At 63.5% G+C, this 113,261-nt stretch carries 113 protein-coding genes and 2 tRNA genes (2 of these 115 cut by a window edge); 80 read left to right on the top strand and 35 right to left on the bottom strand.

Going from position 1 to position 113,261, the window contains the following annotated elements:
* Positions 1–278 carry the 5' portion of an invasion associated locus B family protein gene (locus CN673_RS05195; RefSeq protein ID WP_099865192.1) on the bottom strand. Its footprint begins 379 nt before the window's first position, so the window shows 278 of its 657 coding nt (coding positions 1–278); the start codon lies at positions 276–278; its stop codon lies off the left edge, out of view.
* Positions 279–640: 362 nt separating this feature from the next.
* Here CN673_RS05195 and coxB point away from each other — a divergent pair, with 362 nt between their 5' ends.
* The 11 genes from coxB (at position 641) to rnhA (ending at position 9,751) form a co-directional block, all read left to right on the top strand.
* Complete coding sequence (coxB, locus tag CN673_RS05190; protein ID WP_099865191.1) at positions 641–1,546, top strand: cytochrome c oxidase subunit II; 906 nt, start codon at positions 641–643, stop codon at positions 1,544–1,546.
* A gap of 19 nt (positions 1,547–1,565) precedes the next feature.
* A complete protein-coding gene (gene ctaD, locus CN673_RS05185) occupies positions 1,566–3,224 on the top strand; it encodes a cytochrome c oxidase subunit I (protein ID WP_099865190.1) in 1,659 nt (552 codons plus the stop codon).
* Between the two features lie 121 nt (positions 3,225–3,345).
* On the top strand, positions 3,346–4,308 hold the full coding sequence (cyoE, locus tag CN673_RS05180) for a heme o synthase (RefSeq protein ID WP_099865189.1): 963 nt from the start codon (positions 3,346–3,348) through the stop codon (positions 4,306–4,308).
* Positions 4,309–4,319: 11 nt separating this feature from the next.
* A complete protein-coding gene (locus CN673_RS21085) occupies positions 4,320–4,472 on the top strand; it encodes a cytochrome c oxidase system small membrane protein (RefSeq protein ID WP_198585902.1) in 153 nt (50 codons plus the stop codon).
* 12 nt (positions 4,473–4,484) lie between these two features.
* Entirely contained in the window at positions 4,485–5,099 is a 615-nt protein-coding gene (locus tag CN673_RS05175; protein ID WP_099865188.1) for a cytochrome c oxidase assembly protein, read from the top strand.
* Between the two features lie 63 nt (positions 5,100–5,162).
* The gene (locus CN673_RS05170) at positions 5,163–6,041 is read left to right on the top strand and encodes a cytochrome c oxidase subunit 3 (RefSeq protein ID WP_099865187.1); all 879 of its coding nucleotides are present in this window, start codon (positions 5,163–5,165) and stop codon (positions 6,039–6,041) included.
* Between the two features lie 101 nt (positions 6,042–6,142).
* Entirely contained in the window at positions 6,143–6,529 is a 387-nt protein-coding gene (locus CN673_RS05165; protein ID WP_099865601.1) for a DUF983 domain-containing protein, read from the top strand.
* Positions 6,516–7,280 (top strand): SURF1 family protein, encoded by a 765-nt coding sequence (locus CN673_RS05160; RefSeq protein WP_245409794.1) that lies wholly within the window; start codon positions 6,516–6,518, stop codon positions 7,278–7,280. Before CN673_RS05165 ends, CN673_RS05160 begins: the two co-directional genes overlap by 14 nt.
* Positions 7,281–7,305: 25 nt before the next feature.
* A complete protein-coding gene (gene ispH, locus CN673_RS05155) occupies positions 7,306–8,322 on the top strand; it encodes a 4-hydroxy-3-methylbut-2-enyl diphosphate reductase (RefSeq protein WP_099865600.1) in 1,017 nt (338 codons plus the stop codon).
* Between the two features lie 2 nt (positions 8,323–8,324).
* Positions 8,325–9,296 carry a homoserine kinase gene (locus CN673_RS05150; RefSeq protein ID WP_099865186.1) on the top strand — a complete coding sequence of 324 codons (972 nt, stop codon included), beginning with the start codon at positions 8,325–8,327 and terminating at the stop codon, positions 9,294–9,296.
* Positions 9,293–9,751, top strand: coding sequence for a ribonuclease HI (rnhA, locus tag CN673_RS05145; RefSeq protein WP_099865185.1), 459 nt, complete (start codon positions 9,293–9,295; stop codon positions 9,749–9,751). Before CN673_RS05150 ends, rnhA begins: the two co-directional genes overlap by 4 nt.
* A 94-nt stretch (positions 9,752–9,845) precedes the next feature.
* On the opposite strand, the gene CN673_RS05140 is transcribed toward rnhA, so the two are convergent.
* Both CN673_RS05140 and CN673_RS05135 read right to left on the bottom strand, forming a co-directional pair.
* On the bottom strand, positions 9,846–10,331 hold the full coding sequence (locus CN673_RS05140) for a peroxiredoxin (RefSeq protein ID WP_099865599.1): 486 nt from the start codon (positions 10,329–10,331) through the stop codon (positions 9,846–9,848).
* Between the two features lie 98 nt (positions 10,332–10,429).
* A complete protein-coding gene (locus CN673_RS05135; protein WP_099865184.1) occupies positions 10,430–11,257 on the bottom strand; it encodes a protein-disulfide reductase DsbD domain-containing protein in 828 nt (275 codons plus the stop codon).
* A gap of 190 nt (positions 11,258–11,447) precedes the next feature.
* Between CN673_RS05135 and CN673_RS05130 the strand changes: the two genes are divergently transcribed.
* Positions 11,448–12,056, top strand: a complete 609-nt coding sequence (locus CN673_RS05130; RefSeq protein ID WP_099865183.1) for a YqgE/AlgH family protein — start codon at positions 11,448–11,450, stop codon at positions 12,054–12,056.
* A 47-nt stretch (positions 12,057–12,103) separates the two neighbouring features.
* Here the strand turns inward: CN673_RS05130 and CN673_RS05125 are convergent, their stop codons facing one another.
* From CN673_RS05125 to thrC, 4 genes are read right to left on the bottom strand one after another with little or no spacing between them, the layout of a single operon-like run.
* Positions 12,104–15,019 (bottom strand): EAL domain-containing protein, encoded by a 2,916-nt coding sequence (locus CN673_RS05125; RefSeq protein WP_099865182.1) that lies wholly within the window; start codon positions 15,017–15,019, stop codon positions 12,104–12,106.
* Positions 15,016–15,666, bottom strand: a complete 651-nt coding sequence (locus CN673_RS05120) for a GNAT family N-acetyltransferase (RefSeq protein ID WP_099865181.1) — start codon at positions 15,664–15,666, stop codon at positions 15,016–15,018. Before CN673_RS05120 ends, CN673_RS05125 begins: the two co-directional genes overlap by 4 nt.
* Positions 15,667–15,678: 12 nt before the next feature.
* Positions 15,679–16,980 (bottom strand): M16 family metallopeptidase, encoded by a 1,302-nt coding sequence (locus tag CN673_RS05115; RefSeq protein ID WP_099865598.1) that lies wholly within the window; start codon positions 16,978–16,980, stop codon positions 15,679–15,681.
* Positions 16,981–17,003: 23 nt separating this feature from the next.
* On the bottom strand, positions 17,004–18,401 hold the full coding sequence (gene thrC / locus CN673_RS05110) for a threonine synthase (protein WP_099865180.1): 1,398 nt from the start codon (positions 18,399–18,401) through the stop codon (positions 17,004–17,006).
* A gap of 207 nt (positions 18,402–18,608) precedes the next feature.
* Here thrC and CN673_RS05105 point away from each other — a divergent pair, with 207 nt between their 5' ends.
* Entirely contained in the window at positions 18,609–19,166 is a 558-nt protein-coding gene (locus tag CN673_RS05105; RefSeq protein WP_099865179.1) for a hypothetical protein, read from the top strand.
* 13 nt (positions 19,167–19,179) lie between these two features.
* On the opposite strand, the gene CN673_RS05100 is transcribed toward CN673_RS05105, so the two are convergent.
* The gene (locus CN673_RS05100; protein ID WP_099865178.1) at positions 19,180–19,869 is read right to left on the bottom strand and encodes an HAD family hydrolase; all 690 of its coding nucleotides are present in this window, start codon (positions 19,867–19,869) and stop codon (positions 19,180–19,182) included.
* Positions 19,870–20,067: 198 nt separating this feature from the next.
* Here CN673_RS05100 and CN673_RS05095 point away from each other — a divergent pair, with 198 nt between their 5' ends.
* Complete coding sequence (locus CN673_RS05095; protein ID WP_099865177.1) at positions 20,068–21,216, top strand: site-specific DNA-methyltransferase; 1,149 nt, start codon at positions 20,068–20,070, stop codon at positions 21,214–21,216.
* A 51-nt stretch (positions 21,217–21,267) separates the two neighbouring features.
* Here CN673_RS05095 and CN673_RS05090 read toward each other — a convergent pair whose 3' ends face one another.
* Positions 21,268–21,888: an HAD family hydrolase gene (locus CN673_RS05090; protein ID WP_099865176.1), complete on the bottom strand. Its 621-nt coding sequence runs from the start codon at positions 21,886–21,888 to the stop codon at positions 21,268–21,270.
* A gap of 11 nt (positions 21,889–21,899) precedes the next feature.
* On the bottom strand, positions 21,900–22,994 hold the full coding sequence (mutY, locus tag CN673_RS05085) for an A/G-specific adenine glycosylase (RefSeq protein ID WP_245409793.1): 1,095 nt from the start codon (positions 22,992–22,994) through the stop codon (positions 21,900–21,902).
* Positions 22,995–23,124: 130 nt separating this feature from the next.
* Between mutY and CN673_RS05080 the strand changes: the two genes are divergently transcribed.
* The 3 genes from CN673_RS05080 (at position 23,125) to smc (ending at position 28,085) form a co-directional block, all read left to right on the top strand.
* Positions 23,125–23,628: a DUF721 domain-containing protein gene (locus CN673_RS05080; protein ID WP_099865175.1), complete on the top strand. Its 504-nt coding sequence runs from the start codon at positions 23,125–23,127 to the stop codon at positions 23,626–23,628.
* Positions 23,629–23,777: 149 nt separating this feature from the next.
* Positions 23,778–24,521, top strand: coding sequence for a DsbA family protein (locus CN673_RS05075; RefSeq protein WP_099865596.1), 744 nt, complete (start codon positions 23,778–23,780; stop codon positions 24,519–24,521).
* 102 nt (positions 24,522–24,623) lie between these two features.
* Entirely contained in the window at positions 24,624–28,085 is a 3,462-nt protein-coding gene (smc, locus tag CN673_RS05070) for a chromosome segregation protein SMC (RefSeq protein ID WP_099865174.1), read from the top strand.
* An 18-nt stretch (positions 28,086–28,103) separates the two neighbouring features.
* Here the strand turns inward: smc and CN673_RS05065 are convergent, their stop codons facing one another.
* Positions 28,104–28,454: a GFA family protein gene (locus CN673_RS05065; RefSeq protein ID WP_099865173.1), complete on the bottom strand. Its 351-nt coding sequence runs from the start codon at positions 28,452–28,454 to the stop codon at positions 28,104–28,106.
* Positions 28,455–28,743: 289 nt separating this feature from the next.
* Here CN673_RS05065 and ppdK point away from each other — a divergent pair, with 289 nt between their 5' ends.
* Positions 28,744–31,407, top strand: a complete 2,664-nt coding sequence (ppdK, locus tag CN673_RS05060) for a pyruvate, phosphate dikinase (protein WP_099865172.1) — start codon at positions 28,744–28,746, stop codon at positions 31,405–31,407.
* A gap of 67 nt (positions 31,408–31,474) precedes the next feature.
* On the opposite strand, the gene CN673_RS05055 is transcribed toward ppdK, so the two are convergent.
* Positions 31,475–31,846: a hypothetical protein gene (locus CN673_RS05055; protein WP_099865171.1), complete on the bottom strand. Its 372-nt coding sequence runs from the start codon at positions 31,844–31,846 to the stop codon at positions 31,475–31,477.
* Positions 31,847–32,031: 185 nt separating this feature from the next.
* Here CN673_RS05055 and CN673_RS05050 point away from each other — a divergent pair, with 185 nt between their 5' ends.
* Positions 32,032–32,952 (top strand): DUF1499 domain-containing protein, encoded by a 921-nt coding sequence (locus tag CN673_RS05050; protein WP_099865170.1) that lies wholly within the window; start codon positions 32,032–32,034, stop codon positions 32,950–32,952.
* Positions 32,953–32,974: 22 nt separating this feature from the next.
* On the opposite strand, the gene CN673_RS05045 is transcribed toward CN673_RS05050, so the two are convergent.
* Positions 32,975–33,880 carry an MBL fold metallo-hydrolase gene (locus CN673_RS05045; protein WP_099865169.1) on the bottom strand — a complete coding sequence of 302 codons (906 nt, stop codon included), beginning with the start codon at positions 33,878–33,880 and terminating at the stop codon, positions 32,975–32,977.
* Positions 33,881–34,130: 250 nt separating this feature from the next.
* Here CN673_RS05045 and cysD point away from each other — a divergent pair, with 250 nt between their 5' ends.
* The 3 genes from cysD to CN673_RS05030 all read left to right on the top strand — a co-directional run bounded on the left by cysD (position 34,131) and on the right by CN673_RS05030 (position 37,157).
* On the top strand, positions 34,131–35,036 hold the full coding sequence (gene cysD / locus CN673_RS05040; protein ID WP_099865168.1) for a sulfate adenylyltransferase subunit CysD: 906 nt from the start codon (positions 34,131–34,133) through the stop codon (positions 35,034–35,036).
* Positions 35,036–36,949, top strand: a complete 1,914-nt coding sequence (gene cysN / locus CN673_RS05035) for a sulfate adenylyltransferase subunit CysN (protein ID WP_099865167.1) — start codon at positions 35,036–35,038, stop codon at positions 36,947–36,949. Before cysD ends, cysN begins: the two co-directional genes overlap by 1 nt.
* A 133-nt stretch (positions 36,950–37,082) precedes the next feature.
* Positions 37,083–37,157, top strand: a tRNA-Gln gene (locus tag CN673_RS05030).
* Between the two features lie 15 nt (positions 37,158–37,172).
* Here the strand turns inward: CN673_RS05030 and CN673_RS05025 are convergent.
* On the bottom strand, positions 37,173–37,691 hold the full coding sequence (locus tag CN673_RS05025; RefSeq protein ID WP_099865166.1) for a GNAT family acetyltransferase: 519 nt from the start codon (positions 37,689–37,691) through the stop codon (positions 37,173–37,175).
* A gap of 174 nt (positions 37,692–37,865) precedes the next feature.
* Here CN673_RS05025 and CN673_RS05020 point away from each other — a divergent pair.
* Positions 37,866–37,942: transfer RNA gene (locus CN673_RS05020), tRNA-Pro, on the top strand.
* Positions 37,943–37,990: 48 nt separating this feature from the next.
* On the opposite strand, the gene CN673_RS05015 is transcribed toward CN673_RS05020, so the two are convergent.
* The gene (locus CN673_RS05015) at positions 37,991–38,287 is read right to left on the bottom strand and encodes a hypothetical protein (protein WP_099865165.1); all 297 of its coding nucleotides are present in this window, start codon (positions 38,285–38,287) and stop codon (positions 37,991–37,993) included.
* A 164-nt stretch (positions 38,288–38,451) separates the two neighbouring features.
* Between CN673_RS05015 and CN673_RS05010 the strand changes: the two genes are divergently transcribed.
* From CN673_RS05010 to CN673_RS05000, 3 genes are all read left to right on the top strand, one after another.
* Positions 38,452–40,437, top strand: a complete 1,986-nt coding sequence (locus tag CN673_RS05010; RefSeq protein ID WP_198585899.1) for a DUF4214 domain-containing protein — start codon at positions 38,452–38,454, stop codon at positions 40,435–40,437.
* Positions 40,438–40,564: 127 nt separating this feature from the next.
* Entirely contained in the window at positions 40,565–41,686 is a 1,122-nt protein-coding gene (gene apbC / locus CN673_RS05005) for an iron-sulfur cluster carrier protein ApbC (protein ID WP_099865163.1), read from the top strand.
* Between the two features lie 128 nt (positions 41,687–41,814).
* Entirely contained in the window at positions 41,815–42,555 is a 741-nt protein-coding gene (locus CN673_RS05000) for an SDR family NAD(P)-dependent oxidoreductase (protein WP_099865162.1), read from the top strand.
* 6 nt (positions 42,556–42,561) lie between these two features.
* Here the strand turns inward: CN673_RS05000 and CN673_RS04995 are convergent, their stop codons facing one another.
* Positions 42,562–43,284, bottom strand: a complete 723-nt coding sequence (locus tag CN673_RS04995) for a DUF3750 domain-containing protein (RefSeq protein WP_370853011.1) — start codon at positions 43,282–43,284, stop codon at positions 42,562–42,564.
* Positions 43,285–43,426: 142 nt separating this feature from the next.
* Here CN673_RS04995 and CN673_RS04990 point away from each other — a divergent pair, with 142 nt between their 5' ends.
* The gene (locus tag CN673_RS04990; protein ID WP_099865160.1) at positions 43,427–44,428 is read left to right on the top strand and encodes an asparaginase; all 1,002 of its coding nucleotides are present in this window, start codon (positions 43,427–43,429) and stop codon (positions 44,426–44,428) included.
* 9 nt (positions 44,429–44,437) lie between these two features.
* On the opposite strand, the gene CN673_RS04985 is transcribed toward CN673_RS04990, so the two are convergent.
* From CN673_RS04985 to CN673_RS04965, 5 genes are all read right to left on the bottom strand, one after another.
* The gene (locus CN673_RS04985) at positions 44,438–45,793 is read right to left on the bottom strand and encodes a TIGR03808 family TAT-translocated repetitive protein (protein ID WP_099865595.1); all 1,356 of its coding nucleotides are present in this window, start codon (positions 45,791–45,793) and stop codon (positions 44,438–44,440) included.
* An 83-nt stretch (positions 45,794–45,876) separates the two neighbouring features.
* Complete coding sequence (locus tag CN673_RS04980; RefSeq protein WP_099865159.1) at positions 45,877–46,266, bottom strand: type II toxin-antitoxin system death-on-curing family toxin; 390 nt, start codon at positions 46,264–46,266, stop codon at positions 45,877–45,879.
* Positions 46,263–46,484: an AbrB/MazE/SpoVT family DNA-binding domain-containing protein gene (locus CN673_RS04975; protein ID WP_099865158.1), complete on the bottom strand. Its 222-nt coding sequence runs from the start codon at positions 46,482–46,484 to the stop codon at positions 46,263–46,265. The genes CN673_RS04980 and CN673_RS04975 overlap by 4 nt, the downstream gene beginning before the upstream one ends.
* A gap of 62 nt (positions 46,485–46,546) precedes the next feature.
* Positions 46,547–48,697 (bottom strand): methylmalonyl-CoA mutase, encoded by a 2,151-nt coding sequence (scpA, locus tag CN673_RS04970; protein WP_099865157.1) that lies wholly within the window; start codon positions 48,695–48,697, stop codon positions 46,547–46,549.
* The gene (locus CN673_RS04965) at positions 48,694–50,073 is read right to left on the bottom strand and encodes a methylmalonyl-CoA mutase family protein (RefSeq protein ID WP_099865156.1); all 1,380 of its coding nucleotides are present in this window, start codon (positions 50,071–50,073) and stop codon (positions 48,694–48,696) included. The genes scpA and CN673_RS04965 overlap by 4 nt, the downstream gene beginning before the upstream one ends.
* A gap of 163 nt (positions 50,074–50,236) precedes the next feature.
* Here CN673_RS04965 and CN673_RS04960 point away from each other — a divergent pair, with 163 nt between their 5' ends.
* Positions 50,237–51,187 (top strand): DMT family transporter, encoded by a 951-nt coding sequence (locus CN673_RS04960; RefSeq protein WP_245409791.1) that lies wholly within the window; start codon positions 50,237–50,239, stop codon positions 51,185–51,187.
* A 13-nt stretch (positions 51,188–51,200) separates the two neighbouring features.
* Here the strand turns inward: CN673_RS04960 and CN673_RS04955 are convergent, their stop codons facing one another.
* A complete protein-coding gene (locus CN673_RS04955) occupies positions 51,201–51,551 on the bottom strand; it encodes a hypothetical protein (protein ID WP_099865155.1) in 351 nt (116 codons plus the stop codon).
* Between the two features lie 187 nt (positions 51,552–51,738).
* Here CN673_RS04955 and CN673_RS04950 point away from each other — a divergent pair, with 187 nt between their 5' ends.
* Positions 51,739–53,328, top strand: coding sequence for a helicase HerA-like C-terminal domain-containing protein (locus tag CN673_RS04950; protein WP_099865154.1), 1,590 nt, complete (start codon positions 51,739–51,741; stop codon positions 53,326–53,328).
* A gap of 52 nt (positions 53,329–53,380) precedes the next feature.
* Here CN673_RS04950 and CN673_RS04945 read toward each other — a convergent pair whose 3' ends face one another.
* Positions 53,381–54,163, bottom strand: a complete 783-nt coding sequence (locus tag CN673_RS04945) for a L,D-transpeptidase (RefSeq protein ID WP_370853005.1) — start codon at positions 54,161–54,163, stop codon at positions 53,381–53,383.
* A 178-nt stretch (positions 54,164–54,341) separates the two neighbouring features.
* On the bottom strand, positions 54,342–54,992 hold the full coding sequence (locus tag CN673_RS04940; RefSeq protein ID WP_099865152.1) for a haloacid dehalogenase type II: 651 nt from the start codon (positions 54,990–54,992) through the stop codon (positions 54,342–54,344).
* A 193-nt stretch (positions 54,993–55,185) separates the two neighbouring features.
* Between CN673_RS04940 and CN673_RS04935 the strand changes: the two genes are divergently transcribed.
* From CN673_RS04935 to CN673_RS04920, 4 genes are all read left to right on the top strand, one after another.
* Positions 55,186–56,064, top strand: a complete 879-nt coding sequence (locus CN673_RS04935) for a branched-chain amino acid aminotransferase (RefSeq protein ID WP_099865151.1) — start codon at positions 55,186–55,188, stop codon at positions 56,062–56,064.
* Positions 56,065–56,200: 136 nt separating this feature from the next.
* Positions 56,201–56,803 (top strand): superoxide dismutase, encoded by a 603-nt coding sequence (locus tag CN673_RS04930; RefSeq protein WP_099865150.1) that lies wholly within the window; start codon positions 56,201–56,203, stop codon positions 56,801–56,803.
* Positions 56,804–56,976: 173 nt separating this feature from the next.
* Positions 56,977–57,429, top strand: coding sequence for a c-type cytochrome (locus CN673_RS04925; RefSeq protein ID WP_099865149.1), 453 nt, complete (start codon positions 56,977–56,979; stop codon positions 57,427–57,429).
* 19 nt (positions 57,430–57,448) lie between these two features.
* Positions 57,449–58,360, top strand: a complete 912-nt coding sequence (locus CN673_RS04920) for a cytochrome c (protein WP_099865148.1) — start codon at positions 57,449–57,451, stop codon at positions 58,358–58,360.
* 12 nt (positions 58,361–58,372) lie between these two features.
* Here the strand turns inward: CN673_RS04920 and CN673_RS20855 are convergent, their stop codons facing one another.
* A complete protein-coding gene (locus tag CN673_RS20855) occupies positions 58,373–58,696 on the bottom strand; it encodes a hypothetical protein (protein WP_157928805.1) in 324 nt (107 codons plus the stop codon).
* 73 nt (positions 58,697–58,769) lie between these two features.
* On the bottom strand, positions 58,770–60,875 hold the full coding sequence (locus CN673_RS04910; protein WP_099865146.1) for a S9 family peptidase: 2,106 nt from the start codon (positions 60,873–60,875) through the stop codon (positions 58,770–58,772).
* A 153-nt stretch (positions 60,876–61,028) separates the two neighbouring features.
* On the opposite strand from CN673_RS04910, the gene CN673_RS20850 reads away from it, so the two are divergent.
* Complete coding sequence (locus CN673_RS20850) at positions 61,029–61,196, top strand: hypothetical protein (RefSeq protein WP_157928804.1); 168 nt, start codon at positions 61,029–61,031, stop codon at positions 61,194–61,196.
* 1 nt (position 61,197) lies between these two features.
* Here the strand turns inward: CN673_RS20850 and msrB are convergent, their stop codons facing one another.
* Complete coding sequence (gene msrB / locus CN673_RS04905) at positions 61,198–61,611, bottom strand: peptide-methionine (R)-S-oxide reductase MsrB (protein ID WP_099865145.1); 414 nt, start codon at positions 61,609–61,611, stop codon at positions 61,198–61,200.
* Positions 61,612–61,841: 230 nt separating this feature from the next.
* On the opposite strand from msrB, the gene CN673_RS04900 reads away from it, so the two are divergent.
* The 10 genes from CN673_RS04900 (at position 61,842) to CN673_RS04855 (ending at position 70,054) form a co-directional block, all read left to right on the top strand.
* Positions 61,842–64,217: a putative monovalent cation/H+ antiporter subunit A gene (locus tag CN673_RS04900; RefSeq protein ID WP_099865144.1), complete on the top strand. Its 2,376-nt coding sequence runs from the start codon at positions 61,842–61,844 to the stop codon at positions 64,215–64,217.
* 3 nt (positions 64,218–64,220) lie between these two features.
* Positions 64,221–64,640: a Na(+)/H(+) antiporter subunit B gene (locus CN673_RS04895; protein WP_099865143.1), complete on the top strand. Its 420-nt coding sequence runs from the start codon at positions 64,221–64,223 to the stop codon at positions 64,638–64,640.
* Positions 64,640–65,017, top strand: a complete 378-nt coding sequence (locus CN673_RS04890) for a Na+/H+ antiporter subunit C (protein ID WP_099865142.1) — start codon at positions 64,640–64,642, stop codon at positions 65,015–65,017. The genes CN673_RS04895 and CN673_RS04890 overlap by 1 nt, the downstream gene beginning before the upstream one ends.
* 9 nt (positions 65,018–65,026) lie before the next feature.
* Entirely contained in the window at positions 65,027–66,604 is a 1,578-nt protein-coding gene (locus CN673_RS04885) for a Na+/H+ antiporter subunit D (protein ID WP_099865141.1), read from the top strand.
* Complete coding sequence (locus tag CN673_RS04880; RefSeq protein ID WP_099865140.1) at positions 66,601–67,074, top strand: Na+/H+ antiporter subunit E; 474 nt, start codon at positions 66,601–66,603, stop codon at positions 67,072–67,074. The genes CN673_RS04885 and CN673_RS04880 overlap by 4 nt, the downstream gene beginning before the upstream one ends.
* Positions 67,074–67,445, top strand: coding sequence for a cation:proton antiporter (locus CN673_RS04875; protein ID WP_099865139.1), 372 nt, complete (start codon positions 67,074–67,076; stop codon positions 67,443–67,445). Before CN673_RS04880 ends, CN673_RS04875 begins: the two co-directional genes overlap by 1 nt.
* Positions 67,445–67,786 carry a monovalent cation/H(+) antiporter subunit G gene (gene mnhG / locus CN673_RS04870; RefSeq protein ID WP_099865138.1) on the top strand — a complete coding sequence of 114 codons (342 nt, stop codon included), beginning with the start codon at positions 67,445–67,447 and terminating at the stop codon, positions 67,784–67,786. The genes CN673_RS04875 and mnhG overlap by 1 nt, the downstream gene beginning before the upstream one ends.
* A gap of 362 nt (positions 67,787–68,148) precedes the next feature.
* Entirely contained in the window at positions 68,149–68,577 is a 429-nt protein-coding gene (locus CN673_RS04865) for a Ros/MucR family transcriptional regulator (RefSeq protein WP_099865137.1), read from the top strand.
* Between the two features lie 246 nt (positions 68,578–68,823).
* The gene (locus CN673_RS21265; protein WP_245409790.1) at positions 68,824–69,294 is read left to right on the top strand and encodes a helix-turn-helix domain-containing protein; all 471 of its coding nucleotides are present in this window, start codon (positions 68,824–68,826) and stop codon (positions 69,292–69,294) included.
* Positions 69,284–70,054, top strand: coding sequence for a DUF6456 domain-containing protein (locus tag CN673_RS04855; RefSeq protein ID WP_099865136.1), 771 nt, complete (start codon positions 69,284–69,286; stop codon positions 70,052–70,054). The genes CN673_RS21265 and CN673_RS04855 overlap by 11 nt, the downstream gene beginning before the upstream one ends.
* Before the next feature lie 9 nt (positions 70,055–70,063).
* On the opposite strand, the gene CN673_RS04850 is transcribed toward CN673_RS04855, so the two are convergent.
* Positions 70,064–70,516: a SufE family protein gene (locus CN673_RS04850; RefSeq protein WP_099865135.1), complete on the bottom strand. Its 453-nt coding sequence runs from the start codon at positions 70,514–70,516 to the stop codon at positions 70,064–70,066.
* Between the two features lie 70 nt (positions 70,517–70,586).
* Entirely contained in the window at positions 70,587–71,051 is a 465-nt protein-coding gene (locus CN673_RS04845; protein ID WP_157928803.1) for a DUF5330 domain-containing protein, read from the bottom strand.
* Between the two features lie 468 nt (positions 71,052–71,519).
* On the opposite strand from CN673_RS04845, the gene CN673_RS04840 reads away from it, so the two are divergent.
* From CN673_RS04840 to CN673_RS04830, 3 genes are read left to right on the top strand one after another with little or no spacing between them, the layout of a single operon-like run.
* Positions 71,520–73,196 carry a sensor histidine kinase gene (locus CN673_RS04840; protein ID WP_099865133.1) on the top strand — a complete coding sequence of 559 codons (1,677 nt, stop codon included), beginning with the start codon at positions 71,520–71,522 and terminating at the stop codon, positions 73,194–73,196.
* The gene (locus CN673_RS04835; protein WP_198585898.1) at positions 73,171–74,199 is read left to right on the top strand and encodes a peptidoglycan-binding domain-containing protein; all 1,029 of its coding nucleotides are present in this window, start codon (positions 73,171–73,173) and stop codon (positions 74,197–74,199) included. Before CN673_RS04840 ends, CN673_RS04835 begins: the two co-directional genes overlap by 26 nt.
* Positions 74,200–74,213: 14 nt before the next feature.
* Positions 74,214–74,555, top strand: a complete 342-nt coding sequence (locus CN673_RS04830; RefSeq protein WP_099865131.1) for a DUF1491 family protein — start codon at positions 74,214–74,216, stop codon at positions 74,553–74,555.
* Here CN673_RS04830 and CN673_RS04825 read toward each other — a convergent pair.
* From CN673_RS04825 to CN673_RS04810, 4 genes are all read right to left on the bottom strand, one after another.
* Positions 74,542–75,564, bottom strand: a complete 1,023-nt coding sequence (locus CN673_RS04825; RefSeq protein ID WP_099865130.1) for a DUF2336 domain-containing protein — start codon at positions 75,562–75,564, stop codon at positions 74,542–74,544. The genes CN673_RS04830 and CN673_RS04825 overlap by 14 nt on opposite strands.
* A gap of 310 nt (positions 75,565–75,874) precedes the next feature.
* A complete protein-coding gene (locus CN673_RS04820) occupies positions 75,875–76,363 on the bottom strand; it encodes a DUF1254 domain-containing protein (protein WP_157928802.1) in 489 nt (162 codons plus the stop codon).
* A 55-nt stretch (positions 76,364–76,418) separates the two neighbouring features.
* On the bottom strand, positions 76,419–77,006 hold the full coding sequence (locus CN673_RS04815; protein WP_099865128.1) for a DUF1214 domain-containing protein: 588 nt from the start codon (positions 77,004–77,006) through the stop codon (positions 76,419–76,421).
* A 50-nt stretch (positions 77,007–77,056) separates the two neighbouring features.
* Entirely contained in the window at positions 77,057–79,246 is a 2,190-nt protein-coding gene (locus tag CN673_RS04810; protein ID WP_099865127.1) for a transglycosylase domain-containing protein, read from the bottom strand.
* A 174-nt stretch (positions 79,247–79,420) separates the two neighbouring features.
* Between CN673_RS04810 and CN673_RS04805 the strand changes: the two genes are divergently transcribed.
* The 33 genes from CN673_RS04805 (at position 79,421) to CN673_RS04645 (ending at position 110,041) form a co-directional block, all read left to right on the top strand.
* Positions 79,421–79,885 carry a YcgN family cysteine cluster protein gene (locus CN673_RS04805; RefSeq protein ID WP_099865126.1) on the top strand — a complete coding sequence of 155 codons (465 nt, stop codon included), beginning with the start codon at positions 79,421–79,423 and terminating at the stop codon, positions 79,883–79,885.
* 80 nt (positions 79,886–79,965) lie between these two features.
* Positions 79,966–80,409, top strand: coding sequence for a redox-sensitive transcriptional activator SoxR (soxR, locus tag CN673_RS04800; RefSeq protein WP_280951164.1), 444 nt, complete (start codon positions 79,966–79,968; stop codon positions 80,407–80,409).
* Positions 80,410–80,565: 156 nt separating this feature from the next.
* Positions 80,566–80,988, top strand: a complete 423-nt coding sequence (locus tag CN673_RS21260) for a hypothetical protein (protein WP_245409789.1) — start codon at positions 80,566–80,568, stop codon at positions 80,986–80,988.
* Positions 80,948–82,219: a DNA-packaging protein gene (locus tag CN673_RS04790; RefSeq protein WP_442417529.1), complete on the top strand. Its 1,272-nt coding sequence runs from the start codon at positions 80,948–80,950 to the stop codon at positions 82,217–82,219. The genes CN673_RS21260 and CN673_RS04790 overlap by 41 nt, the downstream gene beginning before the upstream one ends.
* Before the next feature lie 43 nt (positions 82,220–82,262).
* Entirely contained in the window at positions 82,263–83,438 is a 1,176-nt protein-coding gene (locus tag CN673_RS04785) for a phage portal protein (RefSeq protein WP_370853010.1), read from the top strand.
* Positions 83,439–83,499: 61 nt separating this feature from the next.
* Positions 83,500–83,817, top strand: coding sequence for a DUF6107 family protein (locus CN673_RS04780; RefSeq protein ID WP_099865122.1), 318 nt, complete (start codon positions 83,500–83,502; stop codon positions 83,815–83,817).
* Positions 83,818–83,892: 75 nt separating this feature from the next.
* Entirely contained in the window at positions 83,893–84,567 is a 675-nt protein-coding gene (locus tag CN673_RS04775; RefSeq protein WP_245409817.1) for an HK97 family phage prohead protease, read from the top strand.
* Positions 84,568–84,569: 2 nt separating this feature from the next.
* On the top strand, positions 84,570–85,820 hold the full coding sequence (locus tag CN673_RS04770; protein ID WP_099865121.1) for a phage major capsid protein: 1,251 nt from the start codon (positions 84,570–84,572) through the stop codon (positions 85,818–85,820).
* A gap of 70 nt (positions 85,821–85,890) precedes the next feature.
* A complete protein-coding gene (locus CN673_RS04765; RefSeq protein WP_099865120.1) occupies positions 85,891–86,460 on the top strand; it encodes a head-tail connector protein in 570 nt (189 codons plus the stop codon).
* Positions 86,460–86,789 carry a phage head closure protein gene (locus tag CN673_RS04760; protein WP_099865119.1) on the top strand — a complete coding sequence of 110 codons (330 nt, stop codon included), beginning with the start codon at positions 86,460–86,462 and terminating at the stop codon, positions 86,787–86,789. The genes CN673_RS04765 and CN673_RS04760 overlap by 1 nt, the downstream gene beginning before the upstream one ends.
* Before the next feature lie 85 nt (positions 86,790–86,874).
* A complete protein-coding gene (locus CN673_RS04755; RefSeq protein WP_099865118.1) occupies positions 86,875–87,279 on the top strand; it encodes a DUF3168 domain-containing protein in 405 nt (134 codons plus the stop codon).
* 65 nt (positions 87,280–87,344) lie between these two features.
* Entirely contained in the window at positions 87,345–87,752 is a 408-nt protein-coding gene (locus CN673_RS04750; RefSeq protein WP_099865117.1) for a phage major tail protein, TP901-1 family, read from the top strand.
* Positions 87,752–88,105: a gene transfer agent family protein gene (locus CN673_RS04745; RefSeq protein ID WP_099865116.1), complete on the top strand. Its 354-nt coding sequence runs from the start codon at positions 87,752–87,754 to the stop codon at positions 88,103–88,105. The genes CN673_RS04750 and CN673_RS04745 overlap by 1 nt, the downstream gene beginning before the upstream one ends.
* An 11-nt stretch (positions 88,106–88,116) precedes the next feature.
* Positions 88,117–88,332, top strand: coding sequence for a rcc01693 family protein (locus CN673_RS04740; protein WP_306456955.1), 216 nt, complete (start codon positions 88,117–88,119; stop codon positions 88,330–88,332).
* Positions 88,329–88,865 (top strand): phage tail tape measure protein, encoded by a 537-nt coding sequence (locus CN673_RS04735; RefSeq protein WP_099865114.1) that lies wholly within the window; start codon positions 88,329–88,331, stop codon positions 88,863–88,865. Before CN673_RS04740 ends, CN673_RS04735 begins: the two co-directional genes overlap by 4 nt.
* A gap of 43 nt (positions 88,866–88,908) precedes the next feature.
* Entirely contained in the window at positions 88,909–89,547 is a 639-nt protein-coding gene (locus CN673_RS04730) for a DUF2460 domain-containing protein (RefSeq protein WP_099865113.1), read from the top strand.
* Positions 89,544–90,434: a phage/gene transfer agent baseplate hub protein gene (locus CN673_RS04725; protein ID WP_099865112.1), complete on the top strand. Its 891-nt coding sequence runs from the start codon at positions 89,544–89,546 to the stop codon at positions 90,432–90,434. Before CN673_RS04730 ends, CN673_RS04725 begins: the two co-directional genes overlap by 4 nt.
* Positions 90,431–90,880 (top strand): NlpC/P60 family protein, encoded by a 450-nt coding sequence (locus CN673_RS04720; RefSeq protein WP_099865111.1) that lies wholly within the window; start codon positions 90,431–90,433, stop codon positions 90,878–90,880. Before CN673_RS04725 ends, CN673_RS04720 begins: the two co-directional genes overlap by 4 nt.
* A complete protein-coding gene (locus tag CN673_RS04715; protein ID WP_099865110.1) occupies positions 90,880–94,719 on the top strand; it encodes a baseplate multidomain protein megatron in 3,840 nt (1,279 codons plus the stop codon). The genes CN673_RS04720 and CN673_RS04715 overlap by 1 nt, the downstream gene beginning before the upstream one ends.
* Positions 94,720–94,749: 30 nt before the next feature.
* The gene (locus tag CN673_RS04710) at positions 94,750–94,956 is read left to right on the top strand and encodes a hypothetical protein (RefSeq protein ID WP_099865109.1); all 207 of its coding nucleotides are present in this window, start codon (positions 94,750–94,752) and stop codon (positions 94,954–94,956) included.
* A 181-nt stretch (positions 94,957–95,137) separates the two neighbouring features.
* On the top strand, positions 95,138–95,350 hold the full coding sequence (locus CN673_RS04705) for a hypothetical protein (RefSeq protein WP_280951167.1): 213 nt from the start codon (positions 95,138–95,140) through the stop codon (positions 95,348–95,350).
* 49 nt (positions 95,351–95,399) lie between these two features.
* Entirely contained in the window at positions 95,400–96,089 is a 690-nt protein-coding gene (locus tag CN673_RS04700; protein WP_099865108.1) for a response regulator transcription factor, read from the top strand.
* Complete coding sequence (locus CN673_RS04695; protein ID WP_099865107.1) at positions 96,061–97,488, top strand: ATP-binding protein; 1,428 nt, start codon at positions 96,061–96,063, stop codon at positions 97,486–97,488. The genes CN673_RS04700 and CN673_RS04695 overlap by 29 nt, the downstream gene beginning before the upstream one ends.
* A gap of 119 nt (positions 97,489–97,607) precedes the next feature.
* Complete coding sequence (locus CN673_RS04690) at positions 97,608–98,063, top strand: RT0821/Lpp0805 family surface protein (protein WP_099865106.1); 456 nt, start codon at positions 97,608–97,610, stop codon at positions 98,061–98,063.
* 102 nt (positions 98,064–98,165) lie between these two features.
* Positions 98,166–99,368: a c-type cytochrome biogenesis protein CcmI gene (gene ccmI / locus CN673_RS04685; RefSeq protein ID WP_099865589.1), complete on the top strand. Its 1,203-nt coding sequence runs from the start codon at positions 98,166–98,168 to the stop codon at positions 99,366–99,368.
* Complete coding sequence (gene ccmE, locus CN673_RS04680) at positions 99,365–99,814, top strand: cytochrome c maturation protein CcmE (protein WP_099865105.1); 450 nt, start codon at positions 99,365–99,367, stop codon at positions 99,812–99,814. The genes ccmI and ccmE overlap by 4 nt, the downstream gene beginning before the upstream one ends.
* A gap of 52 nt (positions 99,815–99,866) precedes the next feature.
* Positions 99,867–101,870 (top strand): heme lyase CcmF/NrfE family subunit, encoded by a 2,004-nt coding sequence (locus tag CN673_RS04675; protein WP_099865104.1) that lies wholly within the window; start codon positions 99,867–99,869, stop codon positions 101,868–101,870.
* Complete coding sequence (locus CN673_RS04670; protein WP_099865103.1) at positions 101,867–102,343, top strand: cytochrome c-type biogenesis protein; 477 nt, start codon at positions 101,867–101,869, stop codon at positions 102,341–102,343. The genes CN673_RS04675 and CN673_RS04670 overlap by 4 nt, the downstream gene beginning before the upstream one ends.
* Before the next feature lie 108 nt (positions 102,344–102,451).
* The gene (locus CN673_RS04665) at positions 102,452–103,969 is read left to right on the top strand and encodes a Do family serine endopeptidase (RefSeq protein ID WP_099865102.1); all 1,518 of its coding nucleotides are present in this window, start codon (positions 102,452–102,454) and stop codon (positions 103,967–103,969) included.
* A 173-nt stretch (positions 103,970–104,142) separates the two neighbouring features.
* Positions 104,143–104,835, top strand: coding sequence for a response regulator transcription factor (locus CN673_RS04660; RefSeq protein ID WP_280951166.1), 693 nt, complete (start codon positions 104,143–104,145; stop codon positions 104,833–104,835).
* Between the two features lie 4 nt (positions 104,836–104,839).
* Positions 104,840–106,261, top strand: coding sequence for a sensor histidine kinase (locus CN673_RS04655; protein WP_099865100.1), 1,422 nt, complete (start codon positions 104,840–104,842; stop codon positions 106,259–106,261).
* 23 nt (positions 106,262–106,284) lie between these two features.
* Positions 106,285–109,275, top strand: a complete 2,991-nt coding sequence (locus CN673_RS04650) for a bifunctional [glutamine synthetase] adenylyltransferase/[glutamine synthetase]-adenylyl-L-tyrosine phosphorylase (RefSeq protein ID WP_099865099.1) — start codon at positions 106,285–106,287, stop codon at positions 109,273–109,275.
* Between the two features lie 202 nt (positions 109,276–109,477).
* Complete coding sequence (locus CN673_RS04645) at positions 109,478–110,041, top strand: EF-hand domain-containing protein (RefSeq protein WP_099865098.1); 564 nt, start codon at positions 109,478–109,480, stop codon at positions 110,039–110,041.
* 51 nt (positions 110,042–110,092) lie between these two features.
* Here CN673_RS04645 and CN673_RS04640 read toward each other — a convergent pair whose 3' ends face one another.
* Together CN673_RS04640 and pepN are read right to left on the bottom strand one after the other, a co-directional pair.
* Entirely contained in the window at positions 110,093–112,471 is a 2,379-nt protein-coding gene (locus CN673_RS04640) for a PAS domain-containing sensor histidine kinase (RefSeq protein ID WP_099865097.1), read from the bottom strand.
* 118 nt (positions 112,472–112,589) lie between these two features.
* Positions 112,590–113,261, bottom strand: the final stretch of a protein-coding gene (pepN, locus tag CN673_RS04635; protein ID WP_099865096.1) for an aminopeptidase N. Its footprint extends 1,974 nt past the window's final position; only the last 672 of its 2,646 coding nucleotides appear in the window; its start codon lies beyond the right edge, outside the window; it ends in the stop codon at positions 112,590–112,592.

The following is a 113,261-nucleotide window of genomic DNA, read 5'->3' as shown; positions in this document are numbered from 1 at the left end:
TGATCGCAGACGATCGACCAGGCTCCGTGATTGGAGCGAACGGCCCCCGGCTGTTCTGCCTGAGGCTGGACTGGCGCGTCGGGGCTTGCCTCCGTTGGGGTCTGAGTGCCTGCTGGCGCCTCCGGTTGGGCGCCGCCATTGTCCTCAGCCTGCCCCTCTTCCTGGGGCGCGGCATCTTCCTGGGCGAGGGCGGGCAGTGGGGCGAAAACGACCGACGCGCCGAGAAGTGCAGCGGCAAGAAATGAATCACGCGTCGTTTTTGTCAGGCTCGGCAGCATGAGGGACCTCGGGCATCGGATCGAATCAGGGGCTCAGTTTGTAGGCGCGCTGCCCGAAATTGGAAGCCCGTGCGGATGGACACCTCGCGATAGTGCACAATAACGGCTAGAATGGAGCAGGAAAGTGCACTCGAACAAGCCTATAGAAGCAGGCGATGGCACAAGGTCGCGGCGTCCCGCAGCCTCCCGCCGAAAGCCGGGTGATGCAGACTGAGAAAGAACGTGATGAATGCAAAAATGCCGCATGGGCAGTGGCTTCATCAGGTTGCGATAGCATGTAAATTGTGGTTCTAAGCGGGCACAAAGTCCGGCATCCGGTGTCTCTTGCCGCCTGCCGCTGCCACTCTTCAGGGAGATCGGGTGTGAAAAACATCTCATTCGCAGTCTGGACCGCTCTGGTTTCGCTGCTTTCCGCAACCCATGCGCTGGCCGCTCAGCCTCTCGACTGGCAGTGGCGCTTCCAGCCGGCCGCTACGGCCATCATGGAAGAAATCACCTGGTTCGAGGCCTATACGCTGTGGTTCATCGTGCCCATCACGCTGTTCGTGCTGGCGCTTATCGTGATCTGCGCGGTGAAGTTCCGGCGCAGCGTCAATCCGGTTCCCTCCAAGACCAGCCACAACACTCTCATCGAAGTGGTGTGGACGGTGGCGCCGGTCGTGATCCTTCTCTTCCTGGCAGTGCCGTCCTTCCAGCTGCTTTCCGCCCAGTATGATCCGCCGGAAGACCCGGCGCTGACAATCAAGGCGACGGGCTACCAGTGGTACTGGGGCTATGAATATCAGGCGTCCGACGACGTCGCGGAAGGCGAGGAGCCGACGGAAGTCGTGTTCGATTCGCTGCTGCTCCAGGACGATGCGCGCGCCGATGCCGGCAAGGAAGACCTGTCGGCCTATCCGCGTCTGCTGGCGGTCAACAACGAGGTTGTCGTTCCGGTCAACCAGACGGTGCGCCTTCTGGTCACTGCCGGCGACGTTCTGCACTCCTTCGCCATGCCGGCCTTCGGCATCAAGATCGACGCCGTGCCGGGCCGTCTGAACGAGACCTGGTTCAAGGCCGAGCGTGAAGGTCTCTACTACGGACAGTGCTCCGAGCTTTGCGGCAAGGACCATGCCTTCATGCCGATCGCCATCCGCGTCGTCAGCGAAGAGCAGTATAATGAATGGGCAACGGCTGCCACCGAGGATGTCGGTGCCGCCAATCGCCAGCTCATGGCAGCCATCGAGGCCGAGACGGCCGTTGATGTCGCCAATAACAACGCACAGTAACTCCTAGGGAGTGAGATAAATGGCTGGCACGACGGCAGCTCACGACGACCACCACGATCATGTGCCGCAAGGCTTCGTGAAGCGGTGGATGTTCTCCACCAACCACAAGGACATCGGCACGCTCTACCTGATCTTTGCCATCATGGCGGGGATCATCGGCGGGCTGCTGTCTGTGTTCATGCGTATGGAACTCCAGGAGCCGGGCATCCAGATCTTCCACGGTCTGGCAGCCATGGTCTATGGCCTGGAGGGCGGCGCTGCCCTCGACGGCGGCAAGCACATGTACAATGTGTTCACCACCGCGCACGGCCTCATCATGATCTTCTTCATGGTCATGCCAGCGCTGATCGGCGGCTTTGCCAACTGGATGGTTCCGATCATGATCGGTGCGCCGGACATGGCGTTCCCGCGGATGAACAACATCTCCTTCTGGCTTCTGCCGCCGGCTTTCATCCTCCTGATGCTGTCGATGTTCGTCGAAGGCCCGGCCGGTGCCTATGGCGTCGGGGGCGGTTGGACGATCTATCCGCCATTCTCCACCTCGGGACAGCCAGGGCCCGCGATGGATCTCGCGATCCTGTCGCTCCATGTGGCCGGTGCGTCGTCGATCCTCGGTGCGATCAACTTCATCACCACGATCTTCAACATGCGCGCCCCGGGCATGACGCTGCACAAGATGCCGCTCTTCGCCTGGTCGGTGCTGATCACCGCCTTCCTTCTTCTTCTTTCGCTCCCGGTCCTCGCCGGCGCGATCACCATGCTTCTGACCGACCGCAATTTCGGCACCGCCTTCTTCGCTCCTGACGGTGGCGGCGATCCGATCCTGTTCCAGCACCTTTTCTGGTTCTTCGGTCACCCTGAAGTCTACATTCTGATCCTTCCGGCATTCGGCATCGTCAGCCACATCGTGTCGACCTTCTCGCGCAAGCCCGTCTTCGGCTATCTCGGCATGGCCTACGCCATGGTCGCGATCGGTGCGGTCGGCTTCATCGTGTGGGCGCACCACATGTATACGGTCGGTCTCTCGCTCGACACGCAGCGCTACTTCGTCTTCGCGACGATGGTCATCGCGGTGCCGACAGGCGTGAAGATCTTCTCCTGGATCGCGACGATGTGGGGCGGCTCGATCGCCTTCCGCACGCCGATGCTCTGGGCGATCGGCTTCATCTTCCTGTTCACCGTTGGTGGGGTCACCGGCGTTCAGCTCGCAAATGCCGGCCTCGACCGCTCGTTCCACGACACCTATTACGTCGTGGCACACTTCCACTACGTCCTGTCGCTCGGTGCCGTCTTCGCGATCTTCGCTGCCTGGTACTACTGGTTCCCGAAGATGACCGGCTACATGTACAATTCGATGGTCGCCAAGACCCACTTCTGGGTCACCTTCGTCGGCGTCAATCTCGTCTTCTTCCCGCAGCATTTCCTGGGTCTGGCCGGCATGCCGCGCCGCTATATCGACTATCCGGACGCCTTTGCTGGTTGGAACGCGATTTCGTCCTACGGTTCCTACATCTCGGGTATCGGCGTGATCATCTTCCTCTACGGTGTCTGGGAAGCCTTCGCCAAGAAGCGCATCGCCGGCGACAATCCGTGGGGCGAGGGTGCGACGACGCTGGAATGGCAGCTGTCATCCCCGCCGCCCTTCCACCAGTGGGAGCAGCTTCCGCGCATCAAGTAGCGCAGGCGAGCCGCAAGAACGCGAAGACGGAAGCCGCCAACGATTGGCGGCTTCCGCGATCATGAAAGAGAAGCAAGAAAGCCCGCGCAGCAAAGGGCCGCTTCGAAAGGTTTGAACGAGAATGGCCTATACAAGCGATCATAATGTCGCCGTGCCGGACCTCCTCGGTCCCTCGGAGGTTCGTCTTTCCGAGGCGGGCGCACGCGATTTTTTCGATCTCTTGAAGCCGCGGGTGATGTCGCTGGTGATCTTCACCGCGTTCGTCGGGCTCTATATGGCGCCCGGAACGATCCATCCATTCATCGCGGCGATTGCCATTCTCTGCATCGCGGTCGGAGCAGGGGCGTCGGGCGCTCTCAACATGTGGTATGACGCGGACATCGACGCGATCATGACGCGCACCGCCAAGCGGCCAATCCCTTCTGGCCGCGTATCGCCGGCCGAAGCGCTGGGTTTCGGGCTGACACTCTCGGCATTTTCGGTCATGACCCTGGGCCTCCTCGTCAACTGGCTGGCCGCCGCGCTTCTCGCCTTCACCATCTTCTTCTATGCCGTCGTCTATACGATGTGGCTGAAGCGGGCGACGCCGCAGAACATCGTCATCGGCGGCGCTGCCGGTGCCTTCCCGCCGATGATCGGCTGGGCGGCTGTCACCGGCTCGGTGACCGTGGAAAGCGTCGTGCTTTTCCTCATCATCTTCCTCTGGACGCCGCCGCATTTCTGGGCTCTTGCCCTCTTCAAGCTCGATGACTATGGCGATGCCGGCGTGCCCATGATGCCGAACGTTGCCGGAGAAGCGTCCACCAAGACGCAGATCTTCTGGTACGCCGTGGCGACCGCAGTTGCCGGCGTTCTGCCCTATGTGCTCGGTTTCGCCGGTCCGCTCTGTGGGGCCGCGTCGCTCCTTCTCGGACTGGGCTTCGTGCACCATGCATTCAAGGTCTGGCGCATGCCCGAGGCCGACCGCCGTATGGTTCCGGCCAAGAAGCTCTTCGGTTATTCGCTCGTGTATCTCTTCGCGATTTTCGCGCTGTTCCTCGTCGACGATCTGGCGATGAACGCCATCTCCTGGTTGGCGGCGTGATGGAGACGACAATGGACAAGGTCGAACTGACCGACAAACAGAAGCGCGCGCGCCGCAACCGATCGATCGCGATCGGCCTGGTGCTGGCCTTCCTCGTCGTTCTTTTCTATGCGGCGACGGTGATCAAGATCGGTCCCGAAATCATGAACAAGCCGCTTTACTGAGGACGCGAAAAGATGAGCGATCGGCAGTCGGAGAACGAGGGGCGCAAGAAGGGCCTGAGCAATGGCGCCGTGGTCATGGCGTGCATGCTCTTCGTCGTGACCATGGGCGGAATGGCCTATGCCGCGGTGCCGCTCTATCAACTCTTTTGCCAGGTTACGGGCTATGGCGGCACGACGCAGCGTGCCGAGCAACAATATTCCGATACCATTCTCGATCGCACGATCAAGGTGCGCTTCGATGCCAACGTCAACGGTTTGCCCTGGGACTTTCAGCCGAAGCAGCGCGAAGTCGAATTGAAGATCGGCGAGACGATCCAGATTGCCTATGAGGCGGTCAACAAGTCGTCGCGCCCGCGTGCCGGCCAGGCGACATTCAACGTGACGCCGCAGGCCGCCGGCGGCTATTTCAACAAGGTCGAGTGCTTCTGCTTCACCGAGGTCGAGCTTCAGCCGGGCGAGACGCTCGATATGCCGGTGGTGTTCTTCATCGATCCGGCCATCGTCGAGCAGGTCGAGACCAAGAACATCGAAACCATCACCCTGTCCTATACCTTCTTCCCGCACGAGCAGGATGCCCCGGTTGCGGCGGCGCCCTCTGATGGGGAAGGTGAAACGGACAGACTGTAACGGAGAATGGGCGCCGCGCCTCATCGCCGGCACTCGAGGATAGCGTCAATCGGGGATCAGCTTATGGCCGATGCACACACAAAAAATCATGATTACCACATCATAGACCCATCGCCCTGGCCGCTCTTCGGTTCGATCGGCGCGCTGGTCATGGCCTTTGGCGGCGTCGGCTACATGCGCTACCTGTCGGGCGGCTCCTTCAACCTGTTCGGTATCGACTGGGCTGCGCCGTGGCTCTTCTATATCGGTCTCGCCCTGGTACTCTACACGATGTTCGGCTGGTGGTCCGACACGATCAAGGAATCGCACGAGGGCCATCACACGCGCGTCGTCTCGCTTCACCTGCGCTACGGCATGATCATGTTCATCGCCTCGGAGGTGATGTTCTTCGTGGCATGGTTCTGGGCATTCTTCGATGCGAGCCTCTTTGCCGACGAACCGATCCAGGCCGCGCGTCTCGCCTATACGGGCGGACAATGGCCGCCGGAAGGCATTGAGGTCCTCGATCCGCTTCACCTGCCGCTCTACAACACCGTCATCCTCCTGCTTTCGGGCACGACGGTTACATGGGCGCACCACGCGCTGCTGCACAACGACCGCAAGGGCCTCGTCTACGGTCTGACGCTGACCGTGCTTCTCGGCATCCTATTCTCGTCGGTCCAGGCCTACGAATATTCCGTCGCTCCATTCGACTTCTCCAATTCGGTCTATGGCGCAACGTTCTTCATGGCGACGGGTTTCCACGGCTTCCACGTCCTGATCGGAACGATCTTCCTGGCGGTCTGCCTGTTGCGCGCAATGAAGGGCGATTTCACGCCGCAGAAGCATTTCGGTTTCGAGGCGGCCGCCTGGTACTGGCACTTCGTCGACGTGGTCTGGCTCTTCCTCTTTTTCTCGATCTACGTCTGGGCGTCCTGGGGCGCGCCGATCGCCGCGCATTGATGTCGCAGCGGCCTCTTATGGCCGCGGCGCCTTGATGCCCTTATATCAAAAGGGCGGTTGCCGGCTGGCGGCCGCCCTTTTTCTTGGTCGAAGGACGCTGCATGGCGCAGGACACCGCACATTACCCGCCGGTCGACGCGGTCAAGGCAGGCCTTCAGGGGCGCTGCCCGCGCTGTGGGCAAGGCGCCCTCTTCGACGGCTTGCTCACGATGCGGAACCGCTGCCGCAATTGCGGGCTCGACTACTCTTTCGCCGATGCCGGCGACGGGCCGGCCGTCTTCGTGATCATGATCATCGGGTTCGTGATCGTCGGGCTGGCGCTGTGGCTGGAACTCGCCTATCAGCCGCCACTATGGGTTCATCTGGTGATATGGACACCATTGCTGATCGTGTTGTGCCTCGGCCTGCTGCGGGCGCTGAAGGGCGTACTCATCACACTGCAGTACAAACATGATGCGCGGGAAGGCGCGATCGATGAGCAGCGCTAGCGAACGGCCAACTGTGACGCACTGGCGTCCCGGCCCGATATTCGTCGTCGCGGTGCTGACGGTGCTGGCGATGCTGATTGCCTTGGGCACATGGCAGGTGCAGCGGCTCGCCTGGAAGGAAGCGCTTCTTGAGCGCATCGCCGAGCGCATCGCCGCCCCGCCGCTGTCGCTTGCGCAAGCCGAAGCGCAGTGGGCGCAGCAAGGCGAGATCGAATATGTGCCCGTGGAGGTCAGCGGACGCTTCGACCACGATGGCGAGCAGCATTTCCTCGCGACCCATCAGGGTCAGTCCGGCTGGTATGTCTATACGCCACTCGAACTTCGCGATGGGCGCGCCTTGATCGTCAATCGGGGTTTCATCCCGTATGACCGCAAGGAGCCGGCGACCCGCGAGTGGGAAGAGCCGGAGGGGATCGTCAGCTTCACGGCGCTTGCACGCGACCCGCTGGCGGAAAAGCCGAGCTGGATCGTGCCGGACAATGCGCCGGCCGACAATCTCTGGTACTGGAAGGATTTCGCGGCGATGCGCGAGGCCATGGGGCTTGCCGCGGATGCGACCGTTCCCTTCTTCGTCGACATCCGGTCTTACGGGGCGGACAGCGGCATCCGCGTCCCTGTGCCTGGCGTCACTCAGGTCGATCTTCCCAACAATCACCTTCAATACGCCGTCACCTGGTATGGCCTCGCCGCAGCCCTTGCAGTGGTGGCGGGTTTCATGTTCTTTCGCAGCCCGAACAGGAAAGAGTGGTAAGCGGCGGTTGATGGCTCAAGCGACGATGACAGGAAAACCGGCTCTGACAATCCGGCTTTGCGGACCGCGCGGGTTCTGTGCGGGCGTGGACCGCGCTATCCAGATCGTGGTTCTGGCGCTGAAGAAGTACGGCGCGCCGGTCTATGTGCGCCACGAGATCGTGCACAATCGCTATGTCGTGGAAGGGCTGGAAGCGAAGGGGGCGATCTTCGTTGAAGAGCTCGACGAGATTCCGACCGAGCACCGCGATCAACCGGTGATCTTTTCTGCCCACGGTGTCCCGAAATCCGTCCCCGCCGATGCCGAGGCGCGCAACCTCTTCTACCTCGACGCGACCTGTCCGCTGGTCTCCAAGGTCCACAAGCAGGCCATGCGGCACAACCGCCAGGGCCGGCACGTGCTCCTGATCGGTCATGCCGGCCATCCCGAGGTGATCGGCACGATGGGTCAGTTGCCGGCCGGAACCGTATCGCTTATCGAGACCGTGGAAGATGCCGACCGCTATGAAGCGGACGATCCCGACAATCTCGGTTTCGTCACCCAGACAACGCTGTCGGTCGACGATACCGCAGGCGTGATCGCCGCGCTGACGGCGCGGTTTCCACAATTGAAGGCGCCGGCGGCCGAATCGATCTGCTATGCGACGACCAACCGCCAGGACGCCGTGAAGGCCGCGGCTCCGGGAACAGACCTCTTTCTCATCGTCGGTGCCCCGAATTCATCGAACTCCAAACGTCTGGTCGAAGTGGCCGAAAGGGCCGGCGCAACGGCCGCGCTGCTGGTTCAGCGCGCCGCAGAGATCGACTGGAACGCTGTGGGCGAAGTCGCGGTCCTGGGACTGTCGGCGGGGGCCTCCGCGCCGGAGACGATCGTCGCAGAGATCATCGAGGCGTTCCGCGAACGCTTCGATGTGACGGTCGAGCTTGCCGAAACGGTCGAGGAGAATGAGAACTTCCTGGTCAACCGTGAACTCCGCGATACGGCGCTCACAGGCGAGGACATGGCCTTCGTCAATGGTCCGATGCTGGTCGGGACGCACTGAGCATGGCCGTTTATACCGATATCACTGAAGACGAGCTGACCGCCTTCCTTGCCGATTACGACGTTGGACGTCTGACAAGCTACAAGGGCATTGCAGAGGGCGTCGAGAACTCGAATTTCCTGCTGCACACCAGTGACGACTCCTTCATCCTGACGCTTTACGAAAAGCGCGTCGATCGCTCCGACCTGCCGTTCTTCCTTGGCCTGATGGAGCATCTGGCGGAAAAGGGATTGAGTTGTCCGCTGCCGATCAAGCAGCGCAGCGGCGCGATGCTCGGCGAGCTTGCCGGGCGGCCCGCAGCGATGATCTCGTTTCTCGAGGGCATGTGGCTGCGCCGCCCGAAGGCGCAGCATTGCCGCGAGGTCGGCGCGGCGTTGGCGCAGATGCATCTGGCCGGTCGCGATTTCTCGATCAAGCGGGCGAATGCGCTGTCCGTTTCGGGTTGGCGCCCGCTCTGGCTGATGTCGCGCGGATCGGCCGATACAGTCGAGCCTGGCCTGATCGAGGAAATAGAGGCTGAACTCGATCATCTCGAGGCGCATTGGCCCGAAGGGTTGCCTTCCGGTGTCTGCCATGCCGATCTTTTTCCCGACAATGTCTTCTTTCTCGGCGATCGCGTCTCCGGCCTCATCGACTTTTATTTCGCCTGCAACGACCTTTTCGCCTACGACGTCTCGATCTGTCTCAACGCCTGGTGCTTCGAGAAGGACGGTTCGTACAACCTGACGAAGGGCATGGCGCTGCTAGATGGCTATGACGCCGTGCGTCCGCTGTCGCGCGCCGAACGCGAGGCCCTCCCGCTTCTCGCACGCGGCTCGGCGCTTCGGTTCTTCCTGACACGTCTCTACGACTGGCTGACCACGCCGGAAGGCGCACTCGTGGTCAAAAAGGACCCGATGGAATATCTGCGCCGCATGCGCTTGCACCGCACCATCGAGAATGCAGCCGAATACGGGCTGAGGGAGCACGCATGAAGCGCGTCGAGATTTTCACGGACGGCGCTTGCTCGGGCAATCCGGGACCGGGCGGCTGGGGCGCCATCCTGCGCTACAACGGCGTTGAAAAGGAGCTTTCCGGCGGCGAGCCCGAGACGACGAACAATCGCATGGAACTGATGGCGGCGATTGCTGCGCTTGAAGCGTTGAAGGGTACGTGCGTCGTCGATCTTTATACGGACTCCGTCTATGTCCGCGACGGGCTGACGAAGTGGATCCACGGGTGGAAGCGCAATGGCTGGCGCACCGCCGACAAGAAGCCGGTGAAGAATGCCGAACTGTGGCAGGCGCTCGATGCGGCCCGCCAGCGTCACAAGGTCGAGCTTCATTGGGTCAAGGGCCATGCCGGCCACCCGGAGAACGAACGGGCCGACGAACTGGCGCGCCTGGCGATGGCGCCGTTCAAAGGCCGTCGCATCGCCCGGCCTGCGTGAACGAGGTGCCGGCCAGGCCGGTCGGCACCAGGCAGCGACTTTGTTATCGCGCTGACAGACTCCGGAGCGATTGCGCCTTCAAGGGCGGAACGGTCTAAAGCTGTTCCATGATGGCTGCGGCGCCCGATTTGGTCGCTTGGCCGGGTGAATCCTCGACGTTGAGCGCCTTTACCACGCCATCGTCCACCACCATCGAGTAGCGGCGCGAACGAAGGCCAAGCGTTCCTGCCGACAGGTCGGCATCCATGCCGATTGCTTTGGTAAATCCGGCGTCCCAATCGGACAGGAAGCGGATCTTGCCATCGCCGCCCGACGACTTGGCCCAGGCTGCCATGACGAAGACGTCATTGACCGCAACGACGGCGATCTCATCCACCCCTCTCTCGACAATGGCGTCGCGATGCTCGATGTAGCCCGGCAGGTGGTTCATGTCGCAGGTGGGGGTGAATGCGCCAGGAACGGCGAAAAGAACAATCTTCTTGCCGGAGAAGATGCTGGCGGTATCCACCTCCTCCAGACCGCTCTCCGTCTTTTCCTTGAATGTAGCGCTGGGCAGTTTGTCGCCGACCGAAATGCTCACGTCCATAAGCTCCTGCTTGATTGATTGTTACGCATATAGGAATGCTGCGGGCGACCCTAGCGGATTGTCGCGCCGTGTCGAGGGGGCGAAACCAATGCTCAGGGCAGCGTGATCGTGTCCTGCATCGCGTGCGAAACCGTCCGCACGACCACGGCCGCGTTTTCGGGCTTGTCCGATCGTGCCTCCGGGCGCTGCTTGACCTTGATGGCAAACACGGTGCCATCGGGCAGGCTCTCGACGGCTTTCACGCCTCCGAAATGCCAGCCCGTCGGCGGTGCCGCGAAGAGGGTGGGTTCGGCAAAGCCGGCCGTGTCGGGGTGGCGTACCGTTACGAGCAGACGATCACCTTCCTCGTTCCATCGTGCACCGTCGACGAAGAACGCGCGGCTCGGAGATGCGGGCAGGGCGGCGAAGGACTGTGCCACCAGCGCGGCGTCGAGGGCCTGCGATGCCGTGCTCGTCAGTTCAAGGTCGAATTCCGTCTGCACGGGCACACAAATCCGCTCGCAGATGCCGAGAAAAACGGAAGCCCTGATCCGCTCGACCTTGTCGGACGGGTGGAGTTCGAACCGCACGGGCAAACGCACTGGCGCATCGTAACCTATGAATGCGCCATAGCCCTCGTCGATGCGCTCTGGCGCGGGGAACAGAATTTCGGCATCTGCGATGGAGTGGCTGGCCGTGATGTCGATGCTCGGGGGAATGCCGTTCGCACCGGGCTCGCGCCAATATGTCTTCCAGCCATCCTTGAGTTCGATGTCGATCATGGCATGGAGGACACCGTCGCGTGGCTGACCGTCCGCCACCAGTCGCAATCTGGCCCCCTCCGTCTCGATCCAGTCGGACGATGCCGCGTGCCCCTGCACGACGCACGCAAGAGCGCCGGACAGGCTGAGCATGAGAAAAACGATCAGCGATCGGATCATGAAGAAAATGCCCGGATGTTGAACCGCTTGTGGTTAGCGCCATTCAGGCAGGGCGTTCAACTCACGATCACACGACACCGGGTCATTTTCGAGTGAGCTGGCCGATTCTCGCGTTTCCACCGTCCTGCCCTTTCGTCCGACCCTGTCCGATTTTCCTTTTCATTCCCGCCGGACTTGTTACCTTTTGCCCATGGATATCACCGGGCTCACGCGACGCGAGAAGGAACGCAGCTACCTCGATGGTCAGTTGCTGATCGCCATGCCGCATGTGTTCGACAGCAATTTCGACAGGACCGTGATCTATATCTGCGCGCACTCCGGCGACGGTGCGATGGGGTTCATCCTGAACCGGCCGCAGCCGATGAGCTTTTGTGACCTACTGGTCCAGCTCAAGGTGATTTCGAGCGACGATGCCATATGCCTGCCGACCCGCGCGCGCGACATGGCCGTTCAAGCAGGCGGGCCGGTCGACACAGGGCGCGGTTTCGTACTGCACAGCGACGACTATCTGAGCGATTCCACGATGCCCGTCTCCGACGAGCTTTGCATGACGGCGACAGTCGATATTCTCCGGGCGATCTCGAAGGGAAAAGGCCCGCACCGGGCCACCATGATGCTCGGCTATGCCGGATGGGGGCCCGGCCAGCTCGAAGCCGAAATCGGCGAAAATGGCTGGCTGACTTGCCCCGCATCCGACGACATCGTGTATGACCGGGCGCTGCCGGACAAGTACGATCGCGTGCTTGCTTCCATGGGCATCAACCCTGCGATGCTATCGCGCGAGAGTGGCCACGCCTGATCCCATCACCTGGTGACAAGACCGGTTCAGAGTGTTCGTCGCCGCGCTCAGCTCGCCTTCGACAGCGGAAAATTCTCGCGCAGCAGACGCTTGATGGTCTCTGCATTCATCGGTGCGCCGAACAGGAAGCTCTGGCCGAAATCGCAACCCATCTCGAGCAGTTCCTCGGCATCCTCGTCGCTGACGATCCCCTCGGCCACAACCGCCATGTCGAGGTCGCGGGCCATTCCGACGATGGAACGCAGCAGGACGCTGCGTTTCTCGCCCTGATCGCGGACCAGCGTCTGATCGATCTTGAGGGTGTCGAACGGGAAGCGGGTGAGGTAGGAGAGCGAGGAATGACCGGTGCCGAAATCGTCGAGCGCCAGACCGATACCGATCTCCCGCAGGCGTGAGAGCACAAGCCCGGCCTGCTCCGGATTCTCCATCACGACGGATTCGGTCAGTTCCAGCTTCAAATGCTCCGGCCGGCAGCCGGTCCGGGTCAGTGCCCCGCGCACGTCGTTGCACAGATCGTTGCGGATGAGCTGGGCACTCGAGACATTGACGGAAAGCGAAATCGGAATGTCGCCAAGATCGCGCTGCCAGTCCTTGAGGTCGAGCGCTGCCCGCTCGATCGCAAAGAGACCGAGCGAGAAGATAAGGTCGGAGCTTTCGGCGATCGGGATGAACTCGGCCGGCGGAATGGGGCCGCGGCGCGGATGCTCCCAGCGCATCAGTGCCTCGAACCCGACGATTTCGCCGTCCGAAAGACGAATGATCGGCTGATAGACGAGCGCCATCTCGTCGCGTTCAAGGGCACGGCGCAGATCCGATTCGAGTTGCAGCTTGTCGGTTCCGACACCCTTGAACGCCGGGCGGAACGGCTCGATCCGATTCCCGCCGTGGCGCTTGGCCTGATACATGGCGAGCTCGGCATCCTTGAAGAGATCGTAGGCCGAAGCGGCGCTGTCGACATAGCCGACGAGGCCGATCGATGCAGTCAGGATGATTTCGCGCTTGGCAAATACGATCGGCACCATGATCGCCTTGTTGATCGCCTCGGCCATCGCGGCAACCTTTTCGGGCGCCTGTTCGGACAGAAGGATCAGGCCGAACTGATCGCCGGCGATCCGCGCCAGCGTGTCCTGAGGCTTCAAAAGCCGCTTCAAGCGCCGTGTGATCGTCAGAAGGATCGTGTCGCCGGCAGACATGCCGAGATTGTCGTTGACCTGCTTGAACCGGTCGATGTCGATCATGAAGACGGTCGGCCGGACATCGTGCTGATGGTCAGCAAGCGTCAGCAGCCCGTCGAGCCGGTCGAGGAAGAGTTCGCGGTTCGGCAGGCCCGTCAGGTTATCGTGCACGGCGTCGTGCAGCAGCCGCTCTTCCGAGCTCTTCTGTTCGGTCACGTCGACCAGCGTTCCCACGCAGCGGATCACCTCGCCGTTGGAGCCGACGACGGGGCGCGCTCTCAGCGACATCCAGTGATAATGCCCGTCTTCGGCGCGCAGACGGAACTGGTGGTTCAGCCGACCCTTGCGATGCTCGAGCATGACGTCGAGCGCGGTGCGGAAGCGATCCCGATCATCGGGATGGATCTGCGGCAACCAGTTGCGGGCGGCGCCGTTGAGCGCGCCGGTGGCCAAGCCCAGCTGTCCGGATATGTCGGGGATCGTGACGACTCTGTCGCGTGCCACATCCCAATCCCAAACGGTGTCGCCGGCTCCCGTCAAGGCCAGTGATTGGCGCTCCAGGTCGCTGAAGAGCCCCTGGCTATAAGCGCCGCCCGCAAAGGCGTGCTGCATCACCGTGAAGCCGATCAGGAGCACGATGAGCACAAGGCCGCCGCCAAGCGCGGGCTGGATGATGTCGTTGTCCAGCTGGCCGGTCACCGTCAGCCAGGCCCCGAACAGCCAGACGAGAATGAGCGCCCAGGTCGGGACGAGCATGATCGCGCGGTCGTATCGGCTAAAGCCGAGATAGCTGATCAGGAGAATGCCGGCGACGGCCGTCGTTGCGAACGACATGCGTGCCAGACCCGCGGCGATGGCCGGATCGTAGATCGCGATGCCGAAGACAAGGCCCAGCACCAGCACCCAGGCAAGGGTCGCATAGCTGAGATTGGTGTGCCAGCGGTTGAGGTTGAGATAGGTGAAAAGGAAGATCACCAGGCCGGTTGCGAGAAACACCTCGGTCCCGGCGCGCCAGATGCGCTCATCGCCGGGCGTAATCGAGATCAGCTTCGACAGGAACCCGAAATCGACGCAGATGTAGGCCAGTACGGCCCAGGACAATGCCGCCGTCGCCGGCAGCATGGACGTACCCTTGACGACGAAAAGGATCGTCAGGAAGACCGCGAGCAGCCCGGCAATGCCGAGTACGATGCCCTGATAAAGCGTGAATGCGTTGACCGTGTCCTTGTAGGCGTCCGGCTCCCAGAGATAGATTTGCGGAAGTTCGGGCGATGAAAGTTCGGCGACAAATGTGACGATGGATCCGGGGTTGAGCGTGATCTGAAAGACGTCGGCATCGGGGCTGGCCTGCCGGTCGAGCGCGAAACCTTCGCTTGGCGTGACGGAGGTGATGCGCCGCGAGCCGAGATCGGGCCAGACCATGCCGGACCCGACCAGACGGAAATGCGGCGCGACGATCAGCCTGTCGAGCTGTTGGTCGGAGACGTTGGCAAGAGCGAAGACCGCCCAGTCGCCGGAGTGCTCCTCGGAGGAGGCGCGCACCTCGATGCGGCGCACGATACCGTCCGTGCCCGGAGCCGTGGAGACCTGAAACGCCTCGCCGCGATGGGCATATATCTCCGTCGTGTCCGTCAGGTCGAGCGCCGTGTCGTCTCGCGAGATGGCGACCGGCTCGGCCGCCAGCGAAGGCGCGGCGCCGACCACGAGCGTTGCCAGTGAAACGGCGAGCGCCACCAGGATCGTCATGAACCGGGCAATGCACTGGCTGTTGAGTCGCTCGGCTGTCATCGTGCCCCGTTCAAATCTGGATCACCCGGCACCATGCCGACGACGGGCGCGCCGGCCCCATCCGGATGGTCGGCACTGTCATCTTTGAGACGCGCAAACAGCAGGTGGTCCCGCCACACCCCGTTGATCTTCAGATAGCCCCTCAAATAGCCCTCGCGGCGAAATCGGGCCTTTTCAAGGAGTCGGATGCTGCGCGTGTTCTCGGGGATACAGGCTGCCTCGATCCGGTGCAACTTCAACCGCTGAAAGATATGGGGAATGACCGCATCGAGCGCTGCCGTCATGTGGCCCTGGCCGGCGTGGCGCTCGCCCATCCAATAGCCGATCATGCAGCTCTGCGCCGCGCCGCGTCGGATGTAGCCGATCGTCAGTCCGCCAAGCAGTTCGTCGCTTTCCTTCATGAAGAGGAAGAGGGGGATGGCGTGACCTTCGACATATTCGCGCTCGTAGCGGCCGACGCGGCCGAGATAGGAAAGGCGCGAGAGCTCGTCCGTCGACCAGCTCGGTTCCCACGGCTGCAGAAACGCCCGGCTCGCCATGCGCAACGATCGCCAGGCGTTGAAATCACCGCGTTCGGGAAAACGCAGATACGCATTGGCTGTTTCGATCAGGAGCGGCTCGCTGCGTCGGGAGAGAAAGCCGAACATGAGCGCGATCGGTCAGGCGTTCGCGGCCTGCCGCGGCGGTGTGCCGCTGACGGTCAGGCTCGCGCGGATATCATCGAACTGCGCCAGCTTGTTCAACGGTCCGATCGCGGACATGGTGGGCATCGTGTCGAAGAACAGCCGGCCGGCGAGGTCGGTCAGCCTCTCCGGAGTCAGATTGGCGAGCCGGTCCATCAACTCGTCGTTGGGAATAGGACGACCGTAGAGAAGCATCTGACGGGCGATCTGGCTGGCGCGGGCGGCCGGGCTTTCCTGCGCCATAAGCAGCTGGGCACGCGTCTGGGCACGGGCACGGTCGATCTCCTGCACGTCGACCGACTCGGTAACCTTTCGCAGTTCCTCGATAAGGACGGGGACCAGCTTCGGCAGGTCGTCCCCGCCCGTCGCGGCGTGGATCCCGAATATGCCGCTGTCGGAAAAGCCCCAGTGGAAGGCGTAGACCGAGTAGCAGAGACCGTGCCGCTCGCGCACTTCCTGAAAGAGGCGCGATGACATGCCGCCGCCAAGGACGTTGGCGAGAAGCTGCGAGCAGTAGAAGTCGCGGGCATGATAGGCCCGGCCCTCGAAGCCGAGCAGAAGCTGCGCGTCCATCAGCTTGCGCGTCTCGCGGTAGTCGCCACCCGTGTAGATGGCCTGAGACAGCGGCCCGGTGTCGCCTGCCGGCGGTGAAACGCTGGCAAAGCGTTCTTCGACATGTTTGACGAAGCTGTCGTGCTCGACCGCTCCGGCCGCGACGATGATGATCCGGTCGGCCGTGTACTGACGCGAAAGATAGGTGCGCAGATGGTCTGGCGTGAAGGACTTCACCGTCTCCGGTGTGCCGAGGATCGGCCGGCCGAGCGACTGGTCTCGAAAGGCGATCTCGGCGAACTTGTCGAAAACCACATCGTCCGGCGTATCGTTGGCAGCGCCGATCTCCTGCAGGATCACATGCTGCTCGCGGGCGAGTTCCTGCTCATCGAAGCTGGAATCGAGCAGGATGTCGGACAGGATGTCGACCGCCAGCGGAACGTCGTCTTTCAGGATGCGCGCATAGTAGGCCGTCGTTTCCACGGAGGTGGACGCATTGACCTCGCCGCCGACATTCTCGATTTCCTCGGCGATCTGGCGGGCGCTGCGACGCCGCGTGCCCTTGAACGCCATATGTTCCAGCAGGTGGGCGATCCCATGTTCCTGCTCTCTTTCGTCACGCGATCCCGATTTGATCCAGACGCCAAGCGCCACGCTTTCGAGATTGGGCATGGCCTCCGTGACGACCGTGAGGCCGTTGGGAAGCCGGGAACACTCGACCGTCATAGAATCCGTCTTTCTGCGCTTCATCAAGCGGCTGCGCGCGCGTTGCGAAGAATGAATTCTTCGACGGCGTCAAGGTCGCCCGGCAATGTCTCGAAGCGCTCCTCCCTTTGCATCAGGTCAGAGAGCCATGGCGGCAGGGCGGGGTCAATACCGCTTGCCGATTTTACCGCATCGGGAAACTTCGCCGGATGCGCGGTCGAAAGCACGACCATGGGCGTCGTGGTCCGTTGGTGCGCGCGTGCCACGTGCACGCCCGTCGCCGTGTGCGGATCGATCACCATGCCGGTTGTCCTGTGAACCGCCTTAATGGCCGCCGCAGCCTCTTCGCGCCCCGCGCGCCCTGCGCTGAAATCACCTCGGATGGACGTCAGCGTATCGTCATCGATCGTGAAGGCCTTCGATTGCTTGAGGCTCGACATGGCGCGGCGCACCTTCCCGGCATCGCGTCCGCCAGCCTCGAACAGCAGGCGTTCGAAATTGGACGAGATCTGAATATCCATCGAGGGCGAGGTCGTGGCGACGACCTCGCGCATCTCATAGCGTCCGGACGAAAGCGCGCGCTGGAGAATGTCGTTCTCGTTCGTGGCGACGACCAGTTCCTCGATCGGCAGGCCCATGCGCTTGGCCGCATAGCCAGCGAAGATGTCGCCGAAATTGCCGGTCGGCACGGTGAAAGAGACCGGACGGTCCGGTGCGCCGAGCGTCACCGCGCTGGTGAAATAGTAGACGATCTGAGCCATGATCCGGGCCCAGTTGATGGAGTTGATGCCGGAGAGGCCGACGCGCTCGCGAAACGCGACGTCGTTGAACATGCCCTTCACGATGTCCTGGCAATCGTCAAACGTTCCCTCGATCGCCAGCGTGCGTACGTTGCCGGCGGCAGTCGTGGTCATCTGGCGCTGCTGGACGGGAGAGACGCGCCCCTTGGGGAAGAGAATGACGATGTCGGTGCGCTCGCGCCCGGCGAATGCATCGACAGCAGCCGCGCCGGTATCGCCCGACGTTGCCCCGACGATGGTCGCGCGCTGACCACGCTCGGCCAAGACGTGGTCCATCATTCGCGCGATGAGCTGCATCGCGACGTCCTTGAAGGCAAGCGTCGGCCCATGAAAAAGCTCCATCAGGAAATCGTTCGCGCCGGTCTGCACAAGCGGCACCACGGCATCATGCCGGAACGTCGCATAGGTTTCCTCGATCATCGATCTCAGGACGTCGTCGGAAAAGGCGTCGGCCGTGAACGGCTTCAGGACGGAAAACGCGACATCCTGGTATCGCTTGCCGCGCAGCGCACGGATCTCGGCAGGCGAAATCTGCGGCCATTCGCGTGGCACATAAAGCCCACCATCGCGGGCAAGCCCTGCCAGAAGGGCATCGCTGAAACCGAGGGATGGGGCTTCGCCGCGCGTCGAAATATAGTCCAATTCAGCCGGTCCTTGCCTGCGGCCCTTCAAAGGGCGCGTTGAACGCGCGCTGGTATAGACCAGACGCAAAGGTCATGAAAGTGCCGTCTTCGCCCGTCACCGGCGATGCTGAACGTCTTTTGGACGACCCGCACGCCCCGTTTGAACGCGGGCAAGGCTGGTGTATAGGTGCACGCGTCCGTGTCAGAATGAGAAGGTGTCGATCACGTGGCTGACTTGAATTTTCGTGGCATTGCCGCCGTTTCGCTGCTGGCGCTCGTGGCCGGATGCTCATCGACGGGCGAGGGCGGCGGCCTGTCGGCCGCTCTTCGCGGCGGGCCGGGCCAACAGTCCACCTCCGACGCACCGCAGGTGGTGCAGGGCAATTGTCCCAATGTCGGGTTGCGGGAGGGCACAGCCTATTACCGCAGCTATGCAAGCGGCGGCGACGGTGATCCCTCCAAGGTGGTGCATCAGGCATCGATCGCGGACACGACGCGTCAATGCACGCTGAGCGGAAACGAGATCGTCATGAATGTCACCGCTGCCGGCCGTCTCGTTGCCGGCCCGTCGGGCGGTCCCGGCACGGTCGAAATGCCGATTCGTGTCGCTGCCGTTCGTGGCAATGAAGTGATCTATTCCGAACTGACCGATTTCAGCGCGCAGCTCGACAGCGCGTCGGGCCAATTCCTGTTCTCGAATCCAAATGTGCGCATTCCCGCGGAAGGCGCGGAAAACGTTCGCGTCTATGTCGGGTTCGATGAGGGTCCTTACGACACGCCATAAGGAAAGGCGATCGTCAGATCGCCTCCTGCCACGTCGCAAGCGCGGCAACCGTCGCCGGCAGTTCGCTCATCCGCGCGATCACGGTTTGCGCGCCGGCTTCCATGAGCTTGCTGGCGTGGGCTGGATAGCTGTGCGAAGCACCGGTGAAGCCGATCACGCGCATGCCCGCGCTGGAAGCCCCGTGAATACCGTGGACGGAATCCTCGATGACGATGGTGCGCGCGGGATCCGCCTTCATCGCCTCGGCAGCATGCAGGAAGATGTCCGGCTTTGGCTTGGTGCGACCTTCGCCCAGCGACTTGGCCGAGAAGATGTTCGGCTCGAAATAGGAGATCAGGCGCGTGCGTTTCAGCATCGCGTCCAGCCGGTGCGAGGAGGAATTCGAGCAGATGCAGCGCGGCAGATCGATCCGGGCCAGAGCGGCGGCGACTCCTTCGATGGACTTGACGCTCTTGGCGAGCTTGTCGTCCAGAAGTTTCTCCGACCGGTCGAGAAGCGATGCCTGGAGAGGGATGGAGGCCTCGCGTTCGACCGCAAGAAGAATGTCCTTCCAGGTCAGCCCGGCAAAACGCTCGGCGAGTTCGCCGGCCTGGATGGGATAGCCGGCCTCGGTCAGGAGCTTCGCCTCGACTTCCGCCGCAATGATCTCTGAATCGACCAGGACGCCGTCGCAATCGAAAATGATGAGGTCGAGTCCGTCCATGGCAGCCGGCTGCTCCTGAGATGATGGAAGGGGCGGGATTGGCTGGCCTTTAGCATGGCCCGGCAGCGAGCGGCAACCGGCGCCGGGCGATGGCAGCACTGCGGCGCGTGCATATTTCGCGCGGCCTTCAACCTTTCGTAACCATATTCGTCAACCATGCCTCAGATCGAGTTTCGAGTATGCGTTTTCGGGTATCCCATGTCGTCATTGTCTGCCTTCGCCGCAGCGGTCCAACAAGATCGTGATGAGTCTTCAAAGACTTCCGCCTTTCCGTTGAATCACATCATCAAGGGTGATTGCGTCGCCGCTCTGGAGGCGCTGCCTGCCAAGTCGGTCGATCTGGTCTTCGCGGATCCTCCCTACAACCTGCAGCTCGGCGGCGATCTTCATCGCCCTGACCAGTCCAAGGTCGATGCCGTCGACGATGCGTGGGACCAGTTCGCATCCTTCGAGGCGTATGACGCGTTCACCCGCGCCTGGCTGCTGGCCTGCCGCCGTGTCCTGAAGCCAACCGGCACGCTCTGGGTCATCGGCTCCTATCACAACATCTTCAGGGTCGGGGCGACGCTTCAGGATCTGAACTTCTGGATCCTCAACGATGTTGTCTGGCGCAAGACGAACCCGATGCCGAACTTTCGCGGCCGGCGGTTCCAGAATGCCCACGAGACGCTGATCTGGGCGAGCCCCAACGCAAACGCCAAGGGCTACACCTTCAATTACGAGGCGATGAAGGCAGCCAACGACGATGTGCAGATGCGCTCCGACTGGCTGTTTCCGATATGCTCGGGCGGCGAAAGGCTGAAGGACGAGGCGGGCCGCAAGGCCCACCCGACCCAAAAGCCCGAGGCGCTGCTCGCCCGCATCCTCATGGCCTCCAGCAAGCCTGGCGACGTTGTGCTGGATCCCTTCTTCGGGTCGGGAACCACCGGCGCCGTCGCCAAGAGGCTTGGCCGAAACTACGTCGGCGTCGAGCGTGAGCAGGCCTATATCGACGCCGCCGAAAAGCGCATCGCCGCGGTCGATCCGCTCGGTAAGGCGGAACTGACCATCATTTCCGGCAAGCGCGCCGAGCCGCGCGTCGCGTTCAGTTCGCTGGTTGAGTCGGGGCTGATCCGCCCCGGCACGGTGCTGACCGACGCCAAACGCCGCCATAATGCCATAGTCCGCGCCGATGGAACGGTTGCAGGCAACGGCCAGGCCGGCTCGATCCACAAGATCGGCGCGCAGGTCCAGGGTTTCGACGCCTGCAACGGGTGGACGTTCTGGCATGTCGAACGGGACGGCGTGCTGGAGCCGATCGACGCGCTGCGCCAGATCGTTCGCGCGGACATGGCGCGCGCGGGCTGACGCACCGCCTCAAAGAATGCAGTTGCCTCTGTCCGGCACTCGTACCTCCAGTCACGTGCAGAGGTTGAAACGCTCAAGGTCCGCCTTGAGCGTTTCTGCGTTCTGGAAGTGGAGCGCGTGCCAGCCGGCCCGTTTTGCACCCTCGACATTGATCGCCGTGTCGTCGATGAAGAGCGTCGCATCCGGTTCGAGATCGAAGTCGGCCGCGTGCTTCTCGTAGATCGCGAGATCGGGCTTGATGAGTGCGATGTCGCCAGAAACGGTTACACCGCGCGCACGGTTGAGAAACGCAAAGCGTCGGCGTGCCTCGGCGAACGTGTCGGAAGCGAAATTCGTCAGCATGGTGACGTCATGACCCTCCTCGATGAAACGCTCGAAGATGGCGACGCTTCCCTCAATCGGATGGGGCACCATTTCGTGCCAGTGGCGCCTGAAGTCGCGGATCCGGTCTTCGTGGCCAGGATGTGCCGCAATCAGCAGGTCTTCCGCCTCGCGCCATGAGCGTCCGCGATCCTGCTCCAGGTTCCATTCATGCGTGCAGACATTGGACAAGAACCATGCCCGCTCCTGCTCATCGGGAATAAGTCGCCGATAGGGCAGTTCCGGGTCGTAATGGATCAGCACCTTGCCGATGTCGAAGACGATGTGGCGGATGAAAATGGCAGACGACATGGGGCTGGTTCTCAAAAAGTGTCGGGAAGGGCCGCGGAAATTACTTTCCTGAAGACCGTTGGTAGCGCTTCCGACCGGATGTCTGTCGACGGCGACCACCAATGCCCGTCCGGAGCGCTCATCGTGCCGACGTCGGCGCGATAAACCGTCAATGCCAGTTCGAAATGGGTGAAGACATGACGGATCTGCCCGGCCGGCTGCCATTCAGCGCGGAATGGGGCGGCCCCGCATCCGGTTTCGCCGTCGCTGCGCGCGGTGAAGGGGCTGGTCGGCACTTCGCTCATGCTGGCAAGAAGGCCGCTCGGTGGGCGGCGGCGCAGAAGGATGCGGGATCGCGCATCGACGGCGACGAAAGCCGCCGCACTGCGCAACGGTTTTTCCTTTTTCGCGGCCTTGACCGGAAAGCGTTCCGGGTCGTGATCGGTCAGGGCGGCGCAATGGGTGCGCAACGGGCAAAGGATGCAGGACGGGCGTCGCGGCGTACACAGCGTGGCGCCGAGGTCCATCATCGCCTGGGCGAAGTCGCCGGGCCGTGTCGCGGGCGTGACGGCCTCGGTCCTCGCCCGGATTTCACGCTTGGCGGCTGGCAGCGGCGTATCGATGGCGTAAAGCCGCGAGACGACGCGTTCGACATTGCCGTCGACCACCGCCGCCTGCCTGTCGAAGGCGATCGCGGCAATCGCCGCAGCCGTATAGTCGCCGATTCCGGGCAAGGCGCGGAGACCTTCGACGGTTCCGGGAAACCGGCCGTGGTGATCGCGAACGATGATGTCGGCGCAGCGCTTGAGATTGCGCGCCCGCGAATAGTAGCCGAGCCCCGCCCAGGCCTTGAGCACATCTTCCTCGGAGGCGGCGGCAAGGTCGCAAACGGTCGGCCAACGATCGGTGAAAGCTGCGAAATAGGTCTTCACGGCCTGGACCGTCGTTTGCTGCAGCATGATTTCAGACAACCAGACCCGATAGGGGTCGGGCCGCACGCCATCGCGTTGTTCGGCAGGTGTCATGCGCCAGGGAAGGGCGCGGTGATGCTGGTCGTACCAGGCGAGCATCGCGTCAGCCATCTGGAGGGCCGGTTGCGGACGCGCCGCCGCCCTATCCTCGGCCATATCCGCTCTGCACGCACACTTGCATGTCCGGCCCGCTTGTGGAGGAAATGAGGTTCATGGCCGCAGTGGGTAGCATGCTCCTGCCAAACCGGCTACCGCCGACAAGGCTTCGATCGGAAGAGGGACGACCGTGAAACAGCGCCGCCAGCGTCTCTTCCAGATCAGCGAGATCACCAACGGCCTCATCGACCCCATTCTCGCCCGGCGGGCCGGGATCAATACGACGCTCCTCGGCAGCTGGGACGAAATCGCCGGCCCGGATTTCGCCGATTGCACGCGCCCGGAAAAGATCGCCTGGTCCCGCCGCGTGAGCGAGATGGACGACGACGAAGGCTTCGTGCCGGGAACGCTGACGATTGCATGCGAGGGAGCCCGCGCGCTCTTCCTTGCTCACGCACAGGATCAGTTGATCCAGCGCGTCAACGGCTTCTTCGGATATCCGGCCATCGCGCGAATCCGCATTGTGCAAAAGCCGGTATCCGACCAGCAGGTGCGCCGACGCAAGGCGCCGCGGCTGGCCGAGAACCAGGCTCGCCGGCTCGATACCATGTTGACGGAGATCGAGGATCCCAAGCTGAAGGCCGCGCTGGAGCGTCTTGGGGCGGGCGTCATTGCCGGCCGGGCGCGCAAATGACGCGGCCAAAGGCTCTCACGCCTTCTTGATGCCGGTGCGCGAACATGCACTTGTTCCGCCACAATTGCCGCTATATCCGTCGTTCGACGGACTGTTTCCAAGGATGGCGCGCGACGCGATCGTCCTTTGACTTGATGAAAGGTGCTTCGATGTCGATTTCCCTTACCAGACTGCGTGACGGCAGTGCGCTGATGCGGCTTGCCGCTGTGAGCATCGTGGCGCTTGGCGTTGCTGCTTGCGGCGACGAAGCGAATTCGCAGACCGCCAAGAGTGCCGATGCAGTTGTCGTCGCGCAGGCAGACACGAGCGAAGGCGCCGCGGCGGTCGAAGCACCCGAGCCGCAGGGCGAAGTCGACATGGAGGCCGTTCTGGAGGAGGGGCCGTTGCCTGAGATGGTGCTCGGCGAGGCCGATGCGCCGGTGACGATCGTCGAATACATGTCGCTGACCTGTCCGCATTGCGCGGCCTTTCACACCGGCACGTTCGAGCAGCTGAAGGAAAAGTACATCGATACCGGCGATGTCCGGTTCATCGTTCGCGACTTTCCTTTCGACCCGCGTGCTGCTGCCGGCGCGATGTTGGCCCGCTGTGCACCGGAGGGACAGTATTTCCCGATGGTCGACATGCTTTTCGAACAGCAACAGAGCTGGGCCGCTGCGGAAAATGCGCAGGCCGCCCTGCTGCAGATTTCCCGGATGGCCGGTTTTACACAGGAGTCCTTCGAGGCTTGCTTGACGAACCAGGAACTTCTGGATGATGTGAATGCGGTGAGACAGAAGGGCGCGGAAGAATTCCAGGTTCAGTCGACGCCGACCTTCCTCATCAATGGCGAGCGCTACGCGGGAAACATGTCGATTGAGCAGATGTCGGCGATCATCGACGGCAAGCTTTAGAGCCATCTCGAACATTAGCGGTGAGGGCGGGCACGTTCGCGTGGCCGCCCTTGGCGTTTCGGGGCGCCCGTCGCGCTTTCCGGCGACGCGGGGTGCGGCGCCATGAGATTCACCAAGCTGCGCCTGCTCGGTTTCAAATCCTTCGTCGAACCATCCGAATTCGTGATCGAGGCGGGCCTGACCGGCGTCGTCGGGCCGAATGGCTGCGGCAAATCCAATCTCGTCGAGGCCATCCGCTGGGTGATGGGCGAGAACTCCTACAAGAACATGCGCGCGTCCGGCATGGACGACGTGATCTTTTCCGGTTCCGGCCACCGGCCGGCGCGCAACACCGCCGAAGTCGGCCTTTATCTCGACAACACCGATCGCACGGCACCAGCCGGGTTCAACGACCATGACGAAATCCAGGTCACCCGCCGTATCGAGCGGGAGTCCGGTTCGGTCTACCGCATCAACGGCAAGGAAGCGCGGGCCAAGGATGTGCAACTGCTGTTTGCCGACGCTTCGACGGGCGCGCGCTCGCCCTCGATGGTCGGCCAGGGCCGCATCGGTGAACTGATTCAGGCCAAGCCCCAGGCGCGGCGCCAATTGCTGGAAGAGGCAGCCGGCATCTCTGGCCTGCACTCGCGCCGCCACGAGGCCGAATTGCGTTTGCGGGCGGCCGAGACCAATCTTGAGCGTCTCGATGATGTCACGTCCGAGCTCCAGTCGCAGATTGACAGCCTGAAGCGTCAGGCGCGGCAGGCGAACCGCTTTCGCGCTCTGTCAGCCGACATCCGTCAAGGCGAAGCGGTGCTGCTGCATTTGCGATGGGTGTTGGACAAGGCGGCGGAGTCGGAAGCGTCGTCCGCGCTTGCCGAAGCGACGAGTGGCGTTGCCGAGAAGGCGCAGGCCCAGATGGAAGCGGCCAAGGCGCAGGCAGTCGGCGCGCACAAATTGCCCGAGCTGCGCGATGGGTCGGCCAGGGCCGGCGCCGCGGTGCAGCGCCTGGAGATCGCGCGCGATCAGCTCGACGAGGAAGCCGATCGCATGGCGCGTCGCCGCACCGAACTCGAACGGCGGCTGGAGCAGCTGTCACGCGATCTCGTCCGCGAGGAACAACTGGTTGCCGACAACGCCGAGAGCCTTGAAAGACTGGGAGCAGAGGAGGCGGACCTTCGCGATCTGGTGGCTGAGGGTGATGGGCTGGCGGAGACGTTGCAGGCCTCGCTCGTTGCCGCGACGACCAAGCTGGCCGCAAGCGAGGAGGCTTTTCAGGCGCTGACCGCGGAGCGCGCGGAAGCGGCCGCCGATCGCGGCCAGTGGGAGCGCACGCTGCGCGATGCGAGAGAGCAGGAGACGCGCCTCTCCGCGAGGGTCGAGCGCGCGGTCAGCGAGCGCGCCGACATCGACGCGCGCATTGCCGGCTTGCCCGATCCGGCCGAGAAGCGGCTGATGATGGAGGCGGCCGCGCTGGAGGTGGAAAAGGTCGTCGAGCGCGTAGCGGCCTGCGAGCAGGCGCTCGATGCGGCGCGCGAGGACGAAGCGGCATCCCGGCAGCCGGTGGAGGCAGCCAAAGCCGCGCTGAACGCGATCGAAACGGAGACCCGTACGATCAACCGCATGCTGAACGCTGGCGCAGGCAATTCGCCGTACCCGCCGGTGGTCGAAAAGATCAGGGTCGATCGTGGTTTCGAAACGGCGCTTGGCGCTGCGCTTGGCGATGATCTCGAGCAGCCCAGCGACCCCGCCGCGCCGGCTTATTGGCGCGCGATCGACACGTCGGTCGACGATCCGCCGCTTCCTGCCGGGGTGTCCGCCATGGCTGACCATGTGGCCGCACCCGCGGAACTGAGCCGCCGTCTGGCGCAGATAGGCGTTGTCGAGGCACAACAGGCCGAGGCGCTCCAGCCGGCGCTGAGGCCGGGCCAGCGCCTCGTAACGCGCGAAGGCGCGCTGTGGCGCTGGGACGGCTTCGTCGCCGGCGCCGATGCGCCTTCGGCAGCTGCTCTGCGTCTGGAGCAGAAGAACCGCCTCGCCGAACTCGATGGCGAGGCCGTCGAGCAGACGAAGGCGGTGCGGACTGCCGAAGCCGATCTGGAAACCGCACGCGGCGTCATCATGCGCACCACCGAGGCCTTGAAACAGGCGCGTGAGACGCATCGCCTGGCAGTGCAGGCCCTTGAGACAGCTCGACGGGAGCTCGATGCCGCCGAACGGGCTCAAGGTGACCTTTCCAGCCGGCGTGCCGTGGCACTCGAGGCGGAAACCCAGTCGGCCCAGAGCCGCGACGAGATGCGTCAAAAGGCGGCAGAAGCCGAGGCAGCCCTTACGGCAGCCAAGGACGTGACCGCGCTGGACGAGCGGCTGGCGCGGCTTTCCGGCGAGGTCGCGGCCGATCGGACCGCCCTTGGTGAGGTGCGCGCGCGCCATGAGGGCTTGAAGCGAGAGAGCGAAGCGCGCGAACGGCGGCTGGAAGCGATCGGCCGGGAACGGGAGAACTGGCTCACCCGTGCCAAGAATGCGGACGGGCACATCGCAGAACTGCGTGCGCGCCACGCGGAGACGGGGCGGGAAGTGGCCGGTCTTGCCGAAGCGCCGGATGAGATCCTGGCGCGTCGCCGCGCGCTGATGAGCGAGTTGAGCGCAGCCGAGAAGGCGGCCCGCGATGCCGGCGACCGCTTGGCTGAGGCCGAAGAACGCCAGCGGCGGCTCGACACGCTTGCCGTCGACGCCCTCGCGGCGCTGTCCCAGTCACGTGAGGCGCGGGGGCGTATCGAAGAGCGCCTCCACGCAGCGCGCGAGCGGCGCAGCGAGATCGAGGAGCGCATTCGCGAGACACTGCATTGCGCCCCGCACGAGGCGATCCGCCAGACCGGCCTTGCGCACGATCAGCCGCTGCCCGACGCCGGTGCGGTCGACCGTCAGCTGGAGCGCCTCAAGATCGAGCGGGAAAGGCTGGGAGCCGTCAATCTGAGGGCCGAGGAGGAAAGCCGCGACCTTTCCACCCGCCTGAACGAGATCGTGACCGAGCGCGAGGACGTCGTCGAAGCGATCCGCAAGCTTCGCGGGGCAATCCAAAGCCTCAACCGGGAAGGCCGCGAGAGGCTCATCGCTGCCTTCGATGTCGTGAACTCCGAGTTCCAGCGTCTGTTCACCCATCTTTTCGGGGGTGGAACCGCGGAACTGCAGTTCATCGAGTCGGACGACCCCCTCGAAGCGGGTCTGGAAATCCTCGCCCGTCCACCCGGAAAGAAACCGCAAACGATGACGCTGCTGTCGGGCGGCGAGCAGGCGCTGACGGCAATGGCGCTGATCTTTGCGGTGTTTCTCACGAATCCTGCCCCGATCTGCGTGCTCGACGAGGTCGACGCACCGCTCGACGATCACAATGTCGAGCGTTTCTGCAATTTGATGGACGAAATGGCCGCATCGACAAAGACGCGGTTCATCCTGATCACCCACAACCCGATCACCATGGCGCGCATGAACCGCCTGTTCGGAGTGACCATGGCTGAGCAGGGCGTTTCGCAGCTCGTCTCGGTCGATCTGCAGACCGCCGAGCAGATCCGCGAAGCCGGCTGAATCTGGGCAGCGGTTATTTCAATAGCTTTTCCCGTCGACGGGAACGCGCTTGACCTTATCGAGCTCGATTGTCTCCAGGCATCGGATGTTGACTGCCGCTGTGGCTGTGCCGTCGGGTGCAGTGCCGAAGCCGAACGGTGCACAGCCGCAATCCCTGCAGAAATGGTGATCGATCACATGCTTGTTGAAATGGTAGGTCGCCATTCGATCCGGCGCGGCCTCCAACTGCAGCTTTTCGCGCGGAACGAACCACAGAAGGTAGCCCTTGCGGCTGCAATGGGAGCAGTTGCACTCCATCGCCTGTTCAACGGCTCCCTCGACCTTGAAGCGAATATTGCCGCAATGACAGCTGCCGGAATGGATGGTCATGACCCTTGTCCTTCTACCGATACATCTCACGCCGCCATCGGCCGCAGTTCCAGATGGTCGCGTATCGCCACCGCAATGTTCGTGGAATGTTCTTAGCGAGGATGGCGTGACGTGGCAAGCCATCCCACCCATAAGCCATATTGCATCGCACAAGCCATTTATGAGATGAGGACGGTGATCACGAGGCCGCACATTCGTCGGGTTTATCGACAGGCGTTTTCGGCGTAGAGCCGCGGCATGTATCCGCGACCGGCCATCGTGGCCCGGACGCAGGTGAGGGGGGACGGTCATGACGAAATGGGTCTACCGCTTTGGGGACGGCAGCGCCGAGGGCAGCGCCGGCGATCGCAACCTTCTTGGCGGCAAGGGAGCCAATCTTGCGGAAATGAGCGGTCTCGGCCTTCCCGTGCCCCCTGGGCTGACCATCACCACCGATGTGTGCAAGTGGTTCTACGATCATGAAAAGACGTATCCCGATGCGCTGAAGCGCCAAGTCGACGACGCGCTCGAATGGATCGGAGGGTTGGTCTCGCGCGGTTTCGGCAGCGCCGACAAGCCGCTGCTCCTGTCCGTTCGTTCGGGGGCGCGCGCCTCGATGCCGGGCATGATGGACACGGTACTCAATCTCGGCCTCAACGACGAAACCGTCAATGCACTTGCCGCCGATGCGGGCGACGAACGGTTTGCATATGACAGCTATCGCAGGTTCATCCAGATGTACGGGAGTGTCGTGCTCGGTCTGGATCACGAGCATTTCGAAGAGGTTCTTGACGACGAGAAGGCCCGCCTCGGCCACGAGTTCGACACCGATCTCACCGCATCCGAATGGCAAGGCCTCATCACGCGCTACAAGGCGTTGGTGAAGGACGAACTTGGCGAGGATTTTCCGCAGGATCCGCACGAGCAGCTCTGGGGCGCCATCGGAGCGGTTTTCTCCAGCTGGATGAATGCCCGCGCGATCACATATCGTCAGTTGCACAACATTCCTGCAGCCTGGGGCACGGCCGTCAACGTTCAGGCGATGGTCTTCGGCAATCTCGGCGAAACGTCGGCAACGGGCGTTGCCTTCACGCGCAACCCGTCAACTGGCGAAAAGCGGCTTTACGGCGAGTTTCTGGTCAACGCCCAGGGCGAGGACGTCGTGGCCGGCATTCGCACGCCACAGGATCTGACCGAAGCTGCCCGGATCGAATCGGGCTCCGACAAGCCCTCGCTGGAAAAGCTGATGCCGGAAACGTTCCGGGAATTCGTCTCGATCTGCGACCGGCTGGAAGCGCATTACAGCGACATGCAGGATGTCGAGTTCACCGTCGAGCGCGGCAAGCTTTGGATGCTGCAGACACGATCGGGCAAGCGGACAGCCAAGGCCGCGCTTAAGATCGCGGTCGAGATGGCCGACGAGGGCGTGATCTCTTCCGACGAGGCGGTCTGCCGGGTCGAGCCGGGATCGCTCGACCAGTTGTTGCACCCGACGATCGACCCCACCGCCAGGCGCGATGTCATCGCGTCCGGCCTGCCGGCTTCACCCGGCGCTGCAACTGGAGAGATCGTCTTCACCTCCGAGGAAGCGGTCGCCCGCGTCAAGGAAGGACGCAAGGTCATCCTCGTGCGCGTCGAGACGAGCCCGGAGGACATTCACGGAATGCATGCGGCCGAAGGCATCCTGACGACGCGCGGCGGGATGACGAGCCACGCCGCCGTGGTGGCGCGCGGCATGGGCACACCTTGCGTTTCGGGCGCCGGCGGACTGCGTGTGGATTTGAAGAACGAACAGTTGATCACGGTGTCCGGCACCTTGAAGAAGGGTGACGTGATCACGCTCGACGGCTCGGCCGGCCAGGTCATCCGCGGCACCGTCACCATGCTTCAGCCGGAATTGTCGGGCGATTTCGGCCGCCTGATGGAATGGGCCGACGTGGCGCGCCGCATGAAGGTGCGAACCAACGCGGAAACCCCGGCCGACGCCAAGGCTGCCCGGTCCTTCGGCGCGGAGGGAATCGGCCTTTGCCGAACCGAGCACATGTTCTTCGAGGGCAAGCGCATCGTTGCCATGCGCGAGATGATCCTGGCCGACACCGAGAAGGGACGCCGCGCGGCCCTCGCCAAGCTGCTGCCCATGCAACGCTCCGACTTCGTCGAACTGTTCGACATCATGGCGGGCCTGCCGGTGACCATTCGCCTGCTCGATCCACCGCTCCACGAATTCCTGCCGAAGACGGACGAGGAGATCGACGAGGTTTCGGCAGCGATGGAGGTCAGCGCCGATCTGCTGCGCGAACGGGTCGACGCGCTTCACGAATTCAACCCCATGCTCGGTCACCGCGGTTGCCGGCTCGCGATCTCCTATCCCGAAATTGCCGAGATGCAGGCCCGGGCCATTTTCGAAGCCGCGATCCAGGCGGGCGGCAAGGCCGGTGCGCTTGTCGTGCCCGAGATCATGGTGCCGCTGGTCGGGCTCAAGGAGGAGCTTGATTTCGTCAAGCAGCGGATCGACGCCGTGGCACGCGAAGTCATGAGCGAGAATGGCAGCGATTTCGCCTATCTCGTCGGGACGATGATCGAACTCCCGCGCGCCGCGATCCGTGCCGGCGCAATCGCTGAGAGCGCCGAATTCTTCTCTTTCGGCACGAACGACCTGACGCAGACCACGTTCGGCATATCGCGCGACGACGCCGCCTCGTTCCTGCAGGTCTACCAGCAGAAGGGGATCATCGAACGCGACCCCTTCGTGTCGCTCGATATCGACGGTGTCGGAGAACTTGTGAAACTGGCGACGACCAACGGCCGGGGAACACGAGCCGACATCAAGCTCGGCATCTGCGGCGAACATGGCGGCGACCCCGCATCGATTCACTTCTGCGAGGCGACGGGGCTGGATTACGTGTCCTGCTCGCCATTCCGCGTCCCGATCGCGCGTCTTGCCGCCGCGCAGGCATCGATCAGGAAAACCTGAGATTAAGGTCCAGGGGCAGCATCAGGGCCCGAGCCGCTGCATGCTGCAACAGCTCGTGCAGCGCCGATCAGAGGCGCTGATGGAGGGCGACGAAGGCTTCGGCGAAACGGGCGAGATCGGCCGTTGCCTCGGCCGGCATTTCGACCTTGACCGTTGTGCCGTCCTCGCTGAGCAGCACGAATACGATGGCGCCGCTCGCGCCGATCGGCATGTGAACTGCCGCGATCTTTTGCGATCCCTCGACAAGTCCCGAAGCAGGCAGATCGAACAGGAAGGCGCCGTTGACGGATTCGACCGCCTGGCGGACGCTTTCGGCAAAGCCGTTGGTGGCAGGCTGGACACTGTCGAGCGCCATCTCGAACTCGATCAGGTCGAGCGCATAGGAATTGACTGGTTTCGGCAATATAACCGGCTCCGCCGGACGTGCGACGTTGTCCATCGATCGTTCCCCTGACTGCAGACTACGGAAGACCCAAGCCCCGGAATTAACGCCCTTCAAGCTCAATAGTTTCGGCCAAGAATGGCTTATCTGTGGCATCTGACAGGGGAATCTCCTGTAGCCGTGCTTACCCCGGCGGGCGAATTCCGATAGACGGTGAGCCATCAGCAAGCGCGGACCGGTCCATGGCAGTCAGGTATGAACGCCCTTATTCTCACAGCGCGGCATGGGCGAGCCGCATCGGGCTTCTGGCGGTCCTCCTGTTTCTCTTCGCCGCGATCGGACAACGCCTCGGGACGATCGAGACGCCGAACTTCGTTGCCATCGCGTTGACGGCGGTCGCGTTTGCGTTCGTCGCGCTCGTCCTTGGCGTGGCCGGGCTTTCGAGCCTCTGGATTTCCGGCGCGAAGGGCGGACGCTCCGCCTTCTGGGGCTTGATGCTGGGGCTGTGTCTCGTCGTCCCGTTCGGTCTTGCGGTGATGCTCTATGTGCAAAAGCCGCGCCTCCACGATATCTCGACCGACGTCATCTCGCCGCCGGCGTTGCTCGTCGAACCGGCCGTCGACCGCGGTTGGCTCGGCCAGCCGCAGGCGCTTGGCGCGCAAGCGCGCGAGAGGCAGCGCGAGGCCTATCCCGAATTGACGGGCCGGCGTTACGAAGGCGCGATCGATCGGGTGCTTGCCGCCGTGCAAACCGTGACCGAGGCGCGGGGTATCGCGATTGTCGAGACTGAGGGCGTGGCGCCCGCGCCGCCGCCCATCGAGCCCTTGCCCGATACGCCGGAGATCGCCGAAGGAACGGTGCCGCCGCCGGCCGATCCGTTCGATTTCGACCCACCGGTCCCAGTCGCCGCCCCGCGCGGACCCGTTGCGCCGGATCAGGGAGATGGCCCGACGCGTGCCGTCCTGCAAGGCGAGGCATCAAGCCCGTTATTGGGGCTGAAATCGGATGTGGTGATCCGCCTGATCGAAGAGGAGGAAACGACGTTCGTCGACATGCGGTCGGTCTCGCGATACGGCGATCACGATCTTGGGCTCAATGCCTGGCTGATCCAGCGCTTTCTCAGAGAATTGGACGCGCAGCTTCTCGGCGTCGCGTCGCAATGACGGTCGCCGATCCGGCTGGTCGTCAGGCCGGCGCGAAACGCCCGTCGATGGCTGGCGCTCCGTCCGTGACGATCTGACCGCGCCCGACCAGGTCTTCCAGATGGGCGAGCACGGAGAGCCCGGCAGCGCCATGCAAGCGAGGATCGGTGTCGCGGTAGATCGCGGCCACCATGTCCGCAATGGTGCGATCACCCTTCTCGATCCGGTCGACGATCGCCCGTTCGCGCATCCGCCGGTGCGTCTTCAATCCGCGCAGGAAGCGTGCCGGCTCGCGCACCGGTCCGCCATGGCCCGGCAAGAACATGTGATCGTCACGCTCCATCAGCCGATCGAGCGATGTCATGTAGTCCGACATCGCTCCGTCCGGCGGCGCGACGATCGATGTCGCCCACGCCATGACGTGGTCGGCGGAAAAGACGATGCCAGTGCCCGTAAGTGCAAAGGCGCAGTGATTGGCGGTGTGGCCTGGCGTGTGGATCGCAACGAGTTCCCATCCGTCGCCCGGCACCACGGCGCCGTCGGCGAGCGCAAGGTCGGGCACGAATTCGACATCCGAGGCTTCTTTCAGCGGATTGACCTCTCCCACATGCAGCGGTCTGGCCGCGCGGTGGGGTCCCTCGGCGACGACGACGGCCCCGGTCTCGGCCGCAAGCCGGCGAGCCAGCGGCGAGTGATCGCGATGCGTATGGCTGACGGCGATATGGCTCACGGGCCGGCCGGCGATGGCCTTGAGCAATGCCTGATAATGCTCTTCGATTTCCGGCCCCGGATCGATCACCGCGACATGGTCCGTACCGACGATGTAGCTGTTGGTGCCATGGAAGGTCAGCGGCCCGCTATTCGGTGCGGTGACCCGCACGACGTTAGGGGCAACGGGCACGGCCTCACCGTGAGCGGGCTCGAACGTCGTATCAAATCTGATCGCCACCGCCGCCTTGTCCTCTTGTCGTCCACGGTCCAGGGTCGGGACCCTAGCAGCCGTCGACCAGCGGTAACAGGCAAAGCCGCACTCCAGAATAACTTTTCGAGCCCATCGGCAACTACGCAATAAATTCTCTCGGCCGGACCGGGCAGTCGCTATAGCTTCGCGCCAAATTCGAGGAGGGACCGCAGGGCAATCAAAGGCCTCGCGGCCCTCTTTGGTGGTTCAATGCCTTCAAGCATATGGATACGTCAGCATGACCCTGCCCCTATCGCATCTGCAGCGCCTCGAGGCGGAAGCCATCCACATCTTCCGGGAAGTGGCGGCGACGTTCTCGCGGCCGGTAATGCTGTATTCGGTGGGCAAGGACTCCTCCGTCATGCTGCATCTGGCGATGAAGGCGTTTTATCCGGCCAAGCCGCCATTCCCCTTTCTGCATGTGGATACGACCTGGAAGTTCAGGCAGATGATCGCCTTTCGCGACCAGATGGCCGACGAACTCGGCTTCGATCTCCACGTCCACATTAACAAGGATGGCGTTGAACAGGGGATCAATCCGTTCGTTCACGGCTCGAACACGCACACCCACGTGATGAAGACGCTTTCCCTGCGCCAGGCGCTGGATGCCGGGCGCTACGATGCCGCTTTCGGCGGCGCGCGCCGGGACGAGGAAAAGAGCCGGGCCAAGGAGCGGATCTTCTCGTTCCGCAATGCCAGCCACGCCTGGGACCCAAAGGGCCAGCGCCCGGAGATGTGGAAGATCTACAACACGCGCGTCGGACAGGGCGAGTCGATCCGCGTCTTCCCGCTGTCCAACTGGACCGAACTCGACATCTGGCAGTACATCCTGGCCGAAAGCATCCCGATCGTTCCGCTCTATTTCGCGGCAAAGCGGCCCGTGGTCGAGCGGGACGGCATGCTGATCATGGTCGATGACGAGCGCATGCAACTGAAGCCCGGCGAAAGGATCGAGGAGAAGATGGTCCGATTCCGCACGCTTGGCTGCTACCCGCTGACGGGTGCGATCGAAAGCGAGGCGGACGATCTGCCCGGCATCATCCGCGAGATGCTGATTGCCCGCACTTCCGAACGCCAGGGCCGTCTGATCGACCGCGACGAGGCGGGATCAATGGAAAAAAAGAAGCGTGAGGGCTATTTCTGATGCGCGCCGCCACCAGCACTGCTCTTCAGGTCGAAGACGACACCATCGAGGACGTCGCCGATTATTTGACGGCGCAGGAGCGCAAGTCCTTCCTTCGGTTCCTGACCTGCGGCTCCGTCGATGACGGCAAGTCCACCCTGATCGGCCGGTTGCTCTACGACACCAAGCTGATTTTCGAGGACCAGTTGGCGGCCCTCGAGCGCGATTCCCGCAAGCACGGCACGACCGGCGAGGACATCGATTTCGCGTTGCTCGTCGACGGACTTGAAGCCGAACGCGAACAGGGCATAACCATCGACGTCGCCTATCGCTTCTTCGCTACCGACAAGCGCAAGTTCATCGTCGCCGACACGCCGGGCCACGAACAGTATACCCGCAACATGGCCACCGGCGCCTCGACTGCCGATCTTGCCATCGTGCTGGTCGACGCGCGCCAGGGGATTTTGACCCAGACGCGCCGTCATACCTATATCGCTTCGCTGCTGGGCATCCGCCACATCGTCGTGGCGATCAACAAGATCGACCTCGTCGATTTCTCCGAAAGCACCTTTGCCGAGATTTCTGACGCCTATCTCGATTTTGCCCGCGACCTCGGCTTCCACTCCATCGTCGCGATACCGCTTTCGGCCCGATACGGCGACAACGTGACGGCGCCCTCCGAGCGCACCCCCTGGTATCGCGGTCCGGCTCTGCTGGAGCATCTGGAGACCGTCGAGGCAGGCGATGACGACGTCGACAGAGCATTCCGCTTTCCTGTCCAGTATGTCAGTCGTCCGAACCTCGATTTCCGCGGTTTCGCCGGCCAGGTGGCGAGCGGTGCGATCCGTGTGGGCGATGAAGTCGTGGTTGCCAAGTCGGGCGTGCGCTCGCGGGTCCGGCGCATCGTCACGCGCGACGGCGATCTTGAGACCGTGCGCGAGGGGCAGAGCGTGACCATCGTTCTGGAAGACGAGGTCGACTGCTCGCGTGGCGACATGCTGGTTCCCGTCGATTCTCTTCCGGCTGTCGCAGACCGGTTCGACGCACGCATCGTGTGGTTCGCGGAAAAGCCGCTGGAGGCCGGACGGCAGTACATCCTGCGCACCGAGACCGACCAGACGCCGGTGACTGTTACGGCGTTGCGCCATCGTATCGGCATCAACGATTTCGAGGCGCGGCCGGCAGATGAACTCGAGATCAACGCGGTCGGCGTCGTCGATCTCGCCGCGCAGCAGCCGATCGCCTTCGATCCTTACGAGACCAATCGCCAGACCGGCGCCTTTATTCTGATCGACCGGATTTCCAACCAGACTGTCGGTGCCGGCATGATCGGCGCGGCAAGCGCTCCATCGCGCGACACCGGCGCCGGGGAGGTTTCTCAGAAGGAACGTGCGACGATCAAGCACCAGAAGCCGGCCATTCTCTGGCTGACCGGTCTTTCCGGCTCGGGTAAATCGACGCTCGCCAAGATTTTGGAGCGCCGGCTGCACACGCTCGGCCTGCACACTTACGTGCTCGATGGCGCCAACACCCGTCACGGCATCAATAAGGGCCTCGGCTTCACGCCTGAGGATCGGCTGGAAGAAGCCCATCGCGTTGCCAATGTGGCGCGCCTCATGGCCGATGCGGGTCTCGTCGTCATTGTTTCGTTCATCTCGCCATTCCGCGCCGAACGGCAACTGGCCCGGGACATTGCCGGCGACAATGCCTTTCTGGAGGTGCATGTGGACGCCACCTTCGAGGATTGCGCCCGGCGCGATCCGAAGGGCTTCTACCGCATGGCGCTGGAAGGGCAGTTGAAGAACTTCACAGGTGTCGACGAACCTTATGAGGCACCAGACGCGCCCGACATCCATCTCGACGTGGCCGGCAAGACACCGGAGGCGCTGGCTCTTGAGGTCGAGGCTGTATTGAAGGCCAAGTCGCTCCTTTGAATCGGTGGCCGGCGTGCGCAGCGCCGGACGCCGACTTGTCATGAGGCGGGAATTTTCACCGGACGGCATTGATTTTCGTGTCGATCCGGGTAAACCGACGCCAAGCAAGCGGGCATCGCGCCCGCATGGCCTATGGGGCGTAGCCAAGCGGTAAGGCAGCGGTTTTTGGTACCGCCATGCGCTGGTTCGAATCCAGCCGCCCCAGCCAGTTCTTCTTCCTCATTCAGCCTGATTTCAGCGGTGTGGCGCGCCCGTCGTCGTCGCCCGACTCGCCCACTTCGCCGACTTCCTTTTCGACCAGCGAACTGAGGCGCTGATAGATGCCGAGGCCGACGATCAGCGTGACGCCGGTGAACAGCAGGATCGTCGGATAGATCATGGTGCGCACATCTTCCTTGTTGGCTTCGAAGACGGCGACAATGGCCTCCAGGAAAACGGCGATGGCGATCGTCGACAGAAACTTCGTCAGACTGTGACGCGCCTCGCGCGCATGACGAAGCTCGCGCGCCTTGATCACCTCTTCCTCGAACAGGTACTTGCCGACATCGAAGACGGCGATCGCGATCACCGTATAGCCGACTGCGTCGAGCAGCGCTGGCCCGATGGTCTCGTCGGGATTGAGCGACACGCGATAGATTTCCGTGCCGCCGTAGAAGATGAGGGAAGCGGCCAGCAGGATCAGCATGATGCTGGCGACGAAGAAAGCCGCGCGGGTGAAGATGTCGAAAAGACGCATTGCCATGACGAACCGAAAATCCCCTGATGCTCTCGTCTAGCGCGGATCGCCATCACCGTCATCAGCCAATCATCGCTCGAGGCGGTTTTCCGAATGCGCGGCGCGAAGCGCGTTCCCCACAAATTTCCGCTTGAATCGTTCCGGACGAACCGCTAGGGAAACCGGGCCTTCGGGCCAGGTCGGAGTGTAGCGCAGCTTGGTAGCGCACCTCGTTCGGGACGAGGGGGTCGCAGGTTCAAATCCTGCCACTCCGACCATTTCTCAAAAATATCCGCTCTTTTTCATCTGTTGGTGATTCGGTCGAATCACCTGCTTTGCTCCTGTGACCGGGCCGCGCTGCACAGCTTTCTCGCCTCGTCGGCGAAAACGCTGTCGGGATGGCGGGCGAGAAAAAGCTCGCAGCGTTCGGCGCTCGGGCTCGCGCGTAAGGCCTCGAACTCCTCGCGCACCGCTTCAACGGGAGGACGAGCGGGCTGCGCTGTAGCGGGGGCGGATTTGTGATCTTTTTTCATCATCTTGTCCGCTCCTGATCGTGTGACGCATGCATCGGCGATGCCGATCGAAAGGCACGCCATGAGTGCAAGCGTGAGCAACCTGAACAAGAAACGCTCCTCCTATAGCAACTCTGAGATTCTCGTCTTGGAAACCTTGTGTACACCTTATTGCTGCGACAATACGACTGTTTAGCAACTTCCACCTTGCCTCTCGGGTTTCCTCGCTTATGGTGGCCCTGCTTCGAGGCGTTGGGGGCGATGAGGGGCATTTCATGTGCGATAGCTGTGCAGCTTTTGTCGGTCCTGAGCAGAGCCAGTTTCATGCCGGTGCGGCCAATCTGGCGCCGGTCGAATATTCGGGCAGTGCCAATATCGACGGACTGCTTTCCACCTACAAGTGGGGACAGCTCGATCTCACCTACAGTTTTCCCACCAGCCGGAAACTCTATCCGGAGGGCTACTCGGACCTTTACGAGCACACCAGCCAGTTCGCCGTCCCGACGGATGCGATGCAGGATGCGTTCCGCGTCGCCCTCAACGAACAGTTCGCTGCCGTCACGCCGCTGACTTTCACGGAACTGGCCGGATCCACCGCCGTCAGCGACGTGAATATCGCGATTGCGCATTCCGGCGCGCCGCAGACGGCCTGGGCCTATTATCCGGGATACGGCAGCGGCGATCTTTATCTCGAACGCCCGGTCGACGGCGACATCTGGCTCGGACACGAGGCCGATTTCTCCGCGCCGAAGCGCGGCGACTATGCCTGGTTCGTGGCAACCCACGAAATGGGCCACGCCCTCGGCCTCAAGCATGGGCACCAGATCGAATATACCAATGCGGAGGTCCTCGACCCTGCCCGTGATTCCCATGAATTCTCGCTGATGACCTACCGCTCGTATATCGGGCATGACGCGGGCGCGGCGACGAACGAGGAATTCGGTTTCGCACAGTCGCTGATGATGTACGACATCGCCGCGCTGCAAGCGATCTACGGGGCGAATTTTCAGACCCGGTCCGGCGACACCACCTACACCTTTTCACCTCAGACGGGCGAAATGTTCATCGACGGGGTCGGGCAGGGCGCGCCGGGTGGTGGCGCCGGCGGCAGCGCGAACCGCCTGTTCCTCACGATCTGGGACGGCGGCGGTGGGGATACCTACGATTTTTCCGCCTACACCGGCGATCAGGACATCGACCTGTCGCCAGGCGGCTGGTCGCTGGTCTCGGCCGTCCAACAGGCCAATCTCGGCGACGGCAATTTTGCGCGCGGCAATGTCTTCAACGCGCTGCAGTTCGCGGGCGACGCACGCTCCCTGATCGAAAACGCGATTGCCGGCTCCGGTGATGACTGGCTGGTCGGCAACGCAGCCGACAACCACCTTCAGGGCATGGCGGGCGACGACAGCCTTTATGGCGGTCTCGGCGACGACGTTCTCGATGGCGGAGCCGGAACCGATGTCGCGATCTTCGAAGGACGATTGTCCGGCCATCGTCTTGAGGAAACGGACGAGGGTCTGTTCCTCGTCGACGTCAATACGGTCGATGGCGACTATGGCCGCAATCAGCTCGTCAATATCGAGCAGTTGCACTTCATCGGCGACGGCCGCGTCTACGACGTCGACAGCCTCGAGGTGCTCGATTCGGTCGGCGAAACGTTCGACGGAACGGCGGGCGACGATATCTTCGTCTCCATGCCGGGCGACATGATCGTCAACGGCGGCGCCGGCAACGACGTCATCTACTATTCGAGCGTGCGCGATGATTTCGACGCGCGGCTCTTTCCCGACGGGACACTGGAGATCGCCAAGCCGGACGGCAGCCTCGATCGGCTGTTTTCGGTGGAGAAGGTCGCCTTCAGCGACGGGGCGCTGGTCCTCGACGTGGAGGGCCAGTACGGCGATGCGGCCTATCGCCTTTATGGCGGTGCATTCGATCGCACGCCCGACGAAGACGGCTTGCGCTATTGGGCCGAGGAGATCGATGGCGCCATCGCCCTGGAGCAGGCCGCGGAAAGCTTCCTCGTCTCGGACGAGTTCAATGCGCTCTACGGAACCTCGATCTCCGACAGCGAGTTCATCGAGCAGCTCTACACCAATGTATTGTCGCGGCCGGGAGAGGCTGCGGGCCTCGTCTACTGGAACCAGCAGCTTGCTTCCGGCACGCATGACCGAGCCAGCGTGCTTTTGAACTTCACGCAGCTTGCCGAGTATGTCGGCAACTCGATGCCAGACATCGAGAACGGCTATTGGGTCGTTTGAGGCGAAAACTCTCCTGACTGCCGACAAAGCCCGCCCGGAGAGGCGGGCTTTGTTGTATTCGTCCCTTGGCTGGGCGCCGGCAAACCACTACGTGTCTTTCAGTCGCGGACAATGCAGAGAGACGGGAATGGCGGACGTAACCAAGAGCGAGGTTCTGACACGGCTGAAGCAGGTGAAGGGGCCTGACGGCACCGGCGACATCGTGGCACTCGGCCTCGTCTCCGACGTTTTTATCGCTGGAGAGAAAGTGTTCTTCTCGATCAGTGTGCCGGCCGACCGCGCACGCGAGCTCGAACCGCTGCGCGAGGCCGCGGAACAGGCCGTCAAGGCGATCGATGGCGTTTCCGCGGCGATGGTCGCGCTGACGGCGGAGAAGAAGGCCGGTGCGCCCGCGCCCAAGCCCGCGCCATCAGCTGCGCCCGAAAAGCCCGCGGCGCGAGGCAAGTCCGACGTGCCGGGGATCGGCGCGATCATCGCGGTCGCATCGGGCAAGGGCGGCGTCGGCAAATCCACAACCTCGGTCAATCTGGCACTTGCCCTTCAGTCGCTCGGACTGAAGGTCGGCATTCTCGACGCCGACATCTATGGCCCTTCCATGCCGCGGCTCCTCCACATTCACGGCCGGCCGAAAACGGTGAATGGACGGACCATGCTGCCGATGGAGGCCTATGGCTTGAAGGTGATGTCGATCGGTTTCCTGGTCGAGGAGGAGACGCCGATGATCTGGCGCGGCCCGATGGTCATCTCGGCGCTGACGCAGATGCTGCGCGAGGTGCAATGGGGAGAGCTCGACGTTCTGATCGTCGACATGCCGCCCGGCACCGGCGACGCGCAGCTGACGATGGCGCAGCAGGTGCCGCTGGCTGGCGCGGTGATCGTCTCCACGCCGCAGGACCTCGCCCTGATCGATGCGCGCAAGGGCCTCAACATGTTCCGCAAGGTCGACGTGCCGCTGCTCGGCCTCGTGGAAAACATGAGCTACTTCGTCTGCCCGGACTGCGGCGGGACGCATGACATCTTTGGACGCGGCGGCGCGGAAAAAGAAGCCGGCCGGATTGGCATCCCCTTCCTCGGCGCCGTGCCGCTGCACATGGATATCCGCGCGACATCGGATGCGGGAACACCCGTGACCGTCAGTGAACCGGATGGACCGCACGCCAAGATCTATCGCGAGATCGCGCAAAAGGTCTGGAGCGAGCACGAGGCCAATGCCGCCGCGCGGAAAGGCCCGGCTATCGTCTTCGAATAGCGCGCACGACGCTTAAGCATCGGCCTTTTCCATGCATACTGCGCGCGGTTGATGATTGCGTGATCGGTAGAGGGAGGGTGCGACATGGGACGAGGCAACTGCTGCGTTGAAGAAAAGTGCACGGCGCGATGCTGAGCGCGGAGCATGTAGTGGTCGCAGGTGGTGCGTCCGGCATTGGATATGCCACTGTCGAGGCGCTGCTGGATGGCGGCGCCAGCGTGACGGTGCTCGATGCCAGCGGCGAAGCGGTGGCCGAGGCTGAGGACCGGCTGGACGGCGAGGACGTTCTTTGCCTTCAGGTCGACGTGACCGACGAGGATGAAGTCGCGGATGCATTCTCTGCCGCCAGCGAACGGTCCGGACCGGTGACGGCGCTCGTCAACGCTGCCGACATGCGCTACGTGGCGCCATTCGAGGACACCAGTGCTGAACGGTTCCGACAGATCGTCGACGTCAATCTCGTCGGCGCCTTCATCACCTGCCAGGCTGCGCTCGACCACATGGGCGACCGCCTGACCATCGTCAACGTTTCGTCCATTTCCGGCCTGCGCGGCAATGCGCGCCATGCCGCCTATGGGGCCGCCAAGGCCGGCCTTGTTTCGCTCAGCCAGGCGCTCGCCGTGGAACTGGGAAGCAGCGGAATTCGCGTCAACGTGGTGGCCGCCGGCGCAATGAACGCCGAGCCGGGTGCGCCGGGCCCCGGCAGCGAGCGCGAATTGTGGGCCGAGCGGATTCCACAGCACCGGTTCGGCCAGCCCGACGAGGTTGCCGCGGCAATCCTGTTTTTGCTGTCGCCGCAGGCCGCCTACATCAACGGGCAGGTCCTGGCCGTCGATGGCGGCTTCGCACAGGCGGGCCTGATGCGGTGAGGGCGATCAGTCCGGCAGCAGATTGAACTGGCCGAAGGCCGGTATCTTGATGCCGACGCGACGGATGTCGATGCCGGCCACGAGACCCATGAAATGGACCTCGATGCCGCTGCGCCAGCCTGCCGAAAACCCGAGCATGCCATAGAGCGTGGCGTGGATATCGCGCCAGTCGTCCGACACGGCCAGAAACCGGCCGCCGGAAAGGTAGTCGCGCCCCACCGCATTGGGTGGCAAAGAAAGGTCGAGTTCCGGCACCTCCCGCAGCACATGCGCGACGAAGGTATTGGAGTTCGGGCCGGGATAGAGGCGATAGCCGTTCACGTCACGGCCATCATGCGGATAGGTATCGATCGCATCTTCAATCGCGGGGATCAGTGTCTCTGCGGCCTTTCCATGGGTGCTGCCGACGACGACCGGGCGGTTGGAATACCAGAAGGCGTCGGCAGGATAGGCATTGGTGCGGATCGGGCTGCCCCAGCCGACCTTGTCGTAACGCTGATAGCTGCGCTCACCCTCGCGTTTCGTGACGATCCAGGAATGGGTGGCAAAGGCACCCTTCATCCCGCCGGTGCGGGCCGCCATGATGTAGACGGCTGCTTCGGGGACCGTTTCGGGCGGCGGCAGCACTTCGCTCGTCGTCCAGACGGCCTGCCGCCAGGATGCCGGCCGGTCGACGCTTGCCCACCACCCGGCGCAGGCGAGCGCCGGCGCGATGAAGACAATCAGCATGGTGACGGCAAGACGTTGAAGATGGCGCGCCAGCCGACCCCTTTCCAGGGCCGGTGGTTCGGCCGCCGTTTCGTAATGTTGCATCAGACGTGTCAAAACCCTATCAGACGGACCGAACCCATCATCAGCATAAGGCGAATTCATGTCCAATCCGGTTCTGGTCGAGGTCACGCGCGGCACCAAGGTCGAAAGCCGGCACCGCGGCGCGGTCGTTGCTGTGGACGGGGCAGGCAAGGTCGTCTTCTCGGCAGGCGATGTCGAGGCACCGGTATTTCCGCGATCCGCCGTGAAGGCGATGCAGGCCCTTCCGCTGATGGAAAGCGGCGCGGCCGACGCCTACGGCTTCGGCAACCGCGAACTGGCGCTGGCATGCGCCTCCCACTCGGGCGAGGAGGCGCATGTCGATCTGGCCGGTCGGATGCTGGCGGCAGCGGGCCAAGGCGCCGGGGTGCTGGAATGCGGCTGCCACTGGCCGTTCGACCAGCATGTGCTGATCGAGCAGGTGCGCTCGGGAATCGAGCCGACACCATTGCACAACAACTGCTCGGGCAAGCATGCCGGCTTTGTCTGCACGGCGGTTCATGCCGGCATCGATCCGAAAGGCTATGTCGGCCACGACCACGCGATCCAGAAGGAAATCCGCGGCGTCATGGAAGCACTGACCGGCAGGCCGCTCGATCACGAGATCTGCGGGACGGATGGCTGCGCGATCCCGACCTATGCGGTGCCGCTGCGCAATATCGCCCACGGATTTGCCCGCATGACGACGGGAGAGGGTCTTGATGGGTCTCGCGCCAAGGCCTCGCGCCGGCTGATGGAGGCCTGCATGGCCGAACCTTTCTACGTTTCGGGCAGCCGTCGCGCCTGCCTGAAGCTGATGGAGGCCGCGCCGGGCAAGGTGTTCGCCAAGACCGGCGCAGAGGGCGTCTTCTGCGCGGCGCTGCCCGAGAAGGGGATTGCGATCGCCCTGAAATGCGACGATGGCGCGACGCGAGGCGCTGAAGCCATGGTGGCCGCTATCCTCGCCAAACTGGGCGGCGAGAGCGTGCGCGAGCCCCTGTCAAAGCTCGCCGGAAAGACGCTGAAGAACTGGAACGGAACGCCGGTGGGTGAAATCCGCGTCGCCGATGTGCTGGCAGCTTGAACCGACGTTTCAGGCGGTGCGGTTGCCCTTGACGGTGAGATGCGCATGGCGATTATCGCCCGATGTCAGGTCGGCGGTCGCCGGCTCCCCCCAGCGGAAACCGACGACCGCGCCCCCTGAGGCCCCTTGAATGACGTTGTCGGCGATCAGCGCTTGCTGCGCATCCTCGACAACGCTGACGGCAACGCCGACCGGAACATCACGCACTATGTTGCCGGTCACGGAGACGTTGCGCAGATAGGGCCCCCAGCCCACCATGATTCCCCAATCCGACACCGCTTCGATGACATTGCCGGTGATGACCGTATCGGCCTCGGCGGCGATGCCGAGCTTCGGCTCGTCGGGGGAATAGGGAAGCGGCGCGGCAATGTTGCGAATGACGTTGTTCGCAACGGTGGCGAGCCGCCCCCCTTCATTGAAGTTGGCGATCGAAATGCCCTTGGCCGCCCCGTCGATGAGATTGGACGCGACGATCGCGCCTTCGAACGAAAATTCCGAGTAGAGCGCCGTTTCGCCGGAGTTGAGGCACTGATTGCCGACGATCTGAACGTTGGAGCCGGAATTTGAGCGGATGGCGGAGAAGGCGCAGTCTGTGATGTGGTTGTTGGCGACCATGACATTGGCGGCGCGAAAGACGTTTATACCGTTGCCGTTCTGGCCGGTGCCGCCGTCGGACGCGCCGATCCGCTCGATCCGGTTGCCGGTGACGATGGAGTTGTCGGGGCCGGTTTGCCAGCGATGGATCAAAATGCCGCCATTGGCGCAGTCGAGGACATGATTGTCGGTCACGGAAAGACCGGTGGATTCGACCGCGTAGAGCCCGACCCCTGCCGCACCGGACAGGCGGGAGCGGGTGATCCGTCCGCCGCAGCGCTCAAGCGCGACCGCATTGCCGAAGCTCCCGATCAACTCGCAATCGTCGATGTCGAGCCGCTCGACGCCCCGCAGATCCACCATGCCGCCGGTCTCCTCCGCCAGCCACCGGTTGGCCCCGTCAACGACGAGGCCGCTGAGGCTCGCTGTGCCTGCGCTGTTTGAGAACAGCATGCGGCCATGGCCGGAATAGACGAGACGCGATGCGCCGGGGACTCCCATGAGCCGCGCACCGTCCGCCAGTTCGAGATCGGAAACGAAATAGGTGCCGGGCGGCAGGAAGAGCGGCTTTCCTGCAGCGGCGGCACGCGCCAGCAGGCGTGTGATCATGGCGCCCTGATCGTCGGCCGCGCCAGCTCGAACGCCATCGCTCGTGGCATCGATCGCGCCGCGAAGGTCGACGATGGTAAACGGCTCGCGGGCGCGGGCCGGCAGCGACGCGAAAGCCGCGCTGCTCCCGATCGCTGCCAGGAATGATCGCCGTGCCAACATGGTAACGCCTTTCTTGCTGTCGTTCATGCAGCAAGCGGCGTGCCAGTTGAAACCGTATCGTTATGGGACAGGGTGTATGCGGATCAGGTGTCCATAGCGACGACGTGATCCTGAAAGAAACGCCTCGCTCCGTCTTCGTCGATGTCGCCCGCGGCAACGGCGAGGACGAATTGGTAGAGCCGCGCGTCATCTGTCTCCAGCACGAACCCATTGCTCATGAGAAACACGCCGGCGCTGACGATGGCGATACGCTTGTTGCCATCTATGAAGGCGTGGTTCTTGGCCAATCCGAACAGGTAAGCCGCCGCAAGTTCGCACACATCGTTGCAGCCGTAAGATGCTTTATTCTCCGCGCGAGCCAGCGCGGACTCCAGCGCCCCCTCATCACGAAGGCCCTGCGCCCCGCCATGGCGTCGCAACTGTTCGCGGTGCATCTCCTCAACGAGTTGGCGCGAAAGAAAGCGCCAAGTCATTCTGCCAGCTTCTTAAGCGCGACCTTGTATCGATCCATGAACTGGCGAGCGAGTTCCATTTTTTCGGCGAAATCATCTTCGGACGTTCGGAGATAAATCTGACCATTCTCCTCCGTCAGTTCCAGCGTGTCACCGGACTTCAGACCGTGGCGGTCGAGGACCTCCTTGGGCAGGATGATGCCTTCCGAATTGCCGATCTTGCGCACCTGGACGTTCATGGCTGCATCTCCTAGATTATAACGTGAGTTATAACATAGGACGTCATGGCGTCAATCGCAACTCACGCAGCGATATCCGGTCGCTTGCGTATGGCGTCGATCAGTTCGACGGCGGCCTCGGCGATGACCGTTCCGGGCGGGAATATCGCATCCGCCCCGGCCTTGTGCAAAGCCTCAAAATCTTGCGGAGGGATCACACCGCCTACCGCGATCAGGATGCCGTCGCCGCCTTTTTTGGCAAGGGCTTCCTTCAGTTCGGGAACAAGGGTGAGATGGCCCGCCGCCAGCGACGAGGCGCCGACGATGTGAACGCCCTCGGAAACTGCCAGCGCGGCCACCTCGTCCGGCGTCTGGAACATCGCACCGACAACTACCTCGAAACCGAGATCGCCGAATGCGGTGGCGATGACCTTCTGTCCGCGATCATGGCCGTCCTGTCCCATCTTGGCGACGAGAATGCGTGGCGCCGTTCCGACCGTCTGGCGAAAATCCTCGACGGCCATCACGGCTTTTTCGAATGCCGTGTTCTCCTTCCCCATCTCCTTGCGATAGACGCCGGAGATGGTGCGAATATCGGCGACGTGGCGGCCGAACGCCTTTTCGAGCGCCATGGAGATTTCGCCCACCGTCGCCCGCGCGCGCGCGGCCTCGACGGCGAAAGCGAGGAGATTTCCTTCGCCGGACTGGGCTGCATTCTGCAGGGCGGCGAGCGCGGTCTCGGCTGAGGAAACGTTTCGTGTTCCTTTCAACTGCTGAAGCTTGGCAAGTTGACGGGCGCGCACCTCCGCATTGTCGACCTTGAGCACGTCGACCTCGACTTCCTCATGCGGGCGGTAGCTGTTGACGCCGACGACGGCCTGTTCGCCGCTGTCGATTCGCGCCTGCGTGCGGGCAGCGGCCTCTTCGATTCTCAACTTCGGGATGCCGGCTTCGATGGCGCGGGCCATGCCGCCCAATTCCTCGACCTCTTCGATATGCGCAAGCGCACGGGCGGCGAGGTCGTGCGTCAGCCGTTCCACGTAGTGCGAGCCGCCCCACGGATCGATGAGACGCGTGGTCCCGGATTCGGCTTGCAGGATGAGTTGGGTATTGCGGGCAATGCGGGCCGAGTGGTCGGTCGGCAGCGCCAGCGCCTCGTCGAAAGCATTTGTGTGCAGGGACTGGGTATGGCCTTGGGTCGCCGCCATCGCCTCGACCATGGTGCGCATGATGTTGTTCATTGGATCCTGCGCGGTCAGCGACCACCCCGACGTCTGGCAGTGCGTCCTCAGCGACAGCGAGCGGGGATCATTCGGCGCAAAATTTTTCTGCATGAGCGCCGCCCAGATGAGCCGCGCGGCACGCATCTTGGCGACCTCCATGAAGAAGTTCATCCCAATCGCCCAGAAGAAGGAAAGCCGGGGGGCGAACGCGTCGATATCCTGACCAGCCGCAACGCCTGCCCGGGCATATTCGATGCCATCTGCGATCGTGTATGCCAACTCCAGATCCGCCGTCGCTCCTGCCTCCTGCATGTGATAGCCGGAAATCGAGATCGAATTGAACTTCGGCATCTTCTCGGCCGTGTAGGCGAAGATGTCGGAAACGATGCGCATAGAAGGTTTGGGCGGATAGATGTAGGTGTTGCGGACCATGAACTCCTTGAGGATGTCGTTCTGTATGGTTCCGGCCAGCTTTTCGGCCGGCACGCCCTGTTCCTCGCCGGCCACGATGTAGAGCGCCATGATCGGCAGCACCGCACCGTTCATGGTCATGGAAACCGTCATCTCGTCGAGCGGAATGCCGTCGAAGAGCTGTTGCATGTCGAGAATGGAATCGATCGCCACGCCAGCCATGCCGACATCGCCGGCGACGCGGGGATGATCGCTGTCATAACCCCGATGGGTGGCGAGGTCGAAGGCGATGGATAGCCCCTTCTGCCCCGCCGAAAGATTGCGCCGATAGAAGGCGTTGGATTCTTCGGCCGTTGAGAAGCCGGCATACTGGCGGATCGTCCAGGGTTTCTGGACGTACATCGTGGGGTAGGGGCCGCGGATGAACGGTGCGATGCCGGGCCAGGTGTCGAGGTGGCCGAGCCCCTCGGTATCGTCCGACGAATAGCGCCGCGCAACGTCGATGCCTTCCGGCGTTTGCCAACTGGATGCCTGGTTTGGCACCGGCACCGGGTCGGCGTGCTGCCAGGCGATGCGGGTGAAATCGGGAATGCGGCTCATGCGGCGTTCTCCTTGGCGAAGGCCTCATCAAGCTGGATGGGGGCAAGCCCCGTTTGCGACGCGCTAACTGCCGCGGCGTTCCGCTCCTGCAGCAGGGACACGGCGCGTTCGTTGGCGGCCCGATAGAGGGTGGTGCCGATCATGGTGCGCTGGCCGGATGCGATGGCCTCGTCGCGCTCGCGCCGCATCTGTGCGATCCGCGCCGTCATCGCGCCATCGGCGATGCTCCGCAGGAGGCCGCCCTCGCTCTCGACCTGACGGAACATGTCCCAGGCCCGCTCCGCGAGCGCCTCGCTCAGCTGTTCGATCCCACCGGCACCGGCTGCCGGGTCCAGAACATGCGCAAGATGGCTTTCGTCGATCAATACGGTTTGCGTGTTGCGGGCGATGCGCCGGGCGAAGCGATCGGGCAGGCCGAGGCCCATCGTGTGCGGCAGAACGGAGATGGAGTCGGCGCCGGCCACACCTGCCGCGAAGACCGCGATCGTGTTGCGCAGAATATTCGTTTCGGGATCGCGCCGGGTGAGCATGCGAAACGACGTTTCGGCGTGCAGGTGTGCCGCGAATGGTTCGCCGATGCCGACAGCATCCAGCATGTGCGCGTGCAGCCGGCGCATGGCCCGGAACTTGGCGATGGTGAGGAATTGATCCTGATCCGCCGCGAGAGCGAACTCTGTCGCTGCCAGTGCCGATTCCGGGTCGATCCCGCATTTTTCCGCCAGGCGCAGGCCTTCGGCGGCGGCGGCCAGAGCGAAGGCCAGTTCCTGGGCTTCGCTGGCGCCTGCGTTGTGGGCAACCCGGCCGTCCGCCCGCAATACGGTGCAAGCAATGTCGAGATCGAAGGCTCGCGTGACATCGGACGAAGCGTCGGCGTGGCCGTTCTCATGCAGCGGGAAGCCGAAATCGATATGGGCGTCGAATGCGTCGCCTGCCGACTCCATCGCGGCAACGACGTCGGCGAATGTCGACATTGCCGTCTCGAACCTGACCTCGCGTACGCTCGCGGCGCTTTGCAGATGTGCGTCGATGTCGCCGACGGGTGTGCCGAATCCATAGGCCGAGGATGCACCCGAAAGGCAGATATCCACACCGGAAGCGCCGCCCTCGATGTCGGCGGACAGCTGGGCGGCAGCGCGCTCGCGCTGCGGGTCGTCGACTCGCTGAGAGACCGTCCATGGGGATTCCGGCTGCGAGCGGGCATGAACCACGCCGTCGGCTCGCCGCGCCGCGATCGGTCCGTAGCGGATTCCGTCGTCGCTGGTCGAGACGAGCGTCTGGTCGAACGACGCTCCCTTGAGCGCCTTGTCCACCAGAGCCCGCCAATCGGCTTCGCTGGCAGGAGCAAAAGTGGTGTTGTCGAGCAAGTCGGCTTTCATTTGTCGTCCTTCGGCCGGTCCGCGCGGACTTTATGTGGGCCGCTGCCCGGGTGCAACGCCGGATGGCCCCGGACACGGCACCGGGTGCAGGAATCGGGTGGCGGTATTTGGGATGGCAGGTCAGAGAGTTGGGCTTGTCTGCCTGCTTGAGGAAGTCTTCAGAATGACTGGTGTTCGTGTCCCACCTGGCATCTCAAGGACGATGGGTCCGCTGGAATGGGGCATGATCGGCCTCTTGTCCGTGCTTTGGGGCGGATCGTTCTTCTTCGTCGGGGTGGCGGTGAAAGAGCTCTCCACCTTGACGATCGTGCTGTGCCGCGTCGGACTGGCGGCAGCGGCGCTTTGGATTTGGGTAGCCCTCAGCCGTCGACCTTTGCCGAAACGCGTCTCCGTGTGGATGGCCTTCGTCGGGATGGGGGTGCTGAACAATGTCGTGCCCTTCACCTTGATGGTCTGGGGCCAGCAGACGATCGCATCGGGTCTGGCCTCGATCCTCAATGCGACCACGCCGCTCTTTACCGTGGTCGTGGCAGGCCTGTTTCTGGCTGACGAGACGTGGAGCTGGCGGAAGATGGCGGGGGTTCTGGTGGGCCTTGCAGGTGTCGCCGTGATGATCGGCCTTGAGGTCCTCAGCGGACTGTCCCATGCGGTGGCGGCGCAATGCGCGGTTCTTGCCGGCGCGTTGTCCTATGCTCTGGCGGGTGTCTTCGGTCGCCGCTTTGCGCGGTGGGGCGTCGATCCCGTCATCACCGCCGCCGGTCAGGTCACGGCGTCGACGCTGATCCTTGCGCCGGTCGCGCTCATGTCGCTGGCCGGCGCCAAGCTGGCTTTGCCGTCGGGCGCGGTCGTGGCCGCGCTGCTCGGCCTGTCGCTGTTGTCGACCGCCGCCGCCTACGTTCTCTATTTCACGGTGCTTGCCCGGGCCGGAGCGACCAATCTTCTGCTCGTCACGTTTCTCATTCCCGTCTCGGCCATTCTTCTTGGCGTCATCTTTCTCGAAGAGCGCCTGGAATGGGCACATGCCGGCGGCATGATGCTGATCGGACTCGGGCTGATCCTGATCGACGGAAGGCTGATCGCACGCTTTCGGCAAAAGCGTGCGATCCGGGTTTGACTGAAAAACGGGGTCAGACGAACTGGCTGAGGCCGGGAATCGATGCGACGACCTCGTCGACGGGGCCGTCCCCGACCTTTTCCTTGGCGAAGGCGACGATCTCACGCGCCACGCCTGAAATCTCGCCCATGCCGAGACCCGCCGACATCAACTGCTGGCCGAGGCCCATGATGCCGCCGCCGGTCGCTTCGCCGCCATGGGCCGCGACCGCCTCGGGACCACCGGGGATGCCTTTGATCATCTCCGCGGCCGGACCGTCCGCGCCCTCGCGCTGGAGGAACCCCAAGATCATACCGACCGACTTTTCCGCCGTTGCGGCGTCGATGCCGACATTGCTCGTGATACGGGAAATGAGTTCGTCCATGCTCTATGCGCTCCTGTCGATGATTGAGTGACGTTAACGTCAACGTAATATCAGAAATGCCCGCTGACAACCGTTTCCGCCGGCCGAGGGAAAGGCGCCGGCAGGCCGGTTGATCGGCTTTTGCAAAACAATGCCCATGGCGTACTAATGAAGCACAAGACATCAGGCGAGGGGACGGTATCGCGACATGCAGCAACAGGGCAAACTCTACATCGGCACGAGCCGAACCCCCGACGATGCCGCCAAGAAGGGTGAGTATCTCACGCTGAAATACGCAAACCGGCATGGCCTGGTGACCGGTGCGACCGGTACCGGCAAGACCGTGACGCTCCAAATTCTGGCGCAGGGCTTTTCCGATGCCGGGGTGCCTGTCTTTTGCGCCGATGTGAAAGGGGATCTGGCCGGCATCGCGGCAGTTGGCGAGCCAAAGGACTTTCTTGAGGAGCGCGCCAGCTTCATCGGGCTGTCGCCCTATGCTTTCAAGGCCGCTCCCACCGTCTTCTGGGATCTATTCGGCGAGAAGGGTCATCGCATCCGAACCACCATGACGGAGATGGGGCCCTTGCTTCTCTCCCGGCTCATGGACGCCTCCGATGCGCAGGAAGGCGTTCTCAACATTGCCTTCAAGCTGGCCGACGAACACGGCCTGCCCATTCTCGACCTCAAGGACCTGCGTTCACTGCTCACCTACATGGCCGAGCATGCGGACGAACTTTCCAGCCTGTACGGCAATATCTCCCCGCAATCGGTGGGCGCGTTGCAACGTGGGCTGCTTGTTCTGGAACAGCAGGGGGCGGAGCACTTCTTCGGCGAACCGGCGCTGCGGATCACGGATCTGATGCGCACCACCCATGACGGGCGGGGTCTTGTGAACGTGCTGGCCGCCGACCGGCTGATGATGAACCCGCGCCTTTACGCAACGTTCCTGCTCTGGCTGCTGTCGGAACTTTTCGAGGAACTGCCGGAGGTCGGCGACCCGGACAAGCCGAGGCTCGTCTTCTTCTTCGACGAGGCGCATCTGCTCTTCGACGAAGCGCCGCAGATCCTCCTTGAGCGAGTAGAGCAGGTGGTCCGGCTGATCCGCTCCAAGGGCGTCGGGGTCTATTTCGTCACGCAGAACCCGCTCGACGTACCGGACAGCGTCCTTGCCCAGCTTGGCAACCGCATCCAGCATGCGCTGCGCGCCTACACGCCGCGAGAGCAGAAGGCGGTGAAAGTGGCGGCGGAGACCTTCCGTCCAAACCCCGAGTTCGACTGCTACGAGGCCATCACGCAGCTTGGCGTTGGCGAGGCGCTGGTCTCCACGCTGGAGGACAAGGGCGTGCCCTCGATGGTGGAGCGGACGTTGATACGGCCGCCGGCCTCGCGCATGGGGCCGATCAGTGATGCCGAGCGCACCGCGTTGATGGCGGCATCGCCCGTGGCCGGGCAATACGACCGCGACGTCGACCCCGAATCGGCTCATGAAATTCTGAGCAAACGTGCCGCCGACGCCGCCGCGGCCGAGGAGGAACGGCGACGCAAGGAGGCCGAGGCTGAGGAAGAGGTGGCAGAAAGTCGCCGATGGACGCTGCCCGGCTTCGGCGACGACGAGCCCGACGATTATGACGGGCGTGGACGCAAGACATCGAGCCGCCGCGCCGCGCCGCGCCGTTCCGGCTATCAGCGCCAGACGGTGACCGAGACTGTCGTCAAGACCGTCGCCCGCACCGCCGCCAACCAGATCGGCAGAGCACTGGTGCGCGGCATACTGGGAAGCCTCAAGAAGGGGCTTTAGAAACGTTGAGCTTCACAGCGCCGCCCGATTGAGGCGGCGCCGGGGGCGTGTGTCAGACGATGCCGCTGGCGGGCATGGTCGGGAAGCGGTCGGTGACGAGGATCGGGCTGCCGTTCGGCACGCGGTTGTATAGGTCGATGACGTCTTGGTTCATCATCCGCACGCAGCCGGACGAAACCGATTTGCCGATCGTCCACCATTCCGGCGAGCCGTGGATGCGGTAGAGCGTGTCCTTGCCGTCCTGAAAGATATAGAGCGCGCGTGCGCCGAGCGGGTTGTCGAGGCCAGGGTCCATGCCGCCATTGGCGATGGAATAGGGTTCGAGCTCGGGCTGGCGGGCGACCATTTCGTCCGGCGGGGTCCAGCGCGGCCATTCGCGCTTGTACTGGATCTGCGCGCGGCCCTGCCAGGCAAAGCCCTCACGGCCAAGCCCGACGCCATAGCGCATGGCTTCGCCGTTGCCGCGGGAGAGATAAAGGAAATGGTTGTTGGTATCGACGACGACCGTGCCGGCCGGCTCACCGGTCGGGTCATCGACCAGCTGGCGGAAATAGATCGGGTCGATCTGCTCGACGGGGATGGCAGGCAGCGGGAATTGCTCCTGCGGCATCGGTCCATACATCGAGGCGTACTGTGCCAGCGCGGGGTTGATGCCGGCGCCGCGGTCGAGCGGTGAGCGGAACTGCGGCGCGGTCTCCGCACGGAACTGGCTGGTGGACGTTGCGGTCGTGCAGCCGGCGAGGCCCAGAAGCGCGGTCGCGGCGCCGGTGCCGAGGAACGCGCGCCGCCCCATGCGAACGCCGCTGCCAGCGCCCCTGTCATTGCTATCAGTCATAATGTTTCCCGAGGTCAAAAAACGTGAACTGCCAATTCAATGGCGTGCTTGCGACTTAGTTCCGCGATTGTGTCGGAGTTGGGCTGATTTGTTGCCAACAAGCCACAGTCCGATCAACTGATCCGAACTATGGCCGCGATCGGCGGCCAAGTGGCGTCACATGCGCGTGATCGTCGGATCAGAGACCGTCCAGCGACGGCAGGATGACGTCCGGCCCGAGATCGGGATATTCGTCGGGCATCGACGTGCGGTTGATCCAGACAGAGCGGAAGCCATAAGCCGTCGCGCCGGCGACATCCCACCGGTTTGAAGACTGGAAAGAAACGGCGTCAGGGTAGACGCGATAGGCTGTCGTGACGAGTTCGTAGACCGTTGGCGCCGTCTTGAACGTTCTGAGATCATCGACGGAAAAGACGTCGTCTAGCAGATCCCCGAGGGCGGCGTTGTTGACCGCCGATGCCAGCATGGACGGCGAGCCGTTGGACAGGATGGCAAGCCGCGCGCCGCGCGCCTTGAGTGCCTTGAGGACGCCAGGCACCTCGGGATAGCAGTCGAGCCGCCAATAGGCTTCCAGCAGCGGCTCGCGCAGCGCCGCGTCGACCGACGGCATCCGCTTCATCGCGTAGTCGAGCGCCTGTTCCGTCAGTGTCCAGAAGTCGAGGTAGCGGCCCATGAGGCTGCGCACCCACGAATATTCCAGCTGCTTTGCGCGCCATAGCTCCGAAAGGGCCGGACCATCCGGGCCGATTTCGCCGGCATGACGCCTGACGGCCGCATGGACGTCGAAAAGCGTGCCGTAGGCATCGAAGACATAAGCGGCGTGGGTCATGGCGTCGTGCACTCCTTGCCGGCTGCGATAGCACGGGGCGCGAGCCTTTGGAAATGCGGCACGCAGCAGCACCTTGCGCAGCAATGGTCTTAAATCAACGCCTTGGCCGCGGCGGTTCGCACCGGCGTGCGCATGGTTGCCGCCGCCCAAATCGCCGGCTATGGACGGTTAGCAACGTCAGGGAGCATCGGCGATGAAAGTTGACACGGCAGCGCAATCCACAACCTGGACCTATGTCGACGGCGACTGGCACGAGGGCAATCCAGCGCTGATCGGCCCGCGGTCTCACGCCATGTGGCTGGGGTCCACCGTCTTCGATGGCGCGCGCTGGTTCGATGATGTCGCGCCTGATCTCGATCGCCATTGCGCCCGCGTCAACGCCTCGGCGACGGCACTCGGTCTCACGCCGACCATGGAGGCCGAAGCCATCGAGGGCCTGACGCGCGACGGCCTCAAGAAATTCGACGGCAAGACGGCCGTCTATATACGGCCGATGTACTGGGCCGAGCACGGCGGCTATATGGGCGTGCCGGCCGATCCGGCTTCCACGCGCTTTGCGCTGTGTCTCTACGAATCGCCAATGATCCCATCGACCGGCTTTTCGCTGGGTCTCTCGCCGTTTCGCCGCCCCACGATCGAGACCATGCCGACCGATGCGAAAGCGGGATGCCTCTACCCCAACAATGCGCGATCGGTGCTGCACGCGCAAAAACGCGGGTTCGACAACGCTCTGGTGCTCGACATGCTCGGCAACGTCGCCGAAACGGGTACCTCGAACATCTTCATGGCAAAGGGCGGCATCGTTTTCACGCCCGTGCCGAACGGCACGTTCCTCTCGGGTATCACGCGCACACGCGGCATCGCTCTCTTGCGCGAAAGCGGTGTGGAGGTCGTTGAAAAGGCGCTGCGCATGAGCGATTTCATGGATGCCGATGAAATCTTCTCGACCGGCAACCATTCCAAGGTGGTGCCGGTGATAAAGATCGAGGATCGCGAGCTCCAGGCCGGCCCGATCGCCCGCAAGCTGCGCGAGAGCTACATGGAATGGGCGCATGCCCGCCCGCTCGGCTGAGTTCAGCGAGCTCGGTTTTCGGCGGGTCTTTCAATCGGAACAAATAGTTGTCTGACCCGTTGCCGGCTTGGACTGCTGCGCCTATCTAGCGTGGGCGCCATTTTAGAATTTTCTTTATTCGAAAGGAGTGAGCGATATGGCTTTCGAACTGCCGGATCTCCCTTACGCTTATGATGCACTTCAGCCCTACATGTCCAAGGAAACGCTGGAGTACCATCACGACAAGCACCACAACACCTATGTGACGACCGGCAACAAGCTGCTTGAAGGCTCCGGCCTCGAAGGCAAGAGCCTTGAGGAAATCGTTAAGGAGAGCCACGGCAAGAACCAGGCGCTCTTCAACAACGCAGGCCAGCACTACAACCACAAGCACTTCTGGAACTGGATGAAGCCGAACGGCGGCGGCAAGAGCCTGCCCGGCGACCTGCAGAAGGCCATCGATTCCGATCTTGGCGGATACGACAAGTTTCGTGAGGATTTCATCGCCGCCGGCACCGGCCAGTTCGGCTCGGGCTGGGCCTGGGTTGCCGTCAAGAACGGCAAGCTTGAGATCATGAAGACGCCGAATGGCGAGAATCCGCTCGTTAACGGCGCAACGCCGATCCTCGGTGTCGATGTGTGGGAGCATTCCTACTACATCGACTATCGCAATGCGCGCCCGAAATATCTTGAAGCGTTCGTCGACAACCTCATCAACTGGGACTATGTCGACGAGCTCTACAGCAAGGCGCGCGGCTAGGTCCGCCGCGACTGTGTGTTGCTTTCAAAGGCCCCGGCGTCCGCGCCGGGGCCTTTTCGCATGTGATCACAGTCTCGTGCGGTCGGACCGATCGGGCGGTTTTCGTCTTGCCTTTCACACGTCGAACGACAAATGCTTGCTTCAAGCGAACATGTTTGGAGAGGAACAGGTCCATGAAAGCAGTCCGCATCGCCGCTGGCGTTCTCGCCCTATCGCTCGTCTGGCCATTGGCCGGCAACGCTCAGGATGGCGAGCCGCAGGAAGTCCGTCAGCAATTGATGGAAGAGGTCGGCGACGCCACCGGTGTCATGGGCAACATGCTTCGCGGACGGACCGAATACGATCCGCAAGCTGTCATCGAGGCGCTTGGCGTGATCGAAGCCAATGCCGCCGTGTTCCCTGATTATTTTCCCGAAGGATCTGAAACAGGCTTCGAGACCGAGGCATTGCCGGCGATTTGGGAGAACAAGGCAGAGTTCGAAGAGCGCTCGGACGAACTGTCTTCGGCGGCCGCCGAACTTGCCGGTGCGGTCCCGGAGGACATGGACGCATTCGCCCCGATGTTTCAGGAATTTTCTCGCAATTGTAGCGGTTGCCACGACGATTTCCGCATGTCGGATGATTGACCGGAGCTGACGCGGATCGATGCTGAAGCGGATCCTGATCCTCCTCATCGTCGTGCTGTCGGCTGGCGCCGCGACTCTGTGGGCGATCGCTGCGCCGAGCGAATTGCCGTACACTGCGTTCGAGGGACTTTCAGACCCCGACGTCGCCAACGGGCAGCGGATTTTCGCCGCGGGAGGATGCGCCTCCTGCCACAGCCTCGAAGCGGCGGGCGAGGAGGGGGACGATGACGCGCCCCCGACGCTCGGTGGCGGGCACGTCATCAGTTCGCAGTTCGGAGATTTTCGCGTCCCGAACATCTCGCCCTCGGACGCAGGGATCGGCGACTGGACGTTTCGGCATTTTGCCGACGCGATGCTGAGCGGCGTCGCGCCCGACGGGACGCATTACTATCCGGCTTTTCCCTACAGCTCCTATGCCCTTATGGACATCGAGGACGTCAACGATCTGTGGGGATATCTGAGAACCCTCCCGGCGAGCGACAACATGGTCGCAGCGCACGACGTGCCGTTTCCCTTCAACGTCAATCGGGCGATTGGGCTCTGGAAATACCTCTACATGCCGGAGCCCAACCGGGTCACACTCGAAAGCGCCGATCCTATGCTGGCGCGCGGACAATATCTGGTCGAGGCGGTCGGCCATTGCGGAGAGTGCCATACGCCGAGAGACGTGCTGGGCGGTCTTGAAACCGATCGCTGGCTGGCGGGCGCACCCAATCCCAGCGGTGAGGGGAGAATCCCCAATATCACACCGGGCGGCGATATCGGTGAGTGGAGCGTCGAAGACCTTGCCTATTATTTCGAGTCCGGCTTTACGCCCGACTTCGACTCCGTCGGTGGATCGATGGCCGACGTTCAGCGCGGACTTGCGCAACTGCCGGAAGAGGACCGGGCGGCGATCGCTGCCTATCTGAAGGCGATTCCCGCCCGCTGAGGCTGATGGGCTCTAATAGGCGCGGCACCAGGTGCGATGAGTTGCCACATAGGTGCTTTGCAGGTCGTAGAGCCACGCATCGCATTCGGCTTCGGAGCGGAAGCACCGATAGTGACGAACTTCGTAAAGTCCATCGTCCTGAGTGAACGGGCTCTCCTCTCGGCCGCGATAGAACCCTTGCCAGAACGGACCTCCAGCTTCCTGAAAGGCGCGGCAGCCATCTCCGGCGAGGCCACCGAAGAGGCCTTGTGCGCTCACCGCAGGGGCCGGCAGGAACAGCGCGAGCCCAATGCCGGTCAGAGCGGCGAGACGTGCCAATCCCGATCGCTGTCGCATGACGAAATCTCCTCTCGCAAAACGGTGCTGACCAAGTAACGGTCCGGCGCGGCAAGTGGGCTCGCCTGCCCAATCACGATTGCGTGTCGGCCCGGCCGGTCACCTTCAGCGCGAATGCATATTCATAGGCGATTTCTTCCAGCCGCTGAAAGCGGCCCGAAGCGCCGGCGTGGCCTGCATCCATGTTGGTCTTGAACAGGACTGGCCCGCCGCCGGTCATTTTTTCGCGGAGCCTCGAAACCCACTTGGCCGGCTCCCAATAGGTCACGCGCGGATCGGTGAGACCCGCCAGCGCGAAGATGGCCGGATAGGCTTGGGCGGCGACGTTGTCGTAGGGCGAATAGGACGCGATCATCTGATAATCGGCTTTCGAAGCGATGGGGTTTCCCCATTCAGGCCATTCGGGCGGAGTGAGCGGCAGAGTGTCGTCGAGCATGGTGTTGAGAACATCGACGAAAGGCACGGCGGCGATGATGGCGCCGAACTTTTCCGGCGCCATGTTGGCGATGCCGCCCATCAGCATGCCGCCGGCCGAGCCCCCCTGCGCAACGATCCGCTCATGCGCGGTGAAGCCCTGCTCGACCAGCGTGTCGGCCGCTGCGATGAAGTCCGTGAAGGTATTCAGCTTGTGTTCACGGCGCCCGGCCTCATACCAGGCGAACCCGTTGTCCTTGCCGCCCCGGATATGCGCGATGGCATAGACGAAGCCCCGGTCGACCAGCGACAGGCAATTGGTGTTGAAGCTTGCCGGGATGGTGATGCCGTAGGATCCGTAACCGTAGAGCAGGCAGGGGGCGGTGCCATCAAGTGGCGTCGACCGGTGGTAGAGCAGGGTGACCGGGATGCTCTCGCCATCGGCCGCCCGCGCCGCGATGCGCCGCGTGACATAGTCTGCCGGATCGTGGCCGGAAGGGACCTCCTGCGTCTTCAACAAGGTGCGCTCTCGCGTCAGCATGTTGTAATCGAACTGCTGCGACGGGGTGGTCATCGACGAATAGGAGAAGCGGATCACCTCGGTATCATATTCGAGCGATCCCTGGAGACCGAGCGAATAGGCTTCCTCATCGAAGGCGATCGCATGTTCAGCGCCCGATTTGCGATCGCGTACGACAATGCGCGGCAGCGAGTTCTCACGCTCGAGCCAGACGATGAAGTCCTTGAAGGCCATGTGGCTGAGAATCAATCGACCGGGCCGGTGCGCAACCACCTCGCGCCAGTTCTCCTTTTGCGGCGCATCCACCGTCGCCTGCATGATCTTGAAATCCTTCGCTCCGTCGGCATTGGTCAACACGTAGAAGACGTCGCCGCCTTCGGTAAAGTCGTACTCGATGCCGGTTTCGCGCCGGGCGACGACGAACGGCTCGGCTTTCGGATCCGTCGCCGGGAGTAGCCGCAGTTCCGATGTTTCGTGGTCGTGGATGTCGATGAAGATGAAATCGTCGAGACGTGATCCACCGACACCCATGAAAAAGCCGGTGTCGGCCTCTTCATAGACAAGCCGATCCGCAGAGGCCGGCGTGCCGATCTCGTGGAAGCAGACCTTGGATGGCCGGTGATTGTCGTCGAGCCGCGTGTAGAAGAAGCCCGAGCCGTCGGCCGCCCAGGTACCTCCGCCGCCGGTGTTCTCGACGCGGTCGTCAAGATCGTCTCCGGAAGCGAGATCACGCACGCGCAGGGTGAAGAACTCCGATCCCTTGTCGTCGAAACCCCAGATCATGCGGTCATGATCGGGCGAACGATCGGTGCCGGAAATCCGAAAGTAGGATTTGCCTGTCGCTTCGGCGTCGCCGTCCAGGAGCACGGTCCGGTCTCCGCCTTCGCGCGGCTGGCGGAAGAAGCGTGGCTGTTCACCGCCCAGAATGAAGGACGTACCATAGGCATAGGGGCCGTCAGGCGCCGGCACGGAGGCGTCGTCTTCCTTGATGCGCCCCTTCATCTCCGCGAAAAGCACGTCGCGCAGTTCCGCCGTGTCCGCCATCGCGGCGGCCTGATAGGCGTTTTCCGCTTCCAGATGCGAACGGATTTCCGGCTCCAGCGTGGAGGGCGACTTGAACATCTCCTGCCAGTTGGCGGTGCGCAGCCAGGCATAGTCGTCGCTGCGGTCGATCCCGTGGCGCGTGTCGCTGACAGTCTTCTTCATCGCTTTCGGCGCGGCGGGCAGGGAAGGGAATGCAGGCAAGGACGGCTCCTCATAAGATTGGTTGGGCAGCGCGGGCGGGGATGAATTCCGTGCCGTGCCGCGGACATGAATGCCAGATTAACGACGCTCTCACACGTCGTTCAGCTCGATTGATGCAGCCTTTCGAAAGACGGGCATGAAGGAGTCTCGCACATGCGTGCCGCAGCAACCGCTATCATCTGGATCGGCATGATGGTCATGATCGTTCTGACCATCGCTATTATTCCCGGTCGCTCGCCGGCGGTCCAATGGCTGCAAAGCAACCAACATGTGGGGATGCCGGCAAGCGATTCGGCAACATGGAGCGCTTACACAAGATGAGCTAGCGCTCGTCCGGGTCGAACGTCATCGCTGTTCCGTTCATACAGTAGCGCAGACCGGTCGGTTGCGGGCCGTCGGGAAACACATGCCCGAGATGCGCGTCGCAATCGGTGCAGCGCACCTCAGTGCGCGTCATGAACAAGGAACGGTCCTTGTGTTCGGACACCGCGTCCGCCGCGACCGGCTCGTAGAAGCTTGGCCAGCCTGTTCCCGATTCGTATTTCGTCTCCGAACGGAACAGCGGCTTCCCGCAGCACACGCAGCGGTAAAGACCATCCGCCTTGTTGTCCCAGTTCGGGCCGGTGAAGGCTCGTTCGGTGCCATGCTTGCGCGTGACCTTGTACTGCTCGGGCGTCAGTTCCTCGCGCCATTCCTGATCGCTCTTCTGGACTTTCGGCGTCGTGATGTCGCTCATTGCGCTCTCCGTGATTGGTTGACCCAAAGATAGGCGTTGCAGGGCGCCATACAACGATTTTGCAAGGCAGCGTGCGATCGTCTCACATGGGCCAATCCGTCGCATTCGGCGGAAAAGGGCGTCGCGCGGGCTTGCTTCACATTTGCAGCCTATTTAATTACGACCTCACATTCGACGTGAAGGCCAAGCGTTTTCACGGATGTGGGCTCTAGCGAGCAGCGGGAGAGGTTATGGGCGCCGACGCGGCGGGGACGACGTTCATCATATTGATGCTGCCCTTTATCGCAGCGATTTGCGCACCGTTTTTGACGCGCCATCTCAAGCATAATGCGGCCTGGGTCCTGTCACTCGCGCCGCTGGCGATCTTCGTCCACATGCTCGGGTTCTCGCCTGTCGTCAGCGCCGGGGAAGCCGTGTCCGGCGGATTTTCCTGGATACCGACGTTCGGCGTCAATTTCTCCTGGTACATCGATGGCCTTTCGCAGACCTTCGCGCTGCTGATCTCCGGCATCGGCGCGCTGATCGTCCTTTATGCCGGCGGGTATCTGAAGGGGCATGAGCATCTCGGCCGCTTCTTTTCCTTCATCCTGCTCTTCATGGGTGCGATGCTGGGCCTCGTCGTCGCCGACGGCTTCATGACATTGTTCGTCTACTGGGAACTGACCTCGATCACCTCGTTCCTGCTGATCGGGTTTGATCACAAGCGCGAGGCGTCGCGCCGCGCTGCGCTGCAGGCGCTGGTCGTCACCGGCGGTGGCGGTCTGGCGCTCCTGGCGGGCCTCCTGCTGTTGTGGTCGATGACCGGCGTGACCGAGCTGTCAGCCCTCTTGCCACTGGGCGCCGAGGTGCGGGCGCATCCGCTCTACATGGTCGCGCTGATCCTCGTCCTTGGCGGTGCATTCTCCAAATCAGCGCAGTTTCCGCTGCATTTCTGGTTGCCCAACGCGATGGAGGCGCCGACGCCCGTCTCGGCCTACCTGCATTCGGCGACCATGGTGAAGGCCGGCGTTTATCTCCTGATGCGGCTCAATCCCGTGCTCGGCGACACGCTCGCCTGGGAGACGATCCTGCCGCTCTTCGGCGGCACGACGCTGATCGTCGGCACGCTTCTTGCGATCCGTCAGACCGACCTGAAGCTGATGCTGGCCTATACGACCGTGTCCTCGCTGGGCCTGCTTGTCATGCTGACGGGTTTCGGCTCGGAGCACGCGATCGAGGCGGCCGTGCTCTATCTCGTGGCCCACTCGATGTTCAAGGGCTGCCTCTTCATGGTCGCCGGCGCGATCGATCACGAGGCGGGAACGCGCGATGTGACGAAACTGGGCGGGTTGAAGGCCGCAATGCCGATCACCTTCGCCGCAGCCCTGGCCGCCGCCATCTCGATGGGCGGGCTGCCGCCATTCTTCGGCTTTCTGGCGAAGGAAGAAATCTATTACGCCCTGTGGGCCGCATCGCCATGGGCAATCGCCTTCACCGTCGTGGCCATCGTCGGCAACGGCCTCATGCTGGTGATCGGCTTCGCCCTGGCGCTGAAGCCCTTCCTCGGCCCGAAGGTGGAAACGCCCAAACATGCGCATGAGGGTCCGGTCCTGCTCTGGCTCGGACCGGTCGTGCTGGCGCTTGCCGGTTTCCTGACGGCGATCCTTTCGCCGCTGGCGCACCGTTTCATTTCGTCTCCGATGGCGTCGGCCGTCGCCGGCGAAGAGACCGCGATCACCATCAGCCTCATTCCTTCGATCGGCATGCCGCTGGCCCTATCCATCGTCACCGTCGTTTTCGGCGTGCTTGTCTATCGTGGGCTGGATCGCGCCCGCGCCGGCGTTGCCAGCCTCCTGCATGCGATCGGATGGGGGCCGGACCGTGGCTTCGATCAATTCATGGATGCCCTGGTGCGGCTGTCGTTTTCGGTAACGCGCCGCGTTCAGCCCGGCCGGCTCGACGTCTATATGAAAATGACCTTCGCCATGGTCGCCCTGGCGCTTCTGGTGCCGATGCTGCGTTATGGCGAACTGCCATCCTGGCCGTCCTGGCCCGAGGACACCCGGTTCCACGAGTTCGCCGTGCTTCTGATCGGTCTTGCGGGGCTGGTCGCGGTGCTGATCGCGAAAGACAGGCTGACAGCCATCGTCTCGCTCGGCATCCAGGGGTTCGCGGTCGCCCTCGTGTTCATGCTCTATGCGGCTCCGGACCTTTCGTTCACGCAGTTCATGGTGGAGACGCTTTCGGTTGTGATCCTCGCCCTGGTGATGACGCGGCTGAGGCTCTATCCCAGCGACCATCGACCATGGAGCGAACGGATCGTCAGCGGGCTCATCGCGATCGGTTGCGGGCTCGGCTTCATGCTCTACCTCATTCGCGTGACGCAAGATGCGCTCGACCTGCGCCTGTCGGAATTCTTCACCCAGTTCTCCAAGCCGATCGCGCATGGCGCGAACATCGTCAACGTGATCCTCGTCGACTTCCGCGGCACTGATACGCTTGGCGAGATTGCCGTCGTGACGATCGCCGGCATCGCCATCCTGGCCCTGCTGCGGGTACGCACCCGCCGCCGTCCGCGCGCAGAGGCGACAGGTGCCGGCGCCATCGCCGTTCGGGAAGAGGCCTGATCCATGCAGACACTGATCTTCCGCACGGTCGCGCCGTTCCTGTCCGCCCTCATGGTGGTCTTCTCGATCTTCGTGCTCCTGCGTGGCCATAACGAGCCCGGCGGCGGCTTCATCGGCGGCCTTATCGCTGCCTCTGCGCTGGCCATCTACGGCATCGCCTGCGGTGTGACGCCGGTTCGTCGCGCCATCTATTTCCATCCCATGAACATCGCTTCGTTCGGCGTGATGCTGGGCGGCGCAGCCGGCATGATCTCGATCTTCTTCGGCGTGCCTTTCATGACGGGACTGTGGGTCTATCCCAACATTCTGGGTGTCGAAGTCGCCTTGTCGACCGTCCTCTTCTTCGACATCGGAGTCTATTTCGCAGTTGTCGGCACGATCACGTCGGTGGCGCTGGCACTGGAAGAAAGGGACGAAATCTGATGGAGCCGATCCTCGCCGTCTTCGTCGGCGCTCTTTTTACCGTGGCGATTTATCTGATGATGTCGCGCCATACGATCCGCATCCTGATGGGCGTGATGATCTTCGGCAATGCCGTCAACCTTCTGATATTCACGGCCGGCCGGCTGACGCGCGACGTGCCGCCGATCATTCCGGCCGCGCTCGATGTGCCGGAGATCGCGACGGCGAACCCGTTGCCCCAGGCCCTGATCCTGACGGCGATCGTGATCTCGTTCTCCTTCTTCGCGTTTCTCCTAGTGCTCGGCTTTCGTGCCTACCAAGAACTCGACACTGACGATTCGCGCGAAATGCGGCTTGCCGAGCCGAAGGATGACCCTCTTCCGCCGCTCGGCTACTAGGAGCAATCGATGGCCGCACCTTCCGGAGCAGCAGTGGATATTTCGCAGGCCATGGTGGTTGCCGAGGCGCCGCTGGCCGACTGGCTCGTGATCGCGCCGGTCGCCTACTGCCTCATGGCCGGCGCGGGGCTGATGATGCTGCGCAAATACGTCAAGCTTCAGCCGCGCCTGGCCGTTTTCGGTCTGCTAGCGCTCGTCGCGATGACGGCCGGCCTTCTGGTTCACGTCCTTTCCGGCGGCACCGTCACCGTGACCATGGGGCGATGGCTGCCGCCGTTCGGCATCTCGTTCTCCGTCGACATTCTCGGCGCCATCCTCGCCTTCACCGCCTCGCTGGTCGCGCTGGCCTGCGGCCTTTACGCGGCACAGGATGTCGACAAGACCGGGCGGCGCTATGGCTTCTATCCGCTGCTTTTCCTGATGATGGCGGGTGTCATCGGCGCGTTTGTCACCGGCGACATCTTCAATCTCTACGTCTGGTTCGAGGTGCTGCTGATCGCCTCCTTCGGACTGCAGATACTCGGCTCGGAACGCCAGCAACTGGACGGCGCGACGAAATACGCGTTGCTGAACCTCGTTGCGACGACGATCTTCCTGATTGCCACGGGATTCCTCTACGGCATCTTCGGCACGCTCAACATGGCCGACATCGCGCTGCAGGCTCGGGAGATGGGGGCGACGGCACCGCTCTATACGCTGGCAGCGCTCTATCTGCTGGCCTTCGGGATGAAGGCGGCTGCCTTCCCGGTCGCCTTCTGGCTGCCGGCTTCCTACCACACGCCGAAGGTCGTGGTCTCGGCGCTCTTCGCCGGTCTTCTGACAAAGGTCGGCATCTACGCCCTCCTGAGAACGATGATCATGCTTTTCCCGGAGCAGCGCGACGAACTGGCGACGCTCATCGCCATCGTGGCGGTGGTCACCATGATCCTCGGCACGCTCGGGGCTCTGGCTCAGACGGACTATCGCAGGCTGCTCGGCTATCTCGTCGTCTCAGGCATCGGCGTGATGCTGGCAGGCATAGCGCTTGCAACGCCGCTCGGCCTTTCCGGGTCGATCTTCTATGCGTTGCACTCGATCATCGTCATGACGGCGCTCTACATGGCTGCCGGCATGGCGGCGCGGATCGGGCGCTCGTTCTCGATCGCGCAACTGGGCGGTATATACCGCAGCCACGTCCTGTTCGCGGCCATCTCGCTCGTGTTGTTTCTGTCGGTGTCGGGACTTCCACCATTCTCCGGCTTCTGGCCGAAGGCCGTTCTGGTGAAGGCCTCGCTCGATGCGGGAATCTGGTGGCTGGCGGCATCCATCCTGGTGACGGGCTTCCTGACGACGATCGCCGTGGGTCGTGTCTGGGCCCACGCATACTGGAAGCCTGCCGACACGACGCCGCCGGAGTCGCCAATGATGATCCCTACGGCGACCTTGCGGCCGAGCGCGACTTATCTGCCGCTGATCGGCCTTGTCGCGCTGACGGCCGTCTTCGGGCTCTATCCCGAACCGCTGCTGGTGTTGACGGAACGGTCTGCCGAGCAATTGCTTGATCCCGGCTCATACATCCAGTCGGTGTTTCCGGAGGCGGCCCAATGATGCTCGTGCTGGTCAATATCCTGCTGGCTTTCGCCTGGGGAGCGGTATCGGGCTCGTTCTCGCTGCTCAATCTGATATTCGGCTTCCTGCTCGGTCTTTTCGCGCTGTCGCTGATCCGTGAGCAGGTCGGGACTCCCGGCTATTACAACCGGACCCGGCGCATCCTGTCCCTGGTGCTTTTGTTCCTGAAGGAGCTTGCACTTTCAGCCTGGCGAGTCGCCGTGCTGGTGGCCTCGCCGAAGATGACCGCCAAGCCGGGCATTTTCGCGCTGCCTCTCGATGTCGAGAGCGATATCGAGATCACCATGCTCGCCAACATGATCACGCTGACGCCCGGAACGCTGTCGATCGACGTCTCCGATGATCGCAAGACGCTCTATGTTCATGCGATCGACGCGTCGGATGCCGATGGCGCACGCCGCGACATCAAGGACGGGTTCGAACGCAAGATCAGAGAGGCATTTCACTGATGGATGCTTTCGCCCTGCTCGACGCGGCCATATTCATCGCGCTCTTTCTCCTGAGCATCGCCTTCTTCCTGTGCGTTTATCGGGTGGTGGCGGGCCCGACGCTCCCTGACCGGGTCCTGGCCCTCGACATGCTCGTCGCCGTCGCGATCGGCTATATCGCCGTGATCGGCATCTTCACCGGATTTGCCCTTTACGTCGACATCGCGATCGCGCTCGGGCTCGTCGGTTTCCTGGCGACCGTCGCTTTCGCCCGTTTCATCCTCGTCAGCGCCAAGCGCGACAAGGCGGCGCTGACGGAGCGCACGCCGGGCCAAGTGCGCGATACGAGCCAGCCGCTCCATGAGAGCGGCGAACAGAAAGGGGACGCCTGATGGAAGCCGTCGTTGCCATCTTCACGGCTGTCATCGTCGTCGTAGGATCGGTTTTCTCTCTGCTCGCCGCAGTGGGCGTGGTTCGCCTGCCCGACATTTACACGCGCATGCACGCGGCCTCGAAAGCCGGGACGGTGGGTTCGGGCCTTCTCCTCATCGCGCTCGGCGTTCATTCGCTCGATGGCGGCACGTTCAGCCGTTCGATCGCCGGCGTGATCTTCCTTCTGCTCACTGCCCCAATATCGGCACATCTTCTTGCCAAAGCAGCCTATGCTTCCGGCTACAAACTGTCGGACAAGACCATATTGAACGAGATGCCGAATGATGAGGACAAGCTTTGATGCATTCGGACTGTGATATTTGACAGTTCCAAAGCGGGCCGGAACGCCTTAGGCCTTATGCCTTGCCTTTTCGAGCGACAGCGCGGGGCAGCTCATTCGAAAACTGCCATTTAAAGAAAGCAGATCACGCATTTATTCCAAAGTGTTACACGAAAATACTTAGGGTATGAAAAGAAATGCAACTGCTGGTCGGTGGTTTTCCCGATTTTCGCCGTTAAAAGGCAACCGCAAATACGCGTCTCTTCTCCAGCAAAATGTGGGTCGAGCGTACAGCGATGATGAACGTTCTTGGTCGATATGGACCAAGAGACTAATCTGATGCATAATCGAGCGAATTAGTGATGGAAAGTCTGGGGCACTCAATGAACGAAGCGGAAGAAAACCAAAATAAGGACCTGATCGTCGAGTTGACGGCCGACGTTGTTGCGGCATACGTCAGCAACAATGTGGTTCCAACGAGCGAACTGTCGTCGCTGATCGCGGATGTACATAACGCTCTCGGAAGCATGACGGTCCGCCAGGAACCCGTCGTCATCGAGAAACCGAAGCCTGCCGTTCCGGTAAAGCGTTCCGTCCAGGATGATCAGATCACTTGCCTGGAGTGCGGCTTGAAGTTCAAGTCGCTCAAGCGCCACCTCATGACGCATCATAACCTCAGCCCGGAAGACTATCGGGACAAATGGGATCTTCAGAGCGACTATCCGATGGTCGCTCCGGCCTACGCGGAAGCACGCTCTCGTCTCGCCAAGGAAATGGGCCTCGGGCAGAAGCGCAAGCGCCGCTCGAAGTAGCGCGAGGCCGCAAGGCCGGACCGCGCGATACCATTCAGCAATCCGGAGAAGACCCGGTCGCCATCGTCGACCGGGTCTTTTTGCGTTTTGGCGGGGATGATGCGGCATGAAAATCATCCTATCGCCGGCGCGCGATAGTGCTTGACGCCCCGCAATCCCGGCATAGCGGCAATCTCTCCCAAACCATTTGTCCCCGCTTCGCATGTTGGCTATAAGAATATAATCCTATTTTGCAGGAGAGCTGACATGCCGAGGGTTTTCATGCCGCAGGTGTCCGGGAAACGGCCGGACATCTCGACCTTGCCGACGGGCGCTGAGACATCGCCGCCCGCCAGCCCGGAGAGGCCGGTTGCATCTGGCGATCGTGACAGCGGTTCGGCAAGGTTGGCGTGCGCGCTGGTACAGACGGTCGTCGATGAATTGGCGGGCTTTGTCCTCACCCATGTGACGGCCGATCGCGATCGCGGATCGGGGCGCGTCCTTCGTCGCCGTGACGCAGTCCATCGACGGCAGATCGCGATGTATGTTGCGCACGTGACGCTGTGCCTTTCGCTGACGCAGATCGGACGTGCCTTCGGTAGGGACCGCACCACGGTGGGCCACGCCTGCAATGTAGTGGAGGACCGGCGTGACGATGCCGGCTACGACCGCTTTCTCGTCGCCGTCGAGCGCGTCGTGGCGGCGCTGGTCAGCGAGGAGCAGGCCCATGGCCGGTGAGGGGGGGACTGGCGCGCGGGCGCGCAAGGACATGGCGCGGCTCTTGCAGTTTTGTGCCAGCGGCGCATGCAGGGCATCTGCGCCGCGAGAAGGGAAAGTCGAAATCGTTCGAGATGATGCCAGCGCGTACGCTGCGGCCGAGACGGTTGTGACAGTCGCCAGGCGGGTGGGTCTCGTGGCGGCAGGAAAGAAAAACGCCGTTGCGATCACCCCGGCAGGCAAGGCCTGGCTGAAGCGTCATGTCGCGGCGCAGAACAGCATGACGGCCGAGGCATGCTTTGCCGCCCAGCACCGCGACACCGTCACGGAAACACGAGAGGTGGCGGGGGCGAAAGCGACGGTGAGCGTCAATCTCAACGAATCGCCGCTCGCCTCGCTCGCCCGCCTGAAGTCACGCGACGGCGACCCTTATCTCGACGAGGACGCCTTCATGGCAGGCGAACGGCTGAGGCGCGACTTCAGCTTCGCCGCCCTCCAGCCGCGGATCTCTTCCAACTGGGAGGCAGGGGTCTCCGCGACGAAGGGAAAAAGCCCTGCCATTGGAGATTTGACGGATCATGCGATCGCGGCACGTGACCGCGTATCAGCGGCCCTTGGCGCGGTCGGCCCGGAATTGTCGGGCGTCCTCCTCGACATCTGCTGTTTTCTGAAGGGGCTGGAGACGGTGGAGCGCGAGCGCCAATGGCCCGTTCGTTCGGGCAAGCTGATGCTGCGCACCGCGCTCAATGCGCTGAGCCGCCACTATGGCTACCGCAATTGATGGGATGAGTCAGGCGCGGCGCTGTGCAGCTTCCCCGTCCGCACTTTCGAGAGCGGTGCCGGCATCCTGCTTGATCCTGCCCACCATCGCGCGCAGGCCGTTGGCACGCTGCGGCGACAGGTGTTCGACGAGTCCGAGCTCATTGAACAGTCCCACGGCGTCAAAGGCTTGGATTTCAGAAGCGCGCCGACCGGAAAAGGCACTGAGCGCAATCGCCACCAGACCACGCACGATATGCGCATCGGAATCGCCGCGAAACGTCAATACCGGATCAGAGCCACTGCCCACGGCGTCGTGCACGAGCCAGACCTGGCTGGTGCAACCCTGAACCTTGTTCCTGTCGTTCTGCTCGCCATCGCTGAGCGGCTCCAACTCTCGTCCGAGCTCGATGACATAGCGATAGCGATCCTCCCAATCGTCCAGGAAGGCGAAATCGTCCTTGATCTGTTGCAGCGGGGTCATAATGCAGTTGCGCTCCGTCTTTCGCCCGATATAGGGGATCGAGGGGCAGAACGCACGAAAAAAGCCCGGTCTACTGCGCATTCTCCGCGACCGACGCGTTGGCGGACGCTGCGGCGGCGACAGTCTGCTCATGCGCCGCAACCAGTGTCTCGCCGAGCACGATAGCTTCCTCGACGCTAAGGCCCGCAACGGTTCCCGTCGCCACCGGATCGGTCGGTTCCGTGCCCTCGGCTGCGGTCTCGACCGGCTCGCCGTCGGCGAGGCTGGCATCGAGATATTCATAGGCGATGCGCGCGCCGTCCCTTGCACGGTGGCCGAGTGCCGTCAGGGTCTCGCCGCCGGTCTCGCAAACGTCCGGATGGCGTTCGCAGATTGCCTTGATATCGGCGACGGCAACGGCGAGCGCGGAGAGGGTTTGCGTCATCTCGATTTTCGGAGCGGTATCGGCGCCTGTCTCCTCGGAGGAGGTGTCGATGATCGGCAGAGTCAGAAGCACGGCCGAAAACCAGAAAGCGCCCTTCACCAAGATACCCATTGCCGCGTCCTTTGTTCCCTTCGCCGGACGTTGACCGTCCTTGTTCGGCGCATCGCCGTCGGTGTCGTTCGATAGACGCGACACTATGCCGACAGTTCCCAATTTCGATTTGATCCGGCCGGGAGTTTTTGAGCCGAATTCGATTCAAATTTTACCGATCGGCTCTCCCGCTTGCTCAAAGCGTTGGTGCCCGCGCCAAAACTTGAGACGAATTTGGCTCAATTTCGAACGGGCAGACCTGATTTTCAGGCTTTTTGGCCCTGACGGTGGCGCGCGGACGCTTTGGTGAAAATGGAGCGTTAACCATGATGAGCATTCGGTGCGCCGGTTTCCGGTTCGCCCGCCGATTCAGGGTGGTTCCGGCGCCGAGAATCAGGCGGCTTATTCATTCCTTAAGCGTGGAATGCGAACCTCCGGCAAACACGAAATGCCATTGTAACGAGTACGGACGCGTCAGTGTTTTCATCAATGAACCTGCCTGGCAGGCTTGTCGCGCGGCTATCACAAAGCGCGGCGGGTTGGGTCGAAAGCGATCTAGGCGCAGCCGAAAGGCTGGCGCAGACGGCGCTGATGCGTGCGCTGTTGATCGGCGTTCTCGCAGTGCCCGTGGCGATGGGCCTTCTGGTGCTCGTGGGCCGGGACGGCAGCGCGATGGCGGCTGTCCTTTCCGGCGCGGCGCTGTGTCTTGGCGCGGCAGCGGCATTGAGCATGTCGGGATCACGGGCTGCAGCTGTGGCGCTCGCATCGGCGGGGCTGCTCGGCCTGCTCGCCTGGCAACCTGGGGAATGGTTGGCTGTGCTGTTCGCCCCCATAACGGCGATGGCGGCTGTATCGGTTCGGCCGGTTGTCGGTGAAGCGCCGAGCTTCGAGGAAAAAGACGGGGAAGAACGGGTGCCCATGAACGATGCCTATATTCCGCCCTCGCAGACATTTCTGGACAGCCTTCCAGGTCTTGCCGCGCTGCACGACGCGCGCGGCCAGGTCACACGGTTCGGCGGTCTCGACGCACCGCAGTTCCTGACGCGCGTCGCGGGGCCGGCCGGTCGCGGCTTCCTCGATCATATTCACGTCTCCGACCGGCTGTCTTTCCTTGCTGCGATAGACCGGCTGCGCCAAGGCGCGCGCCGCGAGACGGTTGAACTGCGCTTTGCCCGCAAGGATGGCGGCGCGGACGGGGGACAATTCGCGCATGTCGTTGCCGATCTCGTGGCGATGCGGGATGAAACTGGAGCGCTGCGCGAGATCCTGTCGCAGTGCCGCTTCAGCGATGACGTCGCGCAGCTGCGTACGGAAAACCGCCAGCTTGCCGAGCGCTCGGAAGGCGCGGACGCGGAGAAGACCCGCTTCCTGGCAGCCGTGAGCCACGAAATGCGCACGCCGCTCAATGCGATCATCGGCTTTTCAGACATCCTGCGCCGCGAATATTTTGGCGCGCTGACCGACGATCGCCAACGCGACTATGTCGAGCTGATCAATCAGTCGGGCGAGCACCTGCTTGCGGTCGTCAATACCATGCTCGACATGAGCAAGATCGAGACCGGACGCTACCAGATGATCGGCGAGCCCTTCCGGCTTGGCGAACTGATTGACGATTGCCGGCGCATGATGACGCTGAGCGCCGAAGAAAAGGGCCTCAGGCTGACCGCTCGCGTTTCGCGCTCGATCGACGAACTGACGGCGGACCGCCGGGCGATCAAACAGATCCTGATCAACCTCGTCGGCAACGCCATCAAGTTCACCGATGACGGTGGCCTGGTGACCATCGATGCCGAAAGGCGTGGATCGAAGGTCCGGCTGACCGTTGGCGATACGGGTGCGGGCATGGCGCCTGATCTCATCGCGCGGATCGGAGAACCCTTCGTCCAGGGCGAGGCGGACTATGACCGGCGCCACATGGGCACAGGCCTCGGCCTTTGCCTCGTCAAGGGTCTCGTCGGGCTGCACGGTGGTGAAATGACGGTTCAAAGCGAGCCCGGCCGCGGCACGGCCGTAACGATCGAGCTGCCTCTTGACGGCAGCGGCATAGTGAATATCGAGGACGAGGGGACCGGGCAGACGGTGGATTTTCCACCCCGATTGAAACGTATGGAGTATGAGCCTCGCACAGAGGACGCAATTGATGACGCGCAAGCAAAAACAGCCTGAAAAGCGGCGCCGAAGCGCCAAGACAAAACCCGGCATCGTCAGCATAGCGGCCCGCGCGGCCGGACGGACAGTCTCGCGCCATCCCTCGCTGGCCGCTGGCGGTGCGGCTTTTGCCGTGGTGTTCACATTCGTTGCGGCGAACGCAATCTGGTATCAGCCGGGCGGCCACCCGTCGCCGCTGCTCATGACGCGCACCGATTTCACGCCGCGCCCGTCGGTGATTCCCGACGTGAAGATTGCGGCGCCGACACAGGCTGAGCCCGTCACACCGCGTGCATCGCTCCAAGACCAACCCGCAAGAGACTTCGCCGACGCCACTCCGGAAGGCACAGGCGATGAGCCCCAGACGATCGAGGACATCCTGACCCCCGTACCGGCGCGGCGCGTCCAGAGTGTCAGCATCCGGCAGGATGACGACACGCAGACCGCGAGCATTCCCGACCGCCACGATACCGATCAGGCGCGGAGCCGGGCGCCCGTTCCCAACGACAATGCGCTGCTGAGCGCCATGCAACGCGAACTAAAGCGCCTTGGATTCTATGACGGCGAGATCGACGGGCTCTCGGGCCCGAAGACCGCGGCCGCGCTGGCTGATTATGCCGAGAGGACGGGACTGGACCAGGCGCCGCAACCCAGCGAGACGCTGCTGGCAAGGATGAAGCTTGCCCGCATCGACGAGGTTGCCACGCCTTTGCGGCGCCCGTCCGCACCGGTCACCGAAACGCAGCCGCGCCCGCGAGCGCCTGAATCGGCCGCCTCCAGCCTGCAGGTCAATTATATTCCGCCCGCGTCCATTCCGAATGGCCAGGCGCCAGACGACATGGTGACCAGAATCCAGCAGGGATTGGTCAACATTGCCTATTCCGACGTTGCGGTCGACGGCATGATGGGCTCGCAGACCCGCGAGGCGATCCGTCATTTCCAAAGTCACTACCGCTTGCCGGAAACCGGAGAGCCGAGCGCCGCGGTACTGGAAAAGCTCCAGGAGATCGGCGCCTTCTAGGTCGAGAGATAGCTATGCGGCTGACCAGTGACATCTGGGTCTCGGCCCTCGTGCGCCGCGTTTTCGGCGCCGGCGGATTTGCCGCCGTGGAGCGGCGCGGGGCGCCGGAGGCGGGCGCGATCTTCGTGCGCGTGCGCCACCGCGATGGTACGCAGATATTGTACGGGCCGGCGCCGCAGAGCGTCTTCGACAGTGAAAAGCCTCAAGACCGGGTTTTCGAGATGCGCTGCATCACCGATGCATCGGATGAGATCGCCGCCGCTCTCGACCGCGAGCTCCGCTTCGACCGCGACCTCTGGGTCGTGGAGATCGAAGTCGAGCGGATCGACGATTATCTGACGATCATGCCCGCTTGATATGGTCGCGCGTCGCGCGTGCGGCGGGTTGAGGGTGCTTTGGCTGCTCTCGGGATGGCCGGGGAGCCTCGGTTTCGATCGTGAACGGTAAATGGGTGGGGCGGTTCCGCGTGGCGCGGTCGGCGCGCTGCCATGCCTTGACGCGATCGACGCAGTCGGTGAAGGCGCAGCCGCGCAACAACGACAATGAACGGCGCTCTCCTGCTGCAAGCTCGGCGAGATGGGGAAAGAACTGCTCCAGCGCCACAATGATGACGGTATAGCGCAGCCCGAGCGCAACCAGTGTTTCGGCGAGCTGGCGCCCCGAAACGTCGAGCATGATGCGTTCGGCAAGACCGAAACCCGATTGCAGCGCGTCGGCGAGGGCCGTCGTGAAATACAACGGCTCGGCGGAGGTGGCATAGCGGATCAGTCGTTGCTCGATCGCCGGGTCGACCCTGGGCAGAACGGCATCGTTCCTGGGCGACGTTTTCGGATCATTGCGCATGACGAGAGCCCGCAATTCGGTTCTGATCTGCTCTTCGCGTCCGGCGCCGGTGCTCACCTCCGCTGCCGGCACCGGACGGAGGTTCCTGAGTGCCAGGCTGCGATTGACGGAGCTGTCGTTAAGGGCGGCCAGCGCGTCGATTACGGGTTGGGTCAAGCCCTCGCGCCGCGCCACCGCCCGCGCATGGCCGCTCGACTGCGTCCGCAGGACCATCATCAAGAGTTCCTCGTCCAGATGGATGGCATGGACGAGGAACGGGGCGGCGACGTCGAGCGTCTGCCTCGCGATGGTTTCGGCGACCGCGCGCGGAACGTTGGGGCAGCGCGAAAGGGCGGCCGAGGCCATGCGGCGGGCCTCATCGCCGGCGACGGCGAACAGCGGCAGAAACAGGTCGGAAAATTGCTGAAGATCGTTGCGGGTGGGGTGCGCCATGTCTTCGAAACTCGACACGGTCGCAAGCAGGACGGCATCCTTGCGTCCCGGCTTGCCAGGCACTTCAAGATCGCGAAATCGGTCTGGCACGCGAATACACCTACGCAAAACTAAGAAACTAAACGCAAATTAAAGGAAAACCGTTAGCAAGCCGTTAACCATCTGGTGGCTCAATGAAATTCGGCTCAACAAGCCGGGTGACATCGTCTCGCGTGCATCCGTTTAGGCAAGGACGGAGACTGACATGGCAGCGATAATTTCATTGGCACAGACACCGAAGCGCACAGGGGCGCCAGGCACGAAGCCGCCGCCGGGGGCGACGGCGAAGATACTGCTTTTCACGGGTGTGCAAAGACCGATGCCGCGCTGACACGCACCGGCGATCGGTTCGTGCGTTCGTTCAGGCCGCCGGATCGACGGGCGCGCAGGTTGCGCTGTCCAGAAAGGCCGCGGCCGAGCTTTCCCACGAGGCATCCGGTACCACCGCGCGCAGCAGAATATAGCCGGTGGCGGCGGAGGTTTCGACCAGCACCGAATTGGCCAGGGCTGGCGGTATGCTTTCACGCAGGCCGATCATCTGGATCGGCGTGGCCAGCGTGACGTCGAGCGCTGTCCCGGCGGCAGTGCGATCATTCATGCTGAACACTTCGTTGGACTGACGATCGAAAACGGCGAGGGACCAGAACGGTACATATCCTTCGGCACGCAGGTGGATCGGCTGGCTGGTGATCTCGAACCGGCAAATTGCGGTGGTGGTGAAGGGGTGTTCCAGGCCCGCGGTTTCTGTGTCGCCGAGCCTTTCCGCCTCCACAAATCGGCCTTCCAGCGGCAAGCCCGCCACGCGTGACCACGCATCGCCCGTTGCAAAGAAGGGCAGCGCGAAGATCATCGCGATATGAAGCACCAGCGCACCGACCAGTCCCGCTGCCACGGCGATCAAAAGATTACGCATCATCGCAGTCCAGTCGCTCGACGGACGGCATCGCCAGATCGATGAGGCCGAAATTGCCCGCCGCAGGCGTGTCGTAGAGCGTGATCTCGATTTCGAACGGCCCGTCATGGGCAAGCCGAATCCAGTTGCCCGAACGAGCCTGCCCGTCGAGGCGGACGGCGAACGTGCCGTCTGGCGCGCGCAGCAGATCGTTGGAGTGGACCGTCTGCGGAAAGATATCGGGACTGTCCAGCGTGGCGCCGGCGGTCGTGGTGAGCCGCATTACCCAGAGGCGGCTGGGCGGCGTCTGCCCGGCGATGCGGTAGCTGCAGGTTCCCCTGAGCCGCGCTCCAGTGCTATCCGCTGCGGTACGAAACAGCAGGCCCTCCGCCTGGCCGAGCGCGAAGCTGCCGGTGCGGGCGCGGCGGGCCTTGGCATAAGGATTGGCCGCGTCCGTCTGAGCCAGCGGCGTCGCTTCCCACGGGCCGATGGCCAAAACGTCGAACGCGTCGTCCGCTTCGATCGCCGCGATGGTGGAGTAGATTCCACCGGCAAAGGCGATCGCCAGGGCAAGGGCAACGAGGAGTGGCGTACGCAGCAAGGGAATTCCGTCTCTTGTCAGTGTCGTAAGGGCAGGGCGCCGATGACCGCTCAGCGGCTGTCCTGTTGGACGAGGCCAGCGGCCTGCGCCACCTCGTCGCTCGGCTTCAGCGGCGCGTCATCGGCGAAGCGTTCGACCATTGCGCGAAGGACGCGCGTGCCCTGCCGCGACAGCGCGCGATGACGCCGCGCCGGTCCGACCTCCATGTCGCCTTCGGCAACCTCGAGCGCATTTGCGTCGGCAGGACGTTCCTCCGGGGCGACACCCGGGATCGGCCGCAGATCGATGCCCTGGTGGGCAAAGTCCATCAGCCGCTTGAACGTCATGGCCGGCAGCGAGCCGCCGGTCATGTTGTTCGTCGCGGTGAAATCGTCGTTTCCGTACCAGACGGCAGCGGTGAAATTGCCGGTGAAGCCGATGAACCATGCATCGCGGTAGGACTGCGACGTGCCGGTCTTGCCGGCTGTCCGGATGCCGTCGAGCTTGGCGCGCCGGCCGGTTCCCCATTCGGGGATCTGCGCCAGGATGGAGTTCATCGCGATCGTCGCCTGTTCCGTCAGCGCGCGCTGCGGGGGCGGTGTGTCGCGGGTGTGGTCGTAGAGGATTTCGCCGCGGTAGTTGAGGATCTGCGTGATGCCGTGCCGCTGCGATTCGAACCCGCCGGCTGGAAAGACGGCGTAGGCGGTCGCCATGTCGAGGGGCGTGAGTTCGGATGTGCCGAGTGGCATCGTCTTGTCGGTCCGCACGGGCGTCTCGACCCCCATGCGCCGCGCGGTTTCGGCGATCACGTCGGTGCCGAGATGATCGCGCGCGAGGCGGACCGGCACGGTGTTGAGCGACTTGGCGAGCGCCGTCGTCAGATTGACCGAGCCGGAATAGCCGCGCGTATAGTTGCGCGGCGACCAGCCGCGCCAGGTTATCGGCGCGTCCGAGATCACCGAGTCGGGTGTGAAGCCGTTCTCCATGGCAGCGGCGTAGACAAAGCCCTTGAACGACGAGCCGGGCTGACGGAGTGCCCGCGATGCCCGGTTGAACTGGCTTTCACCATAGTCGCGCCCGCCGACCATGGCGCGCACAGCGCCGCCGTGCTCCAGAAGGACGATGGCTCCCTGGTCGACCTCGTAGGCCGCTCCGTTCTGACGCAGATTGAATTCCAGCGAGTCCTCGGCCGCCTTCTGCAGGTCGAGATCGATGGTGGTGCGTACGATGAGCGAATGGCTGGGGTAGCCGGCGGCGCGTTCCTTGACCTGTTCAAAGGCCCAGTCGAGGAAATAGTCCGGCGCCTCCGTCTTGCCGCGATCGATGATGGTCGCTGGATTGCGCCGTGCACCGATGACCTGCCCCTCGGTCATGATGCCACCCTGCACGAGGTTGGTGAGCACCTGATTGGCGCGGGCACGGGCGGCCGGCAGGTTGTTGTGCGGGGCATAGCGCGCCGGTGCCTTGAACAGGCCGGCAAGCAGCGCCGCTTCGGCCAGCGTCACATCGGTGACCGGTTTGCCGAAATAGAACTGCGCGGCGGCGGCCGCGCCGAAGGTGCCGCCGCCCATATAGGCGCGATCGAGATAGAGGCCGAGAATCTCCTGCTTGGAAAGGTTGGCTTCCAGCCACAGCGCGAGAAAGGCTTCCTTGATCTTGCGCTCGATCGTGCGTTCGTTGGTCAGGAAGATGTTCTTGGCGAGCTGCTGGGTGAGCGTCGAGCCGCCCTGGACGACCTCACCGGCGCGCGCGTTTTCGCCCATGGCGCGGACGAGGCCGAGCACGTCGATCCCGTAATGCTCGAAGAAGCGGCGATCCTCGGTCGCAAGGACCGCCTTGATCAGATGATCGGGCAGCGCATCGACCGGGACCGAATCCTCGTGGATGATGCCGCGATGGCCGATCTCGTTGCCATACCGATCGAGAAATGTGACCGCGAAATCGTCCTGTGCGCGCCAGTCGCCGTAGGTCTCGTCGAACGCCGGCAGGGCGAGCGCCAGCATGAGCACCGAACCGGCAACGCCCAGCGTCATGCCTTCGCCCAGCAGTTCGACGACGACCCGCTTGGTGCCGCGCGCGCGAAAGCGGCGGAAGAAGATGGTGATCTCCTCCCACGTCTCGCCCATGCCGAAACCTGCCGACCAGAGCGTCGAGTCGAGCCAGGAGTCTAGCCGCAGCAGGATGTTGCTGCGCTTGCGCGGTCGATCTTCCTGGCTGAAGGGATCCTGCACGATCGAATAAGCCCCGCTAACCCTAGACATGCCGGCGCCGTTTAACCCGGCACGTTCGCGTTTTCACGATCCGGCCACAACGACGGGCTGCGGCAAAACCGCCGCCTGGTATGATCGCCCCTTGAGGATTAAATTTTGGCGTAGTTTGCCAACAAGAACAAGCAAATCGGCATGATGCCCGTGCTCAATTCGCGGTGAAGCGACATGAATGACACACCCTTCTGGCAAACCAAGACGCTCGAGGAAATGACGTCGGCGGAATGGGAGAGCCTGTGCGACGGCTGCGGGCGCTGCTGTCTCAACAAGCTGGAGGACTGGGACACCGGAGAGATCGCCTGGACCAACATCCGATGCCGCTTGCTGGACGGCACATCGTGCCAGTGCACCGACTACGAGAAACGTCAGGAATTCGTGCCGGACTGCATCGGCCTGACGCCCAAGGCCGTGCGCGAACTGACCTGGCTGCCGCCGACATGCGGCTACCGCCTCGTCAAGGAAGGCCGCGATCTCTACTGGTGGCACCACCTCGTCTCGATGAGCCGTGAAACGGTGCACGAGGCAGGCGTTTCCGTCAGGGCGCGCACCGTGGCGGAGGAGGGCATCGAGGTCGAGGACTTCGAGGACTACCTCGTGGACTGGCCGTTCGAAGACGTGCCCGACAAACGTTGAAGAACGACTCAGTCGCCATTAAGCTCAATCAAGGTTGAGGAATGGCGGAGAGGCGACCCATGCCATCGAATGAGCGGCGGATGAAACCGGATCTGTCGGTCGGCGAAGTCGCGGCGCGCGCTGGCGTGCCCGTCTCGACCGTGCATTTCTACGAGGGAAAGGGCCTTATCCGGGGCTGGCGAAATGCCGGCAATCATCGACGCTACGGGCGCGACGTCCTGCGCCGCGTCGCGGTGATCAAGGTGGCCCAACGGGCCGGCATCCCGCTGCAGCAGATCGCCGATGCCTTGGCGAGCCTGCCGCAGAACAGAACGCCCGACGCCCGCGACTGGGCGCGCCTTTCGGCAGGCTGGAAAGCCGATCTCGACCAGCGCATCGACCGCCTCACCCGTTTGCGCGACCAACTGGCCGGCTGCATCGGCTGCGGCTGCCTGTCCGTGCGCGACTGCCCGCTGCGCAACCCTCACGATGTGCTGGGCGAGGAGGGCGCGGGCGCGAGGTTGCTGGAGGTGCATGAGAAATAGGAAAATAATCCTTGACACCGTGACGGTCGTTTGGTAGGGTTTGGATATGGTCGAGAAAGTGTAGCTGCCGCTGTGGGCGGTGGAGACGGTTGATGAAGAAGCGCTGCGTTGAGCGGCGCTTTTTTTGTGCCCGGATCACTGAGGCGGAGGATCGCGATGGATGATTTGGAGCCGGCGCCGCCGGGCGCGTTCGAGCGGACGCTCTGTCGGATGGCCGAACTTCTGGCTGAGGAGTTCAATCGCTTCGATCAACTGAGGAAGACGGATCCGGCAGGCAAGGCAGACGGCAAGACCGCGGTCGATCTGATCGCCTTGCTCGCGCGCACCATGGAAAAGGTCGACCAGTTGCGTCGCGACCTCAGCACCGAACGTAACGAGGCAGCGAAAATCAAGGCGGACGCAGCGAACGAGCATGAGCGAGAAAATCTGGCCGAACGGGTTGCCGCCCGCATCGATGAACTCGCCGAGGAGCGAGCACGGGAAATCGTCGCGACCCGATTGCCCGGACTGGTCGCCGCCAGACTTGATGTCACGGGTGATGGATCAGATGACGCCGGAGGAGCAGCGCTACGCGGCTAGCGCCTGGTCGATCATCGGCCGCAAGGCGCAGCAGCCGCCGCCCGGCGACTGGCGGACCTGGCTGCTCATGGGTGGGCGCGGGTCCGGCAAGACGCGGGCAGGATCGGAGTGGATCCAGGCGCTGGCGAGCGGGATGCGGCGCAAGGCGCTCGGCATGGCGACCGGCGCCCAGATGCGGATCGCCCTCGTCGCCGAAACGCTTGGCGATGCGCGCGAGGTGATGATCGACGGCGTTTCAGGCATTTGCCGGATCGCTCGGGACGACCGGCCGCGTTTCGAAACATCACGCCGGCGCCTTGTCTGGGACAGCGGCGCGGTGGCGCAGATCTTCTCGTCGGAAGATCCGGAAAGCCTGCGCGGGCCGCAATTCGACATCGCCTGGTGCGATGAACTGGCCAAGTGGCGTCACGTGCAGGAGACGTTCGACATGCTGCAATTCGCGTTGCGCCTCGGCGCCCGGCCGCGGCAACTGGTGACGACGACGCCGAGACCGCTGCCGATCCTGAAGAAATTGATGGCCGATCCGGCGACCGTCACGGTGCGGATCGCGACCAACGACAATGTGCGCCATCTGGCGCCCGGCTTCATGGCGGCGATGGCCGCGCGCTACGGCGGCACCCGGCTGGGACGCCAGGAACTGGATGGCGAACTGATCGAGGATCGGGACGATGCCCTCTGGCCTCGCGCGCTGATCGAGAAGGTGCGCGTGCGGCAGACGGGCCCGCTGAGGCGGATCGTGGTTGCCGTCGATCCGCCCGCCTCCGCGGGGGCGAAGGACTCGTGCTGCGGCATCATCGTCGCCGGGCTTGATCGCGACGGCCGCGCCGTCGTCGTGGAGGACGGTTCGATCGCCGGCGCGTCCCCGGCGGGCTGGGCGCGAGTGGTGGTCGGACTCTATCGCCGTTTCGACGCCGACCGTGTCGTGGCGGAGATCAACCAGGGCGGCGACATGGTCGCGGCGACGCTGCGTTCCGTCGAGGCCGGACTGCCTGTCACAACGGTTCGTGCCACGCGGGGCAAATGGCTGCGCGCCGAGCCGGTGGCCGCGCTTTACGAGCAGGGACGGGTCGCCCACGCCGGAAGCTTTCCGGCGCTCGAGGACCAGATGTGCGACTTCGGGCCGGACGGGTTGTCGTCGGCGCGCTCGCCGGACCGGCTGGATGCGCTGGTCTGGGCCGTGACGGCCCTGTTGCTGGGCGCCGATGGCCAGCCGCGCGTGCGCGGGATTTGACGAGAGCCTCTTCGGCTTCATCAGGAAGGATCACTCCATGCGATTGACAAGAGGGCTGCCCTGGCGCAAGCGCCGGCCGAGCGCGCAAGCGCCTGCCGAAACCAAGATGGCGACGAGCGGATTCGTGGCCCTGCACGCGGCCGGCGGCGCCAACTGGACGCTGAAGACCTATCCGACGCTGGCGCGGGCGGGCTACATGCGCAATCCTGTCGCACACCGATGCGTGCGCCTGATCTGCGAGGCTGCGGCTGCGGTTCCCTGGCTCGTTTATGAAGGCCGGCGCGAGCATGACGCCCATCCGATCCTGACGTTGCTCGCAGCTCCCAGTCCGCGTCACTGCGGGCCGGAGTTCCTGGAAACGCTCTACGGGCACCTGCTGCTGTCCGGTAACGCATTCGCCGAAGCCGTCTGGGTCGACGGAGCGCTGCGCGAACTGCACCCGCTGCGCCCGGATACGGTGCGTCCGGTGGAGGGGGAGGAGGGTTGGCCCCTCGGCCATGACCACACCAGCCGGGGACGCACGCGCCGCATCGTGGCCGGCCACGCGGGCGAGGGCGGGTTGATGCATCTCAGGCTCTTCCATCCGCTCGACGATCATATGGGGTTTCCGCCGCTGGAGGCGGCCTCGATGGCGCTCGACCTCCACAACCAGGCTGCACAATGGAACAAGGCACTGCTCGACAATTCGGCCCGCCCCTCCGGTGCGCTGGTCTATCAGCCGAAAGAGGGCGGCAATCTCAGCGACGAGCAATATGAGCGGCTGAAGGAGGAACTGGAGGACGGCTATTCCGGGGCGAGACGGGCCGGGCGGCCGCTCCTGCTGGAGGGTGGCCTTGACTGGAAGGCGATGGGCCTGACGCCGCGCGAAATGGACTTTGTCGAGGCGAAGAACGGAGCGGCGCGCGATATCGCGCTCGCCTTCGGCGTGCCGCCGATGATGCTCGGCATTCCTGGCGACAACACCTACGCCAACTATCAGGAAGCCAATCGCGCCTTCTACCGCCTGACCGTCATGCCGCTGTTGTCGCGGACCTGTGCAGCATTCACGCAATGGCTCGGCCCTGCATTCGGTTCCGATCTGAGGCTTGACTTCGACACGGACGCCATCGCGGGCCTTGCCATGGAGCGCGACGCCCAGTGGCGCAGGCTGAACGAAGCGACGTTCCTGAGCGAGGACGAGAAGCGGGAAGCGGTTGGATATCAACCGGTTGGCGCCTGAAACGGAATCCGTGCGTCAATCGGATGGCTCATCACCTCACCATCAAGCACGGGAGGCGGCGATGACGGACGTCGCGCAGGAATTCGGCATCTGGCTGGCCAAGGGCCTCGGCGCAATGGCGGGCGCCTTGATCTCGCTGGTCTATCTTCTGCCCAAGGGGCGCCGCGAAGCCGCGGGACGGTTTTTCATCGGCATGGCAAGCGGCGTGATCTTCGGTGGGGCGACCGGCGTCGCGCTCTCCGACTGGCTGGCCATAGGCGAGCGCCTGACCACGCTGGAAATCACGCTGATGGGCTCGGCGGCAGCCAGTCTTTGCGCATGGTGGGCGCTCGGTGTCCTGGCGCGCATGGCCGAGCGCTGGAGCGAGGCCCGCCGCTAGGGTCAGTGCCCGGAGGACCGGCCAGCCGGTTCATCAAGTGACAACGAAAGGATGGGTCCGATGAGTGCAGACGCGATGCTCGCCTGCAGACAGAAGAAATACGCGCAGCTGGCATTGGAACGGGTGACCGGAACGGGACGGTTCTCCGGCTATGCCAGCCTGTTCGAGACGGTCGACCTGTCCCGCGACACGATCGCGCCCGGCGCGTTTGCCGCATCGCTGAAGGCGCGCGGCGCGCAAGGGGTGCGGATGCTGTTTCAGCATGACCCGAACGAGCCAATCGGCCGGTGGATCGCCATCGAAGAGGATGAGCGGGGTCTGCGGGTGGAGGGTCAACTGGCAACCGGCGTCGCGCGGGCCCGCGAGATCGGCGAGCTGATGGCCGCCGGCGCGATCGACGGACTGTCGATCGGCTTTGAGGCGGTGAAGGCGCGAAGCGACGCACGCTCCGGGGTGCGGCGGATCCTCCAGGCCGACCTCTGGGAAATTTCGGTGGTGACGTTTCCGATGTTGCCCGGCGCGCGCGTGAATGCCCTCAAGGGCGCCAGCGCCATGCCGACGAAACGTGAATTCGAGCGATGGTTGACGCGGGATGCGGGACTGTCGCGCGGGCAGGCCCGGGCCGTGATGGCCAAGGGCTTTGCCGGGCTGGCCGGTGTGCGGGATGCCGCCGGGGCCGATGACCCCTCCGGGCTGGCGGCGGCAATCCGCAAAGCGGCCCGGGCGATGCAAATCGAACAAAGGATGTGACGATGCCAATAGCGCAGAACAAACGGGCGCCGGAAATCAAGAGCGCACCCGACGACATTGAAACCGCCTTCGGTGACTTCATGCGCACCTTTCAGGCCTTTCGCGAGGACAATGACCGCAGGATCGACGAACTGACTGAAAAGGGGGCGGCCGACGTCGTCACGGGCGAGAAGGTGGAGCGGATCTCCAAATCGCTCGATGCACAGCAGCGCGCGATCGATGGCCTGTTGCTGACGAAGGCAAGGCCGCGCATCGGTGGAGCCACCGGCACGCCCGAGCGCCTTGAGCACACAAACGCATTCGGCGCCTATATCCGCAAGGGTCAGGAGACCGGGCTTCGCCAGATCGAGGCAAAGGCGATGTCCTATGGCTCCGATCCCGATGGCGGATTCCTGGTGCCGGAGGAGATCGACACCGAAATCGGCCGCAGGCTCGGCGAACTGTCGCCTATCCGCTCGATCGCGACGGTCCGGCAGGTCACGGGCGCGGTGCTGAAGAAGCCCTTCGCCGTGTCCGGCATGGCCGTCGGTTGGGTCGGCGAGACGGACCAACGCCCCGAAACCGCGACCGGCCAGCTCGCCGAACTCAGTTTCCCCACGATGGAGCTATACGCCATGCCGGCGGCGACGGCCTCGCTGCTGGAAGACAGCGCCGTCGACATCGACGCCTGGATCACCGCGGAGGTGGAGATCGCATTCGCCGAGCAGGAGGGGGCCGCCTTCGTCGCCGGCGACGGCGTCAACAAGCCGCGTGGCTTCCTCGATTACCCAAGCGTGATGGAGAACGACTGGACCTGGGGCAGCCTTGGCCATATCGCCACCGGCACGGACGGCAACTTCGATCCGGCCGAGCCGAGCGACGTGCTGGTCGAGACGGTCTATGCGTTGAAGGCCGGCTACCGGCAGAACGCGAGCTTCGTGATGAACCGGAAGACCCAGGCCGCCATCCGCAAGATCAAGGATGCCGACGGCAACTACGTCTGGCAGCCGCCGGCCTCCGCCGGCCAGCGTGCCGCACTGATGGGCTTTCCTGTCGTCGAGGCCGAGGACATGCCGGACATCGGCGCCGACGCGACGCCGATTGCCTTCGGCGACTTCCGGCGCGGCTATCTCGTCGTCGATCGCACCGGCGTACGCGTGCTGCGCGATCCCTATTCGGCCAAGCCGTATGTGCTGTTCTACACGACCAAGCGCGTTGGCGGCGGCGTTCAGGATTTCGACGCCATCAAGCTGGTGAAGTTCGCCGCGACCTGAGCGGTCCGGCTCGATCTTTCCGGCGGCCCTTCCCGGGCCGCCCATTCTCACGTTTCAAGGACATTTGACGATGACGATAGTCGTGACGGATCCAGCCGTCGGCGAAGCGTTGACGCTTGCCGAGGCGAAGGCACATCTGCGGGTAGAGCACCAGGACGAAGACGAACTGATCGAAGCTCTCATCCGCACGGCGAGAGAGTATCTGGAGGCTGCTGCGGGTTTGTCGCTGCTCCATCAGAGCTTTCGGCTCTTTCTTGACGATTGGCCAAAGGCGCAGGCGATCCTGATCCGCAAACATCCCGTGCGCTCGCTCGACGCGGTGGTCGTCTACGACGGGGAAGGTATGCCGCAGGAGATGGACCTTGCGACGGTGCGGCTCGATACCGCCCGGCGACCCGCGCGACTGGTGGTCGCTGCCATGCCCGCGCCGGCGCAACTGACCAACGGCATAGAGATCGAGTTTACCGCCGGCTACGGCGAAAGCGGGGCGGATGTGCCCGACGTGCTAAAGCGCGCCATGCTCCTGCACATTGCCGCGATGTACGCGCTGCGTGGCGCAGTCGGGCGCGACCACCAGCCGGCAACCGTGCCGCCGGGATACGAGCGCCTGATCGCACCCTACTGCCGGAAATCGCTGTGATGGCGGCTCTGGATGCGGGATCGCTGCGCAGCCGACTGACGCTCGAAAAGGCCGTGGAGGCACCGGATGGCCAGGGCGGCGTCGTAAGCACCTTCGAGCCGATCGGCACAGTGTGGGCCCGCGTCGATTCCGACGGCGCGCGTTCCGCCGAGATCGCCGGCGAGCGTCGAGAAGCGCTCGCCCATCGCATCACAATTCGCCATCGCAGCGGGGTCGAGGCCGGGATGCGCTTCATCCTCGCCGGGCGCCGCCTTGTCATCCGCACGGCATACGATCCGAACGCCGACGGTCTTTATCTCGTCTGCGCCTGCGAGGAGACACTGTCATGACCCCGAGCCTCACCATAACCGTTCTTGATCTGAACGCGCTGCTTCATCGACTGGCGCGGCAACAGGCGTGCGAAGGTGCACGGCCATGATTGGCGCAGCGAGCCTGCAGCAGGCAATTTTCAAAGCGCTGGACGGCGACCCGGCATTGACGGCGCTGATCGGCACCGGACGCATCGTCGACAGGCTGATCGAAAATGGACCGTCGCCGCGCATAGCGTTCGCCGAGATGGAAACGCGGGACTGGAGCACGTCGACCGAACGCGGCGAAGAACACGACATCGCGATCGCCATCTACTCCGAAGTAGACGGAAAGCGTGAGACGCAGGAAATCGCGTCGGCCGTTGTCGCCGTTCTGCATGACCGGGATCTCGCACTCGATGGTGCGTATCTGGTCAACCTGCGTCTGCGCGCGATCCGGGTCGAACGCGAGGCGAAGGCCCGACGTCACCGGGCAATGCTGCGTTTCCGCGCGGTTATCGAAACGTCCTGATTCACATTGCGAAGACCGGGCCGGCACGCCGGCTCCGACACGATCATCATGGAAAGGGAAGGCCGATGGCGGCACAGAAAGGCAAGGACCTGCTTTTGAAGGTCGATGACGGCACGGGCTATGTGACGGTGGCGGGGCTGCGGGCCAAGCGTCTCGCTTTCAACGCCCAGACGGTAGACGCGACGGATTCCGAATCGGCCGGCCGCTGGCGCGAACTCATAGCCGGAGCGGGCATTCAGCGCGCTTCGCTCAGCGGTTCGGGCATCTTCAAGGACGCCGCGGCCGATGGCCTTGCGCGCGAGCTCTTCTTTGCCGGAACGATCGCGGGATGGCAGGTCATCATTCCGTCCTTCGGCACGGTCTCAGGGCCCTTCCAGATCACCGCGCTCGAATATGCCGGACGCCACGATGGCGAGATCACCTTCGAGATCGCGCTTGAATCAGCAGGTCAGCTTTCCTTCGGAGGCGCCTGATGGGACTCGTAAAATTCAACGCCAACCGCCGGCGCGGCGAGATTGCCGCACGGCTGGACGGCGAGCAGCGCGTTTTGTGCCTGACGCTCGGGGCGCTGTGCGAACTTGAGGATGCCTTCAGCGCAGAGAACCTCAGCGATCTGGTCGCACGCTTTTCCAACGGCCGCCTGTCTGCCACGGATATCATCAGGATCGTCGGCGCGGGACTGCGCGGTGGCGGCCATGTGCTTTCCGACGACGACGTGGCGCAAATGACGATCGACGGCGGGGTGAGGGGGTTCGCCGAACTCGCCTCCGACCTTCTGGCACTGACATTCGCACAAGACGAGGATCGGGTGGCCGCAAACCCGTAGAGGCCGCAGGCGTGCGTGTGGGGCGACCAGCGGCGGTGCCCTTCCCATGGCGACATGTGATGCATTTCGGCCTCGCTCGCCTGCGGCTTCCCCCCGAACAGTTCTGGCGCCTGACCCCGCGCGAACTCGCCGCGATGGCCGGCGGTTCGGCGTCGCATGATGCGCGGCCCGACGTGTCCGCGCTCGCCGCCTTGATGGCGCGCTACCCTGACGAGGAAAAACGATGAACGACGACGTAGACCTGACCTATCGCGTCGGGCTGAATGCCGAACCTTTTCAGACCGTCATGGATGATCTGGAGGCGCGGTCCGGGCGGTTTGCCGGCGCGCTCAGCAGGGCGTTTCGCTCGGCGGTGATCGACGGACGGGATCTGGAGGGCGTGCTTCGTGGCCTGGCAGGTCGCTTGAGCGACATCGCACTCGATGCGGGAACGCGGCCGCTCGAGACCCTGGTGTCGGGCGCCATTGCCAACCTCACCGGACGTATCATGCCCTTTGCCGATGGCGGGGTCGTGTCGGCGCCGAGCTATTTTCCGATGGGCGGCGATCTCGGCTTGATGGGTGAGGCAGGCCCAGAGGCCATCCTGCCGCTGTCGCGCGGCAGCGACGGGCGACTCGGGATCGCGTCAGGCAATGGCGCAGGGGGCGCACCGATCGTCTTCAACGTCACGACGCAGGATGCGGAAAGCTTCCGCCGATCGGAAGGTCAGATCACCGCGATGCTGGCGCGCGCCGTCGGTCGCGGCGGCCGCAGTCTTTGAAAGACGTCAGGACAATCTTGAGCAGCGACGAAAGGGTGAGGCGATGGCCGACTTTCACGAAGTGCGGCTGCCGCTGCGGCTGGCTCTCGCCAGCAGCGGCGGCCCGACGCGAAGGACCGATATCGTGCGCCTATCGAACGGGCGGGAAAGCCGCAATGCGCGGTGGATGAATGCGCGGCGGCGCTACGAGGTGGGTTCGAGCGTCAAGACCCTGGATGATCTCTATGAGATCATTTCCTTTTTCGAGGCGCGTCGCGGACAACTTCATGGCTTTCGTTTTCGCGACCCACTCGACCACAAGAGCTGCGCACCCGGTCTGGTGCCAAGCTCCGGCGATCAGCCGCTCGGTACCGGCGACGGTGAAACGCGGATCTTCGACATCACCAAGGTCTACGGCGATGCGGGCGGCAGCAGCGTCCGGCGGATCGCCAAGCCCGTCGCCGGGACCATAATGGTTGCTCGCGACGGCGTGCCTCTGTCGGCCTTCGAATATGCGACCGATACGACCGCCGGCACGATTACCTTCGCCGATCACGCCGTGCCGCCGCCCGGCGCCACGCTGACGGCCGGCTTCGAATTCGACGTGCCGGTGCGGTTCAACATCGACAATCTTGACATCAACCTGACCGCGTTCCGGGCGGGACAGGTCCCGACACTGCCACTGGTGGAGATCGTGCCATGAGACAATTGCCGACGGCGTTCGCCAACCATCTGAAGGGGCAGGCAACGACGCTGTGCAGCGCGTGGCGCCTGACCCGACGCGACGGCATCGTCCTCGGCTTCACCGATCATGATCGCGACCTCGCGTTCGACGGCACGGTCTTTTCCGCAGTCAGCGGCTTCAGCGCCAGCGACGTGCAGACAGAATTGGGCTTGTCGGTTGACGGCGGCGAGGTTGCCGGGGCTTTCCGCGCCGAGGCGATATCGAGAAAGAAACTGATCGAAGGGCGTTTCGACGGTGCGCGGGTGGAACTTTTCACCGTGAACTGGGCCGATACGGAGCAGCGCTTGCGCATGCGTGTGTTCGAGATCGGCGAAGTGGTGCATGCCGACGGCGAGTTTCGCGCTGAATTGAGGGGATTGGCCCATCGGCTGAATGAGGTGAACGGTCGCATCTACTCTCGCCGTTGCGACGCCGACCTCGGAGATCGGCGCTGTCGCATCGATCTGGAAGACCCTGCGTTTCGCCGGACCGGAACGGTGGAAACTGCGGACGGGATGGAGCTCCGCGTATCCGGCCTGGAAACGGCCGAGGACGGGTTTTTTCGCCAAGGCTATCTGCGCTGGGAGGATGGCGCCAATGCCGGGCTTGGCGGGGAAATCCTCGATCATGGCAAGGACGGCGAGGGCGACACGCTCACTTTCTGGGCGCCGCCGGTCAATCCGCCGCAACCGGGCGATTCCTTCGTGGTGACGGCCGGCTGCGACAAGCGGTTCGAGACATGTCGAACGAAATTTTCCAACCATCTGAACTACCAAGGGTTTCCCCATCTGCCCGGTTCGGATTTCGCCTATGGCTACGCCGATGGCGACACCGTACACGACGGTCGCCCGCTGGTGACGACATGAAGACAGGCGCGGTGCGCCGCGTCGCGATCGTCGAGGCGGCACGCGATTGGATCGGCACGCCCTACCGCCACCAGGGGTCGACCCGGAATGTCGGCTGCGACTGCCTCGGTCTCGTGCGTGGTGTATGGCGGCACATCTACGGCGAGGAAGCCGAGCAGCCCGGACCGTACCAACCGGACTGGGCAGAAATGACTTCTGCCGAACGTCTGATCGCGGCGGGGCGGCGCCATTGCGGCCCCCCGCTGCCCGCCGCTGAAATGCAACCCGGCGACATCATCGCATTTCGCTGGCGCGCCCATCTGCCGGCCAAGCACGTCGGCATCGTCAGCGCAGCCGATCGCTTCATCCATGCATACGAGCAGGCCTGCGTGATCGAATCACCCCTCATTCCCGCCTGGCGGCGTCGCATCGCCGCTGTTTTCCGATTTCCAGGAGTAGTCGACTGATGGCGACCATCTTGCTGCAGGCAGCCGGTGCTGCGCTGGGAAGTATCTTCGGACCGCTCGGTGCGGTCGCCGGACGCGCAGCCGGCGCACTTGCCGGTTCGGCGATCGACCGCTCCCTGGTCGGTGGCGGAACAGTTCGCGGCCCGAGGCTTGAGGGCGGGCGCATTCCGACATCCGACGAAGGCGCCGGTATCTTGCGGCTCTACGGCACGGCGCGCATCGCCGGTAACCTGATCTGGGCGACCCGCTTCGAGGAGGAAGTGACGAGCGAGCGTCAGGGCGGGAAGGTCAGTGGCGGCGCGAGGGTCGAAACACACAACTACTATGCGAACTTCGCGATTGGCCTTTGCGAGGGACCGGTGGCGGCGATCCGACGCGTCTGGGCGGACGGGCGTGAGATAGACCTGACGGAGATCGAATTCCGGCTGCATCGCGGCAGCGAGGATCAAAGTCCCGATCCGCTGATCGAGGCAAAGCAGGGGGAGGGACATGCGCCGGCCTATCGCGGGCTGGCCTACGTCGTTTTCGAACGGCTGCCGCTCGATCGCTTCGGCAATCGCATTCCCGTGCTGCATTTCGAAGTGACTCGCCCCGTCGGCCTCCTGGAACGTGAATTGCGCGCGATCACCATCATCCCCGGTGCGAGCGAACACGGCTATGCGCCGCATCCGGTCAGTGAAACGGTGGCCGCCGGAGAGAGCCGAATCCTAAACCGCCACGTCACGCTCGCCGAAACGGACTGGACGGCATCCATCGACGAATTGCAGGCTTTGTGCCCCAATCTTCAGTCGGTCGCATTGATCTGCGCCTGGTTCGGGGACGATCTGCGAGCGGGGCAATGCCGCCTGCGGCCGGGCGTCGAAGTGCGCGAGCGACTGGACGAAAGCGTGCCGTGGACCGTCTCCGGCCTGACGCGGCAGGACGCGCATCTGATGTCGAGGCGCAATGATGCACCCGCATTTGGCGGGACGCCGAACGATGCCGCGGTGCTGGCAGCGATCGCCGATCTCAAGGCGCGGGGCCTCAAGGTCTTCCTCTATCCTTTCATCATGATGGATATTCCGGCCGGCAACGCCAAGCCCGACCCCGAAGGCGCGCAGGAGCAGCCGGTCTACCCCTGGCGTGGCCGCATCACTTCCCATCCGGCGATCGGCCGGCCGGCAAGCGCCGACCAGACGGCCGACGCGATGGCGCAGGTGGAAGCCTTCTGCGGAGCGGCAGAGGCGGCGGACTTCGCAGTCGGCGACGGGGCGATTGCCTATCACGGCGGCGATACGGGGTTTCGCCGCTTTGTCCTGCATTACGCGCATCTGGCGACATTGGCCGGTGGCGTGGACGGCTTCGTGCTCGCCTCGGAAATGCGTGGCTTGACGCGCGTTCGCGACGATGCGGGCGGCTTCCCATTCGTCGATCAGATGGCACGGCTGGCGGCCGATTTGCGAACTGTCCTAGGCGATACGACGGGCATAACCTACGCTGCCGACTGGAGCGAGTATTTCGGCTACCGGCCGGACGATGGGAGCGACGACCTCTTCTTCAATCTCGATCCGCTGTGGGCGCATCCTGCGATCACCGCCGTCGGCATCGACAACTACATGCCGCTTGCAGACTGGCGCGACGATGATCTCGTCAATGGCAACCCCGACGGCTTTGCGACGCCAACCGATCGCACTGCCATGGCCAACCAGATCGCCGCCGGTGAGGGTTTCGATTGGTACTACGCCTCGGACGACGACCGGCGCCTTCGTCAGCGCACGCCGATCACCGACGGCGCAGCCGGCAAGCCGTGGGTCTTCCGGTTCAAGGATATGGAGAGCTGGTGGTCGAATGCGCACCATGAGCGCTCGGGCGGAGTGGAGCATGATACGCCGACGGCCTGGGTGCCGGGCGCAAAGCCGATCTGGTTCACCGAGCTTGGCTGCCCGGCCGTCGACAAGGGAGCCAACCAGCCCAACGTCTTTCCCGACCCCAAATCGTCCGAAAGCGGCTATCCGCACTTTTCCAATGGGACACGCTCTGACCTGGTCCAGCGCCGCTTCCTCGAGGCCCATCTGCAGTACTGGACGAAAGGACAGGCCCCTGCCGGAATGGTCGATCCGCAGTGCATTTTCGCTTGGACCTGGGACGCGCGGCCCTATCCGGCCTTTCCCGAAAAGCGTCATGTCTGGAGCGACGGCGACAACTGGGCGACGGGCCATTGGCTGACCGGGCGTCTCGGTAGCGCGAGCGCAGCCGACATGATCGCCGCAATTCTGCAGGACCATGGCTTCGCGCTGTTTCAGGTCGACGATCTCGGCGCCGACATCATGGGATATGTGCAGACCGAACCGATGGCGGCGCGCGCACTGCTCGAGCCGCTTCTCGGCCTCTTGCAGGCCGATGCCACGGAGGTGGATGGCCAGATCGTGTTTCGCTCGCGCAGTCGTCACGTCCGCGCCCGCGTCATTGTTCCCGCCGTGGTCGATGTGCGGGATGAGCCTCTGGTCGAGACGACGCGCGGCCAGGTCTCCGAACTGGCGAATGAGGCTGTGCTGGATCATTTCGATCCAGCTGCCGATTTCGAGCCGGCAACGGCCCGGTCGCGGCGACTTGAGGCGGCGAGCCGGCGCCAGCATCGCATCGCGTTGCCGGCAACGATGGATACCGGGTCGGCTGGTCGGGAAATCGATCTCTGGCTGCGTGACCACTGGTCGGGTCGTGATCGCGTCAGCTTTGGAATTCCGCCGACGGCGCTGGCGATCGAGCCCGGCGACGTCGTGACATTCGATGCGGAATCGGGCGAGTGGCTGCTTGTCGGTGCGATCGCCGATGGCATCGACCGCCGTGTCGAAGCCCGCGGGCTGGCCTATGGCGTTCCCTCACGCGTAGCGCCGGCCGATCCAAGCCGCCAGGACGGCCTGCCGATCGACGCGCTATGGAAGCCGACCGTCGCATTGCTTGATCTTCCCGTGATGGAAGGCGGCGATGAGCGCGCCTGGGCTCGCATCGCAGCCTTTGCCCGGCCGTGGCGGCCGGCAAGCCTTCACATAGCGGCGGGAGAGGACGGCTACGAAGACGTCGCACAGGTCAGTGCCCCCTCGCGCATGGGCACCCTGACCGCACCGATCAACGCCGGCGTTTCAGGCCGTTTCGACAACTCGGCAGAGATCCATTGCCGGTTCGATTTCGGTGCGCCGGCTTCGTCCAGCGACCTGGCGGTGATGAATGGTGCCAATGGTCTTGCGATACGCTCGCGATCGGGCGGCTGGGAAGTCGTGCAGTTTGCGAAGGCCGAGGAGGTCGCAATCGGTCAATGGCGGCTGAGCCGGCTTCTGCGCGGTCAGGCGGGGACGGAGGATGCGATGGCGGCGGGGGCCGAGGCAGGTGCGACGGTGGTTCTGATCGATCGTGCCGTCACCACGATCACGCTGCCCGCGTCAGCCGTCGCCGTGCCCTTGAACTGGCGCCTGCAAAGCCGCGGCCACATTCTGAGCATCGCGGATGGCCTACCCATGGGCCTGAGGGCCTTGATGCCGCTGTCGCCCGTTCACCTGCGGGCGCGCCGACAGGTCAATGGCGACATCGTTTTGTCCTGGATTCGCCGGAGCCGTTTTTACGCCGACAGCTGGATGCCATCCGAAATCCCGCTCGACGCCGCGCAGGAGCGCTATCTGATCGACATCGCGATCGATGGCGAAACCGTTCGCAGCGGTGAGGTCCCATCCGGCAGCCTCGTCTACCCGCTCTCCGAGCAGATTGCGGACGCCGGCGCGCCGGTCGATTTCTTCCGGTTCACCGTCCGCCAGTTCGGCGATCGCGTCGCGCTCGGCCTGCCGGCCAGCCGGACCATTCAACTCTGACGATCCCAAGCAGCAGAAAGGACCCTGCACATGGACGATATCAAACCCTGGTACCTCTCAAAGACGATATGGGGCGGGCTCGTCGCGATCGCTGCCTCGGTCGGATCGCTTCTCGGCGTTCCGGTCGAACCCGGCGATCAGGCCGCCCTCAGCGACGCCATCATCACGACCGTCGGCGCGGCGGGAGCGGTTCTGACGGTGGTGGGCCGCATTGCAGCCACCTCGCGGATATTCTAGGCCTTCAACGAGCAAGCCGTCCTTTCGGATATCAGAGAGGACGGCTTGCTAGATTTTGCGGCCGTTATTCATTTGCGGTTCAGTCAGGCTCCGATAGAAATGGGGCATGAAAACACGTCCAACGATCGGTCTCGCCATGCTTGCGGCCCTACTTCTTTCCTCTTTGACCGCGACAGCCGCGATGGCGCAACCCGCGGCCCAGGCTCCAGAGCCGATCATTGAGCTGGCACAGGCCAACTGCAGTGCCGCAGCTCAGCAGGTCGTGGCACAGACCGGCGGTCAGCTGCTTTCCGTATCGCCGAGCGGCGACGGCAACTGCAATGTCACCGTGCTGGTGCCGGGGCAGGGCAACGAGCGGCCGCGCAAAGTCACGGTGACAGTGCCGGCCGGTTGATCGCCTGCCGTCCGTTGCCAAATCGACGAACCGAGCCTAGTGGGGACATATGCGCATACTGGTGGTCGAAGATGATCGCGATCTGAACAGGCAACTGACGGCATCGCTCGTTGAGGCGGGCTATGTGGTCGACCAGGCCTATGATGGCGAGGAAGGGCACTTCCTCGGCGACACGGAACCCTACGATGCCGTAGTCCTCGATATCGGTCTTCCCGAGATGGACGGCATATCGGTGCTGGAGCGCTGGCGGTCGGACGGGCGTGGCATGCCCGTTCTGATCCTGACCGCGCGCGACCGCTGGAGCGACAAGGTGGCCGGCATCGACGCGGGCGCCGATGATTACGTCGCCAAACCCTACCACGTGGAAGAAGTGCTGGCGCGTGTGCGCGCCCTGATTCGCCGCGCCGCCGGCCATGCCTCGTCGGAATTCCAATGCGGGCCGATCCGCCTGGACAGCAAGGCTTCCAAGGTCAGCGTCGACGGCCAGCCGCTGAAACTGACCTCGCATGAGTATCGCCTGCTCTCCTATCTCATGCACCATCTGGGCGAGGTTGTCTCGCGCACCGAACTGGTCGAGCACATGTACGATCAGGATTTCGATCGCGATTCCAATACGATCGAAGTGTTTGTCGGTCGCCTGAGAAAGAAGATCGGCGGGGATTTCATCGAGACGGTCCGCGGTCTCGGCTATCGGATGCAGGAGCCCGGCAGTGGCAGATCGCCGGCGGCGAAAGGTTAGCTCGCTCACAGCGCGCGTCCTCACGATTTCGAGCGTCTGGGCTGTCATCGCGCTGGTGGCGATCGGGATCATCATCACGACGCTCTACCGACAGGGGACCGAGCGCGGTTTCCGCGAGGTGCTGCGCGCCCAGCTCTACAATGTCGTCAATTCGGTCTGGATCAACCGCGAGGGGCGGCTGCGCGGTGAACCGCAGTTCGGCGATCTGCGATATTCTCAGCCGCAGACCGGCTGGTACTGGATCGTCGATCCGCTCGACGGCGAGGAACAGCGCCGTCTCGCTTCCGTGTCGATCGGCGGCCGCGAGCTTGAAGTGCCAAGCGTTTCAGAGGTTCCGTTCAATGCGCTTTACGAACGCTTCTACGAGATGGAGGATCCCTTCGGCAACGAGATCCTCGTTGTCGAGACCGAAGTCGAACTGAACGACGAGGGGCGGGCGGCGCGCTTTCGCGTCACCGGGAATCACAGCGCCGTCGACGATGACGTCGCTGCCTTCACACAGCGCCTCGTCGTGGCGCTCATCATCTTCGGATTGGGTTCGCTGGCGGCAAATGTTGGCGGCATTCTCATCGGGCTGAAGCCACTCGACAGCGTGCGCCGCTCGCTGGAAAACATCCGCAACGGAAAAAGCACGTCGCTCGAGGGGGAGTTCCCGCGCGAAATCGCGCCCCTGGCCGGTGAGGTCAATGCGCTGATCGAGACGAACCGTCGCGTGGTGGACCGGGCCAGGATGCAGGTCGGCAATCTGGCGCACTCGCTGAAAACACCGCTGGCGGTCCTTCTGAACGAGTCGCGGGAGATGAAGAAGGAGCATCAGGTGCTCGTCAGCGGCCAAGTCAAGACGATGCAAAATCAGGTTCAGACCTATCTCGACCGGGCCAGGATCGTCGCGCAGAAGGGCTCGATTCTCGCCCGGGTGAAGGCACGTCCGGCACTCGATAGACTGATCCGGGTCATGCAACGCCTGAATCCGGACCTGGATTTTCGTCTCGTGATCACGCCGGACGGGTCGTGGCTCGCCATGGAGCAGCAGGACCTGGAGGAGATCGTCGGCAATCTGCTGGACAACGCCGCGAAATTTGCCCGTCGCACGGTCCGCGTGACGCTGACCCAGGCCGAGGTGCCGCCTGAGGCAAAGGTGAACCCGACGAGCGAGGGGCTCTGGATGCTGTTGTCGGTCGAAGATGACGGACCGGGGCTCGACGATGGCGAGATCGTGGAGGCGATGAAGCGGGGTCGACGCCTCGATGAATCGAAGCCCGGCACGGGTCTTGGTCTGTCGATCGTGCTCGAGGTCGCGCGGGAATATCACGGCGCCGTCGCGCTCGACAGAAGCCAGCTTGGCGGACTGCGGGCCGCCGTAACACTTCCGGCGCTGCGCAAGGATATCGTCGCCTGACCCGCAACGGGCGTTGCTCCGCCGGCCCGACATGTCACAATGCGGCCATAAGCTTGAGGCACGGCGGTGACGGGTTCGCAACGCCGCCTTAGCGGTGATCTGTCGGGACGATCAGGACCATGTATCCAGAAAGACTGCGCATACCGGCCGCCATGGCCATGTTGGCAATCTCGCTCGCAGGTTGTGCCGCGTCGAGCGGAAAAACGACGGCGCTTGCGCTGCTGCCCGCATCTGCCGGTGCAAGCAGCGCCTCCGACGATGAGGAAACGCTATTCGAAGCGTTGAATGGTGGCATTATTGGCCCCATTGCCGGTGAGCAGTTGAGCGACCGGGACCGACGCCGTGCCATTGAGGCGGAGTATCGCGCCCTCGAAACGGCTCCGGTCGGGCGAACGATCTCGTGGACGAACGAGCGCAGCGGACTGAGTGGAGAGGTTTCGGCTGCCCAGGCCTATCAGGTGGGTTCGCAGAACTGCCGGCAGTACACGCATACTGTCACCGGCAAGGGCCAGCCGCTCATTGCGCGCGGAACGGCCTGCCGCTCTGACGATGGAGCCTGGACGCCGCTGACCTGAGCGGACCGTTCGGCCTGCCGGCATTGCGACCAAACGACCCGTGACATTGGACGGGCGCTGCTGCCTATTGGAATGTGGGACCCCGTCGGATATTCAATTTTCATGATGTTTTGGGTTCTAGCCGCGATTTTGACTGCTGTGGTGACCATCGCGCTCCTGCTGCCCCTGGCGCGGCGCGTGCCGGTCGTGGCTGGCGGCGATCACGACGTCGAGGTCTACAGCGATCAGTTGAGCGAAGTGGATCGCGACAGCAATGCCGGCCTGATCGATGAGGCGGAGGCCGAATACGCGCGGGCCGAGATCGCGCGGCGGTTGCTGCGTGCCGACCGGCGAAGCGATGCCGGGATCGAGGAACGCTCGGGGCGAATGCGGCGTGTGGCGCAGGTCGGCGTCATCGTTGCGGTGCCGGCGATCGCCATGGGCGCCTATCTCACCGCTGGCAGCCCCGGCCTGCCGGACCAGCCACTCGCTTCGCGCGCGGCGCCCCCATCCGAACGGTCCGGACCCGAGATGCTGATTGCCCAGGCCGAAGCGCATCTGGCGGACAATCCTGACGATGGGCGCGGCTGGGACGTGCTTGCTCCGATCTATCTGCGCATGGGCCGGTTCGACGATGCCGAAATGGCTTATGCCAACGCGATGCGCATCCTTGGCCCTTCCGCCGAGCGGCACAGCGGCTATGGCGAGACGCTCGTTGCTGCAGCCGGTGGCGTGATCTCGGAGGAAGCGCGCATTGCCTTCCAGTCCGCCCGTGAACTGGAACCGGACGAACCAAAGGCCGCGTTCTACCTCGCCATGGCACTCGTCCAGGAAGGCCGCAACGAGCGAGCCCTGCAGGCCTTCGAGGATCTTGCCGAAACCTCCCCGCCCGATGCGCCTTGGATGGAAGTGGTGGACGCGCAAATCGCCACGCTCGACAGAGAGCGCAGCGCGACCGGCTCGCTGACACTCGCTCCGCTCGAGCTTCCGAACCTTGCTGGCTCGCAAGAGCCTTCCGCGCCATCGGGTTCGAGTGCCCCATCGGATGAGGCCGCCGCGATCCAGTCGATGCCCGAAAGTGAAAGACGGGAAATGATCGTCGGTATGGTCGAAAGTCTTGATGCGCGTTTGAGGGAAAATCCGGACAATGCGGATGGATGGATGCGCCTCATGCGTTCATATTCCGTCCTTGGACGGGACGATGCGGCCAATGATGCCCTGACACGCGCGCTCGAGGCGTTCCCGCGCGACAGCGAGCAGGGCGCTGCGTTGCTGGCGCTGGCCAGTGAACTCGGTATCGATGCGCCTGCCGAGGAGGCTCAATGACTCGCAAACAGAAGCGCTTGGCCGTCATCGCCGGAGGCATGGGCGTGATCGCGCTTGCCGCTGTGCTCGTCCTCGTCGCCCTGCGCGACGAGATCGTGTTCTTTCATTCGCCGAGCGATATCGCCGCAGAACCTGTCACGCCTGGCACGCGAATTCGCCTTGGAGGCCTCGTCGTGGCTGGTTCGATCGAACGCGGCGGCGGGACCGAGGTGCGCTTCGCAGTCGAGGATGGCGCCAGCACCGTGGCCGTTGCCTATGACGGAATCCTGCCGGACCTTTTCAGAGAAGGGCAGGGGGTCATCACGGAAGGCAGCTTCCAGCCCGGATCCGACACTTTCGTTGCCGACTCGGTGCTGGCCAAGCACGATGAGAACTACATGCCGAAAGAAGTCGCCGACACGCTGAAGAGCCAGGGTGTGTGGCAAGGCGAGGGGGAAGCGAATTGACTCTCGCCAGCGCCGGCGCAAGCAGCATGCCTTCGCACGGGAAGGTGATCGGATGATCGTCGAACTTGGGCATTACGCCCTGATCGTCGCGCTGGCGACGGCGCTTGTTCAATCGGTGGTGCCGGTGATTGGCGCGCGCCGCGGCGATCTTGCGATGATGAACGTCGCCCATCCGGCCGCGATTGCGTCCTTTCTCCTCGTTCTGCTCTCCTTCGGCGCGTTGACCTACGCCTATGTGACGTCGGATTTCTCCGTCCAGAACGTCTATGAAAACTCGCATTCGCTGAAACCCCTGATCTTCAAGATATCCGGTGTATGGGGAAACCACGAAGGCTCGATGGTCCTTTGGATCCTCATCCTCGTCTTCTTCAGCGCACTTGTGGCAACCTTCGGCGGCAATCTGCCGGCGACGCTGCGGGCAAACGTGCTTGCCGTGCAGGCCTGGATCACATCGGCCTTTCTGTTCTTCGTGCTCTTGACGTCGAATCCCTTCGCCCGCATCGCGCCCGCGCCGATGGAGGGCCGCGACCTCAATCCGATCCTTCAGGATATCGGGCTGGCGATCCACCCGCCGCTGCTTTATCTCGGCTATGTCGGGTTTTCGATCTGCTTTTCCTTCGCCATTGCCGCGCTGATGGACGGCCGCATCGATGCGGCCTGGGCGCGCTGGGTGCGGCCCTGGACGCTCGCAGCCTGGACGTTCCTGACCGCCGGCATTTCCATGGGATCCTATTGGGCCTATTACGAACTCGGCTGGGGTGGCTGGTGGTTCTGGGATCCCGTCGAAAACGCGTCCTTCATGCCGTGGCTGGCCGGCACCGCGCTATTGCATTCCGCGCTGGTGATGGAAAAGCGCGAGGCGCTGCGGATATGGACCGTTCTTCTGGCGATCCTGACATTTTCTCTGTCGCTGCTCGGGACCTTCCTCGTGCGATCGGGCGTCTTGACCTCCGTCCATACCTTCGCCTCCGACCCGACACGCGGCGTCTTCATCCTCGGCATCCTCGTCCTATTCATCGGCGGGGCCTTGTCGCTCTTCGCGCTCAGGGCTGCATCGCTCAAATCCGGTGGATTGTTCCAGCCGATATCCCGCGAGGGCGCGCTGGTTTTCAACAACCTCTTCCTGACAACGGCGACGGCCACTGTGCTGATCGGCACGCTTTACCCGCTGCTGCTGGAATCGCTCACCGGTGAGAAGATTTCGGTCGGCCCGCCCTTCTTCAACCTGACATTCGGACCGGTCATGCTGCCGCTGCTGCTGGCCGTACCTTTCGGGCCACTGCTCGCCTGGAAGCGAGGTGACCTCATCGGCGCGGCGCAGCGGCTGTATATGGCGGCCGGACTGTCGCTGCTCGCCGGGCTCGCCGCCCTTTATTTTGCCACGGGCGCGCCGGTGCTTGCCGCGTTGGGCATCGCGCTCGGCTTCTTCCTGGTGTTCGGTGCGCTGACGGATCTCGCGCTTCGCTCCGGTCTCGGCAAGACCAGCCTTGCCGTGAGCTGGAAACGATTTGCCGGCCTGCCGCGCTCTACCCTCGGCGGCGCTCTGGCGCATCTCGGTCTCGGCGTGAGCGTTCTGGGCATCGTCGGCGTCACGGCATTCGAGACGGAGCAGGTCCGCGAGATGAGTCCGGGCGAGGTGACCGAGGCTGGCGGCTATACGCTGCGCTTTGACGGAATGGAACCCGCGGTAGGGCCGAACTACACCGAGGACGTCGGCCACTTCACGGTGCTGGTCGATGGCGAGCCACTGGCCCGGATGGATTCGGCCAAACGCCTCTACACGGCACGGCGCATGCCGACGACGGAAGCGGGCATCCTTACGCGCGGCGTCAATCAACTCTACGTCTCGCTCGGCGATCCGGTCGAAACCGGCGAGGCGGCCGGCAGTGGCACGATCGTCGTTCGCGTCTGGTGGAAGCCGATGGTCACCTTGATCTGGTACGGCACCATCATCATGGCGGCTGGCGGCATCATCTCGCTCTCCGACCGAAGGCTGCGGGTCGGCGCGCCGTCGAGGAGCCGCCGCGCCCGTGCGGCCATGGAGCCTGCCGAATGAAGCGGTTGACCGTGTATCTCCGCGCCTTTGTCCTGATGGTGGCGCTCGCTGCCTCGCCGTCCCTCGCCGTGGAACCGGACGAGGTTCTGGACGATCCGGTGCTGGAGCAGCGCGCCCGCGCCATCTCGGCCGAGTTGCGCTGCATGGTCTGCCAGAACCAGTCGATCGACGATTCCAATGCGGAACTGGCACGAGACCTCCGCGTCATCGTGCGCGAACGGCTGGTCGCCGGAGACAGCGACGCCGACGTCTACGACTACGTCGTCTCGCGCTATGGCGAATTCGTGCTGTTGCGCCCGCGTGTGACGCTCAAGACACTGATGCTGTGGGCGGCGCCGGTTCTCGTGATGGGAGCTGGAATCGCAGCTGTCGCGGTGTTCCTGCGCAATCGGGATGAGGCTGTCGCGGGCCGTCCGCTGAGCGCCGAGGAGCAGGCCGAACTCGATCGGATCCTGCGCCAGCGCCGCGGCTGAGCCAACATTACGAAAATTTCACGCGACGGACAGACAGTCGTAAGGTGACGATCACTATCTCTTGGTCATGCCGCAACCGCGGCTCAGTGATTCATGAGGTATACGTCCATGTCCGAAAACAAGCCTTTCCGCCCGAGATTGAAGAGCGTTCTCGCAACCTCGACCATCGCGGGGATGGCTGGCGCGATGCTCGCAACGGGCCTGCCATCGGTTGTCTCCAGTTCGATGGCAGAGCCGGTCAGCGTCGAAGCGCCCAAGACACCCGGTTTCGCCGATGTCGTGGAAGCCGTATCGCCGGCCGTCGTCTCGGTTCGCGTTCAAAACGAGGTCAGCCCGGTCTCCGACCGCGGCGGCTTCAGCTTCGACTTCGGTTCGCCAGGCCTCGACAATCTGCCTGAAGATCATCCCATGCGCCGCTTCTTCGACCAGTTCCAGGACCGGCAGTTCGGTCAGCGCCCAGAAGCGCCGCGCCGGGGGCCGCGCCCGGTATCGCAAGGCTCCGGTTTCTTCATCTCCGATGACGGCTATCTCGTCACCAACAACCACGTGGTCGAAGGCGGCGAAAGCTACAGCATCATCCTGGATGACGGGACGGAACTCGAAGCCGAACTGATCGGCACAGACAGCCGGACCGATCTCGCGGTGCTCAAGGTGGATGGTGACCGCACCTTCCCCTATGTCGAGTTTGGCGACGACAGCAAGACCCGGATCGGTGACTGGGTCGTGGCGGTTGGCAATCCCTTCGGCCTCGGCGGCTCCGTCACGGCGGGCATCGTTTCGGCTCGTGGCCGTGAAATCGGTGCCGGACCCTACGACGATTTCCTGCAGATCGACGCTGCCGTCAATCGCGGCAATTCCGGGGGGCCGACCTTCAACCTCAACGGCAAGGTCATCGGCGTGAACACGGCGATCTTCTCCCCCTCGGGCGGCAACGTCGGCATCGCCTTTGCCATTCCGGCGACGATTGCCCGCGATGTCATCAACGATTTGATCGATGATGGCTCTGTCGAGCGCGGATGGCTGGGCGTCCAGATCCAGCCTGTCACGGATGACATTGCCGAGTCGCTTGGGCTTGAAAAGGCTGCCGGCGCGCTGGTCACGATGCCGCAGGAAGACACCCCGGCCGCGGCCGCGGGCATCGAGCCTGGTGATGTCGTGACCGCCGTCAACGGCGAATCGATCGAAGATTCCGGTGCGCTGGCCCGGAAGATCGCGGGGCTCGAGCCGGGCGCGACGGTCGAACTCACCGTGTGGCGCAACGGCGCGGAGGAGACCGTTCCGGTCGAACTCGGCACCTTCCCGTCCGATCAGCAGTCTGCGTCCATGGAGCCGGCTGAAACCCCGGCAGGCGACTACGAGCTTTCGCAATTCGGTCTGACGGTCGTGCCGTCCGAAGATGGCGAGGGCGTCGTGGTGACAGAAGTGGATCCGGACGGGCCGGCCGCCGAGCGCGGCTTCGAGGTCGGCGATGTCATCCTGCGGGTTCAGGATCGCACCATCACGAACGCCGAGGATATCTCCGAAGCGATCGCGGATGCCGCCGACAATGGCCGGGGCGCAGCGCTCTTCCAGCTGCGCACCGAGACGCAGAACCGTTTCGTGGCGCTGCCGATCGAAAAGGGCTGACCCGGCACAGAACCCATCCTGCCGGGAGGTTCTCCTCCATTCCCGACACATCGGCAGGAACCGGCAGCGGGCCCGCACAGCGGCCCGCTGTCTTGCCATAAAGGACCCACTCAATGACGAGCGAGCGGACCGACAGTGGCCAGGGCGACTGTCCAACGGTCGAGAATCCTCCTATGACGGATGGCATGAAAATCCTGATCATCGAGGACGATCGAGAGGCCTCGGACTATCTCATCAAGGCGTTCCGGGAAGCCGGCATCGTCGCCGACCATGCCCGTGACGGCGAGACGGGCCACCATCTGGCGATGGAGAACGACTACGACGTTCTCGTCATCGACCGCATGCTTCCCAAGCGTGACGGCCTGTCGATCGTCTCCGACATGCGGGCGCGCGGCAACGACACGCCAGTCCTCATTCTCTCCGCGCTGGGGCAGGTGGATGACCGGGTCACGGGCCTGCGGGCGGGCGGCGACGACTACCTTCCCAAACCCTACGCGTTCTCCGAACTGCACGCGCGCGTCGAGGTGCTGGCGCGCCGAAAGTCCGGCCAGCGCGAAAGCGAGACGCTCTACCGCGTCGGCGATCTGGAACTCGACCGCCTGTCGCACGAAGTCAGGCGGGCCGGCAGGGAGATCACGCTTCAGCCACGCGAATTCCGCCTGCTGGAATATCTCATGCGCAATGCCGGCCAGGTCGTGACCCGCACGATGCTGCTGGAGCACGTTTGGGATTATCATTTCGATCCACAGACCAACGTCATCGACGTCCACATTTCACGCCTGAGAGGCAAGATCGAGAAGGACTTCGATCGTCCGCTGCTGCGCACCGTGCGTGGCGCGGGCTACATGATAAAGGCCGAGGGCTGAGCCGATGCGCCGCCTTCGCGCGCTCTTCCGCACAACGGCCGTCCGCCTGTCCGCGCTTTATCTCGGTCTTTTTGCCGTCTGTGCAATCGCGCTTGTCTTCTATGTGACGGCAATGTCGGGCAATCTTCTGCGTGCCCAGACCCAGGAAGCCGTCGTCAATGAATTGCGGTTTCTTTCCCGTGGCTACCAGTCCGGCGGCATCACGCGGCTCGTGCGCATGGTCGACCGCCGGTCCAGGCAGCCGGGTGCCGGTCTCTACACGATCGCCGCGCAAAACGGCGAAATTCTTGCCGGCAACGTGGCGTCCCTCCAGCCTGGCACGCTGGACCGCGAGGGGTGGACATCGATTCCCTTCAGCTACGACCGTTACACCGACGAGACCGACAGCGCGCGCCGCCAGCACGAGGCGCTGGCGCAGATCGTCTTTCTGCCGAATGGAATGCGGCTTCTCGTCGGCCGCGACCTCGGCGAGCCGGAGCTGTTCCGCAATCTGGTGCGGCGTGCCCTGGTGATCGCATTGGCGGTCATGTGCTTCGGTGCGCTCGCCATCTGGTATTTCATCGGCCGCCGCGCCCTGCAGCGGATCGATGGCATGAGTCAGGCCAGCCAGAAGATCATGGGCGGAGACCTTGCCCAGCGTCTGCCGGTCGGCGGCTCGGGCGATGAGTTCGACAGGCTGTCGGAATCGCTGAACGCAATGATCGCCCGCATCGAACGCCTCAACGAGGGTCTGCGCCAGGTCTCCGACAACATCGCCCATGATCTCAAGACGCCGCTGACGCGTCTTCGCAATCGCGCCGAAGCCGCGCTGGCCGGGGCGGAAACGACCGAGGCCTATCGCCGGGCGATGGAAGAAGTGATCGACGAGTCCGATCAACTCATCCGCACCTTCAACGCACTGTTGATGATCGCGCGTGTCGAAGCGGGATCCCAGGTCGCCGAACTGCAGACCGTCAGTCTGAGCGACATCGCGGCTGATGCAGCCGAACTCTACGAACCGGTGGCCGAGGATGCCGGAGTTCGTTTTTCCGTCGACGTGAAGGCGGGTGTCTCGGTCAAGGGCAACCGGGAACTGGTCGGGCAGGCGCTCTCCAATCTCATCGACAACGCCATCAAATACGCAGGCGGGGGTGAGGCGGCCGAGATACGCCTGTCGGTCGAGGACGATGGCGAACGCGCCGTTCTGACCGTCGCCGACAACGGCCCCGGCATCCCGGCGGAAAAGCGTGACGAGGTGATCGAGCGTTTCGTGCGCCTGGACGAAAGCCGAACCAAGCCGGGCACCGGTCTCGGCCTCAGCCTGGTCGACGCCGTCATGGCGCTGCATGGGGGACGGCTTGAACTCGCCGATGGGATTGGCAACGATGCGTCCCGCGTGACAGACACTCCCGGATTGACGGCAAGGATGATATTCACGCGCAACTGACATGCTATTCGGGAGGTCAATCGGTGGGCAAGACAAGGGTTGAGACAGTCAAGCTGTCGGCTATCACCGCCAATCCCCTCAAGCCTCTCACCAAGGCGGAGGAAAAGACTGCCCGGTCGTCCTTGAAGGAGATGGCGGCGGCCAGCGACACGCTGGCGGCACGCCTCGATGCCAACGAGACGCTTGGCGCATTCCTGGTCTGCGCATTCACCCTGTCACCCTATCTGCGCGACACTGCAGCGTCCGATCCCGATGCGCTCGCCGCGATCCTGGATATGGATGTGGCAGCCGGCTTCGACACATTGGCCGCAAAGGCGCGGCAATCCTGGCGCCCGGACGAGGACGAACCGGTCAGCGAAGCCGAACTGATGACACGGCTGCGGCGGATCAAACGGCAGGCTTCGCTGGGCCTTGCCCTGTGCGACCTTGCCGGGATCGCCGGACCGGAATTGACAACCCGCAGTTTGAGCACGGTCGCGGGCGCGACGCTTGCAGCGGCGATCGATCACCTTCTCCTGTCGCTCGACGATGCCGGGAAGGTGACGCTGAAGGATCGCGCCGATCCGTCCAGCGCCTCCGGCCTCATCGTGCTCGGCATGGGCAAGCTGGGCGCCGAAGAACTGAACTACTCTTCCGATATCGACATCGTGCTGTTCTTCGATCCCGATGCCGGCATTCTCAAGGATGAGGGTGAAGGGGCCGATGTCTTTTCCAAGATGGCCCGCCGACTGGTGCGAATCATGCAGGAGCGCACCGGTGACGGCTATGTCTTCCGCACCGATCTGAGGCTGCGTCCCGATCCGGGCTCCACGCCGCTGGCGATCCCGGTCGAGGCGGCACTGAACTACTACGAGGCGCGCGGCCAGAACTGGGAGCGCGCAGCCTTCATCAAGGTACGCCCCGTGGCCGGCGACATCGCCGCCGGCGAGGCGTTCTGCCGCGAACTCATCCCGTTTGTTTTCCGCAAGTATCTCGATTACGCGGCGATCTCCGACATTCACTCCATCAAGCGCCAGATCCACGCCCACAAGGGCTTCGGCGACATCGCGGTCAAGGGCCATAACGTCAAGCTTGGCCGTGGCGGTATTCGCGAGATCGAATTCTTCGTCCAGACCCAGCAATTGATCGCCGGCGGCCGCATGCCGGCGCTGCGCGGTCGGCGCACCGATGCGATGCTGGACGAACTCGCCAAGGCGAGGTGGATCGACAAGAAGACCGCTGAAACGCTGACCGAGGCCTATTGGTACCTGCGCGATGTCGAGCATCGCATCCAGATGGTCCATGACGAGCAGAGCCACACGCTGCCCGAGACCGAGGCGGAGCTGAAGCGCATCGCGCTGATGGTCGGCGAGAGCGATACGAAGTCGTTCGCGGCTGCCTTCGTCAAGCGGCTGAAGACGGTCGAGCGCCACTACGCCGAGCTCTTCGAGCACGAATCCCATTTGTCCGACGAGGGCAATCTTGTCTTCACCGGCGAGGGTGACGATCCCGACACGCTGAAGACGCTGGCGCGGCTCGGATTCGAGCGCCCGGCGGATATAGCCAAGATCATCCGAACCTGGCACTACGGACGATATCGGGCAACGCAATCGGCCGAAGCGCGCGAACGGTTGACCGAGCTGACGCCGCAGCTGCTGAAGACCTTCGGCCAGACCAAGCGCGCCGACGAAGCGCTGCTGCGTTTCGACAGCTTCCTTTCCGGTCTGCCGTCCGGCATCCAGCTCTTTTCGCTGATCGGCACAAATCCCAATCTCTTGTCGCTCATCGTCACCATCATGGCGTCTGCTCCCAGGCTCGCGGACACCATTGCGCACAAGCCGCATGTTTTCGACGGGATGCTCGACCCGGCGCTGCTCGCCGAGCTTCCGACGCGCGATTACCTGGCCGACCGTCTGGGCGCGTTTCTGGCCGGCGATTTCGCTTATGAGGAAATCCTCGATCGCCTGCGCATCGTTGCTGCCGAGCAGCGCTTCCTGATCGGCATCCGTTTTCTGACAGGTGCGATAACTGGGGTGAGGGCGGGGCGTGCCCTGACAGATCTTGCCGACCTGATCCTCGAGACCACGTTGAAGGCGGTGACTGACGAGGTGGAGGCTGCGCATGGGCGGGTGCCGGGCGGCCGCGTTGCCCTTGTTGGCATGGGCAAGCTCGGCAGCCACGAGATGACGGCCGGTTCCGACATCGACATGATCCTTATCTACGACCACGACAAGGACGCCGACGAATCCGACGGGGCCAAGCCGCTCGACCCGCCGCGATATTTTACCCGCTTCACGCAGCGCCTGATCGCCGCGCTCTCAGCGCCGACCGCCGAGGGCGTCCTTTACGAGGTGGATTTGCGCCTGCGCCCGTCCGGCAACAAGGGACCCGTCGCCACCAGCATCACGTCTTTTGAGAAGTATCAGCGCGAGGAAGCCTGGACCTGGGAGCACATGGCGCTGTCGCGCGCGCGCTGCGTGGCCGGCGAGGAAAGCCTGGTCGCCGACGTCGAGCGTGTCATCACGAAGGTGCTGGCAACCGACCGCGATACGAAGAAGACGGCGGCCGATATCCTCGACATGCGCAAGTTGATGGACGAGGAAAAGCCCCCGCGCGACGACTGGGATCTGAAGCTCGTGCCGGGCGGCCTCGTCGACATCGAGTTCGTCGCGCAGTATCTCGCATTGACGGTGGCGAGCAACGACAGCGACCGTCCGGTTCACACGCTCGATGTGCTTCAGGCGCTCGGGCCAAAGGTGCTGCCCGCCGACCAGTGCGACACGTTGACAAGGGCGCTCGTGCTTCAGACGGAGCTCTCGCAGATGATCCGTCTCTGCCTCGACAGCGATTTCGACCCGGAGGATGCACCGGCGGGCCTGATCGATCAGCTCTGCCGGGTGGCCGAGGCACCCGACATGAAGACGCTGACGTCGGACCTTGGCGATCTTCAGGAAACTGTCCGCCGCATTCTCCTGATGGCGGTCGCTGCCGAGGGTTCCAAGTCGCACAAGGCGCGCAAGCGCGCCGAGGGCTGAGGAAGGCGGGCCGAACCTTACGCAGATGTAATGCGCCAGTCATCCCGCGTTCATTCAGCGGCATGCACCATCGCGTGCATGAACTTCGCCTGCTCAAGGCATGGGTTCTGATCTGCCGGGCGACCGGTGCAACCGATGTCCTGCGCATGCGCGGACATCCGCTGCCTTGGCCTTTGCCGAGGCTTCAAGGAGCTAAAGACCGATGACGATTGCAAAGAAATCCGCCCTTGTCCTGTTGATCACCGTGCTGGCCGGCACGTCGAGCTTCGCCATCGCACAGGCGCAGAGCAACGACGATGCCGAGGCGCCCTCGGTCGCCGAACCTGCTGGCGAAGGCGACGCCGCCGCTGGGATGCGCGGTCCCGGTCGACGGGCCGATCGTATGGTCCGGCGCCTCGACACGGACGGGTCGGGCGATATCAGTGTCGAGGAATTCGGCGAGCGCCGTCTTGGATGGATCATCGATGCAGACGAGGATGGCGACGGGGTTCTCTCCATGGAAGAAATCACCGGCGCGATCGAACAGCGTCGTCAGGAGCGCCGCGAGGCTCGTCTTCTGCGCCGTTTCGACATCGACGGCGATGGCGAAGTGACCGTAGCGGAACTGGAGCGCCAGCAGGAAAAGCGCTTCGCTCTCATGGATCGCGACGACGATGGTGTGCTGTCCGGCGAGGAAATGCAGCGCCGCGGCATGGGCCCGCGAGCCGGTCACGGCCGGATGGGTGGTCACCACAAGGGTGGCATGGGCTGGCATCACAGCCGCTGAGCCCGATCCAAGCGAATGTGAAGGCGCCCGGCCAGTAGTCTGGCCGGGCCTTTAGGCGACCCAGGCTTCCAATGCGCCGGTTTCATTGGCGAAGGAGATGAGGGCAGGGCGCTTAGGCTGATCGGTGACGGGAATGCGGATCGAGACGATCGTTCCGACATTCTCGCGCGACTTGATGCGCATCGTCCCGCCATGCAGTTCGGTCAACGACCGTGAGATCGCGAGCCCGAGACCCGACCCGCCATTGGTCCGCGAGAACTGGTTCTGGACCTGCTCGAAGGGTTGCCCGATCTTCTTCAAGGCCGACTTCGGGATGCCGATGCCGGAATCGGCGATCGACAGAACGACCGTGCCCGAGACCTTGCGGGCACTCACGGCGATCTCGCCGCCCTCGCCAGTGAATTTCACGGCATTCGACAGGAGATTGAGCAGGATCTGCTTCATGGCGCGCCGGTCTGCCGGCAGCGCAAGGCCGGGTTGAACCTTCTGATGCACGATGATCCGCTTCTTCTCCGCCGGAATCGCCGTCAGCCGCATCGTTTCCTCGATCAGCGGCGCGAGATCGATCGCGTCCCGGTCGAGCTTCATCTGGCCCGCCTCGATCTTCGACATGTCCAGGATGTCGTTGATCACGCCGAGCAGATGCGATCCGGAATTGTGGATGTCGCGCGCATATTCGACGTATTTCTCCGATCCGAGCGGTCCGAACATCCCGTTCTGAAGGATTTCGGAGAAGCCGATCACCGCGTTGAGCGGCGTGCGCAATTCGTGCGACATGTTGGCCAGGAACGCTGATTTCGCCTGGCTGGCGGCTTCCGCCTTTTCCTTCTCCGCCGCATAGCTTGCATTGAGCTCGCTGAGCTTGACGGTCTGGCGCTGCAGCTTGACGCGCGAGTTCGATAGATCGCCGATCGTCGCCATCAGACGCTTTTCCGATTCAGCAAGGCGTTCCTGCTGACGCTTCAACTGGGTGATATCGGTGCCGACCGAGACAAGGCCGCCATCGCGCGTGCGCCGCTCGTTGATCTGCAGCCAGCGCCCGTCGGCCAGTTGCACTTCGCTGGTCTGCGACTGCTGCTCGGTCGCGCCATCGGCCATGCGCCGCTCGATCACCGGGCGGGTGGATGCGGCATAGACATTGGCACGCGGCGTGCCGGGCTGCAGAACCTCGTCCGGCAGGCCATAGATCTTGCGGTAGTTGGAGTTGCAAAGGACGAGTTCATCGTTCTTGTCCCACACGACGAAGGCTTCCGACGTGCTCTCAATCGCCTCGAACAGGCGCTGGTCGGCCTCCGCGGTTTTCTGGACCAGCCGGTGCTGCTCGGTAACGTCCATGGCGATGCCGATCAGGTGGGTTTGCGTCGACGAGCGGTCGATGACCTGCGCGCGCGCCCGCATCCAGACATAGTGCCCGTCGGCGTGGCGCATGCGGAAGACCTGGTCGACCTGCTTCGTCTCGCCCCGCGCGATCGACCGGGCGATGGAATAAAGGTCGCTGTCGTCCGGGTGCATCAGCCGGATCGCATCGCCGAAGGAGAGCACGCAATCGCGTGGGGGCAGCCCCAGCATCTCGTACATCGACCGCGACCAGTACATGCGCCCGCGCGCCATGTCCCAGTCCCAAAGGCCGCACCGCCCGCGTGACAGCGCGGTATCGACCCGCATGTGCGATTCCATGTAGATGTCGTCGGCGTCCCGCGCCCGCGTCGCCTGGCTGAAATAGGCGTAGAGAAGCACCAGGAGGACGGCGGAAGTCGCGGCGAACAGCGTCACGTTCAAAGAAACGGAGCGGCGCCAGTCTTCCATGATCGGCTGCGTGGGCGACATGACGATGACCGAGCCGGCCGCATCCGGCAGGTGGGTGAGCGCCATCAGATAGGTCTGACCGCCATGCTCTGTCTGGGTCACGCCGGCGCGGCGTCCGAAGCGCCACAGCGGAGAATTTTCAGGCGCCAGCGTATGAACCGAGCCGCCGACGAAATTGGAACCGGCCGCCGTCGCGCCGCGGATGCGCCCACCGGCATCGCCGACGAGAACCAGCCGGCCGTCTTCCAGATGATCGGTCGGCAAGAGCCGGTTCAGTCGTGCTTCGGTGGAAAACCGGCCTTCTTCGCCGATCGCGGTCTTTTCGGCAAAGATTGCCGCCGTTGCAGTGGCCGTCAGCAGGGTAGCCTGCTCGGCCGTCTCCAGCGCCGCTTCGCGCCCATGCATCAGATCGACGAACCGCGCCGCCGCGACAAGCGCCAGGAACGCGACGATGAGAATGGGTATCGACCGCTTCAGGAACGGCTCGGCCTGCACCAGGTGCCGATAGGTCGGTTTGGCGAACAGCTTGGCGTGTCCAGCCAGCCCGGCCTCCCACGACCCCGTTCCCCGAAACTTGGGCAAACGCAGCCCTTCGGCCGCGCGTGTCGGTTGCGCCTCCGCCATGAATCCCGCTTTCCCCTGGACCGATTCGGCTACCGCATCTCCGAATCTGACTCAATGAATCAAAGCTGATTCCGCTTGTCCAGAGGAAAGTTGGGCGAAGTGGATGGCGCGCAAAATTTCAACCCAGGGTTCGTTTGACGATGTCGCGAACATCGGTGGAAAGCGGCTCCTTTTGCGCGATCGACCGGAGCGCATCGCTTGCATGCGCCTGTCGCACGGGCTCCAGCGATCGCCATGACCGCATGGCTGTCAAAAGCCGTGCCGCGACCTGCGGGTTCTTGCCGTCGAGCGCCGTCACCTGTTCGGCGAGGAACACATAGCCGGCGCCGTCGGCGCGGTTGAAGCCGGTCGGATTGCCCGCCGCGAAAGCGCCGATCAGCGCGCGAACCCGGTTGGGATTCGACAGCGAGAAGTGCCGCGTTTCCATGAGCGCCTTGACCCTCGAAAGGGTTGCCGGGCCGGGGGAGGTGGCCTGCACGGTCAGCCATTTGTCGATAACCAGCGGGTCGGCCGCAAACCGTTTCTCGAAGGCCTCCAGCGCCTCGCGCGCCGCCGGCGTCTCGGGAAAGTGATGCACGAGGAGCGACAGGGCACCACTAAGGTCGGTCATGTTGTCGGCCTTGCCGAACGCCTGGAATGCGCGCGCCGGATCGCCCTCGGCCAGCGACAGGTGATGCAGGGCAACGCTGCGCAATGCGCGCCGGCCGGCGCTATCGGCATCCGGTGAAAAGGTGCGTCCGTCATACATCGCCTCGAAAATGGTGCGGAAAACGTCCGCACCTTTTTTGGC

It is taken from the genome of Neopararhizobium haloflavum (assembly GCF_002750855.1).
GTDB classification, from domain to species: Bacteria; Pseudomonadota; Alphaproteobacteria; order Rhizobiales; family Rhizobiaceae; genus Georhizobium; species Georhizobium haloflavum.
This window is presented reverse-complemented; position numbering and strand designations above follow the sequence as displayed.

Coding starts and splice junctions, on each gene's coding strand:
- CN673_RS04960 (WP_245409791.1), top strand. CDS start 50,237: ATGACTGGTGTTCGTGTCCCACCTGGCATCTCAAGGACGATGGGTCCG.
- CN673_RS04645 (WP_099865098.1), top strand. CDS start 109,478: ATGACGATTGCAAAGAAATCCGCCCTTGTCCTGTTGATCACCGTGCTG.
- CN673_RS05065 (WP_099865173.1), bottom strand. CDS start 28,454: ATGACCATCCATTCCGGCAGCTGTCATTGCGGCAATATTCGCTTCAAG.
- CN673_RS04705 (WP_280951167.1), top strand. CDS start 95,138: ATGGCGCAACCCGCGGCCCAGGCTCCAGAGCCGATCATTGAGCTGGCA.
- CN673_RS04980 (WP_099865159.1), bottom strand. CDS start 46,266: ATGACTTGGCGCTTTCTTTCGCGCCAACTCGTTGAGGAGATGCACCGC.
- cyoE (WP_099865189.1), top strand. CDS start 3,346: ATGGCCTATACAAGCGATCATAATGTCGCCGTGCCGGACCTCCTCGGT.
- CN673_RS04945 (WP_370853005.1), bottom strand. CDS start 54,163: ATGACTGATAGCAATGACAGGGGCGCTGGCAGCGGCGTTCGCATGGGG.
- CN673_RS04735 (WP_099865114.1), top strand. CDS start 88,329: ATGAACGACGACGTAGACCTGACCTATCGCGTCGGGCTGAATGCCGAA.
- CN673_RS04810 (WP_099865127.1), bottom strand. CDS start 79,246: ATGTCTAGGGTTAGCGGGGCTTATTCGATCGTGCAGGATCCCTTCAGC.
- CN673_RS04835 (WP_198585898.1), top strand. CDS start 73,171: ATGACGCGCAAGCAAAAACAGCCTGAAAAGCGGCGCCGAAGCGCCAAG.
- soxR (WP_280951164.1), top strand. CDS start 79,966: ATGAAACCGGATCTGTCGGTCGGCGAAGTCGCGGCGCGCGCTGGCGTG.
- CN673_RS04730 (WP_099865113.1), top strand. CDS start 88,909: ATGGCCGACTTTCACGAAGTGCGGCTGCCGCTGCGGCTGGCTCTCGCC.
- CN673_RS05165 (WP_099865601.1), top strand. CDS start 6,143: ATGGCGCAGGACACCGCACATTACCCGCCGGTCGACGCGGTCAAGGCA.
- CN673_RS04900 (WP_099865144.1), top strand. CDS start 61,842: ATGGGCGCCGACGCGGCGGGGACGACGTTCATCATATTGATGCTGCCC.
- CN673_RS04690 (WP_099865106.1), top strand. CDS start 97,608: ATGTATCCAGAAAGACTGCGCATACCGGCCGCCATGGCCATGTTGGCA.
- apbC (WP_099865163.1), top strand. CDS start 40,565: ATGGCGGACGTAACCAAGAGCGAGGTTCTGACACGGCTGAAGCAGGTG.
- CN673_RS04885 (WP_099865141.1), top strand. CDS start 65,027: ATGGCCGCACCTTCCGGAGCAGCAGTGGATATTTCGCAGGCCATGGTG.
- CN673_RS04855 (WP_099865136.1), top strand. CDS start 69,284: ATGGCCGGTGAGGGGGGGACTGGCGCGCGGGCGCGCAAGGACATGGCG.
- CN673_RS04865 (WP_099865137.1), top strand. CDS start 68,149: ATGAACGAAGCGGAAGAAAACCAAAATAAGGACCTGATCGTCGAGTTG.
- CN673_RS04670 (WP_099865103.1), top strand. CDS start 101,867: ATGAAGCGGTTGACCGTGTATCTCCGCGCCTTTGTCCTGATGGTGGCG.
- CN673_RS04805 (WP_099865126.1), top strand. CDS start 79,421: ATGAATGACACACCCTTCTGGCAAACCAAGACGCTCGAGGAAATGACG.
- CN673_RS04935 (WP_099865151.1), top strand. CDS start 55,186: ATGAAAGTTGACACGGCAGCGCAATCCACAACCTGGACCTATGTCGAC.
- CN673_RS04830 (WP_099865131.1), top strand. CDS start 74,214: ATGCGGCTGACCAGTGACATCTGGGTCTCGGCCCTCGTGCGCCGCGTT.
- CN673_RS04665 (WP_099865102.1), top strand. CDS start 102,452: ATGTCCGAAAACAAGCCTTTCCGCCCGAGATTGAAGAGCGTTCTCGCA.
- CN673_RS05175 (WP_099865188.1), top strand. CDS start 4,485: ATGAGCGATCGGCAGTCGGAGAACGAGGGGCGCAAGAAGGGCCTGAGC.
- CN673_RS04720 (WP_099865111.1), top strand. CDS start 90,431: ATGAAGACAGGCGCGGTGCGCCGCGTCGCGATCGTCGAGGCGGCACGC.
- CN673_RS04770 (WP_099865121.1), top strand. CDS start 84,570: ATGCCAATAGCGCAGAACAAACGGGCGCCGGAAATCAAGAGCGCACCC.
- cysN (WP_099865167.1), top strand. CDS start 35,036: ATGCGCGCCGCCACCAGCACTGCTCTTCAGGTCGAAGACGACACCATC.
- ppdK (WP_099865172.1), top strand. CDS start 28,744: ATGACGAAATGGGTCTACCGCTTTGGGGACGGCAGCGCCGAGGGCAGC.
- ctaD (WP_099865190.1), top strand. CDS start 1,566: ATGGCTGGCACGACGGCAGCTCACGACGACCACCACGATCATGTGCCG.
- CN673_RS04840 (WP_099865133.1), top strand. CDS start 71,520: ATGAACCTGCCTGGCAGGCTTGTCGCGCGGCTATCACAAAGCGCGGCG.
- CN673_RS05125 (WP_099865182.1), bottom strand. CDS start 15,019: ATGACAGCCGAGCGACTCAACAGCCAGTGCATTGCCCGGTTCATGACG.
- CN673_RS04890 (WP_099865142.1), top strand. CDS start 64,640: ATGGAGCCGATCCTCGCCGTCTTCGTCGGCGCTCTTTTTACCGTGGCG.
- cysD (WP_099865168.1), top strand. CDS start 34,131: ATGACCCTGCCCCTATCGCATCTGCAGCGCCTCGAGGCGGAAGCCATC.
- CN673_RS05025 (WP_099865166.1), bottom strand. CDS start 37,691: ATGGCAATGCGTCTTTTCGACATCTTCACCCGCGCGGCTTTCTTCGTC.
- CN673_RS04660 (WP_280951166.1), top strand. CDS start 104,143: ATGACGGATGGCATGAAAATCCTGATCATCGAGGACGATCGAGAGGCC.
- ccmE (WP_099865105.1), top strand. CDS start 99,365: ATGACTCGCAAACAGAAGCGCTTGGCCGTCATCGCCGGAGGCATGGGC.
- CN673_RS05120 (WP_099865181.1), bottom strand. CDS start 15,666: ATGTTCGGCTTTCTCTCCCGACGCAGCGAGCCGCTCCTGATCGAAACA.
- CN673_RS04990 (WP_099865160.1), top strand. CDS start 43,427: ATGTCCAATCCGGTTCTGGTCGAGGTCACGCGCGGCACCAAGGTCGAA.
- CN673_RS04760 (WP_099865119.1), top strand. CDS start 86,460: ATGGCGGCTCTGGATGCGGGATCGCTGCGCAGCCGACTGACGCTCGAA.
- scpA (WP_099865157.1), bottom strand. CDS start 48,697: ATGAGCCGCATTCCCGATTTCACCCGCATCGCCTGGCAGCACGCCGAC.
- CN673_RS05150 (WP_099865186.1), top strand. CDS start 8,325: ATGGCCGTTTATACCGATATCACTGAAGACGAGCTGACCGCCTTCCTT.
- CN673_RS04655 (WP_099865100.1), top strand. CDS start 104,840: ATGCGCCGCCTTCGCGCGCTCTTCCGCACAACGGCCGTCCGCCTGTCC.
- CN673_RS21085 (WP_198585902.1), top strand. CDS start 4,320: ATGGACAAGGTCGAACTGACCGACAAACAGAAGCGCGCGCGCCGCAAC.
- mutY (WP_245409793.1), bottom strand. CDS start 22,994: ATGGCCGAGGATAGGGCGGCGGCGCGTCCGCAACCGGCCCTCCAGATG.
- ispH (WP_099865600.1), top strand. CDS start 7,306: ATGACAGGAAAACCGGCTCTGACAATCCGGCTTTGCGGACCGCGCGGG.
- CN673_RS04930 (WP_099865150.1), top strand. CDS start 56,201: ATGGCTTTCGAACTGCCGGATCTCCCTTACGCTTATGATGCACTTCAG.
- CN673_RS05095 (WP_099865177.1), top strand. CDS start 20,068: ATGTCGTCATTGTCTGCCTTCGCCGCAGCGGTCCAACAAGATCGTGAT.
- CN673_RS05055 (WP_099865171.1), bottom strand. CDS start 31,846: ATGGACAACGTCGCACGTCCGGCGGAGCCGGTTATATTGCCGAAACCA.
- CN673_RS04750 (WP_099865117.1), top strand. CDS start 87,345: ATGGCGGCACAGAAAGGCAAGGACCTGCTTTTGAAGGTCGATGACGGC.
- CN673_RS04975 (WP_099865158.1), bottom strand. CDS start 46,484: ATGAACGTCCAGGTGCGCAAGATCGGCAATTCGGAAGGCATCATCCTG.
- CN673_RS05000 (WP_099865162.1), top strand. CDS start 41,815: ATGCTGAGCGCGGAGCATGTAGTGGTCGCAGGTGGTGCGTCCGGCATT.
- CN673_RS04780 (WP_099865122.1), top strand. CDS start 83,500: ATGACGGACGTCGCGCAGGAATTCGGCATCTGGCTGGCCAAGGGCCTC.
- CN673_RS04880 (WP_099865140.1), top strand. CDS start 66,601: ATGATGCTCGTGCTGGTCAATATCCTGCTGGCTTTCGCCTGGGGAGCG.
- CN673_RS04725 (WP_099865112.1), top strand. CDS start 89,544: ATGAGACAATTGCCGACGGCGTTCGCCAACCATCTGAAGGGGCAGGCA.
- CN673_RS04850 (WP_099865135.1), bottom strand. CDS start 70,516: ATGACCCCGCTGCAACAGATCAAGGACGATTTCGCCTTCCTGGACGAT.
- CN673_RS04755 (WP_099865118.1), top strand. CDS start 86,875: ATGATTGGCGCAGCGAGCCTGCAGCAGGCAATTTTCAAAGCGCTGGAC.
- CN673_RS04765 (WP_099865120.1), top strand. CDS start 85,891: ATGACGATAGTCGTGACGGATCCAGCCGTCGGCGAAGCGTTGACGCTT.
- CN673_RS04950 (WP_099865154.1), top strand. CDS start 51,739: ATGCAGCAACAGGGCAAACTCTACATCGGCACGAGCCGAACCCCCGAC.
- CN673_RS04955 (WP_099865155.1), bottom strand. CDS start 51,551: ATGGACGAACTCATTTCCCGTATCACGAGCAATGTCGGCATCGACGCC.
- CN673_RS04920 (WP_099865148.1), top strand. CDS start 57,449: ATGCTGAAGCGGATCCTGATCCTCCTCATCGTCGTGCTGTCGGCTGGC.
- CN673_RS04775 (WP_245409817.1), top strand. CDS start 83,893: ATGCTCGCCTGCAGACAGAAGAAATACGCGCAGCTGGCATTGGAACGG.
- CN673_RS05090 (WP_099865176.1), bottom strand. CDS start 21,888: ATGTCGTCTGCCATTTTCATCCGCCACATCGTCTTCGACATCGGCAAG.
- CN673_RS04640 (WP_099865097.1), bottom strand. CDS start 112,471: ATGGCGGAGGCGCAACCGACACGCGCGGCCGAAGGGCTGCGTTTGCCC.
- CN673_RS04700 (WP_099865108.1), top strand. CDS start 95,400: ATGCGCATACTGGTGGTCGAAGATGATCGCGATCTGAACAGGCAACTG.
- CN673_RS04790 (WP_442417529.1), top strand. CDS start 80,948: ATGGATCAGATGACGCCGGAGGAGCAGCGCTACGCGGCTAGCGCCTGG.
- rnhA (WP_099865185.1), top strand. CDS start 9,293: ATGAAGCGCGTCGAGATTTTCACGGACGGCGCTTGCTCGGGCAATCCG.
- smc (WP_099865174.1), top strand. CDS start 24,624: ATGAGATTCACCAAGCTGCGCCTGCTCGGTTTCAAATCCTTCGTCGAA.
- CN673_RS04940 (WP_099865152.1), bottom strand. CDS start 54,992: ATGACCCACGCCGCTTATGTCTTCGATGCCTACGGCACGCTTTTCGAC.
- CN673_RS04710 (WP_099865109.1), top strand. CDS start 94,750: ATGGACGATATCAAACCCTGGTACCTCTCAAAGACGATATGGGGCGGG.
- CN673_RS05135 (WP_099865184.1), bottom strand. CDS start 11,257: ATGATCCGATCGCTGATCGTTTTTCTCATGCTCAGCCTGTCCGGCGCT.
- CN673_RS04985 (WP_099865595.1), bottom strand. CDS start 45,793: ATGTTGGCACGGCGATCATTCCTGGCAGCGATCGGGAGCAGCGCGGCT.
- CN673_RS04925 (WP_099865149.1), top strand. CDS start 56,977: ATGAAAGCAGTCCGCATCGCCGCTGGCGTTCTCGCCCTATCGCTCGTC.
- mnhG (WP_099865138.1), top strand. CDS start 67,445: ATGGAAGCCGTCGTTGCCATCTTCACGGCTGTCATCGTCGTCGTAGGA.
- CN673_RS04875 (WP_099865139.1), top strand. CDS start 67,074: ATGGATGCTTTCGCCCTGCTCGACGCGGCCATATTCATCGCGCTCTTT.
- ccmI (WP_099865589.1), top strand. CDS start 98,166: ATGATGTTTTGGGTTCTAGCCGCGATTTTGACTGCTGTGGTGACCATC.
- CN673_RS04995 (WP_370853011.1), bottom strand. CDS start 43,284: ATGCTGATTGTCTTCATCGCGCCGGCGCTCGCCTGCGCCGGGTGGTGG.
- CN673_RS04745 (WP_099865116.1), top strand. CDS start 87,752: ATGGGACTCGTAAAATTCAACGCCAACCGCCGGCGCGGCGAGATTGCC.
- CN673_RS04715 (WP_099865110.1), top strand. CDS start 90,880: ATGGCGACCATCTTGCTGCAGGCAGCCGGTGCTGCGCTGGGAAGTATC.
- CN673_RS05075 (WP_099865596.1), top strand. CDS start 23,778: ATGTCGATTTCCCTTACCAGACTGCGTGACGGCAGTGCGCTGATGCGG.
- CN673_RS05115 (WP_099865598.1), bottom strand. CDS start 16,980: ATGACGGTCGAGTGTTCCCGGCTTCCCAACGGCCTCACGGTCGTCACG.
- CN673_RS20855 (WP_157928805.1), bottom strand. CDS start 58,696: ATGCGACAGCGATCGGGATTGGCACGTCTCGCCGCTCTGACCGGCATT.
- CN673_RS04845 (WP_157928803.1), bottom strand. CDS start 71,051: ATGGGTATCTTGGTGAAGGGCGCTTTCTGGTTTTCGGCCGTGCTTCTG.
- CN673_RS21260 (WP_245409789.1), top strand. CDS start 80,566: ATGGATGATTTGGAGCCGGCGCCGCCGGGCGCGTTCGAGCGGACGCTC.
- CN673_RS05100 (WP_099865178.1), bottom strand. CDS start 19,869: ATGGACGGACTCGACCTCATCATTTTCGATTGCGACGGCGTCCTGGTC.
- CN673_RS05010 (WP_198585899.1), top strand. CDS start 38,452: ATGTGCGATAGCTGTGCAGCTTTTGTCGGTCCTGAGCAGAGCCAGTTT.
- CN673_RS20850 (WP_157928804.1), top strand. CDS start 61,029: ATGCGTGCCGCAGCAACCGCTATCATCTGGATCGGCATGATGGTCATG.
- CN673_RS05170 (WP_099865187.1), top strand. CDS start 5,163: ATGGCCGATGCACACACAAAAAATCATGATTACCACATCATAGACCCA.
- CN673_RS04675 (WP_099865104.1), top strand. CDS start 99,867: ATGATCGTCGAACTTGGGCATTACGCCCTGATCGTCGCGCTGGCGACG.
- CN673_RS05130 (WP_099865183.1), top strand. CDS start 11,448: ATGGATATCACCGGGCTCACGCGACGCGAGAAGGAACGCAGCTACCTC.
- CN673_RS04965 (WP_099865156.1), bottom strand. CDS start 50,073: ATGAAAGCCGACTTGCTCGACAACACCACTTTTGCTCCTGCCAGCGAA.
- CN673_RS04820 (WP_157928802.1), bottom strand. CDS start 76,363: ATGATCTTCGCGCTGCCCTTCTTTGCAACGGGCGATGCGTGGTCACGC.
- CN673_RS04895 (WP_099865143.1), top strand. CDS start 64,221: ATGCAGACACTGATCTTCCGCACGGTCGCGCCGTTCCTGTCCGCCCTC.
- CN673_RS21265 (WP_245409790.1), top strand. CDS start 68,824: ATGCCGAGGGTTTTCATGCCGCAGGTGTCCGGGAAACGGCCGGACATC.
- CN673_RS05050 (WP_099865170.1), top strand. CDS start 32,032: ATGGCAGTCAGGTATGAACGCCCTTATTCTCACAGCGCGGCATGGGCG.
- CN673_RS05160 (WP_245409794.1), top strand. CDS start 6,516: ATGAGCAGCGCTAGCGAACGGCCAACTGTGACGCACTGGCGTCCCGGC.
- msrB (WP_099865145.1), bottom strand. CDS start 61,611: ATGAGCGACATCACGACGCCGAAAGTCCAGAAGAGCGATCAGGAATGG.